This is a genomic window from Delftia sp. DLF01 (assembly GCF_014852125.1).
GTDB lineage: Bacteria > Pseudomonadota > Gammaproteobacteria > Burkholderiales > Burkholderiaceae_C > Comamonas > Comamonas acidovorans.
In genome coordinates, this window is sequence record NZ_JACVAZ010000007.1 from 170,014 (window position 1) to 281,577 (window position 111,564).

General features: G+C 67.6%; 103 protein-coding genes (2 of these 103 cut by a window edge). 47 read left to right on the forward strand and 56 right to left on the reverse strand.

The window, feature by feature from the left end:
- Positions 1 to 818, forward strand: partial view of an acyltransferase family protein gene (locus IB269_RS28015; protein WP_192368862.1) — the 3' portion only. The gene continues 340 nt to the left of window position 1, outside the view; the window shows 818 of its 1,158 coding nt (coding positions 341-1,158); the start codon falls outside the window, past its left edge; its stop codon occupies positions 816 to 818.
- Positions 819 to 891: 73 nt separating this feature from the next.
- Here IB269_RS28015 and rnk read toward each other — a convergent pair whose 3' ends face one another.
- Entirely contained in the window at positions 892 to 1,296 is a 405-nt protein-coding gene (rnk, locus tag IB269_RS28020; RefSeq protein ID WP_013803451.1) for a nucleoside diphosphate kinase regulator, read from the reverse strand.
- A 294-nt stretch (positions 1,297 to 1,590) separates the two neighbouring features.
- Here rnk and IB269_RS28025 point away from each other — a divergent pair, with 294 nt between their 5' ends.
- Positions 1,591 to 2,733 carry a PA0069 family radical SAM protein gene (locus IB269_RS28025; RefSeq protein ID WP_192368863.1) on the forward strand — a complete coding sequence of 381 codons (1,143 nt, stop codon included), beginning with the start codon at positions 1,591 to 1,593 and terminating at the stop codon, positions 2,731 to 2,733.
- 37 nt (positions 2,734 to 2,770) lie between these two features.
- Here IB269_RS28025 and IB269_RS28030 read toward each other — a convergent pair whose 3' ends face one another.
- Positions 2,771 to 3,637 (reverse strand): LysR family transcriptional regulator, encoded by an 867-nt coding sequence (locus IB269_RS28030; protein ID WP_100566198.1) that lies wholly within the window; start codon positions 3,635 to 3,637, stop codon positions 2,771 to 2,773.
- A gap of 106 nt (positions 3,638 to 3,743) precedes the next feature.
- Between IB269_RS28030 and IB269_RS28035 the strand changes: the two genes are divergently transcribed.
- Positions 3,744 to 4,868, forward strand: coding sequence for a mandelate racemase/muconate lactonizing enzyme family protein (locus IB269_RS28035; protein WP_043823859.1), 1,125 nt, complete (start codon positions 3,744 to 3,746; stop codon positions 4,866 to 4,868).
- Positions 4,869 to 4,903: 35 nt separating this feature from the next.
- Entirely contained in the window at positions 4,904 to 5,878 is a 975-nt protein-coding gene (locus IB269_RS28040) for a Bug family tripartite tricarboxylate transporter substrate binding protein (RefSeq protein ID WP_013803447.1), read from the forward strand.
- A 31-nt stretch (positions 5,879 to 5,909) separates the two neighbouring features.
- Here IB269_RS28040 and IB269_RS28045 read toward each other — a convergent pair whose 3' ends face one another.
- Complete coding sequence (locus tag IB269_RS28045; protein WP_013803446.1) at positions 5,910 to 6,761, reverse strand: LysR substrate-binding domain-containing protein; 852 nt, start codon at positions 6,759 to 6,761, stop codon at positions 5,910 to 5,912.
- Between the two features lie 181 nt (positions 6,762 to 6,942).
- Between IB269_RS28045 and phnD the strand changes: the two genes are divergently transcribed.
- The 5 genes from phnD to phnX are packed head-to-tail and all read left to right on the forward strand — an operon-like array spanning position 6,943 to position 11,598.
- Positions 6,943 to 7,830 (forward strand): phosphonate ABC transporter substrate-binding protein, encoded by an 888-nt coding sequence (phnD, locus tag IB269_RS28050; protein WP_192368864.1) that lies wholly within the window; start codon positions 6,943 to 6,945, stop codon positions 7,828 to 7,830.
- Positions 7,827 to 8,717, forward strand: coding sequence for a phosphonate ABC transporter ATP-binding protein (phnC, locus tag IB269_RS28055; RefSeq protein ID WP_192368865.1), 891 nt, complete (start codon positions 7,827 to 7,829; stop codon positions 8,715 to 8,717). The genes phnD and phnC overlap by 4 nt, the downstream gene beginning before the upstream one ends.
- Positions 8,717 to 9,562 (forward strand): phosphonate ABC transporter, permease protein PhnE, encoded by an 846-nt coding sequence (gene phnE, locus IB269_RS28060; protein WP_192368866.1) that lies wholly within the window; start codon positions 8,717 to 8,719, stop codon positions 9,560 to 9,562. The genes phnC and phnE overlap by 1 nt, the downstream gene beginning before the upstream one ends.
- Positions 9,563 to 9,609: 47 nt before the next feature.
- Positions 9,610 to 10,698 (forward strand): iron-containing alcohol dehydrogenase PsrA, encoded by a 1,089-nt coding sequence (psrA, locus tag IB269_RS28065; RefSeq protein WP_192368867.1) that lies wholly within the window; start codon positions 9,610 to 9,612, stop codon positions 10,696 to 10,698.
- Between the two features lie 54 nt (positions 10,699 to 10,752).
- Positions 10,753 to 11,598, forward strand: coding sequence for a phosphonoacetaldehyde hydrolase (gene phnX / locus IB269_RS28070; RefSeq protein WP_192368868.1), 846 nt, complete (start codon positions 10,753 to 10,755; stop codon positions 11,596 to 11,598).
- A 144-nt stretch (positions 11,599 to 11,742) separates the two neighbouring features.
- Here phnX and fghA read toward each other — a convergent pair whose 3' ends face one another.
- Positions 11,743 to 12,615 (reverse strand): S-formylglutathione hydrolase, encoded by an 873-nt coding sequence (gene fghA / locus IB269_RS28075; protein WP_063326762.1) that lies wholly within the window; start codon positions 12,613 to 12,615, stop codon positions 11,743 to 11,745.
- A 142-nt stretch (positions 12,616 to 12,757) separates the two neighbouring features.
- The gene (locus IB269_RS28080) at positions 12,758 to 13,867 is read right to left on the reverse strand and encodes an S-(hydroxymethyl)glutathione dehydrogenase/class III alcohol dehydrogenase (RefSeq protein ID WP_012204334.1); all 1,110 of its coding nucleotides are present in this window, start codon (positions 13,865 to 13,867) and stop codon (positions 12,758 to 12,760) included.
- Between the two features lie 238 nt (positions 13,868 to 14,105).
- On the opposite strand from IB269_RS28080, the gene IB269_RS28085 reads away from it, so the two are divergent.
- Positions 14,106 to 15,143, forward strand: a complete 1,038-nt coding sequence (locus IB269_RS28085) for a GlxA family transcriptional regulator (RefSeq protein WP_012204335.1) — start codon at positions 14,106 to 14,108, stop codon at positions 15,141 to 15,143.
- An 11-nt stretch (positions 15,144 to 15,154) separates the two neighbouring features.
- Here the strand turns inward: IB269_RS28085 and IB269_RS28090 are convergent, their stop codons facing one another.
- The 10 genes from IB269_RS28090 to IB269_RS28135 all read right to left on the reverse strand — a co-directional run bounded on the left by IB269_RS28090 (position 15,155) and on the right by IB269_RS28135 (position 24,080).
- Positions 15,155 to 16,471 (reverse strand): DEAD/DEAH box helicase, encoded by a 1,317-nt coding sequence (locus tag IB269_RS28090; protein WP_192368869.1) that lies wholly within the window; start codon positions 16,469 to 16,471, stop codon positions 15,155 to 15,157.
- Positions 16,472 to 16,726: 255 nt separating this feature from the next.
- Positions 16,727 to 17,236, reverse strand: a complete 510-nt coding sequence (locus tag IB269_RS28095) for a hypothetical protein (protein WP_192368870.1) — start codon at positions 17,234 to 17,236, stop codon at positions 16,727 to 16,729.
- Positions 17,233 to 17,922, reverse strand: a complete 690-nt coding sequence (locus tag IB269_RS28100) for an N-acetylmuramoyl-L-alanine amidase (RefSeq protein ID WP_192368871.1) — start codon at positions 17,920 to 17,922, stop codon at positions 17,233 to 17,235. The genes IB269_RS28095 and IB269_RS28100 overlap by 4 nt, the downstream gene beginning before the upstream one ends.
- 204 nt (positions 17,923 to 18,126) lie before the next feature.
- Entirely contained in the window at positions 18,127 to 19,437 is a 1,311-nt protein-coding gene (locus IB269_RS28105; protein WP_012204342.1) for a citrate synthase, read from the reverse strand.
- Positions 19,438 to 19,462: 25 nt separating this feature from the next.
- On the reverse strand, positions 19,463 to 19,762 hold the full coding sequence (locus IB269_RS28110) for a succinate dehydrogenase assembly factor 2 (protein ID WP_012204343.1): 300 nt from the start codon (positions 19,760 to 19,762) through the stop codon (positions 19,463 to 19,465).
- On the reverse strand, positions 19,762 to 20,466 hold the full coding sequence (locus tag IB269_RS28115; protein WP_012204344.1) for a succinate dehydrogenase iron-sulfur subunit: 705 nt from the start codon (positions 20,464 to 20,466) through the stop codon (positions 19,762 to 19,764). The genes IB269_RS28110 and IB269_RS28115 overlap by 1 nt, the downstream gene beginning before the upstream one ends.
- Before the next feature lie 27 nt (positions 20,467 to 20,493).
- Complete coding sequence (sdhA, locus tag IB269_RS28120; protein ID WP_012204345.1) at positions 20,494 to 22,299, reverse strand: succinate dehydrogenase flavoprotein subunit; 1,806 nt, start codon at positions 22,297 to 22,299, stop codon at positions 20,494 to 20,496.
- A gap of 33 nt (positions 22,300 to 22,332) precedes the next feature.
- Positions 22,333 to 22,698 (reverse strand): succinate dehydrogenase, hydrophobic membrane anchor protein, encoded by a 366-nt coding sequence (gene sdhD / locus IB269_RS28125; protein ID WP_012204346.1) that lies wholly within the window; start codon positions 22,696 to 22,698, stop codon positions 22,333 to 22,335.
- Between the two features lie 36 nt (positions 22,699 to 22,734).
- On the reverse strand, positions 22,735 to 23,157 hold the full coding sequence (gene sdhC, locus IB269_RS28130; RefSeq protein ID WP_012204347.1) for a succinate dehydrogenase, cytochrome b556 subunit: 423 nt from the start codon (positions 23,155 to 23,157) through the stop codon (positions 22,735 to 22,737).
- A gap of 134 nt (positions 23,158 to 23,291) precedes the next feature.
- The gene (locus tag IB269_RS28135; RefSeq protein WP_012204348.1) at positions 23,292 to 24,080 is read right to left on the reverse strand and encodes a GntR family transcriptional regulator; all 789 of its coding nucleotides are present in this window, start codon (positions 24,078 to 24,080) and stop codon (positions 23,292 to 23,294) included.
- A 218-nt stretch (positions 24,081 to 24,298) separates the two neighbouring features.
- On the opposite strand from IB269_RS28135, the gene IB269_RS28140 reads away from it, so the two are divergent.
- From IB269_RS28140 to acnB, 5 genes are all read left to right on the forward strand, one after another.
- Complete coding sequence (locus IB269_RS28140; RefSeq protein ID WP_013803435.1) at positions 24,299 to 25,285, forward strand: malate dehydrogenase; 987 nt, start codon at positions 24,299 to 24,301, stop codon at positions 25,283 to 25,285.
- Positions 25,286 to 25,299: 14 nt separating this feature from the next.
- Positions 25,300 to 26,106, forward strand: coding sequence for a trans-aconitate 2-methyltransferase (gene tam, locus IB269_RS28145; RefSeq protein WP_013803434.1), 807 nt, complete (start codon positions 25,300 to 25,302; stop codon positions 26,104 to 26,106).
- Complete coding sequence (locus tag IB269_RS28150) at positions 26,103 to 27,122, forward strand: HpcH/HpaI aldolase/citrate lyase family protein (protein WP_192368872.1); 1,020 nt, start codon at positions 26,103 to 26,105, stop codon at positions 27,120 to 27,122. Before tam ends, IB269_RS28150 begins: the two co-directional genes overlap by 4 nt.
- A 31-nt stretch (positions 27,123 to 27,153) precedes the next feature.
- Positions 27,154 to 27,741: a hypothetical protein gene (locus tag IB269_RS28155; RefSeq protein WP_013803433.1), complete on the forward strand. Its 588-nt coding sequence runs from the start codon at positions 27,154 to 27,156 to the stop codon at positions 27,739 to 27,741.
- Positions 27,742 to 27,804: 63 nt separating this feature from the next.
- Positions 27,805 to 30,396 (forward strand): bifunctional aconitate hydratase 2/2-methylisocitrate dehydratase, encoded by a 2,592-nt coding sequence (gene acnB, locus IB269_RS28160; RefSeq protein ID WP_012204353.1) that lies wholly within the window; start codon positions 27,805 to 27,807, stop codon positions 30,394 to 30,396.
- 76 nt (positions 30,397 to 30,472) lie between these two features.
- Here acnB and IB269_RS28165 read toward each other — a convergent pair whose 3' ends face one another.
- Entirely contained in the window at positions 30,473 to 31,291 is an 819-nt protein-coding gene (locus IB269_RS28165) for a helix-turn-helix domain-containing protein (protein WP_047218608.1), read from the reverse strand.
- Between the two features lie 131 nt (positions 31,292 to 31,422).
- Between IB269_RS28165 and IB269_RS28170 the strand changes: the two genes are divergently transcribed.
- A complete protein-coding gene (locus IB269_RS28170; protein ID WP_192368873.1) occupies positions 31,423 to 31,845 on the forward strand; it encodes a hypothetical protein in 423 nt (140 codons plus the stop codon).
- 172 nt (positions 31,846 to 32,017) lie between these two features.
- On the opposite strand, the gene IB269_RS28175 is transcribed toward IB269_RS28170, so the two are convergent.
- Together IB269_RS28175 and IB269_RS28180 are read right to left on the reverse strand one after the other, a co-directional pair.
- Entirely contained in the window at positions 32,018 to 32,290 is a 273-nt protein-coding gene (locus tag IB269_RS28175) for a hypothetical protein (protein WP_097202951.1), read from the reverse strand.
- 381 nt (positions 32,291 to 32,671) lie between these two features.
- The gene (locus tag IB269_RS28180) at positions 32,672 to 33,055 is read right to left on the reverse strand and encodes a hypothetical protein (protein WP_225614326.1); all 384 of its coding nucleotides are present in this window, start codon (positions 33,053 to 33,055) and stop codon (positions 32,672 to 32,674) included.
- 544 nt (positions 33,056 to 33,599) lie between these two features.
- Between IB269_RS28180 and IB269_RS28185 the strand changes: the two genes are divergently transcribed.
- Both IB269_RS28185 and IB269_RS28190 read left to right on the forward strand, forming a co-directional pair.
- On the forward strand, positions 33,600 to 34,019 hold the full coding sequence (locus IB269_RS28185) for a hypothetical protein (protein WP_192368874.1): 420 nt from the start codon (positions 33,600 to 33,602) through the stop codon (positions 34,017 to 34,019).
- 176 nt (positions 34,020 to 34,195) lie between these two features.
- Positions 34,196 to 37,072 carry an aconitate hydratase gene (locus tag IB269_RS28190; protein WP_063326756.1) on the forward strand — a complete coding sequence of 959 codons (2,877 nt, stop codon included), beginning with the start codon at positions 34,196 to 34,198 and terminating at the stop codon, positions 37,070 to 37,072.
- A gap of 141 nt (positions 37,073 to 37,213) precedes the next feature.
- On the opposite strand, the gene IB269_RS28195 is transcribed toward IB269_RS28190, so the two are convergent.
- The gene (locus IB269_RS28195; protein WP_192368875.1) at positions 37,214 to 38,113 is read right to left on the reverse strand and encodes a LysR family transcriptional regulator; all 900 of its coding nucleotides are present in this window, start codon (positions 38,111 to 38,113) and stop codon (positions 37,214 to 37,216) included.
- 136 nt (positions 38,114 to 38,249) lie between these two features.
- Here IB269_RS28195 and IB269_RS28200 point away from each other — a divergent pair, with 136 nt between their 5' ends.
- From IB269_RS28200 to IB269_RS28210, 3 genes are all read left to right on the forward strand, one after another.
- Positions 38,250 to 39,953, forward strand: coding sequence for an acyl-CoA dehydrogenase family protein (locus IB269_RS28200; RefSeq protein ID WP_192368876.1), 1,704 nt, complete (start codon positions 38,250 to 38,252; stop codon positions 39,951 to 39,953).
- A 75-nt stretch (positions 39,954 to 40,028) separates the two neighbouring features.
- Positions 40,029 to 41,033, forward strand: coding sequence for a Bug family tripartite tricarboxylate transporter substrate binding protein (locus tag IB269_RS28205; RefSeq protein WP_192368877.1), 1,005 nt, complete (start codon positions 40,029 to 40,031; stop codon positions 41,031 to 41,033).
- Positions 41,034 to 41,046: 13 nt separating this feature from the next.
- Positions 41,047 to 42,168, forward strand: coding sequence for a CaiB/BaiF CoA transferase family protein (locus IB269_RS28210; RefSeq protein WP_154834869.1), 1,122 nt, complete (start codon positions 41,047 to 41,049; stop codon positions 42,166 to 42,168).
- A 14-nt stretch (positions 42,169 to 42,182) separates the two neighbouring features.
- Here IB269_RS28210 and IB269_RS28215 read toward each other — a convergent pair whose 3' ends face one another.
- Both IB269_RS28215 and IB269_RS28220 read right to left on the reverse strand, forming a co-directional pair.
- A complete protein-coding gene (locus IB269_RS28215; protein WP_192368878.1) occupies positions 42,183 to 43,838 on the reverse strand; it encodes a GDYXXLXY domain-containing protein in 1,656 nt (551 codons plus the stop codon).
- The gene (locus IB269_RS28220) at positions 43,835 to 44,806 is read right to left on the reverse strand and encodes a DUF2157 domain-containing protein (RefSeq protein WP_141829246.1); all 972 of its coding nucleotides are present in this window, start codon (positions 44,804 to 44,806) and stop codon (positions 43,835 to 43,837) included. Before IB269_RS28220 ends, IB269_RS28215 begins: the two co-directional genes overlap by 4 nt.
- Before the next feature lie 253 nt (positions 44,807 to 45,059).
- Between IB269_RS28220 and IB269_RS28225 the strand changes: the two genes are divergently transcribed.
- The 4 genes from IB269_RS28225 to IB269_RS28240 all read left to right on the forward strand — a co-directional run bounded on the left by IB269_RS28225 (position 45,060) and on the right by IB269_RS28240 (position 50,382).
- Positions 45,060 to 45,593: a hypothetical protein gene (locus tag IB269_RS28225; RefSeq protein ID WP_192368879.1), complete on the forward strand. Its 534-nt coding sequence runs from the start codon at positions 45,060 to 45,062 to the stop codon at positions 45,591 to 45,593.
- Positions 45,594 to 45,729: 136 nt separating this feature from the next.
- Complete coding sequence (gene ccoG / locus IB269_RS28230) at positions 45,730 to 47,199, forward strand: cytochrome c oxidase accessory protein CcoG (RefSeq protein ID WP_192368880.1); 1,470 nt, start codon at positions 45,730 to 45,732, stop codon at positions 47,197 to 47,199.
- A 245-nt stretch (positions 47,200 to 47,444) separates the two neighbouring features.
- Positions 47,445 to 49,307 (forward strand): dihydroxy-acid dehydratase, encoded by a 1,863-nt coding sequence (gene ilvD / locus IB269_RS28235; protein ID WP_192368881.1) that lies wholly within the window; start codon positions 47,445 to 47,447, stop codon positions 49,305 to 49,307.
- 82 nt (positions 49,308 to 49,389) lie between these two features.
- Positions 49,390 to 50,382, forward strand: coding sequence for a Bug family tripartite tricarboxylate transporter substrate binding protein (locus tag IB269_RS28240; protein WP_012204371.1), 993 nt, complete (start codon positions 49,390 to 49,392; stop codon positions 50,380 to 50,382).
- 362 nt (positions 50,383 to 50,744) lie between these two features.
- On the opposite strand, the gene IB269_RS28245 is transcribed toward IB269_RS28240, so the two are convergent.
- From IB269_RS28245 to IB269_RS28265, 5 genes are all read right to left on the reverse strand, one after another.
- Positions 50,745 to 52,907, reverse strand: coding sequence for a TonB-dependent receptor family protein (locus IB269_RS28245; RefSeq protein WP_192368882.1), 2,163 nt, complete (start codon positions 52,905 to 52,907; stop codon positions 50,745 to 50,747).
- A gap of 248 nt (positions 52,908 to 53,155) precedes the next feature.
- Positions 53,156 to 54,601 (reverse strand): PLP-dependent aminotransferase family protein, encoded by a 1,446-nt coding sequence (locus tag IB269_RS28250; RefSeq protein ID WP_099734242.1) that lies wholly within the window; start codon positions 54,599 to 54,601, stop codon positions 53,156 to 53,158.
- A 32-nt stretch (positions 54,602 to 54,633) separates the two neighbouring features.
- Positions 54,634 to 55,503: a hypothetical protein gene (locus tag IB269_RS28255; protein ID WP_012204374.1), complete on the reverse strand. Its 870-nt coding sequence runs from the start codon at positions 55,501 to 55,503 to the stop codon at positions 54,634 to 54,636.
- 122 nt (positions 55,504 to 55,625) lie between these two features.
- Positions 55,626 to 57,014, reverse strand: coding sequence for a tRNA 5-hydroxyuridine modification protein YegQ (gene yegQ, locus IB269_RS28260; RefSeq protein WP_097202939.1), 1,389 nt, complete (start codon positions 57,012 to 57,014; stop codon positions 55,626 to 55,628).
- 21 nt (positions 57,015 to 57,035) lie between these two features.
- Entirely contained in the window at positions 57,036 to 57,947 is a 912-nt protein-coding gene (locus tag IB269_RS28265) for a LysR family transcriptional regulator (RefSeq protein WP_192368883.1), read from the reverse strand.
- A gap of 144 nt (positions 57,948 to 58,091) precedes the next feature.
- On the opposite strand from IB269_RS28265, the gene IB269_RS28270 reads away from it, so the two are divergent.
- Positions 58,092 to 58,862, forward strand: coding sequence for a sulfite exporter TauE/SafE family protein (locus tag IB269_RS28270; RefSeq protein ID WP_192368916.1), 771 nt, complete (start codon positions 58,092 to 58,094; stop codon positions 58,860 to 58,862).
- A gap of 10 nt (positions 58,863 to 58,872) precedes the next feature.
- Here the strand turns inward: IB269_RS28270 and prfH are convergent, their stop codons facing one another.
- From prfH to IB269_RS28325, 11 genes are all read right to left on the reverse strand, one after another.
- Positions 58,873 to 59,472 carry a peptide chain release factor H gene (prfH, locus tag IB269_RS28275; RefSeq protein ID WP_123692252.1) on the reverse strand — a complete coding sequence of 200 codons (600 nt, stop codon included), beginning with the start codon at positions 59,470 to 59,472 and terminating at the stop codon, positions 58,873 to 58,875.
- Entirely contained in the window at positions 59,463 to 60,617 is a 1,155-nt protein-coding gene (locus IB269_RS28280) for an RNA ligase RtcB family protein (protein ID WP_096915725.1), read from the reverse strand. Before IB269_RS28280 ends, prfH begins: the two co-directional genes overlap by 10 nt.
- 399 nt (positions 60,618 to 61,016) lie before the next feature.
- Positions 61,017 to 62,159: a cell envelope integrity protein TolA gene (gene tolA, locus IB269_RS28285; protein ID WP_192368884.1), complete on the reverse strand. Its 1,143-nt coding sequence runs from the start codon at positions 62,157 to 62,159 to the stop codon at positions 61,017 to 61,019.
- A 24-nt stretch (positions 62,160 to 62,183) separates the two neighbouring features.
- Positions 62,184 to 62,609 carry an ExbD/TolR family protein gene (locus tag IB269_RS28290; protein WP_047218593.1) on the reverse strand — a complete coding sequence of 142 codons (426 nt, stop codon included), beginning with the start codon at positions 62,607 to 62,609 and terminating at the stop codon, positions 62,184 to 62,186.
- A 30-nt stretch (positions 62,610 to 62,639) separates the two neighbouring features.
- A complete protein-coding gene (gene tolQ / locus IB269_RS28295; protein ID WP_012204382.1) occupies positions 62,640 to 63,344 on the reverse strand; it encodes a protein TolQ in 705 nt (234 codons plus the stop codon).
- Entirely contained in the window at positions 63,341 to 63,757 is a 417-nt protein-coding gene (ybgC, locus tag IB269_RS28300; protein WP_016450455.1) for a tol-pal system-associated acyl-CoA thioesterase, read from the reverse strand. Before ybgC ends, tolQ begins: the two co-directional genes overlap by 4 nt.
- A 12-nt stretch (positions 63,758 to 63,769) precedes the next feature.
- Entirely contained in the window at positions 63,770 to 64,954 is a 1,185-nt protein-coding gene (locus IB269_RS28305; RefSeq protein WP_192368885.1) for a pyridoxal phosphate-dependent aminotransferase, read from the reverse strand.
- 104 nt (positions 64,955 to 65,058) lie between these two features.
- Positions 65,059 to 65,694, reverse strand: a complete 636-nt coding sequence (nusB, locus tag IB269_RS28310; protein WP_013803409.1) for a transcription antitermination factor NusB — start codon at positions 65,692 to 65,694, stop codon at positions 65,059 to 65,061.
- On the reverse strand, positions 65,691 to 66,161 hold the full coding sequence (gene ribH / locus IB269_RS28315; protein ID WP_012204386.1) for a 6,7-dimethyl-8-ribityllumazine synthase: 471 nt from the start codon (positions 66,159 to 66,161) through the stop codon (positions 65,691 to 65,693). The genes nusB and ribH overlap by 4 nt, the downstream gene beginning before the upstream one ends.
- A 3-nt stretch (positions 66,162 to 66,164) precedes the next feature.
- Entirely contained in the window at positions 66,165 to 67,286 is a 1,122-nt protein-coding gene (gene ribBA, locus IB269_RS28320) for a bifunctional 3,4-dihydroxy-2-butanone-4-phosphate synthase/GTP cyclohydrolase II (protein ID WP_013803408.1), read from the reverse strand.
- 212 nt (positions 67,287 to 67,498) lie between these two features.
- Entirely contained in the window at positions 67,499 to 67,813 is a 315-nt protein-coding gene (locus tag IB269_RS28325; protein ID WP_016450460.1) for a 2Fe-2S iron-sulfur cluster-binding protein, read from the reverse strand.
- A 634-nt stretch (positions 67,814 to 68,447) separates the two neighbouring features.
- Here IB269_RS28325 and IB269_RS28330 point away from each other — a divergent pair.
- Positions 68,448 to 69,356, forward strand: coding sequence for an SDR family NAD(P)-dependent oxidoreductase (locus IB269_RS28330; protein WP_013803405.1), 909 nt, complete (start codon positions 68,448 to 68,450; stop codon positions 69,354 to 69,356).
- Positions 69,357 to 69,626: 270 nt separating this feature from the next.
- A complete protein-coding gene (gene gshA / locus IB269_RS28335; RefSeq protein WP_192368886.1) occupies positions 69,627 to 71,156 on the forward strand; it encodes a glutamate--cysteine ligase in 1,530 nt (509 codons plus the stop codon).
- A 7-nt stretch (positions 71,157 to 71,163) separates the two neighbouring features.
- Here the strand turns inward: gshA and IB269_RS28340 are convergent, their stop codons facing one another.
- Complete coding sequence (locus IB269_RS28340; protein ID WP_012204391.1) at positions 71,164 to 71,376, reverse strand: oxidoreductase-like domain-containing protein; 213 nt, start codon at positions 71,374 to 71,376, stop codon at positions 71,164 to 71,166.
- A gap of 2 nt (positions 71,377 to 71,378) precedes the next feature.
- The gene (locus IB269_RS28345) at positions 71,379 to 71,621 is read right to left on the reverse strand and encodes a hypothetical protein (protein ID WP_043823769.1); all 243 of its coding nucleotides are present in this window, start codon (positions 71,619 to 71,621) and stop codon (positions 71,379 to 71,381) included.
- Between the two features lie 167 nt (positions 71,622 to 71,788).
- Between IB269_RS28345 and ylqF the strand changes: the two genes are divergently transcribed.
- Both ylqF and IB269_RS28355 read left to right on the forward strand, forming a co-directional pair.
- A complete protein-coding gene (gene ylqF / locus IB269_RS28350) occupies positions 71,789 to 72,742 on the forward strand; it encodes a ribosome biogenesis GTPase YlqF (RefSeq protein ID WP_012204393.1) in 954 nt (317 codons plus the stop codon).
- 136 nt (positions 72,743 to 72,878) lie between these two features.
- Positions 72,879 to 75,170, forward strand: coding sequence for a putative bifunctional diguanylate cyclase/phosphodiesterase (locus tag IB269_RS28355; protein WP_063326740.1), 2,292 nt, complete (start codon positions 72,879 to 72,881; stop codon positions 75,168 to 75,170).
- A 58-nt stretch (positions 75,171 to 75,228) separates the two neighbouring features.
- On the opposite strand, the gene IB269_RS28360 is transcribed toward IB269_RS28355, so the two are convergent.
- Positions 75,229 to 76,425 (reverse strand): M20 aminoacylase family protein, encoded by a 1,197-nt coding sequence (locus IB269_RS28360; protein WP_099752081.1) that lies wholly within the window; start codon positions 76,423 to 76,425, stop codon positions 75,229 to 75,231.
- 243 nt (positions 76,426 to 76,668) lie between these two features.
- On the opposite strand from IB269_RS28360, the gene IB269_RS28365 reads away from it, so the two are divergent.
- Positions 76,669 to 77,661: a DHH family phosphoesterase gene (locus IB269_RS28365; protein ID WP_043823772.1), complete on the forward strand. Its 993-nt coding sequence runs from the start codon at positions 76,669 to 76,671 to the stop codon at positions 77,659 to 77,661.
- Here IB269_RS28365 and IB269_RS28370 read toward each other — a convergent pair.
- Positions 77,601 to 78,470 carry a pseudouridine synthase gene (locus IB269_RS28370; RefSeq protein ID WP_192368887.1) on the reverse strand — a complete coding sequence of 290 codons (870 nt, stop codon included), beginning with the start codon at positions 78,468 to 78,470 and terminating at the stop codon, positions 77,601 to 77,603. The two genes, IB269_RS28365 and IB269_RS28370, sit on opposite strands and share 61 nt — an antisense overlap.
- A gap of 232 nt (positions 78,471 to 78,702) precedes the next feature.
- On the opposite strand from IB269_RS28370, the gene IB269_RS28375 reads away from it, so the two are divergent.
- The gene (locus IB269_RS28375) at positions 78,703 to 79,701 is read left to right on the forward strand and encodes a diaminopimelate dehydrogenase (RefSeq protein WP_192368888.1); all 999 of its coding nucleotides are present in this window, start codon (positions 78,703 to 78,705) and stop codon (positions 79,699 to 79,701) included.
- On the opposite strand, the gene IB269_RS28380 is transcribed toward IB269_RS28375, so the two are convergent.
- On the reverse strand, positions 79,698 to 81,071 hold the full coding sequence (locus IB269_RS28380; protein WP_192368889.1) for an MFS transporter: 1,374 nt from the start codon (positions 81,069 to 81,071) through the stop codon (positions 79,698 to 79,700). The two genes, IB269_RS28375 and IB269_RS28380, sit on opposite strands and share 4 nt — an antisense overlap.
- 90 nt (positions 81,072 to 81,161) lie before the next feature.
- Between IB269_RS28380 and IB269_RS28385 the strand changes: the two genes are divergently transcribed.
- Positions 81,162 to 81,509 carry a MoaF-related domain-containing protein gene (locus tag IB269_RS28385; protein ID WP_012204400.1) on the forward strand — a complete coding sequence of 116 codons (348 nt, stop codon included), beginning with the start codon at positions 81,162 to 81,164 and terminating at the stop codon, positions 81,507 to 81,509.
- Between the two features lie 366 nt (positions 81,510 to 81,875).
- Positions 81,876 to 83,324, forward strand: coding sequence for a cardiolipin synthase (cls, locus tag IB269_RS28390; RefSeq protein ID WP_192368890.1), 1,449 nt, complete (start codon positions 81,876 to 81,878; stop codon positions 83,322 to 83,324).
- Positions 83,325 to 83,385: 61 nt separating this feature from the next.
- Here the strand turns inward: cls and IB269_RS28395 are convergent, their stop codons facing one another.
- Positions 83,386 to 84,228: an META and DUF4377 domain-containing protein gene (locus tag IB269_RS28395; RefSeq protein ID WP_013803395.1), complete on the reverse strand. Its 843-nt coding sequence runs from the start codon at positions 84,226 to 84,228 to the stop codon at positions 83,386 to 83,388.
- 332 nt (positions 84,229 to 84,560) lie between these two features.
- Here IB269_RS28395 and IB269_RS28400 point away from each other — a divergent pair, with 332 nt between their 5' ends.
- Positions 84,561 to 85,139 (forward strand): DUF2242 domain-containing protein, encoded by a 579-nt coding sequence (locus IB269_RS28400; protein ID WP_013803394.1) that lies wholly within the window; start codon positions 84,561 to 84,563, stop codon positions 85,137 to 85,139.
- A 22-nt stretch (positions 85,140 to 85,161) separates the two neighbouring features.
- Here IB269_RS28400 and IB269_RS28405 read toward each other — a convergent pair whose 3' ends face one another.
- From IB269_RS28405 to IB269_RS28425, 5 genes are all read right to left on the reverse strand, one after another.
- A complete protein-coding gene (locus IB269_RS28405; RefSeq protein ID WP_192368891.1) occupies positions 85,162 to 86,034 on the reverse strand; it encodes a peptidoglycan DD-metalloendopeptidase family protein in 873 nt (290 codons plus the stop codon).
- A gap of 122 nt (positions 86,035 to 86,156) precedes the next feature.
- Positions 86,157 to 88,409 carry a DUF3300 domain-containing protein gene (locus tag IB269_RS28410; RefSeq protein ID WP_192368892.1) on the reverse strand — a complete coding sequence of 751 codons (2,253 nt, stop codon included), beginning with the start codon at positions 88,407 to 88,409 and terminating at the stop codon, positions 86,157 to 86,159.
- Positions 88,410 to 88,592: 183 nt separating this feature from the next.
- On the reverse strand, positions 88,593 to 88,910 hold the full coding sequence (locus IB269_RS28415) for a DUF2322 family protein (protein ID WP_192368893.1): 318 nt from the start codon (positions 88,908 to 88,910) through the stop codon (positions 88,593 to 88,595).
- A 92-nt stretch (positions 88,911 to 89,002) separates the two neighbouring features.
- Complete coding sequence (locus IB269_RS28420) at positions 89,003 to 89,719, reverse strand: class I SAM-dependent methyltransferase (protein WP_192368894.1); 717 nt, start codon at positions 89,717 to 89,719, stop codon at positions 89,003 to 89,005.
- Positions 89,720 to 89,848: 129 nt separating this feature from the next.
- Entirely contained in the window at positions 89,849 to 91,657 is a 1,809-nt protein-coding gene (locus IB269_RS28425; RefSeq protein ID WP_192368895.1) for a glutamine--tRNA ligase/YqeY domain fusion protein, read from the reverse strand.
- 230 nt (positions 91,658 to 91,887) lie between these two features.
- Here IB269_RS28425 and IB269_RS28430 point away from each other — a divergent pair, with 230 nt between their 5' ends.
- The 7 genes from IB269_RS28430 to IB269_RS28460 all read left to right on the forward strand — a co-directional run bounded on the left by IB269_RS28430 (position 91,888) and on the right by IB269_RS28460 (position 97,004).
- The gene (locus tag IB269_RS28430; protein ID WP_192368896.1) at positions 91,888 to 92,253 is read left to right on the forward strand and encodes a hypothetical protein; all 366 of its coding nucleotides are present in this window, start codon (positions 91,888 to 91,890) and stop codon (positions 92,251 to 92,253) included.
- A 130-nt stretch (positions 92,254 to 92,383) separates the two neighbouring features.
- On the forward strand, positions 92,384 to 92,827 hold the full coding sequence (aroQ, locus tag IB269_RS28435) for a type II 3-dehydroquinate dehydratase (RefSeq protein ID WP_012204410.1): 444 nt from the start codon (positions 92,384 to 92,386) through the stop codon (positions 92,825 to 92,827).
- A complete protein-coding gene (locus tag IB269_RS28440) occupies positions 92,824 to 93,708 on the forward strand; it encodes an alpha/beta fold hydrolase (RefSeq protein ID WP_192368897.1) in 885 nt (294 codons plus the stop codon). Before aroQ ends, IB269_RS28440 begins: the two co-directional genes overlap by 4 nt.
- Positions 93,701 to 94,111, forward strand: coding sequence for an alternative ribosome rescue aminoacyl-tRNA hydrolase ArfB (gene arfB, locus IB269_RS28445; RefSeq protein ID WP_017405644.1), 411 nt, complete (start codon positions 93,701 to 93,703; stop codon positions 94,109 to 94,111). The genes IB269_RS28440 and arfB overlap by 8 nt, the downstream gene beginning before the upstream one ends.
- An 82-nt stretch (positions 94,112 to 94,193) precedes the next feature.
- Positions 94,194 to 95,132, forward strand: a complete 939-nt coding sequence (locus tag IB269_RS28450) for a DODA-type extradiol aromatic ring-opening family dioxygenase (RefSeq protein WP_192368898.1) — start codon at positions 94,194 to 94,196, stop codon at positions 95,130 to 95,132.
- A 95-nt stretch (positions 95,133 to 95,227) separates the two neighbouring features.
- Positions 95,228 to 95,893, forward strand: a complete 666-nt coding sequence (locus tag IB269_RS28455; RefSeq protein WP_013803384.1) for an alpha/beta hydrolase — start codon at positions 95,228 to 95,230, stop codon at positions 95,891 to 95,893.
- A gap of 190 nt (positions 95,894 to 96,083) precedes the next feature.
- Entirely contained in the window at positions 96,084 to 97,004 is a 921-nt protein-coding gene (locus IB269_RS28460) for a DUF3014 domain-containing protein (protein WP_192368899.1), read from the forward strand.
- Between the two features lie 18 nt (positions 97,005 to 97,022).
- On the opposite strand, the gene IB269_RS28465 is transcribed toward IB269_RS28460, so the two are convergent.
- Positions 97,023 to 97,493, reverse strand: coding sequence for an Lrp/AsnC family transcriptional regulator (locus tag IB269_RS28465; RefSeq protein ID WP_012204416.1), 471 nt, complete (start codon positions 97,491 to 97,493; stop codon positions 97,023 to 97,025).
- A 104-nt stretch (positions 97,494 to 97,597) separates the two neighbouring features.
- On the opposite strand from IB269_RS28465, the gene mdeB reads away from it, so the two are divergent.
- Positions 97,598 to 100,228 carry an alpha-ketoglutarate dehydrogenase gene (mdeB, locus tag IB269_RS28470; RefSeq protein ID WP_192368900.1) on the forward strand — a complete coding sequence of 877 codons (2,631 nt, stop codon included), beginning with the start codon at positions 97,598 to 97,600 and terminating at the stop codon, positions 100,226 to 100,228.
- 336 nt (positions 100,229 to 100,564) lie between these two features.
- A complete protein-coding gene (locus IB269_RS28475) occupies positions 100,565 to 102,745 on the forward strand; it encodes a c-type cytochrome (RefSeq protein ID WP_192368901.1) in 2,181 nt (726 codons plus the stop codon).
- Positions 102,746 to 102,813: 68 nt separating this feature from the next.
- Here IB269_RS28475 and IB269_RS28480 read toward each other — a convergent pair whose 3' ends face one another.
- Positions 102,814 to 104,148, reverse strand: coding sequence for a DUF2325 domain-containing protein (locus IB269_RS28480; RefSeq protein WP_192368902.1), 1,335 nt, complete (start codon positions 104,146 to 104,148; stop codon positions 102,814 to 102,816).
- 166 nt (positions 104,149 to 104,314) lie between these two features.
- On the opposite strand from IB269_RS28480, the gene IB269_RS28485 reads away from it, so the two are divergent.
- Positions 104,315 to 104,986 (forward strand): HAD family hydrolase, encoded by a 672-nt coding sequence (locus tag IB269_RS28485; RefSeq protein WP_192368903.1) that lies wholly within the window; start codon positions 104,315 to 104,317, stop codon positions 104,984 to 104,986.
- A gap of 28 nt (positions 104,987 to 105,014) precedes the next feature.
- Here the strand turns inward: IB269_RS28485 and IB269_RS28490 are convergent, their stop codons facing one another.
- Positions 105,015 to 105,770 (reverse strand): sulfite exporter TauE/SafE family protein, encoded by a 756-nt coding sequence (locus IB269_RS28490; protein ID WP_225614328.1) that lies wholly within the window; start codon positions 105,768 to 105,770, stop codon positions 105,015 to 105,017.
- Between the two features lie 126 nt (positions 105,771 to 105,896).
- Between IB269_RS28490 and IB269_RS28495 the strand changes: the two genes are divergently transcribed.
- A complete protein-coding gene (locus IB269_RS28495) occupies positions 105,897 to 106,865 on the forward strand; it encodes a LysR family transcriptional regulator (protein ID WP_192368904.1) in 969 nt (322 codons plus the stop codon).
- Here IB269_RS28495 and IB269_RS28500 read toward each other — a convergent pair.
- From IB269_RS28500 to IB269_RS28520, 5 genes are all read right to left on the reverse strand, one after another.
- Positions 106,856 to 107,725, reverse strand: a complete 870-nt coding sequence (locus tag IB269_RS28500) for a zinc-dependent peptidase (RefSeq protein ID WP_043823793.1) — start codon at positions 107,723 to 107,725, stop codon at positions 106,856 to 106,858. The genes IB269_RS28495 and IB269_RS28500 overlap by 10 nt on opposite strands.
- Positions 107,722 to 108,570: a UDP-2,3-diacylglucosamine diphosphatase gene (locus IB269_RS28505; protein ID WP_192368905.1), complete on the reverse strand. Its 849-nt coding sequence runs from the start codon at positions 108,568 to 108,570 to the stop codon at positions 107,722 to 107,724. Before IB269_RS28505 ends, IB269_RS28500 begins: the two co-directional genes overlap by 4 nt.
- A 164-nt stretch (positions 108,571 to 108,734) precedes the next feature.
- Positions 108,735 to 109,241 carry a peptidylprolyl isomerase gene (locus IB269_RS28510; protein WP_034391586.1) on the reverse strand — a complete coding sequence of 169 codons (507 nt, stop codon included), beginning with the start codon at positions 109,239 to 109,241 and terminating at the stop codon, positions 108,735 to 108,737.
- A 57-nt stretch (positions 109,242 to 109,298) separates the two neighbouring features.
- Positions 109,299 to 109,886 (reverse strand): peptidylprolyl isomerase, encoded by a 588-nt coding sequence (locus tag IB269_RS28515; RefSeq protein WP_013803375.1) that lies wholly within the window; start codon positions 109,884 to 109,886, stop codon positions 109,299 to 109,301.
- 144 nt (positions 109,887 to 110,030) lie between these two features.
- Positions 110,031 to 110,564 (reverse strand): tetratricopeptide repeat protein, encoded by a 534-nt coding sequence (locus IB269_RS28520; RefSeq protein WP_192368906.1) that lies wholly within the window; start codon positions 110,562 to 110,564, stop codon positions 110,031 to 110,033.
- Positions 110,565 to 110,768: 204 nt separating this feature from the next.
- Between IB269_RS28520 and cysS the strand changes: the two genes are divergently transcribed.
- Positions 110,769 to 111,564: the 5' portion of a cysteine--tRNA ligase gene (cysS, locus tag IB269_RS28525; RefSeq protein WP_192368907.1), read on the forward strand. The gene runs 590 nt beyond the window's last position; 796 of the gene's 1,386 nt are visible here — the first part of the coding sequence; the start codon lies at positions 110,769 to 110,771; its stop codon lies beyond the right edge, outside the window.

Below are 111,564 nucleotides of genomic sequence, written 5' to 3' on the forward strand. Positions count from 1 at the left end.
TCGACCATGCCTCGGTCTCCGGCGAGCCCGATCTCTGGCAACTGGTGGCGCATGCGCTGCTGCTGCAGAACATCGTGGGCGAGGAGTCGCTGTCTGCCGGCGTCTGGTATGTGTCCATCGACTTTCAGCTGTTTGCGCTGACGGCGCTGCTGCTGGCCGGCACGCGCTGGGGCGCTGCCTTGCTGCGCCGCCGCTTTGGCGGCGACGCCCTGTCACGCTGCTGGCCCTGGGCGCTGAGCGTGGCGCAGGCGCTGGTGGTGATCGGCGTGACCGCTTCGCTGCTGGGCTTCAATCTGGATGCGCAATGGGACGTGTGGGCGCCGTACTTCTTTGGCGCCTACGGCCTGGGCATGCTGGCCTACTGGGCCGCGCATGCGGACAAGTCCTCGACGGCCTGGAGCTGGTCCCTGCTGATCGTGGCCCTGGTCGTGGCGGCACTGGCACTGGAGTGGCGCGACCGCATCGCGCTGGCCGGTGCCACGGCGCTGGCCCTGGTCGTGGCCATGCGCAGCCCCGCGTTTGCGCAGGCACAAGGCTGGGCGCCGCTGCGTCGGCTGGGCAAGATTTCGTACTCGGTGTTTCTCGTGCACTTCTCGGTCTGCCTGCTGGTCAATGCCGTGGAAAGCCATTTCTGGCCACATTCCATTCCCGCCGCCCTGCTGGGCATGTGCACGGCCTTCGTGCTGTCGATTGCGGCCGGCCATCTGCTGTACGAGCGCGTGGAGCGCCACGTTCCCAGCTGGCACATGGCGCTGCGCTGGCAGGCGGGCCTGGTGGGCACCGGCCTGATCGCGGCGTTTCTGGCAGGCCTGCGCTGAGGCGCCGTGCGTCAGTCCACAAACAACAAAGGCAGCCGGTTGGCTGCCTTTTTCGCTTCACGCCGGTCGGCGTTCAACGGTGCAGCTCGCCTGCGCTTTCCGGCTGGAACTCGATGGCATCCACGCGCACGGTGACCTGGCCCGAGGGACCGGCCATGCGCGACTGGTCGCCCACGCTCAGGCCCAGCAGGGCAATGCCCACGGGCGCGAAGACCGACACCTTGTCGGAGCTGCCGTCCATCTCCTTGGGATAGACCAGGGTCAGCGTATTGGACTTGCCCGACTCCAGCAGCGTGAAGCGCACGGTGGAGTTCATGGTCACCACATTGGGCGGCATTTCCTTGGGTTCGAGCACGTCGGCGCGGTCCAGCTCGGCCTCGAGCGCGTCGCGGCCGGGGAAGGCGGGTTGCTTGTCCAGCAGGGCCTCGATGCGCTCCAGGTCCAGGGACGAAAGAATGATGTGGGGCTTGCGCTCCATGGTGTTGGCTCCCTTGTGTGCTTGCGCCGTGGCTGCAGTGAAGGGCAGCGGCGCCCAAACGGACAAAAGCCCGGGCAACGCGGTTGTCCGGGCCAAGGCATCTTCAGAAAAGAGAAAAGCACCAAGTTGGTGCGATAGGCCCATTGTGCAGGCCCGTGTGGGTTCTGCCAAGCGAACCCGCACGGTGCGGTGCGGATTGGCGTGGGCACTTGCCAAGCCGGCAAAACCCACTTCGCAACTGCAGGCATGCGGGGAGTGCTTGTTGGTATGGCTGTATTTTTATACAGTTTCCCCATGCTGCCCAGTCCTCCCACGCCTCATCACGACACGGCCAGGGTGCCCCTGCACGCCATCAAGGGCCGGGGCGCAGCCAGCCAACTGGCCCACCGCTTCACCTCCGACCCGCGCGAGGCCTTCGATGACGGCTGGGGCAGCCATGAGGCGCCTGCCGAAGACGAAGAGGCCGCTCCGCTGCGCACCGAACTGCGCTGGGAGCAGGCCCGCTCGGCGCTGAGCCGCCACCAGTCGCCCGACCTGCCGTTTCACATGGGGCTCAATCCCTACCGGGGCTGCGAGCATGGCTGCATCTATTGCTATGCCCGGCCCACGCACAGCTACCTGGGCTGGTCGCCGGGGCTGGACTTCGAGACCCGGCTCATCGCCAAGCAGAACCTGCCCGAGCTGCTGCGCGCCGAGCTGTCGCGCGCCAGCCATGTGGCCGCGCCCGTGATGCTGGGCTCGGTCACCGACTGCTACCAGCCCGTGGAGCGCGAGTTGGGGCTGACGCGCCGCCTGATCGAAGTGCTGGCCGAGGCGCGCCACCCGTTTTCCATCGTCACCAAGGGCAGCGGGGTGGAGCGTGACCTGGACCTGCTGGCCCCGCTGGCGCGCCAGAGCCTGGCCTCGGTGCACATCACGCTGACCACGCTGGATGCCGACCTGGCACGCCACCTGGAGCCGCGCGCCGCCGCGCCGCACCGCCGGCTGCGCAGCATCCGCGCGCTGACCGAGGCGGGCGTGCCCGTGGGCGTGAGCCTGGCACCGCAGATTCCCTTCATCAACGAAGACCTGGAGAAGGTGCTGGAGGCGGCCGCCGACGCAGGTGCGCGCCACGCCTTCTATGCCGTGCTGCGCCTGCCCTGGGAAGTGGCGCCGCTGTTCGAGCAATGGCTGCAGGTGCACTACCCCGACCGCGCCCGCCGCGTGATGGAGCGCGTGCGCGACCTGCACGGCATCCAGGGCGAGCAGCGCGAGGCCGGCCGCGTGTACAACGCCGAGTTCGGCCAGCGCATGAAGGGCACGGGCCACTGGGCCGAGCTGCTGCGCCAGCGCTTTGCCCTGGCCTGCCGTCGGCATGGATTCAACCGCGAGCCGCTGCGGCTCGATTGCAGCCTCTACCACCCGTCGCTTTTGCTGCCGCAACGCAGCCTGTTCTGAGAGCCTGCGTGCCAGGCACAGGTCAGGGCATGGTCCGCTAGCGGGAATCGATCAGCTCGGACAAGGCGGCTGCCAGTGGGGAGCGCACCGAAGAGCGCAGCCACACCATGCCCACTTCGCGGGACGGGCTCGGAGGGGGCAGCGGCCATCGGCGCGTTCTGGCATCCGGCGGTCCCAGCACGGGCCAGTCCGGCAGGATGGAGACACCAAATCCTTCCGCAACCAGCTGTGCGATCTGCTCGATGCCGTCCAGCTCGAAGCGAACTTTCGGCTTGATGCCGTGGCCCCGCAGGTATTCATCCGCCATTTTTCCTGCCACCACCTTGCGGTCGTACTGGATGAAGGGCTCGCGTGCGGCCGTGAGCAGCGGATCGCGCACCTTCATGTCTCGGGGCGCGAGAAGAATCAGCGCCTCGCTGCGCATCAGCCGCCACTCGCAGGTCTTGGGCATGGCGAAGGCCGGGTGCACAAGGATGGCCGCATCCAGATGGCCGGCCTGCACCTGGTCCAGCAGCAGTGAGGAAGTGCCGGGTTCGATGTAGACGCGCACGGCCGGATGGGCGCTCATCCACCGGCGCAGCAGCGGGGGCACCAGGCCCATCAGCGCCGTGGGCGTTGCCCCCAGCCTCAATGGGCCTGCGGGAAGCTCGGTGGCCGATGCGGCCGACCTCAGGTTCTCCACGGATTTGAGCACCTCCCGCGCATGCTCCACGATCCGGGCGCCCACGACGGTGGGCCGCACCGTCCGGCCCACCCGCGTGAGCAGTGCGCAGCCCACGTCGGCCTCCAGCGCACGCATCTGCTGGGCCACGGTGGTGGGCGGCAGGTCCAGCCTGCGCGCGGCGTCGGCCATCGAGCCGCAGTCCACGACGGCAATGAAGCTCTGGAGAAAGCGCGAATCCATGCGACGCATTTTGCGTCATCTGAACCATGGGACACCATCTTTGTTGCAGATCTCCTGAAGCGCAAAGTTCGCTCGTTCCCGCTTCCAAACCATGTCAGGAGAGCTCATGCCCCTCATCGAATCCATTGAAGTCTGCGTTGCCCGCGTACCGCTGGACAAGGTCACCTATCTGTCGAACCGCACCGTGGTCGACCGCCACTACGGACTGGTCAAGGTCCGCAGCAGCGACGGCGTCGAAGGCATCGGCTTTTGCTATGTCGGCAATGCGGCGGGCGAGCTGTTCCGTGTCGCGGTCGAGCAGCTGCTCGGTCCTGTGCTGCTGGGCCGCGAGTCCCTGGCCGTCGAAGGGCTGTGGAAGGAGATGTACCAGGAGGCGCTGCTGCAAGGCCGCATGGGCACCGTGATGCGCGCACTCAGCGCTCTCGACATTGCGCTGTGGGACCTCAATGCCCGCACCGCCCAGTTGCCTTTGCACAAGTACCTGGGCGCGGTGGAGCTGGACACGGTGCCGGCCTATGCCAGCGGCGGCTACTACGTGGACGGCAAGACCGCCGGCCATGTCGGCGAGGAGATGGCCGGCTATGTCGAGCTGGGTTTCAAGGCGGTCAAGATGAAGACCGGCCGCTGGTCGCCCCAGGGCGAGGAGTCGCGCGTGAAGGCGGCGCGCGAAGCCATCGGCCCGGACGTGGAGCTCATGCTGGACTGCAACAACGGCTGGGTGGACACCGTGCAGGCCATGCAGTACCTGCGCCGCATGGAGGCGTACGACCCCTATTTCATCGAGGAGCCGTTCAGCCCCGACGATGTCGAAAGCCACGCCCGCCTGGCAAAGCTCACCCGCATTCCCGTGGCCACCGCGGAAATCGGCTATGGCCGCTGGTACCACAAGCATCTGCTCGACATGGGCGCCGCATCCATCCTGCAGACCGACGCCGCAGTCTGCGGGGGCATTACCGAGTGGAAGCGCATTGCCGCCATGGCGGCGGGCTATGGGCTGCAGATGTGTCCGCACTGGTTCCACGATGTGCACGCGCCGCTGGTGGCCGCGACCCCCAATGCGCGCTATGTCGAGTTCTTCTGGGATGACCAGGTGCTGAACTTCCGCCGCCTGCTGGACCGCCAGCTGGCGCAGGAAAAGGGCCGTGTCGTGCTGCACCAGACGCCGGGGCTCGGCTTCAATTTCGACGAGGCGCAGGTGTCCCGGTTCGGCCGCTGGACCTCGGTGGCGTAAGACCGCCGCCAGCCCATCATCCAAGGAGACAAGCCATGCAACGCAGACAGTTCCTGACCTCGGCCGCCGCAGCCGCCGCCCTGCATGCCCATCCGGGCTTTGCACAGGCCAGGCCGCCGGCGGGCCCGGTCAAAATCCTCGTCGGCTTCTCGGCAGGCGGCGGCACGGACATCCTGGCGCGGATCATCGCCAACCGGCTCAACCAGCTGTGGGCCATTCCCGTCATCGTCGAGAACCGGCCAGGCGCGGCGGGGCTGATTGCCGCTGCCGAGGCCGCCAGGGCCGCGCCCGATGGGCAGACGCTCATGATGGGCCACATCAATGCCCTGGGCATTGCCCCTGCGCTCAACCCCAGGCTCGGTTTCTCGCCGGAGCGGGACTTCTCCGCCATCGCCCTGGTGGGCCAGACCCCGCAGGTCCTGGTTGCCAGCCCCAAGGCTTCCGCCACCATGCAGGGCCTGCTGGCCGCGTTGAAGCAAAAGCCGGGGGAGGTCAGCTTCGGCTCCTCGGGCACGGGGTCGGCCCAGCACCTCGCGCTGGCGCTGTTCGAGCAGACTGCGGCGGTGTCCGCGCTCCATATCCCGTACAAGGGCGCGTCGAACGTGATGACGGATCTGCTGGGCGGCCAGATCGACTACGCGTTCGAGGGGATGACCACGGCGGCACCCTTCATCAAGGGCGGAAAAGTCCATGCCGTGGCTCAGACGGGTGTGAAGCGCGCCAAGGCCTTCGCGGAGATTCCCACCGTGGCGGAGCAGGGCTATTCCGGGTTCAACGCGAGCATCTGGTTCGGCCTGGTGGGCCCCGCAAGAATGCCCGCCGATCTGGTGGCCCGCATCAATGCGGACGTCAACCGCATCCTGGCCATGCCCGATGTGGTGGCCAAGCTCGAAGAGTTCGGCGCAGAGGATGGAGGGGGGACGCCGCAGCGCTTTGACGCCTTCATGCGCGATGAACGGGCGAAGTGGGCCCGGCTGATCCAGGCGCGCGGAATCAGGGTGGAGGGCTGAGGCGGGGTGCCGAGGGGGCCCGGCGCGGCCCTCAAACCGCCTCCAGAAAAGACCTCACCAGCAGGCTGTCGCTGCGCTCGCGCATGCAATAGACATAGGTGGTGGTGCTGGCCGGGTCGCCCGCGATGCGCAGCGGGCGAAAGCGCGGGTCGGGGATGAATTCGGCTTCGGACACGGCGCCCAGTCCCAGGCCGCGCGCCACGGCTTCGCGTATGGCTTCGCGGCTGCCGATCTCCAGCTCGGTGCGCGGCTGCACCCCGGCGGCCTGCAGCACCGATTCCAGCGCGGTGCGCGTGGTCGAGCCGTGCTCGCGCAGCAGCAAAGGCTGGCCCTGCAGTTCGGACAGCGCGATTTCGCTGCGCCGCGCGAAGGGATGGGCGACATGGGCGAACAGCACGATGGCGTGGCGCGCGTACTCGCGTGCCAGCAGCTCCGGGCGGTCGTAGAGGCCGGCGAGCACGGCAACGTCGGTGTCGTAGCGTTCCAGGTCGGCCAGCACCTGCTGCGAGTTGCCCATGCGGATGGACAGCTGCATGCCCGGGTGCCGTGCGCGGTAGGCGGCCACCATTTCAATCACATGGAAGGGCCCCACGGCGCCGATCTTGAGCTCGCCCTGGTGCAACTGCCCCGAGTCGCGCAGGAAGAACTCGGCCTCGGCCTCCAGCGCCATGATTTTCTGCGCCATGGGCAGCAGCCTGGCGCCTGCGCCCGTGAGCGTCATGCGGTAGCCGCGGCGGTGGAACAGCTCGATCTGGCTTTGGCGCTCCAGCGTGGCGATCTGGGTGGAGATGGTGGGCTGGCTCACGCCCAGTGCGCGGGCGGCGGCGCTGAGGCTGCCGTGGTGGGCGACGGCGATGAAGGCGCGGTAGCGGGCGTTGCTCACGAAAGTCGGTATCTCAAGGTTTTGTCTATGGATGCTGTCAAAACCGATTCTGAAACTTTCACATGGCAGAAATATGTCGCTCCTAGCATTCAGCCATCCCCACCCGCCTGGCGATTTGGCCGGCGATTCACGGATCCACCGATCTGCCGATGTGCCTGACCTGATGCAAAGGAACACTCCCATGAAGATGAACCGCAAGACCTGGCTGCGCCATGCCGCAGCCGTGCTGGCCCTGGCCGCCATCGCCGCCACCGCTACCACTGCCGCCTTTGCCCAGAGCGCCGAGCTGCGCGTGGGCCTGATCCCCTCGGAGGACGCGCAGGCCATGATCCGCGCCAGCCAGCAGGTCATGGACCAGCTGGCCACCCGCACCGGCATGAAGGTGCGGCCCTTCGTGGCCAATGACTACAACGGCGTGATCGAGGCGCTGCGCTCCAACAAGATCGACATCGCCTTCCTCGGCCCGTTCTCGTACGTGCTGGCCAGCCAGGTGGCAGGCGCCGAGGCCTTTGCCGTGGCCGTGACCAAGAAGACGGGCAAGAGCGCGTACCACAGCATGGTGATCTCCCGTAAGGACAAGGGCCCGGCCAGCGTGGCCGATCTCAAGGGCCGCAGCTTTGCCTTTGTGGACCCGACCTCGGCGTCGGGCCACCTGTTTCCCAAGGCCGGGTTGATGGCCGAGGGCTTCGATGCGGACAAGGGCTTTTCGCGCGTGATCTTCTCGGGCTCGCACGACGCCAGCATCATGGCCGTGGCCAACGGCAAGGTGGATGCGGCAGCCGTGGCCGACCGCATCTTCGACTCGGCCGTGAGCAAGGGCCTGGTCAAGCGCGAGGAATTCCAGATCGTCTGGCGCTCCCAGCCCATCCCCGAGTCGCCTATGACCTGGCGCAAGAACCTGGACGCCGGCACCAAGCAGAAGGTGGCTGCGGCCCTGGCCGAGGTCAAGGACCTGCCCTGGGGTGACCAGGGCGTGCTCGACGGCTTCGCGGCCACGGATGACAAGGCCTACGACGTGGTGCGCCAGACGGCCAAGGCCCTGAAGCTCGACCTGGGGAGCATGAAATGATCCGCATCCGCCAATTGCGCAAGAGCTATGGCAGCAACCATGTGCTGCATGGCATCGACCTGGATGTGCAGCCCGGCGAGTTCGTCGTCATGCTGGGCCTGTCGGGGGCCGGCAAGTCCACGCTGCTGCGCTGCATGAACGGCCTGGCCCGCGCCGACAGCGGCACGCTGGAGGTGGGCGGCATGGACCTGATGCTGGGCGGCGGCAGGCACAGCCGGCGCGAGCTGGCTCGCCACGTGGCCATGGTCTTCCAGCACCACAACCTGGTGCCGCGCCTGTCGGTGCGCAAGAACGTGCTGACCGGGCGCCTGGGCCAGACCGGCACCCTGGCCTCGGTGCTGCAGCTGTTCCGCGAAAGCGATATCCGCCTGGCCGACCAGTGCCTGGAGCGCGTGGGCCTGGCCCACAAGGCGCTGGAGCGCACCGAGGCGCTGTCGGGCGGGCAGATGCAGCGCGTGGGCATTGCCCGCGCGCTGGCCCAGCAGCCCCAGGTCATCCTGGCCGACGAGCCCGTGGCCAGCCTGGACCCCAAGACCGCGCGCAGCGTGCTGCAGTACCTGCGCGATGCCACGCGCGAGCTGGGCATTGCCGTGGTCTGCAACCTGCACCAGGTGGACTACGCGCGGGAGTTCGGCGACCGCGTGCTGGGCCTGGCCCAGGGCCGCATGGTCTATGACGGATCGCCGCAGGCGCTGGACGAGGCCGCGCTGCAGGCCATCTACCATGCGCAGCCCACTGCAGGTCAAGGCGCAGGGCAGGGCGCAGGGCAGGGCGCAGAACCGGACACACCACCGGGCGCGCAGGCCATAGGGCCTGCCGGCCTGCATGCGCAGGCGCCGGTGCCTGCCTCGTGGATGCGGGCCAGCGCGCCCGCAGGAGGACTGTGATGACCAGCGCCAATTCCTGGAGCCCCGAGCCGCGCGACCGCTGGCAATGGACCGCGCCGCGCCCCCACGGCACCCTGGGCTGGACCGGCTATGCGGCTGCGGCCCTGGCCATCGCCTGGGTGCTGCACTGGAGCGCGGGCGGCGCGCAGATGAGCTGGGGCGAACTGGCGGCAGGCATGCCCCAGATCGCGGATTTCGTGGCGCGCTCCGTGCCGCCGGACTGGAGCATGCTGCCGCGCCTGATGGCGCCCGCGCTGGAGACGGTGCAGATCGCCATCTGGGGCACGCTGCTGTCCGTGGTGCTTGCGCTGCCGCTGTCCTTCATCGCGGCCGGCAACCTGCATGGCTGGCACTGGCTGCGGCGCATCACGCGGCAGTTCCTGAACGTGGTGCGCAGCATCAACGAGCTGATCCTGGCGCTGGTCTTTGTCTCGGCCGTGGGCCTGGGGCCGTTTCCCGGCGTGCTGGCCCTGGCCCTGCATGGCATGGGCATGCTGGGCAAGTTCTTCGCCGAGAGCATCGAAGAGATCGACGACGGCCCGCTGCAGGCCCTGCGCAGCGCAGGCGCCACGCAATTGCAGCTCATCGTCTTCGGCGTGATACCGCAGGCCATCACGGCCTGGATCGCGGTCGTGCTCTACCGCTTCGAGGTCAACCTGCGCTCGGCCACGGTGCTGGGCATGGTGGGCGCGGGCGGGCTGGGGTTCGAGCTGGTCGGCAGCCTCAAGCTGTTCCGCTACCAGGAGACGGCCACCTGCATCGTGGTCATCACCGTGATGGTGATCGCCGCCGATCTCGTCTCCCACTGGCTGCGCCGCCGCATCCAGCAGGGCACCCGCCATTGAGGGCTGTGCTTTTCCCGGCGCCCCCGTTTCATTCAAAGGACCGATTTGTGTGGACCTATCACAACCCCGTTTCCATCCATGCCGGCCCCGGCCGCCTGGACCGCCTGCCCGAGCTGCTGGCCGGGCGCGACTGCCTGCTGGTGACGTTTCCCGAGGCCGAATCCCTGGGCCTGGTGCAGCAGCTGCGCCAACGGCTGGGCAGCCAGCTGCGCGGCGTGGTGGACGGCATTGCGCCCAACCCCGATGTGCAGTGGCTGGCCCCGCTGTATGACCGCGTGCACCGCGAATACGCCGAGGTCCCGTGCATCGTGGCCCTGGGCGGCGGCAGCGCCATCGACTCGGCCAAGGCGCTGATGTGCGCCACGCCCACGCGGCGTTTCGGCGAACTGCTGCAGGCCTTGGAGCAGGGGCTGGCCCTGCCGGCCGCAGGCCACAAGGCGCTGATCGCCATTCCCACCACGGCCGGCACGGGCAGCGAGGTCACGCCCTGGGCCACGATCTGGGACCAGGCCGCTGGCCGCAAGCACTCGCTGCACCAGCACTGGACCTGGCCCGAGGCCGCCATCATCGACGCGCAGCTCATGCAAAGCCTGCCGGCCGGCGCCACGCTGGCCTCGGGGCTGGATGCGCTGTCGCATGCGCTGGAGTCCATCTGGAACCGGCACCGCAATCCCGTCTCCACCACCTTGGCCGTGGGCGCCGCGCGCCGCACCCTGGCCACGCTGCCCGCGCTGATGCAGGACCTGGGCAGCCTGCCGCTGCGAAGCCGCATGGCCGAGGCCGCCCTGATGGCCGGCCTGGCCTTCTCCAACACCCGCACGGCGCTGGCGCATTCGCTGTCCTACGACATCACGCTGCGCCATGGCGTGGCCCACGGCATTGCCTGCTCGTTCAGCCTGCCGCTGGTGCTGGAGATGGCCCTGGGCGCCGACGACGAGGCCGACGCGGCCCTGCTGTCCATCTTCGATGCGTCCACGGGCGAGCTGGCCGTGCAGCGCCTGCGCAACTTCCTCGAAGGCCTGGGCGTGGCCACCGATCCCGCCCATTACGGCCTGCCTGGGGATGAGTGGCAGCAACTGCTGCAGTCGGCCGCATCCGGCCCGCGCGGGCGCAATTTCATCCGCACGCTGGAATGAACAGGCGCGCGCGGCCCTCTTCTGTTTGAACCTCTTTCCTAGTCAAAAAGCACCATGAACCACACCACCGTCTCCGCCGCCGCCGCCGATCTGTCGCCGCTGCAGGCCGTCATCTTCGACTGGGCCGGCACCCTGGTCGATTTCGGCTCGCTGGCGCCCACGCAGATCTTTGTCGAGGCCTTTGCCAGCTTCGGCATCACCATCACCCTGGCCCAGGCACGCGGCCCCATGGGCCTGTCCAAGTGGCAGCACATCCACGAGCTGCTGCAGGACGAAGGCATCCGCGCGCAATGGCACAAGGCCTTCGGCCAGCAGCCTGGCGACGCCGACGTGGATGCCATCTACGCCCGCTTCATGCCCATGCAGATCGCCAAGGTCGGTGAGTTCTCGGCGCCGATCGAAGGCGCCCCCGAGCTGCTGGGCTGGCTGCGCGCGCAGGGCCTGAAGGTGGGCTCGTGCTCGGGCTATCCGCGTGAAGTCCTGAACCAGCTGCTGCCCCAGGCAGCGGCCAACGGCCTGGCTCCCGACCATGTGGTGGCCGGCGATGAAATGGCCGCAGGCGGCCGCCCCGGCCCCTTCATGGCGCTGGCCAATGTGCTGGCGCTGGGCATCGGCGATGTGCGTGCCTGCGTGAAGGTGGACGACACCGTGCCCGGCATCGAGGAAGGCCGCAACGCCGGCATGTGGACCGTGGGCCTGACCCTGTCCGGCAACGAAGTCGGCTACTCCCCCGCCGAACTGGCCACCGCCCCCGCCGAAGAAGTGCGCGAACGCATGGCCCGCGCCGAAGCCAAGCTGCGCGCAGCCGGCGCCCACCACGTGATCGCCAGCGTGAAGGACCTGCCGCAGGTACTGGAGCGTATTGCGCAGGACATGCGCGCTGGCCATAGGCCAGGTTGAGGCAATCTGCCCTGCACCTGTTGGGCTCATCACCCTTTGAAACTGGCGCGGCCAAAAAAACGGGGACGCCGAGCAAGAGCCGCCTCGCGGCGATGGCGTCGTCCCCCTCCCGCGAAGCGAGAGAGGGGGAAGGCGCGAAGCGCCTCAGGGGGTGTTCAGTTGTTCTGCATGATGGCGCAGATGGTCATCAATGAAGCTCTGGATGAAGTAGTAGCCGTGGTCGTAGCCCCCGTGGCGGCGCAGCGTCAGCGGCTGGCCGGCCTGGGCGCAGGCGGCCTCGAAGGCTTCGGGCAGCAGCTGCTTTTCGATCAGGAACTTGTCGGCCAGGCCCTGGTCCACGAGGATGCCGGCCGGGTAGGGCGCCTGGGTCTGCGCGGCCATCAGGCAGCTTGCGTCATGCGCTTCCCAGGCCTTGCGGTCATCGCCCAGATAACCTGAGAAGGCTTTCTGGCCCCAGGGGCAGTTGACGGGGTTGGCGATGGGCGCGAACGCCGACAGGCTCTTGAAGCGGCCCGGATGGCGCAGCGCCAGCGTGAGCGCGCCGTGGCCGCCCATGGAGTGGCCGAAGATGCCCAGCCGCTGCGCGTCAATGGGCAGGCGTGCGGCGATCAGCGGCAGCAGCTCGCCCAGCAGATAGCTTTCCATGCGCCAGTGCAGTGCCCAGGGCTTGGTGGTGGCGTCCAGGTAGAAGCCCGCGCCCACGCCGAAGTCCCAGGCATCGGCCTCGCCGGGCAGGCCTGCGCCGCGCGGGCTGGTGTCGGGCGCGATCAGCGCAATGCCCAGCTCGGCGGCCAGGCGCTGGGCGCCGGCCTTGGTCATGAAGGTCTCTTCGGTGCAGGTCAGCCCGGCCAGGTAGAGCACGGCGGGCACCTTCTCGCCGGCCACGGCCTTGGGCGGCAGGAAGACCGAGAACTTCATGTTCAGGCCGATCTCGGCGGAGAAATGCTCGTAGAAACGCTGTGCGCCGCCGAAGCAGGCATGGGCGTTCTTGAGTTCCAGGGGCGGCAGTGCGGACATGGTGTTCCTCAAAAAGAAAAATGCTACGGGCACCTTGGCAAACGGTGCGTGCAGCATTCAAAGATGGGAGTTGATACGCTATACACGGTCAACGGCCCATGAAACTGGCGCTGCCCAGGCGCGCAGCGCCTCAGGGGGAGCTTCAGTACACGACGACGGAGCGGATGGACTTGCCTTCGTGCATCAGGTCAAAAGCCTCGTTGATCTCCGGCAGGCCCATGGTGTGCGTGACGAAGGGGGCCAGCTGGATCTCGCCGCTCATGGCCTGCTCGACCATGCCGGGCAGCTCGCTGCGGCCCTTGACGCCGCCGAAGGCCGTGCCCAGCCACTTGCGGCCCGTCACCAGCTGGAAGGGGCGTGTGGAGATTTCCTGGCCCGCGCCGGCCACGCCGATGATGACCGACTGGCCCCAGCCGCGGTGCGCGCATTCCAGGGCGGCACGCATCACGTTGACGTTGCCGATGCACTCGAAGCTATGGTCCACGCCCCAGCCCGTCATCTCGACGATGACCTGTTGGATGGGCTTGTCGAAATCCTTGGGATTCACGCAATCGGTGGCGCCGAAGGTGCGGGCCAGGTCGAACTTGGAGGGGTTGGTGTCCACGGCGATGATGCGGCCGGCCTTGGCCAGCTTGGCGCCCTGGATCACGGCCAGGCCGATGCCGCCCAGGCCGAACACGGCCACGGTGTCGCCTTCCTGGACCTTGGCGGTGTTCTTGACGGCACCCAGGCCCGTGGTCACGCCGCAGCCCAGCAGGCAGACCTGCTCGGGGTTGGCATCGGGGTGGATCTTGGCCAGCGAGACTTCGGCGACCACGGTGTACTCGCTGAAGGTGGAGCAGCCCATGTAGTGGTAGATGGGCTCGCCGTTGTACGAAAAGCGCGTGGTGCCGTCGGGCATCACGCCCTTGCCCTGGGTGGCGCGCACGGAAACGCACAGGTTGGTCTTGCCGCTCTTGCAGAACAGGCATTCGCCGCATTCGGCGGTGTACAGCGGGATGACGTGGTCGCCGGGCTTGACGCTGGTCACGCCTTCGCCGACCTCGACGACGATGCCCGCGCCTTCATGGCCGAGCACGGCGGGGAAGATGCCTTCCGGGTCGTCGCCCGACAGCGTGAACGCGTCGGTGTGGCAGACGCCGGTGTGGGTGATCTTGATCAGGACCTCGCCCTTCTTCGGGGGGGCCACGTCGATCTCGACGATCTGCAGGGGTTCTCCAGCCTTGAAGGCGACGGCGGCTTTGGATTTCATGGGCGTGTCTTTCTGTCGGGGTGGCTCAGGAACGGCAGTGCGCGCGCTCCGCGAAGCCTTGAATGTAGGCCATGGCCGGGCGGCCCGGCCGCATCATGGCCGCAGCCCCAGGTGATATGTCCGAATCTGAGGGGTGTGGCCGGCTTCGGCCGGGCCTGCTGGCCGTGGGTGCTTGCGTCTTTTCGTATAGTCCGCCCCATTCTTTCCACCCTGACCGCCTCCGAGCCCGCCGTTTCCCATGGACCACCGCCACGCCAGCGCCCACCGCATCGATCTTGTCGTCTACCCCGGCTTCAAGGCGCTGGAGGCCATAGGTCCCATGTCGGTGTTCGACTATGCCAACGTGCACCTGCGCGCGCGCGGCCAGAGCGACGGCTACGAGGTGCGCGTGGTCTCGCAGCGGCAAGGGCCCGTGCGCTCGGACACGCTGATGTCGCTGGAGGCCACGCATACGCTGGCCGGGCTGGAGGCTGCAGGCATGGGCTGCACCGTGGTCGTCGTGGGCTCGCGCCATATCGAGCAGGTGCTGGGCGGCTCGGCCGAGCTGGTCGCCTGGCTGGGCCGCGTGGCGCCGCGCGTGCAGCGGCTGATTGCGCTGTGCTCGGGCAGCTTCTTCCTTGCCGAGGCGGGCTTGCTGGACGGCCGGCGCGCGGCCACGCACTGGAGCGTGACGGCGCAACTGGCCCAGCGCCATCCGCGCGTGCAGGTCGATGCCGATGCCATCTACCTGCGCGAGGAGATCCGCGATGGCGCAGGCAGCCGCCAGCTGTGGACCTCGGCCGGCGTGACGGCCGGCATCGACCTGGCCCTGGCCGTGGTGGAAGAGGATTTCGGCCACGCGCTGGCGCTGGAGGTGGCGCGTGACCTGGTCATGTATCTCAAGCGCCCCGGCGGCCAGTCGCAGTTCAGCGTGCCGCTTGCGGCCCAGGCCGCGCAGCACGGCGGCGTGCAGGCCGTGCAGCAGTGGGTGATGGCCCATCTGGCCGAGCCCCTGACCCTTGCGCAGATGGCCGAGCAGGCGCACATGAGCGAGCGGCACCTGCGCCGCGTGTTCCAGCAGGAAACCGGGCAAAGCCCCACGGCCTTTGTGGAGAGCGCGCGGCTGGAGGCCGCCAAGCAACTGCTGGAAAGCCAGGCCCATCTGCCGCTCAAGACCGTGGCCGCGCGCGTGGGCCTGGGCTCGGAGCAGGCGCTGCGCCACCTGTTCGTGCGCCACCTGGGCATTACCCCGGTGGCGTACCGGGATCGCTTTGGCGGGCGAGGCGGCGCGGGCTGAACCGGAAACGCTCAGTTCTTTTTTGCGGTCTCGGCTGCTTCGGCGGCCGCGGCGCGCAGCTTGTCCTTCTTGCTGGGGCGGCGGCCCTTGATGCCGCCGTTGCCGTCCTGCGCCACCGGAGGCGGCGGCACGGGCTCGGTGGGCTCGAAGCCCGGCAGCTGCTCCAGTTCAAGGTCCAGCTGGTTGCGCTTGCAGATCAGCGCCCAGTGCGCCTGGTCGGCCGGCGTCACGAAGCTGATGGCCGTGCCGTCCTCGCCCGCGCGGCCCGTGCGGCCGATGCGGTGCACATAGTCGGTGGCCGAGCGCGGCAGGTCGTAGTTGACGACCAGGGGCAGCTGGGTGATGTCGATGCCGCGCGCCGCCAGATCGGTGGTGATCATCACCTGCCAGCGCTTGGCCTTGAAGTCGGCCAGCGCTTCCTTGCGTGCGCCCTGGCTCAGGTCGCCATGGAAGGCCGTGGCGAAGATGCCGGCCTTGTAGAGCTTTTCAGCCACCAGTTCGGCCGTGTGCCGCGTGGCCACGAAGACCAGGGCACGTTCGAGCGTGACAGGGTCGGTGCCCGCAGCGGTGTCGCCCTGCACCAGCTGGCGCAGCAATTGCGTGCGGCGCGCGCGGTCCACGGCAATGGCGCGCTGGGTGATGCTTTGCGGGCTGGCGGCATCCTGGCCTTCGGCGGCATCGACGCGTGCCTGAACGGGATCGTGCAGCAGGCCCGTGGCCAGCGATTGCACGGCCTCGGGGTAGGTGGCCGAGAACAGCAGGGTCTGGCGTTGCTTCGGCAGCAGGGCCAGCACGCGCTGCAGCTCTTCCTGAAAGCCCAGGTCCAGCAGGCGGTCGGCCTCATCCAGCACCAGGTGGCGCACGGCGGACAGGCGCACGGCGTTGTGCTCCACCAGGTCCAGCAGGCGGCCCGGCGTGGCCACCAGGAAGTCGGCACTGCCGCGCAGCATCATCATCTGCGGGTTGATGGACACGCCGCCATAGACCACGCCGATGCGCGGCGGCTGCTTGAGCGCTCGGCCCAGGTCGGACAGCGTCTCGCCCACCTGCTGGGCCAGCTCGCGCGTGGGCACCACGATCAGCGTGGTCAGGGTTCGCACAAAGCCGCCCTGGGCACCCTGGGCCTTGCCGCCATCCATCCAGCGCTGCAGCAGCGGCAGCAGGTAGGCGGCCGTCTTGCCCGAGCCCGTGGGCGCACAGGCCCAGAGGTCGCGGCCCGCAAGCACGGGGGCGATGGACTGGGTCTGTATGGGCGTGGGATCGACCAGGCCCAGGTCTTGGAGGCTGGAGACCAGCGCCGGGCTCAGGCCGAGGGAGGCAAAGTTCATGGTGTGCAGGGAGTGGCTGGGGCCGGAACCCCGGCGCAAGAAAGGGCCGGCCACGAGGGCCGGGGGGGCATTGTCGGCGAAACCGCGCCGCTGCGTGAAGCAGGGGGCTTGGCCCTTGCGCTCAGGCCAGGCGGCGCAGTCGGCCAGCGGGCCATTCACCAGGCCACCTGCCGTTGCAGCCGGTTCGGCTACACGTGCCTGTACAGGGATCGGGCACCGCCGAAATGAGTGCCCAGAAGATCGAATGGAGGCGGCTCATGGAGGAAGTCGTCCCTGCCTCTTCAGCTCCTTGAGCCGTCGTTCGGTTGCGCGGTCCAGGGCGTCCTGCAGCAGGTCCATCTTGCGTTTGTTGCAGGGTGGGCAGTCGTAGAAGCTTCCGGGTACTCCAATAGGGTCCAGCTTTTTGTTGGCCTCGAAAAGATTAATACGTCCTGTGGGTTCGATTCCCATGACGATGATTTTTCCGCTCTTGAACTTGACGGACGCCCCTCCTGAACACCCTGTTCTTTCCATATATTCACCGAAGTAGTGCTTCTCTGAAATTTTGCGCATGTGCTGCAGCGCATATCGCACATCCTCTTCGGTCAATATCACATCGTCGCAATCAAGCCAGTTTTTGTCTTCCCAAGAAGAGCCGCCTGAGGGCTCGAAGATTTCGATTTTCTGTACTTGCCTGACTGGGTATCTGGCATCGGCCGCATGGAGCATCGATGCCATGGCCATTGCCGAAAGCACAGTCACAATGCGAATGAAAATGAAGCTCATGGTGCCATTTCCCAGTTTGCGCCTTCTGCCTCAGACAGGTTCTTCCGGCTTACTTCAGGGTGCTTGAAGACTTCACTGGGCGATAGTTGTATGGAATCTTGCAGTGCTTCAACCAGCCATGTCAGAGCACGGTTTTGTGCCTCAGTCGGTGTGGGGTAGACGCCAAATTCTCCCCGAATCCCTTCCGGACTCAGTTCCTTTCGTCGTTGAGGGGGCTTGAACCCTTTCGGCAACACAGCCCTGCCAACCATCTCGATGCCTATGGCTTCCATGTTGCTCGGATAGCGATCGCCAGGAGCTTTCATCATCTCGATGCGGTGCATTCCCTTTACGCCTGCTCCTTCATAGTCCCTGGCCTTGCATTTCCCCACAAGCAGGCATCTCGCCTTCAGCGGGCCCACATGGTTGGCACGCTGATAGATGGCAGCAGTCTGGTAGATGGTGCCGTCCTTGTCGATCAGGAAGTGCGCCCCATTGGCCTTCGGGGTCCTGTAGCTGTTTAGCGAAGACTGGGCCGTGTTGGCATCGGTCTGGTGCACGACGATGCCGGTGATGGCGGCGGTCCGCTTTCCTCTCTCGATGGCGGGGCTGCGCGCATTCCTGACGCGCGCATGGATGAGCATTCCGTCCTTGTTGATTTCGACAAGCATGTGAGTCCCGGGGTTGCGTTGAATGGCAGCGGGCATTGCGCTGCGGCTCCATCCCGTTTGAGGGAGGGTCAACGGCCACCTTAAGGTGGGTAGGCTCAATCAATGGGCATGCCACGATAGGGAAAATGGTGTTCCTAGGACGGGTGCGGCCTTCTGGAGCGGTGGGCTCGCCAATGAAAAAAGCCCCATGCAAGGGCATGGGGCTTTTGGGTGCCGGGCCGCTGAGGCCCGGACCTGCGATCAGCGCTGGCCGATCGGCTTGACGTCGCGGGACACGGAGCCCGTGAACAGCTGGCGGGGACGGCCGATCTTGTACTCGGGGTCGGCCATCTGCTCGTTGAGCTGGGCGATCCAGCCCACGGTGCGGGCCAGGGCGAAGATGCCGGTGAACAGGTTCACGGGCACGCCGATGGCGCGCTGCACGATGCCGGAGTAGAAGTCCACGTTCGGGTAGAGCTTGCGCTGCACGAAGTAGTCGTCTTCCAGGGCGATCTTCTCGACTTCCTTGGCCAGGGCGAACAGGGGGTCCTTTTCCAGGCCCAGTTCGGCCAGCACTTCATTGCAGGTTTCCTGCATGAGCTTGGCGCGGGGGTCGTAGTTCTTGTAGACGCGGTGGCCGAAGCCCATCAGCTTGACGCCGCTGTTCTTGTCCTTGACCTGTTCCATGAACTCGCCGACCTTGGCAACGCCGCCGTTGGCCTGCAGGTATTCCAGCATGTTCAGGCAGGCTTCGTTGGCGCCGCCGTGGGCAGGGCCCCACAGGCAGGCCACGCCGGCCGAGATGGCGGCGAAGGGGTTGGTGCCCGACGAGCCGCACAGGCGCACGGTGGAGGTGGAGGCGTTTTGCTCGTGGTCTGCGTGCAGGATGAAGATGCGGTCCAGCGCGCGCTCGACCACGGGGTTCACCTTGAACTCCTCGCAGGGGTTGCCGAACATCATGCGCATGAAGTTGCCGGCGTAGCTCAGGTCGTTCTTGGGGTACATGTACGGCGCACCGATGCCGTACTTGTAGGCCATGGAGACCAGCGTGGGCATCTTGGCGATCAGGCGGATCGCGGCGATGTCGCGGTGCTCGGCGTTGTTGATGTCCATGTTGTCGTGGTAGAAGGCCGACATGCCGCCGACCAGACCCGTCAGGACGGCCATGGGGTGGGCGTCACGGCGGAAACCACGCAGGAAGAACTGCATCTGCTCGTTGACCATGGTGTGCTTGGTCACGCGCTCGACGAAGTCGGCCTTCTCGGACTCGTTGGGCAGCTCGCCGTACAGCAGCAGGTAACAGGTCTCGAGGTAGTCGCAGTTCTTGGCCAGCTGCTCGATGGGGTAGCCACGGTACAGCAACTCGCCCTTGTCGCCATCGATGTAGGTGATGGCGGACTGGCACGAGGCGGTAGAGAGGAAGCCCGGGTCATAGGTGAACATGCCGGTCTGCGCGTACAGCTTGCGGATGTCCACCACGTCGGGACCGACGTTGCCCTGGTAGACGGGCAGCTCGACGCTGGGAGCGCCGTTGCTGAATGACAGCGTTGCTTTGTTGTCTGCGAGTTTCATTTCCAAACTTCCTTCTCTAGATTGCCTAGCCTACTAGCGGGAGAGAACCGGGCTTGCGCTTGCGCACCAGTTCCAGAACTTCCCTGATTTCTTGGGTATCGAGTTCACCTTCAGGCTCCTTGCGGCGCAAGAAGAGGTCCATCAGGTCGTTGTCTGCCAGGTCCATCAAGGCAGACAGACCGCTCGCGTGTCTCCGCGTGAGCTGGTCTCCGTAGGTGGCGAAGAACTGCGCGATGAACAGGTCGTTCTCGACCAGGCCACGCCGGCAGCGCCAGCGCAGCAGGTCTCGCTCGCGTTCGTCGAGCAGAGTATTCGTCATGGTCATCAGATGGCCCGGCGGACCATCAGTTCCTTGATCTTGCCAATGGCCTGCGTGGGGTTGAGGTGCTTGGGGCACACGTCCACGCAGTTCATGATGGTGTGGCAACGGAAGAGGCGGTACGGATCTTCCAGGTTGTCAAGGCGGTCACCCGTGGCCTCGTCGCGGCTGTCCGCGATGAAGCGGTAGGCCTGCAGCAGGCCGGCCGGGCCCACGAACTTGTCGGGGTTCCACCAGAAGCTGGGGCAGCTGGTGGAGCAGCTGGCGCACAGAATGCACTCGTACAGGCCGTTGAGCTCTTCGCGCTCTTCAGGCGACTGCAGGCGTTCCTTGGTGGGAGACGCGAAGCTGTCGTTCTGCAGGTACGGCTTGATCGAGTGGTACTGCTTGAAGAACTGCGTCATGTCCACGATCAGGTCGCGGATCACGGGCAGGCCGGGCAGGGGCTTGAGAACGATGTCGCCCTGCAGGGTCTTCATGTTCGTCAGGCAGGCCAGGCCGTTCTTGCCATTGATGTTCATCGCGTCCGAGCCGCACACGCCTTCGCGGCAGGAGCGGCGGAACGAGATGGAGGGGTCCATCTCCTTGAGCTTGACCAGGGCGTCCAGCAGCATGCGCTCGTGGCCGTCCAGCTCGACCTCGACGGTCTGCATGTAGGGCTTGGCATCCTTGTCCGGGTCGTAGCGGTAGATCTTGAAAGTGCGCTTCATTTGTCTGTTCTCTCGTGGGCTGCTGGATTAGAACGTACGGACCTTGGGCGGCACGCTGTCCACCGTGAGGGGCTTCAGGTTCACGGGCTTGTAGTCCAGGCTGTTGGTGGCGCTGTACCACAGGGTGTGCTTGAGCCATTCCTTGTCATTGCGGCCCAGCGGGAACTCGGCGTGGTCGGCAGGATGCTCGTAGTCGTACACGGTGTGGGCGCCGCGGCATTCGTGGCGGGCAGCGGCCGAGATCATGGTGGCCTGGGCCACTTCGATCAGGTTGTCCACTTCCAGCGCTTCCATGCGGGCGGTGTTCCAGACCTTGGACTTGTCCTTGAGGGTCACGGAGCCCACGCGTTCGCGGATGGCGTTGATCTTGACTTCGCCTTCGTCCATGCTCTTTTGCGTGCGGAACACGCCGGCATGCTGCTGCATGGTGGCGCGGATGTCGCCAGCCAGGTCCTGGGCGTAGGTGCCTTCCTTGGAGTCGTCGAGCTGGTTCAGGCGCGTGAGCGTGCGCTCGGAGCCATCGGCCGGCACGGCCTTGTGGTCGCCGAAGCCGTTGACGAACTGCACGATGTGCTTGCCGGCCGACTTGCCGAAGACCAGCAGGTCCAGCAGCGAGTTCGTGCCCAGGCGGTTGGCGCCGTGCACCGACACGCACGAGCATTCGCCCACGGCATAGAGGCCATTGACCACGTTGTTCTGCTGGCCGTCCCACACCACGACCTGGCCGTTGATGTTGGTGGGAATGCCGCCCATCTGGTAGTGGATGGTGGGCACCACGGGAATCGGTTCCTTGGTGATGTCCACGTTGGCGAAGTTGTGGCCGATCTCTTCCACCGAAGGCAGGCGCTTGCGGATGGTGTCTGCGCCCAGGTGGTCCAGCTTCATCAGGATGTAGTCCTTGTTGGGACCACAGCCACGGCCTTCCTTGATTTCCTGGTCCATGGAGCGGGACACGAAGTCACGCGGTGCCAGATCCTTCAGCGTGGGAGCGTAGCGCTCCATGAAGCGTTCGCCTTCGCTGTTGAGCAGGATGGCGCCTTCGCCACGGCAGCCTTCGGTCAGCAGCACGCCCGCGCCGGCCACGCCGGTGGGGTGGAACTGCCAGAACTCCATGTCCTGCAGCGGGATGCCTGCGCGTGCAGCCATGCCCAGGCCGTCGCCGGTGTTGATGAAGGCATTGGTCGATGCCTGGAAGATGCGGCCAGCGCCACCCGTGGCCAGCAGCACGGCCTTGGCGTGCAGCTCGTACAGGTCGCCGGTTTCCAGTTCGATGGCGGTCACGCCGACCACGTCGCCCTGGGTGTTGCGGATCAGGTCCAGCGCCATCCACTCCACGAAGAAGTTGGTCTTGGACTTGACGTTCTGCTGGTACAGCGTGTGCAGCATGGCGTGGCCGGTACGGTCGGCCGCGGCGCAGGCGCGCTGCACGGGCTTTTCACCGTAGTTGGCCGTGTGGCCGCCGAAGGGGCGCTGGTAGATGGTGCCGTCGGGGTTGCGGTCGAACGGCATGCCGAAGTGTTCCAGCTCGATCACGACGTTGGGCGCTTCGCGGCACATGAACTCGATCGCATCCTGGTCGCCGAGCCAGTCGGAGCCCTTGATGGTGTCGTAAAAGTGGTAGTGCCAGTTGTCCTCGCTCATGTTGCCCAGCGAAGCGGACACGCCGCCTTGCGCAGCCACGGTGTGCGAGCGCGTGGGGAAGACCTTGGACAGCGAGGCCACGGACAGGCCGGCGCGCGACAGTTCCAGCGCGGCACGCAGGCCGGAGCCGCCAGCGCCGACGATGACGACGTCAAACTTGCGCTTGGTGATGTTTGCTTTGGAGTAGCTCATTCTTAACCTTCAATCGTGGAGACCGCGTCTCTATCAGATACGCCACAGGATCTGGATGCCCCAGCCGGCGCAGCCGACGAGCCAGACCAGGGTGAAAACGTTCAGCACCAGGCGCAGGCCCACGGGCTTGACGTAGTCCATCCAGATGTCGCGCACGCCGACCCAGACGTGCCAGGCCAGCGAGACGATCACGGCGAAGGTCAGGAACTTCATCCACTGCGGGGCAAAGATGCCGGCCCACAGGTCATAGCCGACGGAGCCGGTGCTGAAGATCAGCTTGGCCAGCAGCACGATGGTGAACAGTGCCATCAGCACGCCGGTGACGCGCTGCACCATCCAGTCGCGGATGCCGTAGTGCGCACCGACCACGGTGCGCTTGGAGCCGTAATTCACGGACATGGTTCTTTTTCCTTATCGTGAGGGAGAGATCGTGAATCAGTACAGGCCGAACAGCTTGGCACCCAGGATCAGGGTCAGGCCAACGCTCAGGACCAGCACCACCAGGGCCGAGGACTTGCCGAACTGCTTGTTGACGGCGTGGTGGTTCACATCCATGAACAGGTGGCGGACGCCGGCGCAAAAGTGGTGCAGGTAGGCCCAGATCAATGCCAGGCACACGAGCTTGAGGAACCATCCGAAGGGACCTGCGAAAACCGAGGTGAAGCCGTCGAAGGAGATCTCCGAAGTCAGCGACATGTCCATCATCCAGAGGATGAAAGGCAGCAGGATGAACATCAGCAGGCCGCTGATGCGGTGCAGGATGGACACGATGCCGGCCGGCGGCAACCGGTAGGTGGGGAGGTCCTTGAAGAAGTTGATGTTGCGGAACTCTGGCCGCTTTTTGGCTTGCTCAGTCATGGCAGGGTACTTTCGTGGATGTAACTGCTTCGTAATCGCTCAGGGGCGGCGATGCAAAATTCTATTGCAATGCAATAAAAACAGCTTTGCTGGGAATTGCGTATTTTCGCCCGCTTCTCTGGGGAACGGATCGTTCAGCTCAGCGCGTTGCGGTAGTGATGGGTGTCGGTGCGGTACAGGCCACGGCGTAACTCCATGGGAACATCGTTGTATGTGTAAGCGGTGCGCTCCACGCTCAGCAGGGGCGTGGTGCTGGGGACATCCAGCAGCAGGGCCTGTTCGGCCTCGGGCAGGACGGCGCGGATCTTTTCGTCGGCGCGCACCATGCGCACGCCGTAGTCCAGCTCGAACATGGCGTACGTGGGGCCCTGGTAGGCGGACATCTGCTCGGCGGTCAGGCCCTTGAAGGCGTGGCCCGGCAGCCAGATGTCTTCCAAAATGGTCGGGATTGCGGAGAACGACAGCACGCGGCGCACATGCATCACGGCATCGCCGCTGCGCAGCGCCAGGCCGCGCGCCACGTCCGCCGATGCGCGCAGGCGCCGGCAGTCGATGATGCGGCGCTCGGCACGGCCCTCGCCCTGCTGGTCGCCGCCGTCGGGCTGCAGCTTGAGGAAGCGGTACTGCACATGCTGGGCCGCGTGGGTGGCCACGAAGGTGCCCTTGCCCTGGCGGCGCATCACCAGGTTCTCCGCGGCCAGCTCGTCGATGGCCTTGCGCACCGTGCCTTGGCTCACGCGAAAGCGCGCGGCCAGCTCCATCTCGCTGGGAATCAGTTCGCCGGGCCGCCATTCGCCTGCTTCAAGGCTCTGCAGTATCAGTCCCTTGATCTGCTGATACAAAGGGCTGAAGGCCGGGGTCGATGCGCCCGCGCCGATGGTGGGAGCGGCGTTGTCTGAGGCGAGGGGAGGCAGGACTGGCATGGAAAAGTTCGGGGTGGGGAGGCTCCCGGCGACGCAGATGAAAGACTTGGAAACAGACGTCGATCATATCTTATATAAGACATAAGACAAATTGACCGGGCTTCGAAATCGGGAGTACACTTTCGCGTTGTTTGCGGAGCACGGGCTGCTGGTTTCTGACGCTGGTGCGACCTGGCGCCGATAACACCTGATTTTTTCCCCATCCCTGGAGTTTCATCATGAGCAAGAAGCCCGTTCGTGTCGCCGTCACCGGTGCCGCCGGTCAAATTGGTTACGCCCTGCTGTTCCGCATCGCCTCCGGCGAAATGCTGGGTAAGGACCAGCCCGTCATTCTGCAACTGCTGGAGATTCCCGACGAGAAGGCCCAGAACGCGCTCAAGGGCGTGATCATGGAACTCGAAGACTGCGCCTTCCCTCTGCTGGCCGGCATCGAAGCCCACTCCGACCCCCTGCAAGCCTTCAAGGACACCGACTACGCCCTGCTGGTCGGCGCGCGTCCCCGCGGCCCCGGCATGGAACGTGCCGACCTGCTGGCTGCCAACGCACAGATCTTCACGGCCCAGGGCAAGGCGCTGAACGCCGCTGCCTCGCGCAACGTGAAGGTGCTGGTCGTCGGCAACCCCGCCAACACCAACGCCTACATCGCCATGAAGTCGGCTCCGGACCTGCCGGCCAAGAACTTCACCGCCATGCTGCGCCTGGACCACAACCGCGCTGCATCGCAGCTGGCTGCCAAGGCCGGCTTCAAGGTGGGCGACATCCGCAAGCTGACCGTCTGGGGCAACCACTCGCCCACGATGTACGCCGACTACCGCTTCGCCACCGTCAACGGTGAAAGCGTCAAGGCCAAGATCAACGACCAGGCCTGGAACAAGGACGTGTTCCTGCCCACCGTCGGCAAGCGTGGCGCCGCCATCATTGCCGCTCGTGGTCTGTCCTCGGCTGCCTCGGCTGCCAACGCTGCCATCGACCACATGCGCGACTGGGCCCTGGGCTCGGGCGGCGAATGGGTCACCATGGGCGTGCCCTCCAACGGCGAATACGGCATCCCCGCCGGCATCGTCTTCGGCTTCCCGGTCACCACCGAGAACGGCGAGTACAAGATCGTCGAAGGCCTGGAAATCGACGCCTTCTCGCAAGAGTGCATCGACAAGACCCTGGCCGAGCTGCAAGGCGAACAGGACGGCGTCAAGCACCTGCTGTAAGCCGCCGGCAAGCCATGCTCGACTGGAATCCCGCGCTTTACCTGCGTTTCGCCAATGAGCGTACGCGCCCCGCAGCCGAGCTGCTGGCGCGTGTGCCCTTGGCCCAGGCCCGCCATGTGGTGGACCTGGGATGCGGGCCGGGCAATTCCACCGAGCTGCTTGCACAGCGCTATGCCGGTGCCACGATCACCGGCATAGACAACTCCCAGGCGATGCTGGCCACCGCGCGCCAGCATCTGCCTGAGGCCCGCTTCGCGCTGGCCGACATTGCTTCCTGGACGCCCGCCCCCGGCGAGAGCGCTCCCGACCTGATTTATGCCAATGCCTCCCTCCAGTGGGTGGGGGAGCATGAAACGCTGATACCCCGCCTGTTCGCCCAACTGGCGCCAGGGGGCGTGCTGGCGATACAGATGCCCGACAACCGGCAGGAGGCCACGCACCGCGTGATGCGCGAGATCGCCAGCCTGCCCAAGTTTGCCGCCTACATCGGCGATGCCGCCAAGGTGCGGGCCGATATCCTGCCCATCCGCAGCTACTACGACCTGCTGGCCGGCCCGCAGGAGCAGGCCGGCGTCGAGGCCGGCGCCGTCGATGTCTGGCACACCGTCTACCAGCATCCGATGGACTCGGCCGGCGCCATCGTCCAGTGGCTGCGCGGCACCGGCCTCAAGCCCTTCGTCGAGGGGCTGCCCGAAGCCCTGCAGGCCGACTTCCTCACCGAATACGAAAACCGCGTGGACGCCGCCTACGGCGTGCGCGCCGACGGCCGGCGCCTGCTGGCCTTCCCCCGCCTGTTCATCGTCGCCCAGCGCAAGCCATGACCGCCGCCACGTCCACACCCTCTCGCGCACACCCGGCCCAGGTGCTGCTCGATGCGCAGGGCGGTGCCCTGCACCTGCCCGTCTGCGACCACTACAGCGGCGTGGAAGTGCGCATGCGCAAGAGCCTGCAGCTGCAGGCCGAGATGATGGCTGAGTTCGGCACCTGCGTCTTCGACGTCACGCTGGACTGCGAGGATGGCGCCCCCGTGGGCCAGGAGGCGGCCCATGCGCGCCTGGTGGCCTCGCTGGCGCGCGATGCCGCGCCCGGTGCCCGCGTGGCTGCGCGCGTGCATGCCGTGGACCACGCCAGCTTCGCGCAGGACCTGGACATCATCATCGGCGAGGCCGGCGACCGCCTGTGCCACCTCATGCTGCCCAAGGTGGAAAGCGTGGACGACGTGCTGCTGGCCGAGCGGCATCTGGGTCGCCTGGGCTGCCGCGAACTGCCGCTGCATGTGCTCATCGAGTCGCCCGCCGCCGTGCACCGTGCCTTCGACATCGCGGCACACCCGCGCGTGCAGAGCATTTCCTTCGGCCTGATGGACTTCGTCTCGGCCCATGGCGGTGCGATTCCTGCCTCGGCCATGGGCTCGGCCGGCCAGTTCGACCATCCGCTGGTCGTGCGTGCCAAGCTGGAGATCGCAGCCGCCTGCCACGCGCACGGCAAGGTGCCTTCGCACTGCGTGGTCACCGAATTCAGGAATCCACAGGCGCTGCAGGCCGCTGCCACACAGGCGTCACGGCGGCTCGGCTATACCCGCATGTGGAGCATCCACCCGGACCAGATCCGCCCCATCCTCGCCGCCTTCGCGCCCCAGGCCGACGAAGTGGCGCAGGCCGCACAAATACTTACCGCCGCCGAGGCCGCCGATTGGGCGCCCGTCAGCGTGGATGGTGTATTACATGACCGGGCGAGCTACCGCTATTTCTGGCAGTTGCTCACACGTGCCCACCAGACCGGCCAGGCGCTGCCCCCACAGGTGCAGCCCTGGTTTGCATCAGAATCACTTGCTTAGCCCACACCGGGAATTTGCAGGAGCCCAACGTATGAAGACAGCTATCGCCTCCATCCTGATCGCAGCCCCCTTGCTGGCCATGGGCCTGGGTGCCAGCGCCGCCGAGCCCGCCACCGCAAAGAAGGCGCCGGCCAAGGCCGCTGCCAAGCCTGCGGCCAAGAAGGCCCCCGCCAAGAAGGCCACCACGGCCAAGGCCGCTGCCGGCGCTGCCGCCGTCGGCGGTGCGGCCGCCGTCGCAACTGCTGCCCAGCAGCCGCTGTCCGCCGAAGACCTGGCCATTTCCGAGCGCGTGCACACCGGCCGCATCCCCTGCGAGCTGGGCGCCTTCGTCAATGTGACGGCCGACCAGGCCAACCCGGGTTACTTCAACATCGACGGCAAGGGCTTCAAGTACCACATGTCGCCCGTCAAGACCTCGACCGGCACCGTGCGCCTGGAAGACAAGCATGCCGGCGCCGTCTGGCTGCAGATCGCCAACAAATCGATGCTCATGAACCAGAAGGTCGGCCAGCGCCTGGCCGACGAATGCATGAGCCCCGATCAGCTTCAGGTGGCCGAGGCCATCAAGAAGAACCCGCCTCCCAGCCTGCTGGAAGCACCCAAGCCCGCCGGCCAGTAATCCAGGCCCGGACCTGAGCGTCCCGCAAGCAGCCCCACTTTAGAAAACCATGGAGAGAGAATCATGTTGAAAGCCTACCGTGACCACGTGGCCGAACGCGCCGCGCTCGGTATCCCCCCGCTGCCGCTGGAAGCCAAGCAGGTTGCCGAACTGATCGAGCTGATCAAGAACCCGCCCGCTGGCGAGGATGCCTTCCTGCTCGACCTGCTCACGCACCGCGTTCCTCCGGGCGTGGACGATGCCGCCAAGGTCAAGGCCAGCTTCCTGGCAGCCGTGGCCCACGGTGACATCCAGGTGGCTCTCATCTCCAAGGCCAAGGCCACCGAGCTGCTGGGCACCATGGTGGGTGGCTACAACGTGCATCCCCTGATCGAGCTGCTGGACGACGCCGAAGTCGCCGGTGTGGCCGCCGATGCGCTGAAGAAGACGCTGCTGATGTTCGACTTCTTCAACGACGTGGCCACCAAGGCCAAGGCCGGCAACGCCAAGGCCCAGGAAGTCATGAAGAGCTGGGCTGACGCCGAGTGGTTCACCTCGCGCCCCGAAGTGGACAAGAAGATCACCGTCACCGTCTTCAAGGTGCCCGGCGAGACCAACACCGACGACCTGTCGCCCGCGCCCGATGCCTGGAGCCGTCCGGACATCCCGCTGCACTACCTGGCCATGCTCAAGAACACCCGTCCCGACGCGGCCTTCAAGCCCGAGGAAGACGGCAAGCGCGGCCCGATGCAGTTCATCGACGACCTCAAGAAGAAGGGCCACCTGGTCGCCTACGTGGGCGACGTGGTCGGCACCGGCTCCTCGCGCAAATCGGCCACCAACTCCATCGTCTGGGCCACGGGCCAGGACATCCCCTTCGTGCCCAACAAGCGCTTCGGCGGCGTGACCCTGGGCGGCAAGATCGCTCCCATCTTCTTCAACACGCAGGAAGATTCGGGCTCGCTGCCCATCGAAGTCGATGTCACCAAGCTGGAGATGGGTGACGTCATCGACGTGCTGCCCTATGACGGCAAGCTGGTCAAGAACGGCGAAACCGTCGCCGAGTTCCAGCTCAAGAGCGACGTGCTGTTCGACGAAGTGCGCGCCGGCGGCCGCATCAACCTGATCATCGGCCGCTCGCTGACCGCCAAGGCCCGCGAATTCCTGGGCCTGTCTGCCTCCACCGTGTTCCGCCTGCCCCAGGCGCCCGCTGCTTCGAACGCCGGCTTCACGCTGGCCCAGAAGATGGTCGGCCGCGCCGTCGGCCTGCCGGAAGGCCAGGGCGTGCGCCCCGGTACCTACTGCGAGCCGCGCATGACCACCGTGGGTTCGCAGGACACCACCGGCCCCATGACCCGCGACGAGCTCAAGGACCTTGCCTGCCTGGGCTTCTCGGCCGACATGGTCATGCAGTCCTTCTGCCACACGGCCGCCTACCCCAAGCCCGTGGACGTCAAGACCCACCGCGAGCTGCCTGCCTTCATCAGCAACCGCGGCGGCGTGGCCCTGCGTCCCGGTGACGGCGTGATCCACTCCTGGCTCAACCGCCTGCTGCTGCCCGACACCGTGGGCACGGGCGGCGACTCGCACACGCGCTTCCCCATCGGCATCTCCTTCCCTGCAGGTTCCGGCCTGGTGGCCTTCGGCGCTGCCACGGGCGTGATGCCCCTGGACATGCCCGAGTCCGTGCTCGTGCGCTTCAAGGGCGAAATGCAGCCCGGCGTCACCCTGCGTGACCTCGTGCATGCCATTCCCCTGTACGCCATCAAGGCAGGCGCACTGACCGTTGCCAAGGCCGGCAAGAAGAACATCTTCTCAGGCCGCATCCTGGAAATCGAAGGTCTGCCCGACCTGAAGGTGGAACAGGCCTTCGAGCTGTCCGACGCCTCGGCCGAGCGCTCGGCTGCCGGCTGCACGATCAAGCTCAACCCCGAGCCGATCAAGGAGTACCTGACCTCGAACATCGTTCTGATGAAGAACATGATCGCCGACGGCTACGCCGACGCCAAGACGCTGCAGCGCCGCATCGAGAAGGTCGAAGCCTGGCTGGCCAAGCCCGACCTGCTCGAAGCCGACAAGGACGCCGAATACGCTGCCGTGTTCGAGATCGACCTGGCCGACATCAAGGAACCCATCGTCTGCTGCCCCAACGATCCCGATGACGCCAAGTTCCTGTCCGAAGTGGCCGGCACCAAGATCGATGAAGCCTTCATCGGTTCGTGCATGACCAACATCGGCCACTTCCGCGCAGCAGCCAAGCTGCTGGGCGGCCAGCGCGACATCCCCGTCAAGCTGTGGGTGGCTCCGCCCACCAAGATGGACCAGAACGAGCTGATCAAGGAAGGCCACTACGCCGCCTTCGGCACGGCCGGTGCCCGAACCGAAATGCCGGGCTGCTCGCTGTGCATGGGCAACCAGGCCCAGGTCCGCGAAGGCGCGACGGTGATCTCCACCTCGACCCGCAACTTCCCCAACCGCCTGGGCAAGAACACCAACGTGTTCCTGGGCTCGGCCGAGCTGGCCGCCATCGCATCGCGCCTGGGCAAGCTGCCCACCAAGGAGGAATACCTCAAGGAAATGGGCGTGATCGATGCCGACAAGTCCAGCGTCTACCGCTACATGAACTTCGACCAGATCGAAGAGTACGCGGACGTGGCCAGGGGCGTGAGCGCCTGAGTCCGGCCTGATCCGGCTCCATGAGCAAAGCCCGCTTCGGCGGGCTTTGCTGCTTTCTGGCTCTGTACTTTCCGGTTTACGCAGCCTGCCTCAACCGCCCCAGCACCTCCTGCGTCTGCGCATCCGCCGGAAAGAACGACTCCACGGCTAGCTCCTGCAGCGTCACATCCACAGGCGTGCCGAAGATGGTGATGGTGCTGATGAAGTTCAGCCGGCCATGGTCGGTGTCCAGCGCGAAGGGCACGGCGATGTGGCTGGCAGGTGCTGCGCCATGCGAGTCCGCTTCATCTTCCTTGAACGGGTAGGCGGCAATCTCGTCGTGCAGCGCCTGCAACTGTGCATCCGACGTGGCGGCAATCTGCTGCTGCAGGCGGTGCAGCAGATGCGCGCGCCAATGGGCTGCGTTGGCCAGGCGCGGGCCCAGGCCTTCGGGGTGCAGGCTCAGGCGCAGCACATTGACGGGCGGCTCCAGCAGCCAGGGCGCCACGCCGGCCAGCAGCAGCGGCACGATGGCGTTGGCGGCCACCAGGTTCCAGTGACGGTCCACGGCCAGGGCCGGATTGGGTTCGTGGCCCTTGAGCACCAGGTCCACGGCCTGGCGCGCGGCGGCCAGGTCCGGGTGGTCCAGCGGCCGGGCCTGGTACATGGGTGCATAGCCTGCGGCCACCAGCAGCGCGTTGCGCTCGCGCAGCGGCACGCCCAGGCGCTCGACCAGGCGCAGCACCATCTCGCGGCTGGGTTGGGCGCGGCCGGTTTCCACATAGCTCAGGTGGCGCGTGGAGATCTCGGCCTCCAGCGCCAGGCCCTGCTGGCTCAGGCGGCGGTGCTGGCGCCAGTGGCGCAGATGGTCGCCGAAGGGCGAGCGCGCGGACGGTGGATGGGCGGTGGAGGTCATGGCCCGCATCGTAGCGGCGGGGCTGGCGTGGCGGCCATGACCTGCGAGGTTATCGACCCTGTGCAGCCTGCGGCGGACCATGCAGTCCATGGCATGCACGGTGTGTGCCTGTTGCTCTCAAGGAGTTCGCCATGTCGATGTTTGCTTCCCCCCGTTTCCTGCCCCGCGTGATGTGGGCCGATGCTGCTTCCTGCGCCGCCTCGGGCGCCTTGCAACTGGTGGCGGGGCAGCCGCTGTCGGATGTGACGGGGTTGCCTCTGGCGCTGCTGCAGTCCACAGGCTGGTTTTTGCTGGGCTATGCGCTGCTGGCTGCGTGGATGGCGGCGCGCTCGCCTGTGCCGCGGCGGTTGATCGGGCTGGTCGTTGTGGGGAATTTGGGGTGGGCTGCGGGCTGTGTTGCGCTGTTGGCGTTTGGTGGGTTGAGGTTGTCTGCCTGGGGGGTGACGTGGGTGTTGGCTCAGGCGGTGGTGGTTGTGGTGTTGGCTGAGTTGCAGTGGACTGGGTTGCGGCGCACGCGCGATGTGGTTGGCGGTGCGCGTGTTGCCATGTCATGACTACAGCGGGCTTGTTTTGACCCTGCCGGGCCGTTGTTTTTCGAGGCCGGGTCTCGGCCCGGCAGCCGACTGCCCTTTCTTGATTCGCCAAGAAAGGTCAGGCCAAAGAAGGCGACCCGGATGCCCGCGACCCCTTCGCTGCGCTGCGGGGCAACCTGCGTCGGGCCCGGGTTCAGGGGGCTGCGCTGCTTTTGACGTGGTGGGAGCAGCCCACGGCGACGACTTCGCCGCTGGTTTCGCTGGCCAGCATGTCGGCGCTGTTGCGGATGGTGCGCAGGGCGCTGGCGAGCACGTCCAGGCGGTTGCTGGTCTCGGGCGTTTCCAGCCACAGCAGGGCCATGCGGGAGAGTGCCGAGATCTCGGCACAGCCTTGCTGGACCAGGCGGTCCACCTCGGTCACGACCTGGGTGAAATGCTCGGCGCTGGGTGGGGGTCTGGGTGTCATGGCTCGGCTCTCCGTGCAAGGTTGAGAGAGGCCGTGGAAAGGCAAACGTTGCGCATGCTTCCGTGCTCCTAGTCGAGGCTTGAGACCACCGGGTTGCGTTTTCAAGCGCAGGCAGGTGGGCGGGATGTTGAAAACACGAGACTAGTCGTGCGGGCAGCCTTGCGGTGAGCCCCATCCCGCCCGAAATCGCACAGACGTGGGCAAGCGCCCACGAATACAGGATTCAGACGTGACAAAGCCTCGCTGACGGGGAGGCTGCACCGCTAGTCTTGGAAAAGGTGTTTTCAAGCACCGGCCCCGTGACAGGGGGCTGGTGCGGATTGTGGCATAGCGACTGGAGTTGCTCCAGCGGGGCTGGCATGACCTGGCAACTGCGGCGAGTCAGTTGACGAAGCAGTCCTGTCCTTCGGCAGGACTGCAACCCCGCAGGCGGCCCGACGCAGGCGCTGATATACGGGGAGTGGGCTCGGGCCTTTGCTGCGCTCGGCCCGGTTCAGGGGGGGCGCTGCTTTTGACGTAGTGGGAGCAGCCCACGGCGACGACTTCGCCGCTGGTTTCGCTGGCCAGCATGTCGGCGCTGCTGCGGATGGTGCGCAGGGCGCTGGCGAGCACGTCCAGGCGGTTGCTGGTTTCGGGCGTTTTCAGCCATAGCAGGACCATGCGGGAGAGCGCCGAGATTTCGGCACAGCCTTGCTGCACCAGGCGGTCCACCTCGGTCACGACCTGGGTGAAATGCTCGGCGCCTGGTGGGGGTCTGGGTGTCATGGCTCGGCTCTCCGTGCAAAGGCGAGGCGGTCCACCTCGGTCACGACCTGGGTGAAATGCTCGGCGCCTGGTGGGGGTCTGGGTGTCATGGCTCGGCTCTCCGTGCAAAGGCGAGGCGGGCCATCGAGATGGATGCGATGTACATGGTTCCGTGCTCCTATTCGAGACTGAACCACCAGGCCGGGTTTTCAAGCACAGCAATGGTGGACGGGATGTTGAAAACACGAGAATAGTCGTGCGGGCAGCCTTGCGGTGAGCCCCATCCCGTCCCAAACCGTTCGGATGCAGGCAAGCGCCCACGATCCAAGCAAATCAGACGTGACAAGGCCTCGCTATCGGGGAGGCCGCTCCGCTATTCTTCAAAGGTGTTTTCAAGCACCGGCCCCTTAACAGGGGGCTGGTGCGGATTGTGGCATAGCGACTGGAGTTGCTCCAGCGGGGCTGGCATGACCTGGCAGGTCATGGACTCGGGGGGGCGGTGGCGGCGGAGCATCGGTGGGGCCGGCTTGCGAGGTGCATGCCCGGCGATCCACAAGGAGTGCTGATGCCGATGTTTTCCCCTGCCCGTTTCCTGCCCCGCACCCTGTGGGCCGACGCCATCTGCTGCGCCGCGGCCGGTTCGGTGCAGCTGGCCTTTGCGCAGCCGCTGGCCGTTGTCACGGGGTTGCCGCAGGCGCTGCTGCTGGGCACGGGGTGCTTCTTGCTGGCCTGGGCCTGCGTGGCTGGCTGGGGCGCGTGCCGCATGCCGCGCAGCAGGAGGCTGGTGGCCATTGCCGTGTTCGGCAACTTCGGCTGGGCCCTGGCCTGCGGGGTTGTGCTGTACAGCGGCGTGCTGGAGCCTGCGCCCGCAGGCTGGGCATGGGTGCTGGGCCAGGCGGCCATCGGCGTGGCGCTGGGCGATCTGCAGTGCGCGGGGTTGTGGCGCAGCAGGGCTTCGCTGGCCGGTTCGATGACAGCCCCGTGAAAGCCTGTCGCTTTTGCCGCGCGGACAGCGTTGTCCGCGTGTGACTATCGCCAATGGACCACAGCATCCGCGGGCACTTCTGGGCACAATGGAAATCAGAGTCTTGGTGCATGCCCAGCAGCCCGGAAAAGGCGGCGCGCATGTGCCTTCCCAGAGTTTCATCCAGGAGTCTCACGATGCGCCACGAATATGAAAACACCCTCAAGTCCTTTGCTGCGGCGGGGGGCAAGAAGGGCAAGTTCTTCTCCCTGCCTGAACTGGCAAGGCAATATCCACAGGTCCGGCGATTACCCGTGTCGCTGCGCATCGTGCTGGAGTCCGTGCTGCGCAACTGCGATGGCAACAAGGTGACGCGCGAGCATGTGGAGCAGCTGGCGAACTGGAAGCCCCAGGCCGAGCGCGTGGACGAGATCCCCTTCGTGGTATCGCGCGTGGTGCTGCAGGATTTCACGGGCGTGCCGCTGCTGGCCGACCTGGCCGCCATGCGCAGCACGGCCGCCAGACTGGGCAAGAAGCCCAAGTCCATCGAGCCGCTGGTGCCCGTGGACCTGGTGGTGGACCACTCCATCATGGTGGACTACTTCGGCACCAAGAAGGCGCTGGACCTGAACATGAAGCTGGAGTTCCAGCGCAACAAGGAGCGCTACCAGTTCATGAAGTGGGGCATGCAGGCCTTCGACACCTTCGGCGTGGTGCCGCCGGGCTTCGGCATCGTCCACCAGGTGAACCTGGAGTACCTGGCGCGCGGCGTGCACAAGACCAAGGACGGTGTGCACTACCCCGACACCCTGGTGGGCACGGACAGCCACACCACCATGATCAACGGCATCGGCGTGGTGGGCTGGGGCGTGGGCGGCATCGAGGCCGAGGCCGCCATGCTGGGCCAGCCCGTGTACTTCCTCACGCCCGATGTGGTGGGCTTCGAGCTGTCGGGCCAGCTGCGCGAGGGCGTGACGGCCACGGACCTGGTGCTGTCGGTGACCGAGATCCTGCGCCGCGAGAAGGTGGTGGGCAAGTTCGTGGAGTTCTTCGGCGAAGGCACGCGCACCCTGGCGCTGCCCGACCGCGCCACCATCGGCAACATGGCGCCCGAGTACGGCGCCACCATGGGCTTTTTCCCCGTCGATGAAAAAACCATCGACTACTTCAAGGGCACGGGCCGCAGCAAGGCCGAGATCGAGGCCTTCGAGGGCTATTTCCGCGCGCAGGAACTGTTCGGCGTGCCGGCCGCCGGCGAGATCGACTACTCGCATGTGGTGCGCCTGGACCTGGGCACGGTGGCGCCCAGCCTGGCCGGACCCAAGCGCCCGCAGGACCGCATCGAGCTGGGCAATGTGTCGTCCAAGTTCGATGAGCTGTTCAGCGCCCCTGCGGCGCACAACGGGTTCAACCAGCCGATCGAACGGCTGGGCCGGAGCTTTCGCGTAGGCGGTGGCGGCGAGGGCGAGGTGGCGCCCGAGACGCCGGCCCATCCGCCCGGCGCGCAGCGCTCGCTGGCCGAGATGGAGGCCAACAAGCCCAAGCTGGAGGCCGCCCACAGCGAGGCGCCGGTCGATGCTCCTACGCCGCCCAAGCGCCTGAGCATCGCCAACGGCGACGTGTTGATTGCCGCCATCACCAGCTGCACCAACACCTCCAACCCCAGCGTGATGCTGGCCGCCGGCCTGCTGGCCAAGAAGGCGGTGAAGGCCGGGCTCACGGTGCAGCCGCACATCAAGACCTCTCTGGCGCCGGGCTCGCGCGTAGTGACCGAGTATTTGACCGAGGCCGGCCTGCTGCCCTACCTGGAAAAGCTGGGCTTTGCGCTGGCCGGCTACGGCTGCACCACCTGCATCGGCAACGCGGGCGACCTCACGCCGGAGCTCAACGAGGCCATCACCAGCAACGACCTGGTCTGCGCGGCCGTGCTGTCGGGCAACCGCAACTTCGAGGCGCGCATCCACCCCAACATCAAGGCCAACTTCCTGGCCAGCCCGCCCCTGGTCGTGGCCTATGCCATTGCCGGCACGGTGCGCCGCGACCTGATGACCGAGCCCGTGGGCCAGGGCAAGAACGGCCGTGACATCTACCTGGGCGACATCTGGCCGACCAGCGAAGAGATCCACGCGCTGATGAAGTACGCCATGAACGGCAAGGCCTTCCGCGAGAACTACGAGAAGGTGCGCTCCGAGCCCGGCAAGCTCTGGGAAAAGATCCACGGCGTGACGGGCGCCACCTATACCTGGCCCGAGAGCACCTACATTGCCGAGCCGCCGTTCTTCGACGGCTTCCGGCTTGAGCTGGAAGCGCCCGCCGCCGGCGCCGAAGGCTCCAACCCCTACGTGGTGCACGGCGCGCGCGTGATGGCGCTGTTCGGCGACTCCATCACCACCGACCACATCTCGCCGGCCGGCTCCATCAAGGAAAGCTCGCCCGCAGGCCAGTGGCTGCTGGCCCACGGCGTGCAAAAGGCCGACTTCAACAGCTACGGCTCGCGGCGCGGCAACCATGAGGTGATGATGCGCGGCACCTTTGCCAACGTGCGCATCAAGAACCTGATGATTCCCGCGCAGCCCGATGGCTCGCGCGAGGAGGGCGGCCTGACGCTGTACCGCGACGGCACGGGCCAGGTCACCAAGATGCCCATCTACGACGCGGCCATGAAGTACCAGGCCGAGGGCCGCGCCACCGTGATCTTCGCGGGCGAGGAATACGGCACGGGATCGAGCCGCGACTGGGCCGCCAAGGGCACGCAGCTGCTGGGCATCAAGGCCGTGGTGGCGCGCAGCTTCGAGCGCATCCACCGTTCCAACCTTGTGGGCATGGGCGTGCTGCCGCTGCAATTCCTGGGCACGGACAGCTGGCAGACCCTGGGCCTGACGGGCGAGGAGTTCGTGGAAGTGATTCCCGCCGCCGACCTGGCACCGCAAAGCGAGGCCCAGCTGGTGATCACGCGTGCCGATGGCAGCAAGCAGACCGTGGTGGTCAAGCTGCGCATCGACACGCCCATCGAGGTGGACTACTACCGGCACGGCGGCATCCTGCCGTACGTTCTCAGGCAGCTCCTTGAATGAAGTTGGAAACCCCCTGAGCCGCTATGCGGCTTCCCCCTGGAAGGGGGACGACACCCTGCGGCGGGGCGGCCCTTGCTCGGTGCCCCTCGCTTTTGGGCCACGCCAGTTTTGGACATAGTGAACTGAGCAAGGGTGTGGCGTTTATGGCTGCTGTCCCAGCCTGCCCACGCTGTCGCGCAGGTGGGCCAGCAGCGATTCGACCAGGGGCTGCACATGGCCCGGGTGCCACATGGCCTGCATCTGCGACTGCGGGTGCCGGCCCTGGATGGGCACGAAGGCCAGCCCCGGAAAGCCCACACGCTGCAGGCAGGACGGAACCAGGGACACGCCCTGGCCCAGCGACACCATGGACAGCACCGACAGCCAGTGCCGCACCTCGTGGTGCAGCTCGGGCGTGAAGCCCTCGCTCTGGCAGATCTGCCAGATCTGCTGGTGGTAGTCGGGCGAGACCTGGCGCGAGAACAGCACCATGCGCTCGCCCGCCAGCTGGCGCACCTGCAGCCTGCGCTGGCCGGCCAGCGCATGGCCTGCGGGCAGGCAGGCCATGAAGGGCTCGCTCACCAGGGTATGTGATTGCAGGCCGGGCGCGGGGCGCGTGGCGTGCAGCAGGCCCAGGTCCAGCCGCTCCTGCTGCAGGGAGGCGATCTGCTCTGCGCTGTTGAGCTCCAGCATGTCGATGCGCACCAGCGGATGCCGGGCGCGAAAGCTCTCCAGTGCCTCGGGCAGCCCGCGGTAGATGGCCGAACCCACAAAGCCCAGCCGGATGCGGCCCTGCACGCCGTCGGCGATGGCGCGCATGTCCTGGCGCACGCGCTGGGCCTGTTCCATGATGTCCTGGGCCTGCACGTGCAGGTGCTTGCCGGCGGCCGTGAGCCGCACCTCCTTGCTGGTGCGCTCGAACAGCTGGGCGCCCAACTCTTCCTCCAACTGGCGGATGGCTACGCTCAGCGGCGGCTGGGAGATGGACAGGCGCTGGGCTGCGCGGCTGAAGTGCAGCTCCTCGGCCAGCACCAGAAAGTACCTCAGTTGTCTCAGCTCCATGGCGTTCTATCCGGTTTGACTATTGATCAATACGTTATCGATATTTGACTCGAATAGGACTGTTTCCAAGAATGGGGGCATCCCCAAGACCCGGAGCCCATGCGCCCGGGCCCGGTTCCCGCACAGGAGACAGACCATGAACCCCGAACCGCAGGCGCTGGCCGCCATGCAGTCTTCCCCCGCCCAGGCTTTCCAGGCCGTGCCCGACCGCCACGGCAGCAACCTGTACACCACCGATTCGCAGTTGCAGCCGCTGCTGGCGCTGTACCTGCCGCCCGAGGTGAACGCGCACCTGCAGCCCCATCTGGAGCGCATGGGCGCGCTGGCCGGCCGCGAGATCGATGAATGGGCGCTGACCGCCGACCGCAACCCGCCCGAGCTGGAGCACCGCGACCGCACGGGGCGCGATGCGCAGCGCATCGTCAAGCACCCGGCCTATGTGGAGATGGAGCGCATTGCCTATGGCGAGTTCGGCCTGGCCGTCATGTCGCACCGCACGGGCGTGCTGGGCTGGGATGGCAAGCTGCCGCCGCTGGCCAAGTACGCGCTGACCTATCTGTTCGTGCAGGCCGAGTTCGGCCTGTGCTGCCCGCTGTCCATGACGGACTCGCTGGCGCGCACGCTGCGCAAGTACGGCGAGCCGGTCCTGGTCGAAAAGTACTGGCCACGCATGACGCAGCTGCGCTTCGAGGACCAGGCCCAGGGCGCCATGTTCATGACTGAGCAGGCGGCCGGCTCGGACATCTCCAACACCCAGACGCTGGCACGCCCGGCCGCCGACGGCAGCTGGCGCCTGTCCGGCGACAAGTGGTTCTGCTCCAACCCCGATGCCGACTTCGCCATGGTGCTGGCGCGCGTGGAAGGCGCGCCGGCGGGCATGAAGGGCATCTCGCTGTTCCTGCTGCCGCGCCGGCTGGACGATGGCTCGGCCAACCACTACCGCATCGTGCGGCTTAAGCACAAGCTGGGCACGCGCTCCATGGCCAGCGGCGAGATCGTGCTTGACGGCGCCGTCGCCTACCTGGTGGGCGAGCAGGGCCGGGGCTTCGTGCAGATGGCCGACATGGTGAACAACTCGCGCCTGTCCAACGGCGTGCGCTCGGCCGGGCTGATGCGCCGTGCCGTGGCCGAGGCCGAGTACGTGGCGCGCGAGCGCCGCGCCTTCGGCAAGGCCCTGCAGGACATGCCGCTGATGCAGCGCCAGCTCGACAAGCTGCGCATCTACTCCGAGCAGGCACGCACCATGGTGCTGCAGACGGCCCAGGCGCTGCAGCGCTCGGACGCAGGCGAAGACGGCGCCTACGCGCTGCTGCGCATCCTCACGCCCATGATCAAGTTCCGCGCCTGCCGCGACGCGCGCAAGGTCACGGGCGACGCCATGGAAGTGCGCGGCGGATGCGGCTACATCGAGGAGTGGAGCGATCCGCGCCTGGTGCGCGACTCCCACCTGGGATCGATCTGGGAAGGCACCAGCAACATCGTGGCGCTGGACGTGATCCGCGCCATCAAGCGCGAAGGCTCGCTGCCCGTGCTGCGTGACCACGCGGCCCAGCTGCTGGCCCAGACCGAGGCGGCCACGGACTTCAAGGCCGCGCTGTCGGCCAGCATGGACAAGGCTTCCGCGCTGGCCCTGCGCGCGGCCGAGGAGGGCGGTGACCGCCTGGCGCGCGCCGCCGCCTCGGGCCTGTACCACTGCTTCACGGCCACGGCCATGGCCTGGGAGGCCTCATGCACCGGCAGCGCCGAACGCATGCGTTGGGCCCAGCTGGTGCTGCTGCACCGCGTGCTGCCGCGCGACCCGCTGGCGGCAGGCGACCTGCCCGAAGGCTGGACACGCTGAGCCCATCGACCGCACCGATCCAGAACACACATCCCGTCCACAGGGGTGACCGCACAAGTACCGGAGACAAACACCATGCCTTGCACTGACCAGAAGCCGTCCTTCCAGAAACGCCGATTCCTGTGGGCCTGTGCGCTCGCCGCCACCGCCGCACTGCCGGCCGCCGCCCTGGCCGAACGCTTTCCCGAGCGGCCCATCAGCTTTGTCGTTCCCTTCCCGCCCGGCGGGCCCACGGACGCCATGGCCCGCACGCTGGCGATAGCGCTGACCGAGACGCTGGGCCAGAGCGTGATCGTGGAGAACAAGGCCGGCGCGGGCGGCAACATCGGTGCCGACTTCGTGGCCCGCGCCAGGCCCGACGGCTACACCATCATGTTCGGCACCTCGGGGCCGTTGGCCATCAACAAGCACCTGTACCGCAAGATCAACTACGACCCGCAGACCAGCTTCGCGCCCATCATCCGCGTGGGCTACCTGCCCAATGTGCTGGTGGTCAACCCGGCGACCAAGGCCACCACCGTGCAGGAGCTGATTGCGCAGGACAAGGCCAAGCCGGGCAGCCTGGACTATGCGTCCTCGGGCAACGGTGCCTCCTCGCACCTGGCGGGCGTGTTGTTCAACAAGATGGCCGGCACCTCGCTGCAGCACATCCCGTACAAGGGCACGGGCCCGGCGCTCAACGACCTGCTGGCGGGGCAGGTGAACATGACCTTCACCGACATCCTCACCGCCATGCCCTACATCAAGGCCGGCAAGTTCAAGGCCATTGGCGTGGCCACGGAAAAGCGCTCCCAGGCCATGCCCGACATACCCACCATCGCCGAGCAGGGCCTGCCCGGCTACGACGTGAGCGTGTTCTTCGGCGTGGTGGCGCCGGCCGGCACGCCGGCCGACCGCATCGAGACGCTGAACGCGGCCTTCCGCAAGGCCCTGAGCAGCGAGCGCATCCGCAAGACCTTTGCCGACCAGGGGCTGGAGCCGGCATCGGATCTGTCGCCAGCGGGGCTGTCGACCTTCATCGCGCAGGAGGTCACGAAATGGAAGGCCGTGGTCGATGCCTCCGGCGCGAAGCTCGACTGACGAGAGTATCCCCATGAACACAAATCAACGCGCGGGAGCGCTCCAGGGCATCCGTGTCCTCGACCTCTCCCGCATTCTTGGTGGCCCGCTGTGCGGCCAGATCCTGGGCGACCACGGCGCCGACGTTCTCAAGGTGGAGCCGCCGCAGGGCGACGATACGCGCGCCTGGGGGCCGCCGTTCCAGGACGGTGTGTCCTCCTACTACCGGGGCCTGAACCGCAACAAGCGGCTGCAGTTCCTGGACCTGTCCCAGCCCGAAGGCCAGCAGGCCGTGCTGGCGCTGATGGAGCAGGCCGACGTGGTGGTGGAGAACTTCAAGATCGGCACCATGGAGAAATGGGGCATTGGCTGGGAGCAGCTGCGCGAGCGCTTTCCGCGCCTCATCTGGTGCCGCGTCAGCGGCTTCGGCGCCGATGGCCCGCTGGGTGCCTGGCCCGGCTATGACGCGGCCATCCAGGCCATGACGGGGCTGATGAGCGTCAACGGCGAGGCCGGCGGCGATCCGCTGCGCGTGGGCCTGCCGGTGGTGGACATGGTCACGGGTATGAACGGTGTCATCGGCGTGCTGCTGGCGCTGCAGGAGCGCCAGCGCAGCGGCCTGGGCCAGCTGGTCGATGTCTCGCTGTACGACAGCGGCATCTCGCTGCTGCACCCGCATGCGGGCAACTGGTTCATGAGCGGCAGGACGCCGGGGCGCTCGGGCAATGCCCATCCCAACATCTATCCCTACGACAGCTTTGCCACGGGCACCACGCCGGTCTTCCTGGCCGTGGGCAACGACCGCCAGTTCCGCCTGCTGTGCGAGCACCTGGGATGCCCGCAACTGGTGGCCGACGAGCGCTTTGCCACGGCCGGCCAGCGCTCGCACCACCGCGATGCGCTCAAGCCGCTGCTGGAGCAGGCCCTGCAGTCCTGCGACGGCCCCGCGCTGGCCGATGCGCTGATGGCCATCGGCGTGCCCGCCGCGCCCGTGCTGGGCGTGGACGCGGCGCTCAACCACCCGCATACCCTGCACCGCGAGATGGTGGTGGAGATGGAGGGCGGCTACCGGGGCCTGGGCGCGCCCGTCAAGCTCAGCCGCACGCCGGCCAGCTACCGGCATGCGCCGCTGGCCGAGGGCGACAGTTTCGAGTGAGTTGCCTGGTGCGCTCAGGGCACGATGGGGCGCAGTTGCGCGTCAGCCATGCCCACCAGCAGCGCACGCCCGTCGGGCTCCACGCGGAACTCGCCGTAGCGGGCCTGTTCCCAGCGCTGGCCATCGCCTTCGCGGAAGTACCAGGCATCCGTCACCAGCGTCCACCGGCCGCCGCGCGGGGTGAGTTCAAAGCGCTGCTCGCCGGGCGCCAGCGGCTCGCTGGCCGTGCCGGTGCGCAGCCACTGCACCACGCCCTGCTCATCGAGCTTGCCGATGGCGTAGAGGCGTCCGCTGCGCAGGTTCTCTTTCTCCACGTCCCTGTCCTCGGAAGGCAGGCGGAAGTTCAGGCGCATGTAGTCGCCCTGCATCAGGGAGCGCGGGTCCACCGGCGCCAGTTCCACGAACACCTTGCGGCCCTGGGCGATGGTGCGTTCCTTCTGCGCAATGCCGATATTGGCCACCGCCAGCGTGCAGGCCGCCGTCAGCACCACCAGCCACGGCGCCCAGCGCTGCAGGGGCACGGCGCCCGATGCGGCGGCGGTCTCCGCGCTGCCTGGCAGGGCTGCGGCGCGCGGCCCTGCCCAGGCCAGCAGGCCCAGCAAGGCGCCGCAGCCGGCCAGCACCATGGCCTTGGTGGCCAGTGGCCAGGCCAGCTGGTAGTAGAAGCTGCCCACGATCCAGGCCGCAGCCAGGGCGGCCGCTGCGGCCTGCCGCCAGCGGCCGCTGGTGCCGGTCACCGCCAGCGCCAGCAGGCAGGCGCCCAGCCAGGGCAGGAAGGCACTCAGCACGGCCAGCACCACGGCAGCCACGGCGGCGCGCGGCTGCCGCAGCGTGGGCCATGCGCGCTGGGCGAACCAGGCGGCTGCCAGGGCCAGCACGGCCGAGCCGGCCTGCGTCAGAACGCCCATGGAGATGTTCGGGGCGGCTTCCTGCGCCAGCTCGCCCGCCAGGCCGCCGCCCAGCACGCCGGCCACCATGAAGCTCCTGCCGGACAGAAAGGCCAGGCCAGCCAGCACCGCCAGCAGCCAGCCCGTGGCAAAGGGCTCCATCGCCGCCGCCATGCGGGTCTGTGCCGCAGACTGCCCCAGCGCGCGCCACTGGGTTGCCAGCAGCAGCATCCAGAGCAGCAGCGCCGCATGCACGATGACCCAGGTCGGCAGGCCTGCGTACAGGGTGGATGGATCGTTGTCCGGCCAGAGCATGGTGCAAAACAGCAGTGCGCAGGCGGCGCCCAGCAACACGCGCAGCCAGGGCCTTGGAATGGCGGCCGTGCAGGCCAGCGCAATGGCCAGGCCTATCGCGCCCGCAGCCTGCCCCGACAGGTCGCGCGCCAGGCCAAAGCCCAGCAGGCCGGCGCCGGTCAGCATGGCAGGCAGGGCCAGCTGCTCCAGGAAGACGGGCAGCTCCTCGGCGCGCAGCACGGCCACGGCTGCGGCCAGCATCATGGCGCCGATCACATAGGTGCCGGCGCCGCGCTCTATCCAGTCGGACAGGGCAAACGCAAACAGAATCAGCAAGGGCAGAAGGGCCAGCCACGCGCCCAGCGCCGTGAGCAGCACCACCGCCCAATGGCGGTCGTTGGCGGCAGGGCGGCGGTCCTGCAAGGCGGCAGGCGGCAGGATGCCCTGGTCCACGGCCTGGCGCAGCAGGGTGTCGTGTTCGTGGCTCATTGAAGGCCTCCTTCCGCGTTGCGTGACATTCGAAGCACCAGGCTGACCGTGGCCGCCAGCAGGCACGCAGCGCCCAGGCCGACGAGCAGCAGCATGCCCGTGAAGTCCGCCCCCAGTTTCTCCAGCAGCAGGTAGACCAGGCCGCACACCAGCAGCACGTTCAGGCCCAGCGCCGCACCGCTGAGCAAAAAGATATCGAAATGCCTGCGCAGGCCCGCCAGCGCCGCCGCGCCTGCCAGCAGCACCAGCCCCAGCGGGTACTGCGGCGCCACCGTGCTGTGGAACAGCCCGCTGACGGCTGTGGAGGTGATCATCGCCAGCGCCAGCGCGCCCGCGCCGCGCAAGGCCCACAGCCCCGCGCCCGTGAAGCGCCGCAGGGCCGGTGCCATGACCGCGGTGACGGCAAGGGCGGCGCCCAGGGCCACGGCATGGACGCCCAGGTCGCGCGACTCCACCTCCCAGAACTGCGGCGTATGGGCCTGCGCCCACAGCGCGATGCCCGTCATGGCAACCACCACCCAGGGCACCCAGACGCCATCGCTGCGCGCCGCCAGGGCCAGCGGCAGGGTCAGCGCTGCCCACAGCGCAAACAGCTGCCAGGGGTCCGCTCCCGTCTGGTAGGTCTGCCCGAAAAAGGCGAACAGCGCACCTGTGCCCAGCAGCGCCAGCACCGACAGCGGCACGCGCGCCGCCGCGCGCCATGCCGCGCCAAGACACATCACGAGCACGAAGCCCTGCAGCAGGGCAAAGCGCTGCATGCGGCCCATGCTCTCCCAATTGGCGGCAATCCACAGCACGATGCCCAGCCCACCCAGCGCCGCGCCCAGCAAGGCCACCACGGGCCACAGGCGGGTTCTGAGCGCAGCCGGTTCCTGCTCGAATCCCGCCAGTGCAAACAGCTGCACGGCGGCCTTGCGGTCCAGGCCATGTTGGCGGACAAGGTCATGCAATAGGGGGCGCAGGTTCATGGTGCGGACGTTCCTTGGCTTGAAGAGTCGGATGCCCGACTGTGCCAGAACCTCGCGTGCATGGATGGCGGCGCAGGACGGCATTCCTGCGAGCCGGGGGAGCCGTGGGAAGATCGCGGCCAGAGTCCTGCCATCCTCTTGCCGTTGCTCCTTTGCCCAATCCTGCCGACATGCCTTTCCTGCCTGCCCCTTGCCCCGGTGCGCAAACGCACCCGTATCCGCACCCGCACCCACAACCTGCAGGGCAGGCGCGATGAAGCGCGGCGATGCGCTGGACGGGCAGATCGAGTGGCAGCCGGTCACCCGGCCTGCCGCCATCGCGCTGACGGCCTTTGCCGCCTGGATCATCTGGGGCCACTTCCTCAGCCAGGGTCACTGGCTGCTGCTGCTGGACAACGCCAACCTGGCACTGCACGAAGCCGGGCATCCGCTGGTGGCCCTGTTCTCGCAGCATCTCTCGGTCTACGGCGGCACGCTGTTCCAGCTGCTGTTCCCGGCCCTGTTCATGCGCCATTTCCACAGGCAGGGCCAGCGCACGGGCTGGATTGCCGCGCTGATGTGGCTGGGAGAGAGCCTCATGAACGTGGCCCACTACATGAAGGACGCGCGCGCCCAGGTGCTGCCGCTGGTGGGCGGGGGCGACCATGACTGGACGGAGATCTTCAGCCGCTGGGGCGTGCTCCAGGCCGATGTGCGCATCGGCACGCTGACGGCGCTGCTGGGGCTGTGCCTGGTGCTGTGGGGGCTGCGGCTTGCCGTTGCGGCGCTGCGCTCGCCGCAGGCCTGACCCGCCATCTGATACGGTCGAATCCGCTGCATCTGCTGCTACCGCCGGGGCAGGGCGCTGGGCATAGTCCAGGCAGTCCCCGGCAATTCATGACAAGCCCGCATCAAGGGCGCACCGGCCGGGGCGAAGGCCCCGCATGTCAGAACGACCGAAACCGCTTCCCGATGAAACCGCCGCAGCCCCCCGGCCGCGGCCCGCGCCACGCAAGGTGATTCCCATCACCGACGCCAGCGCGGATTCCCCGCTGTTCGAATCGCGCAGGAAGATCCAGCCGCGCTCCATCACGGGGCGCTTCACCCATTGGCGCTGGGCCATGGTCTGGCTCACGCAGCTGTTCTTCTATGGCATTCCCTGGCTGCAGATCCATGGCCGGCAGGCCTTGCTGTTCGACCTGGAGCAGCGGCGCTTCTACGTCTTCGGCTGGCTGCTGTATCCGCAGGACTTCATCTACCTGGCGGTGCTGCTCATCGTCTCGGCGCTGGCGCTGTTCCTGTTTACCACGGTGGCGGGACGGCTGTGGTGCGGCTTTTCCTGTCCGCAGACGGTCTACACCGAGCTGTTCATGTGGGTGGAGCGCCGGCTCGAAGGCGACCGCAGCGCACGCCTGCGCCTGGACGCCAGCGGCTGGGGCGCGGAGAAGATCGCGCGGCGCGGTGGCAAGCATGCGCTGTGGCTGCTGATCTCGCTGTGGACGGGGCTGACCTTTGTCGGCTACTTCGTGCCTATCCGCAGCCTGCTGCCCGAGGTGCTGGCGCTGACCGGCGCATGGCAGATCTTCTGGGTCCTGTTCTATGCGCTGGCCACCTACGGCAACGCGGGCTTCCTGCGCGAGCAGGTCTGCAAGCACATGTGCCCCTATGCGCGCTTCCAGAGCGCCATGTTCGACAAGGACACCCTGGTCGTCACCTACGACACCGCACGCGGCGAATCGCGCGGCCCGCGCCACAAGGGGGTGGACTACCGGGCCCAGGGGCTTGGCGACTGCATCGACTGCACGCTGTGCGTGCAGGTCTGCCCGGTGGGCATCGACATACGCGACGGCCTGCAGTACGAATGCATCGGCTGCGGCCTGTGCATCGACGCCTGCAACAGCGTCATGGACCGCATGCATTACCCGCGCGGGCTGATCCGCCTGTCCACGCAGAACGGCGTGGCCCGGGGCTGGCGCCAGAGCGAGCTGGTGCGCCGCATCTTCCGCCCGCGCGTGCTCATCTACGGCACGGCGCTGGTGGCCATCTCCACGGCCATGGTGGCCAGCCTGGCGCTGCGCACGCCGCTGAAGGTGGACGTGGTGCGCGACCGGGGCACGCTGTCGCGCATCGTGGCCGGCGGCCAGATCGAGAACATCTACCGCGTGCAGATCGGCAATGCCACGGAGCAGGACCAGCGCTATGTGCTGTCGGCCTCGGGCATCGAGGGCCTGCGCGTGGCTTCTGAGACCGAGGTGGACGTGGGCGCGGCCCAGGACCGCTGGGTCGTGGTGCGGCTGCAGGCGCCCTATGGCGCGGCCGGCCCTGGCTCGCACGGCGTGGAGATCACGGCCACGGCGGTGGGTGACCCGGCGCTCTCCAAGCAGGCGCACAGCACGTTCCTGGTGCCGCGCTGAGGGGCCGGTTGGATGGATTGATTCACGAGTACAGCGCAGTTGTTGTGCACGATGCCTGGTCCGCTGCAGCGCGGGCTGGCATCGGTTTTGAGGCCCCGGAAGTTTGTTCCGGGGCCTTTTTTTCATCCTGCCGGCACCGAGGCGGCTTGCAGGGCGGCGACTCCCGGGCGACACGATCTGGTGTAAATGCTCATAGGGAAATCCGCAGACCCCGCTATGGTGGGCGGCTGTTTTCCGTCCCGCGTATGAACAAGAAACCTGCCTCCCCCGACAACGTCTTTTCCGAGTCCAGCGCCTCCGCATCGCTGGCCGCCTCCACCACCACAGCCGGCACCACCAGCACCACCGGCAGCAGCCCGGCAGCGGCCACGCCCACGCCCACGCCCTTTCGCTCCGCCCTGATCCGCTCCGGCACCATCCGTGCCACCACGCGCAGCTTCCTGCATGCCCTGGGCCAGGACGACGAAGACATAGAGCGCCCGCACATCGGCGTGTTCCACACGGGCGGGGAGATGAGCCCATGCAACCTCAACCTGCGCGACCAGGCCCAGCATGCCAAGACCGGCATCTATGCCGGGGGCGGTACGCCGCATGAATGCCCGGTGGTGTCGGTCAGCGACGGGCTGACCATGGCGCATTCGGGCATGCGGTTCTCGCTGGTCTCGCGCGAGTTGATCGCCGACAGCGTGGAGGCCTCGGTGCGCGGCCACCAGTGGGATGGCATCTTCGCCATCGGCGCCTGCGACAAGAACCTGCCGGGGCTGATGATGGGCATGGTGCGCTGCAATGTGCCCAGCGTCTTCGTGCATGGCGGCTCGGCCCTGCCGGGACAGGCGCCCGGCGTGCACGGGCGCGACCTGAACGTGGTCGATACCTACGAGACCATCGGCCAGGTGCTGGCCGGCACCGCCACGGCGCAGGACCTGGAGGCCATGAGCCGCGCCTGCCTGCCCACGGCCGGCGCCTGCGCTGGCCAGTTCACGGCCAACACCATGGGCATGGTGAGCGAGGCGCTGGGCCTGGCGCCCATCGGCTCCAGCATGGTGCCCGCCGTGTTCAGCGAGCGCGCACCGCTGATGCGCCGCGCCGCGCGCCAGCTCATGCAGGCCGTGTGGGCCAGCGCCGAAGGCGGCGGCCCGCTGCCGCGCGACATCATCACGCGCCGGGCGCTGGAGAATGCCTGCGCCGTGGTCAGCGCCACGGGTGGATCGACCAATGCCGCCCTGCACCTGCCGGCCATCGCGCACGAGGCCGGCATCCGCTTCCACCTGGACGACGTGGCCGAGATCTTCGCGCGCACGCCGCTGATCGCCGACCTGCGCCCCGGCGGGCGCTTCCTGGCGCGCGACGTGTACTACATCGGCGGCGCCGGCGTGATCCTGCGCACGCTGATGGAGCAGGGCTTTGTCCACGGCGATGCGCTCACCTTCACGGGCCGCACCCTGGCCGAAGAACTGGCCGATGCCGCGCCGCCCGATGGCGAGGTGGTGCGCACGCCCGGCAATCCCATCACGCGCGACGGTGGCCTGACCGTGCTCAAGGGCAACCTCTGCCCCGATGGCGCGTTGCTGAAGACGGCCGGCCTCAAGACCCTGGTGCACCGGGGCCCCGCGCGCGTCTTCGAGTCCGAGGAACAGGCCCAGGCCGCCGTGCAGGCCATGCAGTACGCGGCCGGCGATGTCATCGTCATCCGCAACGAAGGCCCGCGCGGCAGCCCGGGCATGCGCGAGATGCTGGGCATCACGGCGCTGCTCTATGGCCAGGGCATGGGCGACAAGGTGGCCCTGCTGACCGATGGGCGCTTCTCTGGTGCCACGCGCGGCCTGTGCATCGGCTACGCAGGCCCCGAGGCCGCCGACAACGGCCCCATTGCCGCGCTGCGCGACGGCGACCTCATCGCCATCGACGCCCGCGCCGATGCGCGCAGCATCACGGTGGAAATCGGCGAGGCCGAACTGGCCGCACGTCTGGAACAATCGGCCGCCGCGCGCCGCCAGATGCCGCCGCTGGGCGGCGTGCTGGAAAAATACGCGCTCACCGTGCGCCCGGCCCACCAGGGCGCGGTCACGCATTCGGGCCAGGTGGTCTGGCTGCGCGACGACAGTTGAAGCCGCCGGGCTGGCACGCATTTCCCCCCGCTGTTCCCCCACTGTTTTTTTCAGAGTTTCAATTTCAACCGGAGACATACGCATGAACATCGACCGCCGCCAATGGCTGGGCACCGCTGGAGCGGGTGCGCTGCTGGCCAGCCTGGGCCAGCAGGCCTGGGCGCAGGCCCAGGGCCCCATCGAGACCCTGAACATCATCACCGGCTTCGCGGCCGGAGGCACCTCGGACGCCATCTGCCGCCGTGTGGGCACCAAGCTGTCGGGCTATGCCAAGACCGCCGTGGTGGAGAACCGCACCGGCGCGGGCGGGCAGATCGCCATCAGCTACGTCAAGGGCCGGCCCGCAGACGGCGCCACCTTGCTGCAGACGCCCACGTCCATGCTGTCCATCTACCCGCACATCTACAAGAAGCTGCCCTATGACCCGGTGGCCGACCTGGCGCCGGTCACCGTGGGCTGCATCTTCGACTTCGGCTTTGCCGTTGGCCCCGCCGTGCCCGCCAGCGTGACCACGGTGCCCGAATTCTTCGCCTGGGCCAAGGCCAACCCCGCAGGCGCCAACTTCGGCTCGCCCGCGCCCGGCTCCACGCCGCACTTCATCGGCGCCCTGCTGGGCCAGCATGCCGGCGTGGACTTCAAGCATGCCGGCTACCGCGGCACCCAGCCGGCGCTGCTGGACATGCTGGGCGGCAACGTCTCCGCCGTCTGCGGCCCCGTGGGCGACATGCTGCAGCACCTGGCCGGCGGCAAGATGCGCATCCTGGGCGTCAGCGGCGCCAAGCGCAGCCGCTTCGCACCCCAGGTCCCCACGCTGGTGGAGCAGGGCTACAAGGACATGGCGCACAGCGAATGGTTCGCCTTCTTCGTGCCCGCCAAGACCCCTGCCGAGACCGTGCAGCGCCTGAACGGCCACATGCGCAAGGCCCTGGCCACGCCCGATGTGGTGGACAGCCTGGCCACCTTCGGCCTGGACGCCCAATCCTCCACCCCCGCCGAACTGGCCGCGCTGCTGCAATCCGAACTCGCCAAATGGGGCCCCATCGTCAAGCGCGTGGGATTCACAGCAGAGGGCTGAAAAGAATAAAACGGGCCGAGCGAAGCGAAGGCCCGAGCCAACTCCCCGTATGTCAGCGCCTGCGGCGTGGCGGTTGCGGGGTTGCAAGCCTGCCGAAGGACAGGCTTGCTTCGTGATCTGACTCGCCGTGATTGTCTGAACGTAGCGCGCAGCGCGAAGAGAGTTTCACGGCGAACCCCGCAACCGCCACGACGCAGGTTGCCCGCAGCGAAGCGGAGGGTCGCGGACATTCGGGTCGCCTTCTTTGATCTGACCTTTCTTGGCGAATCAAGAAAGGGCAGTCGGCTGCCGGGCCGAGACCCGGCCTCGAAAAACAACCCCCGGGCAGGGACCAAAAAGATCAGGCCCCTGCAATAGCAGCCTCAGAACGGCAACGTCCCCTGCACATACAACGTCCGAGGCATCCCCACATACTTGCCCCCGTTGTTATCCGTAGACCGCGTGTAGTACCTGCGATCGAACAGATTCTTGACCCCCACGGCCACCCGCAGATTGCTCAGCGACTTGCCAAAGTCATAGCCCGCACGCAGGCCCACGGTCGCAAACCCGGGAATATCACCCAGCCGCCCCGCAGCATCTTCCTGCGTCACATACTGCGTGCCCGACCCCGGAGAGCGCTGCTTCGATTGCGCGGCCAGGTCCGCATTCAGCGTCCACTGCCCCAGCGCATAGCGCGCCCACAGCTGGCCCGTGTGGCGCGAGTACAGCGGCAGGTCGCGCCCCGCGAAATCGCCAGCGCGCGAGACAGCCTCGGTGTAGGTATAGGACACACCCGCCGTCAATCCCTTGAGCGCGGCATTCCACTGGCCCAGGTCGTAGCGCAGCGAGGACTCGATGCCGCGGTGGCGCGTGGCGCCCAGGTCGGTCCAGATGCCGTCCACGCCCACGCGGGTCAGCAGCAGTTCCTTGTCGAAGTCGATGTTGAACAGCGTCAGCTCGGCGTTCAGCGCCGGGCTGTTGTAGTGCGTGCCCACCTCATAGGTCTTGGCGGATTCGGGGTGCAGGCCGCGCTCGCTCTGGGCCAGTTGCGCGTACTGCTGAGGGCCGAAGGACTTGCCCGCGTTGGCGAACAACGACCACTGCGCATTCATGCGGTAGAGCACGGACAGCGTGGGCAGGAGCTCGCGTGCATCGGCCTTGGGGAATAGCTGGCTGGTGACGGTGCTGCCGTCGGCGCCCAGGTTGCTGACGTTGTTGAAGGAGTTGATGCGTTCGTAGCGCACGCCGGGCGTGATGGTCCAGTTGCCGATGTCGATGCGGTCATCGATGTAGAAGGCATGGGCCGTGGTGCCGCCCTGGCTGGTCTGGTAGGGCGTGATCGGCAGGGCCATGGCATTGGCCATGGTGGCGGGGTTGTAGTAGGCGGTGCGCAGCGCGGCCTCGGAACTGCTTTCCTTGAGGTAGCGGTAGCCCACGCTGACTTCCTGCACCACGGAGCCGGTCTCGAACAGGCGCGAGTAGCGCGGCTCGATGCCGAAGTAGTGGTAGCTGCGCGGCGCGGCCGTCAGGCGGCGCTGGTTGGCGTTGTCCTGCTCGATGTAGCTGCCGCGGAACGAGTCCACGTAGTAGCCCAGCACCTCGAAGTTGTTGCGCCCGTCCTTGTGGTTGTACTTGAACGAGGCATCGGTGCGGCGGCCGTCGAAGCTGTCGTAGGAGCGCGTGGACTGGAACGGGTCGGCCGCGTACTGCGCCGTCGTCAGGCCGCCGGGCATGCGGCCCGAGCCCTCGAAGTGGTGCAGCGAGACGGCGATGTCGTCCTGGGCCGAGATGCGGTAGGCGCCCTTGAGCAGGATGTCGTCGATGTCGGTCTTGTCATTGCCTGCGCGCCAGCCGTCGCCATGCGTGCCCGAGTACAGCAGGGCCAGGCCCAGGCCGGATTCGTTGGTGCCGCCCACGAACAGGCTGGGCGTGGTCTTGGCATTGCCGCCGTGGCTGTAGATCTCGGTGCCCACCGAGGCCTCGGCCGCGAAGGTCTTGGGAATGGCGCGTGTGACGAAGTTGATGATGCCTCCCACGTTCTGGGGGCCGTAGCGCACCGAGCCCGCGCCGCGGATCACATCCACCGACTCCAGGTTGCCCAGCGACACGGGCGCCAGCGACAGCTGGGGCTGGCCGTAGGGCGCGTAGGAGACGGGCACGCCGTCCATCAGCACATACGAGCGCGGCGACAGGCGCGCCGTCAGGCCGCGCACGCCGATGTTCAGAGACACATCGCTGCCGCCCGTGCCGTTGCTGTCCTGCACCTGCACGCCGGGCACCAGGCGCAGCACGTCGCGCAGGCTGGAGGAGCCGGTTTCCTCGATGCGCGCCCGTTCGACGATGGTGCGCGCGCCGGCATGGTCCAGCACCTTTTCCTCGGTGGGGTTGTCCAGCCAGTTGCCCGTGACGGTGATGGCGGACAGGCCGGCCTCGGGTGCGGTGGTGGTGGGGGATGGCGCCTGTGCCGACGCCTGCAGCGACAGCAGGGCGGCGGCGACAGCGGCCGCGCAGCGTGTGAGCGTGGCGCAGTGATTGCTGGAAACCATGGAAAACTTCCTTTGTGCCTCTGGGATTGGTGCAGCGCTGAAGGGTCGGCTGGCAGGCTGCAGGACGCGTGGCGGCGGGCGAGGCGGAAGCAGGAGACAAGGACCGGTCAGCATGCATGGCGGCGATGCCGGTTCGGGGTGCGAGTCTAAATGAGAATCATCCAGCTTGCACCAGGCTGACAGCAGCTGTGCCGGGCCGCGTTGCCCGGGCGCTACAGCGCAGCAGGTGCTGCCAGCGCAGCGGGCGCTTACCTTGCTGCTGTTGCTGTTGGAAGGGGCTGCATTGCGCGGGCCAGCTCGCCCAGCGTGGCCAGGGCCTGCCCGGTCTCGTCGCTCCAGTCATGGCCGTAGTTCAGCCGCAGGCAGTGGCCGAAGGCCTGCGAGGCCGAGAAGATCGGCCCCGGCGCCACGCTGATGCCGCGCGCCAGCGCCGCGCGGTGCAGGGCCAGCGCATTGCAGTACGGCGGCAGCTCTATCCACATGAAGTAGCCGCCCTCGGGCCGCGTGGCCCGCGTGCCTTGTGGAAAGTGGCGGGCAATGGCCGATGCCATGTGGTCCCGCTGCAGGGCCAGGCTCTGGCGCAGGCGGCGCAGGTGGCGGTCGGCGCCGCCGCTTTCCAGGTAGTCGGCCAGCGCCTGCTGGGTGGGTGCATTCGTGGCCAGCGTGGTGGTGAGCTTTTGCCGGGCCACGGCGCGCGTGAAGCGCCCCGGCGCGGCCCAGCCCGTGCGCCAGCCCGGCGCCAGCCATTTGGAGAACGAGCTGCAGTGCAGCACCCAGCCTTCGGTGTCGAAGGTCTTGGCCGGCGGCGGGCGGCGCTCGCCGAAGTACAGCTCGCCGTACACATCGTCTTCGATCAGCGGCACGCGGTGGCGCGTGACCAGCTCCACCAGTGCGCGTTTGCGCGCCTCTGGCATGAGGCTGCCCAGCGGGTTCTGAAAGCAGGTCATCAGCCAGATGGCCTGGGGCCTGTGGCGCTGCAGTGCTGCCTCCAGCGCGTTCAGGTCCATCCCCTCGCCCGGATGGGTGGGCACCTCGATGGCCGACAGGCCCATGCGCTCCAGCGCCTGCAGCGCTCCATAGAAGCAGGGCGACTCTATGACTACGGCGCCGCCGGGCCGCGTGACGGCGGCCAGGCACAGGTTCAGAGCCTCCAGCGCGCCGTTGGTGATGACCAGATCGGCTGGCGTCAGCGCCAGGCCGTCGGCCAGGTAGCGGCGTGCGATCTGGCGTCGCAGCGCCAGGCTGCCGGGCGTGAGGTCGTCGATGGCGCTGCGCGGGTCTGCCTCGCGCGCGGCATGCGCCAGGCACTGGCCCAGGCGGCGCAGCGGGAACAGGCCCGGCGAGGGAAAGGCCGAGCCCAGGGGCACGACATCGCGGTCCATGGCCGACTCCAGCACCTCGAACACGCGCTCGCTCACATCGACCACGGCAAAGCTGTCGCCCTCGGGCGAAGACGGCTCGGTAGGCTCGGGCGGCGCGCTGCGCGGGCGCTGGGCCACGAAGTAGCCCGATCGCTCGCGCGCGCGCACCAGGCCGCGCGCCTCCAGCAGGTAGTAGGCCTGGAAGACGGTGGAGGCGCTGACGCCGCGCCGCTCGCTGGTCTGGCGCACCGAGGGCAGCTTGTCACCTGGGCACAGAACGCCTGCGGTGATGGATGCCTCGATATCGTCGGCCAGCTCCTGGTAGCGCGTCATGGCGGCGTGCGTGCTTGGGTGCGGGCGCCGCTTCAGCCTTGCTCGGCCAGCAGTTCCTGCAGCGCCTTGATCTGCTGGCGCAGGCGCTCGTTCTCGGCTTCGAGTTCGTTCACGCGCTGCTGCAGCTCCTCGGGCGAGGCGGTCACGGCCGCGCCTTCGCCGTCGGCCGCTTCGGCTTCGGGCTTGGCGGCCTTGGGCTTTTTCTTGGCATCGCGCACGCGCTTGGCGGCCTGCTTGAGTTCGTCGGCGCCTGCGGCGGCCACGGCCTGCTGCTCGTCCACGGGCAGGCTGGCGACCACGGCGGCGGTGCTCAGCGAGATGTCGCCCGAGCGCACGGCGGCCACCACTTCGGGCGCGGCCTTTTGCTGGATGGTCTCGATCAGCTTGACCTGGCTGCTGGACAGGCGGGCCACGCGGGCCAGGGCCTCGCGCGTGTCCAGGGCCTCGTCGGGCACCTTGGCCACGCTGGCCAGGGCGGCGGCGACCACGGGGTCGGTCTCGCCTTCCCAGGGGGCTTCACCTTCGGCCTGGGGCGCATCGGCCTTGGCGGCCATCACGGCCGCGGCGGCGGCCGAGCGGCGCGTGGCAATGATCTCGCGCTTGCGCAGCGCCAGCACGCCGCGCTGGAAGTCGGACACGCTGCGACGACCCAGGTGCTGGTCGATCATCCACAGGTGCACATCGTCCATGTTCTTGAACTGCGTGGCCTGCACGGTGTTGAAGGGCAGGCCGTGCTTTTGGCAGATGGCGTAGCGGTTGTGGCCGTCGATGAGCAGGTCGTTCCAGAGCACGAGCGCGTCGCGGCAGCCTTCGGCCACGATGCTGCGCTCCAGCGCGTCGAGTTCATCGGGGGTCAGCGGGTCGATGTAGGCCTTGAGTTCTTCGTTGACGACGATGTCCATGGCAGTGCAGAAATGAGGAATGAAAGGAACGGCGGCCGCTCCGGGCCATTGCAGCAATGGCCCTGGACAGCCGCCAGGAAAAAATCAAGGGCAAGAAGAGCAGGGCGGCCTGCGCCCCGGCTTCACAGCAGGCGCGAGATCAGCGCACCCTCGGCCGGCGCATCCAGCGGAATGCGCACGCGGATCGGGTTGCCCTGGGCGACCTGAACGGGTTCGCCTTCGAGGTTGAACATCTTCTCCAGCAGCACCTGGCGGTTGCCCTGCGGGTGGATGATCTCCAGCGTATCGCCCACCGAGAAGCGGTTCTTGGTCTCCACCTCGGCCATGCCGTCGGCATAGCTGCGCACCTCGCCCACGAAGTGGCTGCGCTGCAGCACCGAGTGGCCGGTCTCGTAGTTCTGGTAGTCCTGCGAGGGACGGCGCTCCAGCAGGCCGCCCGTGTAGCCACGGTTGGCCAGGCCTTCGAGCTCGGTGATCAGGTGCGGGTTGAAGGGGCGGCCGGCCACAGCATCGTCGATGGCGCGGCGGTAGACCTGGGCCGTGCGGGCCACGTAGTACAGGCTCTTGGTGCGGCCCTCGATCTTGAGCGAGTCCACGCCGATCTTCACCAGGCGCTCCACATGCTCCACGGCGCGCAGGTCCTTGGAGTTCATGATGTAGGTGCCGTGCTCGTCTTCCATGATGGGCATCAGCTCGCCGGGGCGGCCCTTTTCCTCCAGCAGGTAGACCTGCTCGGCCTTGGGGTGGCGCGCGCCGTCGCCGCAGGTGCTGGTGAACTGGCTGTCGGCTTCCTCGCGGGCCTTCTCGAAGCTGAAGTCCTGCTCCATGGTCTGGGCCAGGGCCTCGCCGGTATTGGGATCCACGGCCGCGTCATGCGTCTTGTAGTCCCAGCGGCAGGCATTGGTGCAGGTGCCCTGGTTGGGATCGCGCCGGTTGAAGTAGCCCGACAGCAGGCAGCGGCCCGAGTAGGCGATGCACAGCGCGCCGTGCACGAAGACCTCGATCTCCATGTCCGGGCATTCCTGGCGGATCTTCTCGATCTCGTCCAGCGACAGCTCGCGCGACAGGATGATGCGCGAGACGCCGGCCTTCTGCCAGAACTTCACCGTGGCCCAGTTGGTGGTGTTGGCCTGCACCGAGAGATGGACCTCGGTCTCGGGCCACTTTTCCTTGACCATCATGATCAGGCCGGGGTCGGCCATGATCAGCGCGTCGGGCTTGCACTCGATCACGGGCTCGATGTCGCGGATATAGGTGCGCACCTTGTCGTTGTGGGCGATCAGGTTGCTGGTGACGAAGAATTTCTTGCCCCGCGCATGCGCCTCGGAGATGCCCTGGGCGATCTGTTCGAGGCGGAATTCGTTGTTGCGTGCGCGCAGGCTGTAGCGGGGTTGCCCGGCGTAGATGGCGTCGGCGCCAAAGTCGTAGGCCGCACGCATCTTGTCGAGCGAGCCGGCCGGCAGCAGCAGTTCGGGGGCTTTGAGGGTCATGATCCCCGTATTGTCCCGCATCGCGCTTTCCAACACGGTTCGCTATGGCTCCGCCAGGCCCAGTCCCTTCAGATGCACCAGCAACTGCCTTGCATGGGCGGGCAACTGGTCTTCCCGGGCCGTGCACAGCAGCAGCTGGCGTCGGGCCCAGGCATCGCTCAAGGGCACGGCGCGGGCGCCGCTGGCCGGGGCCAGGCGCTGCGCGGCGGCGGCGGGCATGACGGCCACACCCACGCCCTGGCCCACCAGCTGGCAGATGCTGTCCAGGTGCTGCAGTTGGGCGCGCCAGCGCAACTGCCCTTCCGACGGCCCTCCCAGCAAGGCGGCCTGCTGGCGCACCAGCACCTGCAGGGCGGCATCGTGCGGCAGGCCTACCCAGTCTTCGGTCAGCAGGTCCTGCAAGGCCAGCCGCTTGCGCCGGGCCAGGCGGTGGCCGCGCGGCAGCACGGCCACCAGCGGGTCGGGGCGCCAGGGCGCGGCCTGCAGGCCGCGCAGGTCCTGGGCATCGCTGGCCACGCCGATGTCGCACAGGCCCTGGCGCAGCCGGTCCAGCACTTCGGCGCTGCGGCATTCCTGCAACTCCAGCGCCACGCGCGGATGGCCGCGCAGGAATCCGGCCACGGCCAGCGGCAGGTGCTCGCTCACGGCCGAGGTGTTGCCGCATACGCGCACATGCCCGGCCAGGCCCGCGCCGTACTCGGCCATGTCGCCGCGCAGGCGCTGCATCTGTGCCAGCACGCTGCGCGCATGCTGGCCCAGCGTGTGGCCGGCCGCCGTGGGCCGCACGCCGCGCGCCTGGCGAGCGAGCAGGGCGCAGCCCAGTTGCGCCTCCATGCCGCGCACGCGCTCGCTGGCCGAGGCCAGCGTCATGTGCGAGCGCCCGGCCGCCGCCGTGAGCGTGCCGCAGTCGAGGATATGGACGAACAGCTGCAGGTCGGTGAGGTCGAATCGCATGGCCTGTGGTGCTGAAGGATCAGGCCATGCCTGAGCCTTGGTTTGAAGATTCCCGATTGTGATCCCTTTGTTGGTGCACGAGCATGGCGCCATGAGGTTCAGGAAGGGCCTGAGCCAGGTCAGTGAAAGTGCAGGGTGGCCGTGATGTGGGATGCGTGGTGGGTGCTGGCGGCGGCGTTGGCCGTGTTCGGGCTGGCCGGTGTCGTCAAGGGAGTGGTGGGCCTGGGCCTGCCCACGGTGTCCATGGCGCTGCTGGCGCTGTTCATGCCGGCCGGGCAGGCGGCGGCCTGGCTGCTGCTGCCGTCCCTGGTGACCAATGTGGTGCAGATGCGGCCCATGCCATCGCTGCGGCCTTTGCTGCGGCGCCTGGGCTGGATGCAGCTGGGCATTGTCGCGGGCACGGTGGGCGGCATGCTGTGGTGGGGCCCGGTGGGCGAGGCCGCCGTGGCGCGCACGGCGCTGGGCGTGGCCCTGGTTGTGTATGCCCTGTGGGGCCTGTGGGGGCCGGGCCTGCAGTTGCCGCAGAGGCATCAGGCCTGGCTGGGTCTGTTGTGTGGTCTGTTGACGGGCTGGATCACGGCGCTGACCGGCGTGTTCGTGGTGCCGGCAGTGGCCTTTTTGCAATCGCTGGCGCTGGGCCGGCAGGCGCTGATGCAGGCCATGGGCCTGTGCTTCACGGTGTCCACGCTGGCGCTGGGCGCGGGCATGGCGCTGGCGCAGGGGCCGGGCCATGCCGCTTCGTCCTGGACGGGCTGGGGAGCCACGGCCCTGGTTTCCGCACTGATGCTGCTGCCCGCCCTGGCCGGCATGGCCTGGGGCGAGCGGCTGCGCCAGTCGCTGTCGCCCCAGGTTTTCAAGCGCGTGCTGATGCTGGGCCTGCTGGCCCTGGGCATCTACATGTGCGCCAGGGGTTAGTCCCGGGCGTTCAGGCGCGGAACACCTTCACGGGGCTGCCGCGCTCCACCTCCCAGTGCTGCTGGCTGCGCGTGCGCCGGGCCTGGCCCTCGCCCTGCGCGTTGAGGCGCGCCAGCTTCAGGGCCAGCAGCTCGCGCGCCAGCCGCTTGTTGGCGTGCTGGCTGCGCTCGCTCATGACCTTCACCGAGATCCCGCTGGGCACATGCAGGGCATGGACGGCGGAGTCCGTGGTGTTGACATGCTGGCCGCCCTTGCCCGAGGCCTTGCAGGCCTGGAAGACGATTTCGCCGTCTGCCGGCAATTGCCGGGGCGGCTCGCACTTCTGCACGGCAACAAACCAGTTCCTGCGCGGGTGGTGGGGCCGCAGGGGACTGTCGAAGACCCACTGGATGGTGCCCAGCCAGGCGCCCAGCGTGCCGTGAAGCGGGCCGGTGTCGCCCTCGCAGCGCAGCAGCACGGACTTGTAGCCGGCCGGCGTGGGCGTTTCCTCCAGCACGTCCACTGCGATGCCGCTGGCGGCGCAGTCGCGCAGCAGCTCGCGCAGGGTCAGGCGCACGGCGTGCTCGCACTCGGCGGGGCCGTGGGATGCGGTCAGCTGGATCAGCAGCATTGCATGGCTCCCTTCTTGTAGGTCAGCAGGGGGCGCAGCCGCGCCACCAGTTGCACCAGGCCGGCTTCCTGCAGGCTGGCGACCACGGAGTCCACGTCCTTGTAGGCCTGGGGGGCCTCCTCGTAGACCAGTTCGCGGTCGGCGCAGACCACGGCGCTGCCGAATTTTGTGCGCAGCAGCTCGTCCAGCGTGAAGCGCGGGCGCAGGCGGCCCATGCAATCGGTGCGTGCCCACTTGCGGCCCGCGCCGTGTGCCAGCGAGTGCAGCGCCTCGTCACGCCCGGCCACGGGCCGCACAAGATAGCTGTAGTCGCCGCGCGAACCCGGAATCACCACAAGCCCCTGGTCGGCCGGCGTGGCGCCCTTGCGGTGCAAAAAGCCATCCTCGCCGCGCCAGTGGTGGGCGATCACGTGGTTGTGGGTGATGTCCAGCAGGGCCTGGCCGCGCGTGCGCAGGGCGCGCAGCAGGCGTGCCGCAATGCTGGCGCGGTTCAGTTGGGCGAAGGCGATGGCGGCCGCGTGCTGGCGCAGGTACTGCGTGGCGGCATCGCTGCTGGCGGCCAGGCCGTCGTGGCTGAAGGCCTCCACATGGGCGCGCAGGATGGCGCCCCCCAGCCCGCGCGAGCCGCTGTGCACCATGAGGTGCACGCGTTTCCTGTCGAGCGCGCCGTCCTCGTACAGCGTGTCCACCACCTGCAGTTCGGCAAAGTGGTTGCCGCCGCCAATGGTGCCCAGGCTGTCCTGCAGATACGCCAGGTCGGCCACGCCGCTGGCCTGGGCGATGTGCTCCAGCTGCTGCATGTCCACGGCGTCCAGCAGTTCCTGGGGCAGGGGGCCGTCGATGTTGCCCACCGCCTTTTCCAGCTTGGGGGCCGAGGTCTTGTGCGCCGCAAGCTCCGTGCTGTACAGCGACATGCCGCAGCCGATGTCGCCGCCGACCAGGGCCGGGTAGAAGCGGCCCACGGAAAAGAAGGCCGCCCCTACCGGGTAGCCCCGGCCCGGGTGCAGGTCGGGCAGGCCCACGGCTGCGCGCATGCCGGCCAGGTTGCGGGCCGTTGTTTGAAGTTGTTGGATGGCGGCGTCTTCAATCCAGACGCCGCGGTTGGCGAACACCTCAATGTAGGTGTCCGAAAGGGAATTGCCCATGAATGGCTTTCGATCGAGTGCTTGGGGCACATTCCGGCAGATGCGGAATGCGCAATGGGCAGTCGCCGCAAGCTCGATGGACAGGCATCAGGAAAAGCGCACGCGCAGCCGAAAGCCGGGCCTCTTGCGGGGCCGGGAATCAGGTCTGCAGCGTGGCCTGGAGGCGCTAGGGCTTCAAGCGTGCACGACTGCAAAGGGACGTGTCGAATGGGACATGGGTTCTCTCCTTTGCGATGGTGGACGGGGGCCGCGAATGCGGCAAAGACGGGGATGCTAGGGACAAGCGGCCGGTGCCGCAAGCGAAGTCGCAGGCGCGTGGCGGATTGCATACAACGCAAGATGGAAAAAGCCCCGCAGGCAGGTACCGGCGGGGCTTTTTGATGAAGGGCCTGTGCCCGTTCAGTCCTGCGGGCGGAATCCGATGACCAGGTCCGAAGGCACGCGGCCATCGATGTCGCGCGGCAGCGTCTCGGTCTTTTGCAGCGCGCGGATGACGGCATCGTCCCAGGCCTTGTTGCCGCTGGACTTGGCAATGGTGGCGCCGGTGATGGTGCCATCGGGCGCGGTGCGCACGCGCACCTCGGCCCGCGGGTTGCCGCTGATGGCGTCTGGATAGACGATGTTGGGCTTGACGCGCGCGGCCACCTTGGCGCCATAGCCGGCCGAGGGGCCTCCCGCCGAGCTGCCCGAGCCACCGCTCTTGCTGCCGCCTGCGCCTTCGCCGGCCGAGCCGCCGCTGCCGGCCAGGCCCTGCATGCGGCGGATGTTTTCCAGGCGGCGTGCCTCGGCTTCCTTGGCCTCGCGGGCTTCCTTGGCAGCCTGTTCCTTCTTGCGCTTGTCCTCGGCGGCCTTCTTCTCGGCTTCGGCCTTGGCGGCCTTTTCCTTGTCGGCCTTCTCGGCTTTCTCGCGCTCGGCCTTGTCCTTGGCGGCTTTTTCCTTGTCCGCCTTTTCCTTTTCGGCCTTGTCCTTCTTTTGCTGCTCCAGGCGGTCCTTGCGGTCCTGCTCGGCCTTGTCCTTTTTCTGCTGCTCGAGCTTGTCGCGGCGGTCCTTCTCGGCCTTTTCGGCTTTTTCTCGCTCGGCCTTGTCCTTGGCCGCCTTGTCGGCCTTTTCCTTGTCCAGGCGCTCCTGGCGTTCCTTCTCGCGCTGCTCACGGGCGGCCTGTTCGGCGCGCTCCTTCTTTTGCTGCTCGATCTTGCGCTTCTTCTCCAGCGCGATCTCGGCCTCGTGGTCGTCGTCCACGGCCTGCGGCTTGGGAGGTGGGGGCGGTGCAATCACGGGCGCGGGCGGCGGCGGTGGCGGCTGGGGAACAGGCTCGGGTGCAGGTGGCGGCGGTGGCGCAGGCACGGGCAGGGCGGGAGCGGGTGCGGCCGTGGACCAGAACTCGGCCTCGACCATGGGCTCGTCGGCCTGCTTCGGGGGGCGCACGGTCCACAGCATGGCGGCCACAAGCAGCCCGTGCGCGGCCACGGCCAGGGCCCACGAGCGCGTGCGGCCGCGCGTGCGCGGCGGTGCGAACTGGTCGTGGTCTTGCAGGTTGGGCATGGAGTCGAAGGCGGGCGGCGCTGCTTACTGGGAGGACTTGACGCCGAAGGCCACGCGCTTGACGCCGGCCGCCTGAAGCTCGGACATGGCGGCCATCACGGTCTCGAAGGGCAGCTTCTTGTCCGCCGAAATCAGCACGGCGCTGTCGTCGCTTTGCTGGTCCTGCCAGCTCCTGGCGGCTGCGCCCAGCTCCTTGAGCGTGACGGTCTTGTCGGTGCTGCCGGCCTTGATGCGGATGCCGCCGTCCTTGTCGATCATCACGTCGGCGCGCTTCGGGGGCGTGCGCGCGGCCTTGCCGGCGCTGGGCACGTTGATGGAGCCCGGCGTGAGCATGGGGGCCGTCACCATGAAGATGATGAGCAGCACCAGCATCACGTCGATGAAGGGCACCATGTTGATCTCGTTGACGGTGCGGCGGCTGCGGCCGCCGCGCGAGGCTACTGCGGGCATGTGCTCACTCCTTGCTGGCTTTGAGCGACTTCAATGGCCGGACGGGGTGCTGGAGCCGGTCGCACCCACGTTGCGCTGCAGGATGTTGGAGAACTCTTCGATGAAGGTTTCCTGCTGGCTGGCCACGCGGTCGATCTGGTGGGCATAGCGGTTGTAGGCCGTGACGGCCGGGATGGCGGCGAACAGGCCCATGGCCGTGGCCACCAGCGCCTCGGCAATGCCGGGGGCCACGGTGGCCAGCGTGATCTGCTCCATGTTGGCAAAGCCGGTGAAGGCGTGCATCACGCCCCAGACGGTGCCAAACAGGCCGATGTAGGGAGAGACCGAGCCCACGGTGCCCAGGAAGGACAGGCCCGACTCGACCTCGTCCATCTCGCGCTGGAAGCTGGCGCGCATGGCGCGGCGGGTGCCGTCCATCAACTGGTTCACATCGGCGATGCGGCGCTCGCGCAGCTTCTGGTACTCGCGCATGCCGCTGGCGAAGATGCGTTCCATGGGACCGCCCTGCTTGGCATGGTGAGCGGCCGAGGCATAGAGATCGTTGAGGCTGGTGCCCGACCAGAAGTCCTGCTCGAAGCCGTCGTTGAGCGAGCGCACGCGCTTCAAGGTCTGCGACTTGCGGAAGATGGTGGCCCAGCTGGCCACCGAGGCGCCCACGAGGATCAGCATGACCAGCTGCACGACCCAGCTGGCCTGCAGCACGAGGCTGAGTATGGACATGTCATGGGAGTTCATGAGAGTTGCTCCAGGATGCGGTTCGGAATTCTTGCGGGGCGCATGGTCGAGCCATCCACCCATCCAATGCGGATCGTGCCTTCGCACAACAGGGGCGGCGGCGCATTGCCATCGCCGGCGGATGCCAGCAGCGCCTGCTGCCGTATTGTCAGCGAAGCGCGCCCGCTGCTTTGCAGCTCGGCGGTAACAAGGAGTTGGTCATCGAGCCGGGCTGCCCGCAGGTATTGCAGCTGGGCCTGGGTTACGACAAACATGCCGCCCGTTTGTTCCCGCAACTGCTGCTGGCCTATGCCCAGGGCGCGCAGCCACTCGGTGCGGGCACGCTCGAAGAACTTCAGATAGTTGGCGTAGAACACGATGCCGCCGGCATCGGTGTCCTCCCAGTAAACGCGGATGGGAAATTCGAAGGCCATGTGCGGCGGCCCTCAGGCCAGCAGGCGCTGCAGGCGGCGCACGGCCTCCTGCAGCTGTTCCATGGAGTTGGCCGTGGAAAAGCGCACGAAGTCGGCGGTCTCGAACGTGCCGAAGTCGCGGCCCGGCGTGATGGCCAGGTGGGCACGCTCCATGACGGCGTAGGCAAAGTCCCAGCTGCCCTGGACGCCGAGCCTGGCGGCAGCGGCACGGCAGTCGGCCCAGGCGTAGAAGGCGCCGTCGGGCTGCACGGGCACGGGCAGGCCCAGGGCCTCGAGCGCAGGGATGAAGAAGTCGCGCCGGGCCTTGAATTCGGCGCGGCGGCGCTCGTACTCGGCAATGGACTCGGGCTCGAAGCAGGCCAGGGCGGCGCGCTGCGAGACGGTGCTGGCGCAGATGAAGAGGTTCTGCGCCACGCGCTCGACCACGGGCACCATGGCCTCGGGCACCACCATCCAGCCCAGGCGCCAGCCCGTCATGTTGAAGTACTTGCTGAAGCTGTTGATGCTGATCACGTCCTCGCCCAGCGCCAGCGCGGTCTGGCCGAAGGCGTCGTCATGCGACAGGCCCAGGTAGATCTCGTCGATGATGGTCAGCCCGCCCCGGGCGCGCACCACGTCGAGGATGCGGCGCAGCTCGGCCGGCGCAATCGAGGTGCCGGTGGGATTGGAGGGCGATGCCAGCAGCACGCCGCGCGTGTGCTCGTTCCAGGCGGACTCGACCTTGTCGGCGCTCAACTGGTAGCGTTCGGCCGCCGTGGTCGGCACCATCACGGCCCGGCCTTCGGCTGCGCTCACGAAGTGGCGGTTGCAGGGATAGCTGGGGTCGGGCATGAGGATTTCGTCGCCCGCGTCGATGGTGGCCAGGCAGGCCAGCTGCAGTGCGGCCGAGGCGCCGGCCGTGACCACGATGCGCCGCGCCGGCACATCCACGCCGAAGCGCTGCGCATACCAGTGGCTGATGCGCTCGCGCAGCTGGGGCAGGCCCAGGGCCGGCGTGTACTGCGTGGCGCCGTCCTGCACGGCGCGCGCTGCGGCCTCCTGCACCAGCGGGGGCGCGGTGAAGTCGGGCTCGCCGATGTTCAGGAAGATCATCGGCGTGTCGCTGTCCGCGCAGCCGCGCGCCATCTCCTGCGCCGCCTTGGCGATCTCCATCACGTAAAAGGGCTCAATGCGGTCGGCGCGGGTCGAAAACTTCATGACGGGTGAAATCCTGGAAGAGGCGCCCGCGCCCGGCAGGCGCGGGCGGGCCATGGATGGCCGGATGCGGCGGGGCCTGTGCCCCGAAGACCCGAGGCGCGGCGTCAGCCGGCGGCCTGGTCGGCAGCGTCGTCTGCTGCTGCGTCCGTGGCGGCATCTGCTGCCGCGTCGGTGGCCGTGTCTGCCTTGGCGGCGGGCTGCGCGGGCGCGGAGCCCTTGCCCGCACGGTCATGCTCGACTTCGGCCGCGCGCAGCGTGGGCGCCAGGCCGTTGAGCACGGCGTTCACGTATTTGTGGCCGTCGGTGCCGCCGAATTCCTTGGCCAGCTCGATGCACTCGTTGAGCACCACGCGCCAGGGCACGTCGGGGCAGTGCTGGAATTCATACACGCCGATCCACATGCTGGCGTGCTCGATGGGCGAGATCTCGGCCATGGTGCGGTCCAGCTTGGGGGCGATCAGCGCGTCCAGGTCCACCTGGGAGTTGATGCAGCCGCGCAGCAGCGCGTCGTAGTGCACCGAGTCGGCCTTGTGAAAGCCGGACAGGTCGCGCGTGAAGCGGTCGATGGCCTCCACGTCGTTGCCGCCCACCAGGTGCTGGTACAGCGCCTGCAGCGCGAATTCACGCGCGCGGCTGCGGTTGGACTTGGAGGCGGCCTTGCGCGCGCCGGTGCTGGTCAGGCCGCCGCGGCTTTGGCGGGGAGGGCGGCCCGAGGCCGGTGTGGATTGTTCGTCGCTCATGTTCGGGCTATGGTTTGGAGCAGGTTGGCCATCTCCACGGCGACCCGGGCCGCGTCGCGTCCCTTTTCGGTCTGGCGCGCGATGGCCTGCTCCGTGTTCTCGGTGGTGATGATCGCGTTGGCGATCGGCAACTGGTAGTCCAGGGCCAGGCGCGTGACACCCGCGCCCGATTCGTTGGCCACCAGCTCGAAGTGGTATGTCTCCCCACGGATGATGCAGCCCAGCGCCACCAGGGCGTCGTACCGGTCGGACTCGGCCATCGCCTGCAGCGCCACGGGCACTTCCAGGGCGCCGGGCACGGTGACGTGGTCGATGTTTCCGGCCTGCACGCCCAGGGCCAGCAGCTCTTCGCGGCAGGCCTGGGTCAGGCTGTTGGTGATGCTTTCATTGAAGCGGGCCTGGACGATGCCGACGCGCAGCTGCGCGCCGTCGAGGTTCTGGGCCTGGCCCTTTTCTGCGTTCAACATTTCTTATTCCTTGGGGATGTAGCCGCTGATTTCGAGGCCGTAGCCGGCCATGCTGGGCAGGCGGCGCGGCTGGCCCATGAGCTGCATGCGCTGCACGCCGCATTCGCGCAGGATCTGCGCGCCCACGCCATAGGTGCGCAGGTCCATGCGGCCGCGCTCGGGGGCCTGGGCGGCACGGGCGCTGCCGTCGAACTGGGCCATCAGCTGGTCGCCGGTTTCGCCGCAGTTGAGCAGCACGGCCACGCCGTGGCCCTGGCGGGCGATGTATTCGAGGCTGGAGTCCAGGCTCCAGGAGTGCAGGGTGCGGCCGGTCTCCAGCGCGTCCAGCACGGACAGCGGCTCATGCACGCGCACGGGCACGGGGGTGTCGGCTTCCCACTGGCCCTTGACCAGGGCCAGGTGCACGGATTGGCTGGGCAGGTCGCGGAAGGCATGGGCGATGAACTCGCCATGCGCCGTCTGCAGCGGGCGCGTGCCGACCTTGCTGAGCAGGGATTCGTTGCGGCTGCGGTACTGGATCAGGTCGGCAATGGTGCCGATCTTCAGGCCGTGCTCGGCAGCGAACAGCTGCAGGTCGGGCAGGCGGGCCATGGTGCCGTCGTCCTTCATGATCTCGCAGATCACGGCGGCGGGGCTGCAGCCGGCCAGGGCGGCGAAGTCGCAGCCGGCCTCGGTGTGGCCGGCGCGCATGAGAACGCCGCCGTCGACGGCCTGCAGCGGGAAGATATGGCCGGGCTGGACCAGATCCGTGGGCTTGGAGTCCTTGGCCACGGCGGCCTGCACGGTGCGCGCGCGGTCGGCGGCGGAGATGCCGGTGGTCACGCCCTCGGCCGCTTCGATGGAGACGGTGAAGGCCGTGCTGTACACGGTGCCGTTGCGCGCGGCCATGGGCGGCAGCTTCAGGTATTCGCAGCGCTCGCGCGTGAGCGTCAGGCAGATCAGGCCGCGGCCGAAGCGCGCCATGAAGTTGATCGCCTCGGGGGTGACATGGTCGGCGGCCAGCACCAGGTCGCCTTCGTTCTCGCGGTCTTCCTCATCGACGAGGATGACCATGCGGCCCGCGCGCATGTCGGCAATGATGTCTTCCACCGGCGAGATGGGCACGGGGGACGTGGAGTTGTTCATGGAGTGCCTTCTGGAGGAGCCGGGTCGTGCGGACGGGGCGCGGCACACGCGCCGGCTCCCTCGGCCTGGCAGGCGTCAGAAGTGGGCTTCCAAAGAACGTGTGGCGCGGCGCAGCCGCTGTCGGCAATCGGCATGACCCGGAATGACCTTGCGAAAGCGCACATTCTATTCCAGCGGCCATCGGCCGCAGGCGGCGCGGGCTTTGGCCGGATTCAGGGGCCGGGGTCCTGCAGCACCACATCGCCTTCGGGATAGGCGATGCAGGGCAGCACGCAGCCCTCGGCCCGTTCCTCGCGCGTCACGCCCGGCCATTCGATCTCGTAGCGCACGCTGCCCGAGACCAACTGCCCGATGCAGGTGCGGCAGGTGCCGTTGCGGCAGGAACTGGGCCAGTCCACGCCGCCTTGCTCCAGCGAATGCAACAGCGGCTGGTCGGCCCAGGCATCGACCTGCAGGCCGCTGGGCGTGAGGCGGGCGGTGAAGAAGGGCGGGGAAAAAGGGGAGGAGGCGGGGGAGTCCTGGCTCATGGGCGTCTGCTTTGGATGGGATCTGCCGAGCCTGCATTTGTATGCGATACGGAGCAGGTCGGCACAGGTCCGGAATTGCGCCGTTTGCCTGTTTTTTAATCAATCGCAGGGCTTGTATTTCAAATCAATGACTTAACCGCGAAATCAGGCCGTTGCAGCCGCTTGTCCACATGCTTGTCCAGTACGAATGGGGGTAAATGCGTACATGCGGGTTGTGCGGTGGATAAGCGGGACGCGGCCCGTAAATCCGGGGTCTTCTGCCTGTTTTTTAAGCGGATTGCATGTTTTCCTTTTGAATCAATGACTTGTGTGGCTTATCCCGCCCGCTATGAAAGTTGTTCACAAGATTGTTCAGGGAGAGACGGGATAAGTCGGGCAGACGACTTGTGGATTTGATTAAAAAATAGGCAAAAGAAAAAAATCCATTCAAAACAAACGCTTGGATCACCAGTCCCGCGCCAGCACATGGTTGTCCACAGGCTTGTCACGCAATGGTGGGGACAAGGCTGGCGGCCCTGCCGCAGTCGCTTGGGCAACCGGCATGAAGGCGGCGTCCGTCTACATTCCCGGGTGACCGGCGCCTAGCCATCCGGCGGGCGGAGCCGGCATCCAATGCAACAAAGGGAGCATCTCCATGGCGATTGAGTTTGAAGGCCGCGTGGCCATCGTGACGGGGGCCGGCGGCGGCCTGGGGCGTCTGCATGCGCTGGCGCTGGCGGCGCGCGGCGCCAAGGTGCTGGTCAATGATCTGGGCGGCGCGGTCGATGGCAGCGGCGGCTCGGCCACGGCGGCCCAGGCCGTGGTGGACGAGATCCGCGCGGCGGGCGGCCAGGCGCTGGCCAACGGCGCATCGGTCACCGATTTCGCGGCCGTGCAGGCCATGGTGCAGCAGGCCGTCGATGCCTGGGGCCGCGTGGACATCCTGGTCAACAACGCCGGCATCCTGCGCGACAAGAGCTTCGCCAAGATGGACATGGATGATTTCCGCCTGGTGGTGGAAGTGCACCTGATGGGCGCCGCGCATTGCTGCAAGGCCGTGTGGCCGCACATGCAGGCGCAGAACTACGGGCGCATCGTGATGACCACCTCGTCCACGGGCCTGTATGGCAACTTCGGCCAGGCCAACTATGGCGCGGCCAAGCTGGCCCAGGTCGGCCTCATGCAGACGCTGGCCATCGAAGGCGCCAAGCACGGCATCCATGTGAATGCGCTGGCGCCCACGGCGGCCACCCGCATGACCGAAGGCCTGATGCCCGAGGCCGTGCTGGCCGCCCTCAAGCCCGAGGCCGTGGTGCCCGCCATGCTGGTGCTGGCCCACGAAAGTGCGCCCACACGTACCACGCTGTGCGCAGGCGCGGGCGGCTTCGAGGCGGCCTTCATCACGCTGACCGAAGGCGTGTATCTGGGCCAGGGCGATCAGGTTCCGGAGCAACTGGCGGCGCAACTGGCCCAGGTGCTGGACCGCAGCGGCGAACAGGTGCCCGCCAGCGGCGCCGCGCAGGGCACGCTGGAGGTGGGCAAGGCCATGGCCGCTGCCCGTTGATGAAGCGGGGGCCGGCAAGTGATTTCACCGCTGGCCGGCCTGCCCTTGCCCGGCGTCAAGGCAGGGCCGGCCGTGAGGGCGGAACTCTGACATATTCCTTTCGCTCGCGGCGGTGTCATGCGGGGCAACAGGCCAAAACGCGTGGTTAAGCGGACAGGCGCCATCGCGTTTCCTGCCGTTTCTCTATCATTCGGCGTCCGGGTCGGGTCCGCCGGGAATCCTGGTGGTTTCCGTGTGGGCCGGTGCCCATCAACGAATCGGTAAACAAGAATGAAAACATCGCAGGCATCCATGGCGGTTCCCGATCCCCAGCGGCTCAAGGGCATACGCCGTGGCATAGAAAAGGAGGGCCTGCGCGTGCTGCCTTCCGGCAGCCTGGCGCTGACGCCGCATCCCCTGGCACTGGGCTCGGCGCTCACGCATCCGCACATCACCACCGACTACAGCGAATCGCAGATCGAGCTGATCACGGGCGCGCGCCTGGGCGTGCAGGAATGCCTGGACGAGCTGGTGCAGATCCACCAGTTCGTGCTGCGCAGCCTGCGCGATGCGGGCGGCGAGATGCTGTGGTCGTCCAGCATGCCCTGCCAGCTGCCCACGGACGAGACGATTCCGCTGGCGCGCTATGGCTCCTCGCATTCGGGCCGCTCCAAGAGCGTGTACCGCATGGGCCTGGGCCATCGCTATGGCCGGCGCATGCAGACCATCTCGGGCATCCACTACAACTGGTCGCTGCCCGGCGTGGCCAGCGAGCAGTATTTCTCGCTGATCCGCAATTTCCGGCGCCATGCCTTCGTGCTGCTGTATCTGTACGGCGCATCGCCCGCGCTGTGTCCCTGTTTCGTCGAGGGGCGCGAGCATGGCCTGAAGCCGCTGGGCAATACGGGCCAGGCGCTGTACCTGCCCCATGCCACCTCGCTGCGCATGGGCCGCCTGGGCTACCAGAGCGATGCGCAGGCCAGCATCAACGTCAGCTACAACGGCCTGGAAGGCTATGCGAATTCGCTGCATGAGGCGCTGACCCATCCCTACCCGGCCTACGAGATGCTGGGCGTGCGCAATCCGGGCGGCGACTACAACCAGCTGGGCACGGGTCTGCTGCAGATCGAGAACGAGTTCTACGGCACCATCCGCCCCAAGCGCACCGTCAGCCGTGGCGAGCGCCCGCTGCATGCCCTGCGCGAGCGCGGCGTGGAGTATGTGGAAGTGCGCCTGATGGACCTCGATCCCTTCGAGGATGTGGGCATTGCCGCCCCCACCATGCGCATGCTGGACGTGTTCCTGCTGCACTGCCTGAATGCCGACAGCCCGCCCGATACGCCGGCCGAGATCGCCGAACTCAAGCACAACCAGCACCTGACCGCCGAGCGTGGCCGCGAGCCCGGCCTGCAGCTGGTGCGCGCGGGCCGCGAGGTGCCGCTGCGCGACTGGGCCCATGAAGTGCTGGACCAGTGCCGCCCCTATGCCCAGGCGCTGGACAGCACGCACGGCACGCAGGATTACAGTGCCGCGCTGGCCCAGGCGCTGGAACGCCTGGAGCATCCGGAGCGCACGCCGTCGGCCCATGTGCTGGGCGAGCTGACGGGCGAGTACGGCAACAGCTTCTCGCGCTTCACGCTGGCCTGTTCCGAGCAGGCCCGCGATTCGCTGCTGGCCCTGCCCTGGAGCCAGGCGCAGCAGCAGCGCTTCGAGCAATGGTCGGCGCAGTCCGTGCAGGACCAGCGCGACATCGAGGCCGCAGACACGCTGTCCTTCGAGGAATGGCGCCTGCGCTACATGTCGCCCGAGAACCTGCGCTGACCGTGCCTCAGCCAGGTCCGCCGCTCAGGGCCTGGCCTGCATCCTCGCACCAGAACAGCACGGCGTCGTAGAAGCCTTCCCAGACGCAGCCGTTGCAGCCGCGGCCGCAGCAACTGGTGGGCTGGGGCGGCGCCGGGCGCAGTGCAATGCCTGCAGCCTGGGCGCGCTGCTGCCAAAGCCCGATCTGCGACAGCGCCTGCTCCAGCGGGCCCTGCACCATGCTCAGCGCCGCGCCTTGCTGCGGCGCACCACAAACAGCACGATGAAGGCCGTGCCCAGCAGCAGGGCGAACCAGCCGACCAGGTACGACTGGGCCATCATCTGCACGATGCCCCCGGGTGCCATGAACTGCGGCGCCAGCAGAATCACCAGGCCGATCACGGCGCAGGTCACTCCCTTGATCAACAGTTCGATGTCGGCCTTGCGCGAGGCGGAGCGGGAAGAGGGGGTATCGGGCAAGGACATAGGCAGTGGGGCGGGGCGTAAAAGCGGGGGACAATTGCGGCTTTCGCAAGAAAGAATGAAGCCTGCGGTTTGCGCTGGGGCGCAGCGCGCTGTTCCATCCTGTCTGCGCAAGCCATGAATTATCCTTGCGCCCCTGCCAGTTCCCCCGTTTCCCAGAAAGTAATCCCATGGCCATACAGTGGTTCCCCGGTCACATGAATCTCACGCGCAAGGTGATCACCGAGCGCGTCAAGGAAATCGATGTGGTCATCGAAGTGCTGGATGCGCGCCTGCCGGGGTCGAGCAGCAACCCGCTGCTGCAGGAGCTGACGGGCCACAAGCCGCGCCTGCAGGTGCTCAACAAGCAGGACCTGGCCGATGCCGCGCGCACGCCGCTGTGGCTGGACTGGTACAACGCCCAGAGCGACACGCGCGCCATTGCGCTGGACGCTTCCGAGCCCGCGCCCACGCGCCGGCTGATCGAGGCCTGCAAGCTGCTGGCCCCCAACCGTGGCGGCATGGCCAAGCCCATGCGCGTGCTGATCTGCGGCATTCCCAACGTGGGCAAGTCCACGCTGATCAACTCCATGAGTGGCAAGCGGCAGGCCAAGACGGGGGACGAGGCCGGCATCACCAAGCTGGAGCAGCGCATCGTGCTGGCCGACGATTTCTACCTCTGGGACACGCCCGGCATGCTGTGGCCGCGCATCATCGTCGAGCAAAGCGGCTACAACCTGGCCGCCAGCGGCGCCGTGGGCCGCAACGCCTATGACGAGGAACTGGTGGCGCTGGAGCTGCTGGGCTATCTGCAGAAGAACTACGCGGACCTGCTGGAGGCGCGCTACAAGCTGGGCCTGGACAACGAACGCATTGCAGCCCTGCATGACGACGAACTGCTGGACGCCATCGGCCGGCGCCGCGGCGCCATGATGAGCGGCGGACGTGTCAATCTGCAAAAAGCTGCCGAGCTGGTGCTCACGGATTTCCGCGGAGCAATCCTGGGCCGCATCACGCTGGAGACGCCCGACGAATACGCGCAGTGGCTGGCCGTGGGCCAGGAACGCGATGCCGAGCGCCAGGCGCGCAAGGACGCCAGCAAGGCGCGCAAGCGCCCCCCGCGCGAGCGCAAAAGCGCGCCCTGAGGCACCGCCGGCCGGCGCCGGCATACCCCGTTTGGTGCAAGAGGGCGTCCGACCGGGGCGGTGGCACAACCACCACAGCCGCAGGCGGCGCCGACCGCTAGCATGTTGAGTGTTCTTTCTCTGTTGGGGCTTTTTCATGCGGCGTCATCGAGTCGAGGCGGAAATCCATTTGTCCCTGCGCCGGGTCGTTCTGGTCGGCAGCCTATGGATCACCAGCCTCACCGTGCTCCTGGCCATGGCGCTTCTGACGCAGGACCCCGTTCCCTGGCCCAGCGTGCGGCTGAACCTGGTTGCCGCCGGCGTGAGCTTCGGCGCCGTGCTGCTGGGCTGGCGCCGGCACTGGAAGCTGGCCTCCAATCTTCTGGTCTGGGGCACCTGGGTGGCAGCCGTGACCGTGGTGGCTGCCACGGGCGGCGTGCAAAGCAGCTCGGTGCTGGCCTTTCCGGCCTTGCTCGTCATGTGCGCCTGGGTGCTGGGCGTGCGCACCACGCTGGCCATGCTGGTGCTGTCCGTGCTGGCCATGGCCGCGTTCTGGGTGGCGGGCCGCGAGGGGGTTGACTGGATAGGCCAGCGCGAGACCTCGCCCGTGTTCTCCATGCTGTACTTCGTGGGCATGCTGGGGCTGACGGGCACGGTCACGCTGATGGCAAGGCGCAGCCTGATCCGCCGTGCCCAGGAACTGCAGGACACGCTGGGCTCGCTGGAGCAGCACCAGGACGATCTGCGCAAGTTCTACCGCGCCGTGGAGCAGAACCCCGAGAGCATCGTCATCACCGACGTGCACCAGAACATCGTCTACGTGAACGAGGCCTTTTTGCAGCGCACCGGCTTTGCGCGCAACGAGGTCCTGGGCCAGCCCACGCACCGCTACTCCACCATGGGCCTGGACGCGCCGGCCTGGGAAGAGGCCTTGCACCAGCTGGGCCGGGGCGCGCTGTGGCGCGGCCAGATGACCAACCGCACACGCCAGGGCGAGGACCTGCCCGAGGCCGTGCTGGTGGCGCCCATACGCGCCTCGGACGGCAGCATCGTCAACTATGTGGAGCTCAAGCAGGACCTGTCCGAGCGCATGCGCGCAGAACGCCAGATCCATGCACTGGCGCATTTCGACGCGCTCACCGGCCTGCCCAACCGCCTGTCGCTGACCCAGCGCCTGCGCGCGCTGGCGCGCGAATTCCGCGAGGGCGGCAAGGGCGGCGAGCCGCGCCACGGCCTGCTGCTGCTGGACATGGACCGCTTCACGGCCTTCAACGATGTGCGCGGCACGGTGCGTGGCGATGCGCTGCTGGGCGCGCTGGCGCTGCGCCTGGCCGATGCCCTGCCCGACGGCGTGCTGCTGGCCCGCATGGGCGCCGACGAATTTGCCGTGCTGCTGGAGAAGGCCGGCCAGGAGGCGGCCGAGGTCGATCAGCACATGCGCGCCCTGGCCCAGGTGCTGCAGGACGCGCTGGAGCGCCCGCTGTGGCTGGAGGAAACCGGCGAGGAAGTGCAGGCCAGCTGCAGTATTGGCGCGGCCAGCTTTGCCGCCTCGCGAACCGACAGCGGTGGCCATGACGTGCTGCGCCGCGCGGGCGTGGCCCTGCACCAGGCCAAGCAGGCCGGGCTGGGCCAGGTCGTCATCTTCCAGCCCGACATGGCCGAGGCCGTGGGCAAGCGCTTTCGCATCGAAAAGGACTTGCGCCGCGCCATTCCTGCCGGCGAGCTGCAGCCCTATCTGCAGTCCCAGGTGGACCACATGGGGCGCTGTGTGGGCGCCGAGGTGCTGGTGCGCTGGAACCATCCGCGCCTGGGCATGGTCGAGCCCGGTGATTTCATTCCCGTGGCCGAGGAATCGGACCTGATCGTGCAACTGGGCGACTGGATGCTGGAGCAGGCCTGCCGCATGCTGGTGCGGCCCGAGTTCGTGCAGCAGGGCTGGCGGCTGTCGGTCAACGTCAGCTGGCGGCAGTTCCGCCAGCCCGACGTGGTGGACAAGCTCAAGCGCACCCTGGCCGCAACCGGGGCCGACCCGCGCCGCCTCACGCTGGAGGTCACCGAAAGCGTGGTCATGCGCGATGTGGACGAGGCGCGCGAGCGCATGGCCGAGCTGCAGCTGCTGGGCGTGGAAATGGGGCTGGACGACTTCGGCACCGGTTATTCATCGCTGGCCTATCTGCAGCGGCTGCCGTTCCGTGAACTCAAGATCGACAAGTCCTTTGTGCAGGACTGCCATACCTCGCCGGGCAATGCCGCCATGGTCGAGGCGATCCTGCTGCTGGCCAGACGCCTGCGCCTGCGCGTGGTGGCCGAAGGAGTGGAGACCGAAGAGCAGGCCGGCACGCTGCGGGCCTGGAACCAGGACGTGCTGTTCCAGGGCTACCACTACGGCCGGCCCCTGCCGGCGGTCGAGTGGGTGGACCTGCAACTGGGGGCGCCTGCCGGCGTGTGAAAGCCGGCGCAAGGGCCTGCGTGTGAGGGCAGGCCCAAGAGCCTGCGTGTGACGGCGTTCAGGTCCTGGACTGTTCCAGCCAGCGGCGCGCCAGCAGGTCCCAGAAGCGTGCGCCGCGCCCCAGGTTGTCGTCATTGAAGTCGTAGCCGGGGTTGTGCAGGCCCACGCCGGGCTCGCCCGTGGCGGGGCCGTTGCCTATCCAGCCATAGGCGCCGGGCACGGCCTCCAGCATGAAGCCGAAGTCCTCGGCCGTCATGGCCGGCAGGATGTCGGCGTGGGTGCGGTCCGCGCCGACCGCTTCGCGCATTACCTCGGCCATGAAGCGGGCCTCGTGCGCGTGGTTGGTGGTGTTGGGATAGCCGGGCTTGAGAATGAACTCGGCGCGGCACAGATGGGCCGCTGCCACATGCTCGCTGATGCGCTGCATGCCTTCGATGAACATCTGCTGCGTCTCGGTCCTGAGGGCGCGCACCGTGCCGAAGATGCTGGCCTCGTCGGGAATGATGTTCTCCACCGTGCCGCTGGTGATCTTGCCCACGGTGAGCACGGCGCTGTCCAGCGGATCGGTGCTGCGCGACACCAGGGTCTGCAACTGGCCGACGATGGCGCAGGCCACGGGAATCGGGTCCAGCGTGGTGTGGGGCATGGCTGCGTGGCCGCCCTTGCCGTGCACGCGGATCTCGAAGCGCAGCGTGGAGGCCATGATGGGCCCCACGCGCACCGCCATCTCGCCGGCGGGCAGGGCAGGCCAGTTGTGCAGCGCGAACACGGCCTCGCAGGGGAAGCGGTCGAACAGGCCGTCCTCCATCATGGCCTTGGCGCCTGCGCCGCCCTCCTCGGCGGGCTGGAAGATCAGGTGCACCGATCCATCGAAATCCGGCTGCTGCGCCAGCAGCGTGGCCGCGCCCAGCAGCATGGTCGTGTGTCCGTCATGGCCGCAGGCATGCATGCAGCCCGGGTTCTGGCTGGCGTGGCCGAAGGCGTTGAGCTCCGTCACCGGCAGCGCATCCATGTCGGCTCGTATGCCGATGCTGCGGCCCGGGTTGGCGGCGCTGCGCCCCCGGCCGTGGATGCTTGCCACCACGCCGGTCCTGCCCAGCCCGCGGTGCACCTGCAGTCCCAGCGCCATCAGGTAGGCCGCCACCTTGTCGCCGGTGCGGTGCTCCTCGTAGCGCAACTCGGGGTTGGCATGCAGGTCGTGGCGGAACTTCAGCAGGGAGCCGAGGTGGGGGGTGATGTCGGGTGTGGATCGCATACAGGGGCCGCGGCGGCCTGCACGCCCGGCGGGTCCGCAGGCGGTCGCAGCAATTCAATGACAAGGCGGACATGATAGGTCCTGGGGTTCGCCTGCGGCGCCTGCCGGGGAGATAGGCCTTGTGCTGCCCAGGCTTTGCGCTACGTCGCTTGCGAGCAGCCCGCGCATGCCCGGCTGCCCAGGGTGCCCGGGCGCTGGAGCAAGTGCAGGGGAATGGCGCCAGGACCGACAATCGCCTCCATCATGAAAAACACCATCCTGCCCCTGCAATTGTTCGTGCGCCCTGAGCATGACGATCCCCAGCCCCTGATCCTCTACCATGGCCGCCGCTGCCCGGACGGCTACGGCGCGGCGCTGGCGGCCTGGCTGTACTACGGCGGGCAGGCCGAATTCCGGGGCCTGGACCATGGCGAGATCCAGAAGGCCGACGACCTGGGCGAGCTGGCCGGCCGCGCCGTCTACGTGCTGGACTTCGCCTTCGAGCCCGAGCTCATGGCCGAGATCGAGTCGCGCGTTTCCAAGCTCGTGGTGCTGGACCACCACAAGAGCGCTGCCGAAAAGCTGAGCGGCTACCAGTGCCGCTGCGGCGTCGTGCACTTCGACATGAACAAGTCCGGCGCGCGCCTGGCCTGGGAGTTCTTCCAGGCCGACAAGCCCGTGCCCGGCCTGATCCGCTTCATCGAGGACCGCGACATCTGGAAGTGGGAATTCGCCGAGAGCGCGGGCTTTCTCGCGGCGCTGGACATGGAGCCGCGCAGCTTCGAGCGCTGGGCCGAGATCGCGGCCTTCACGCCCGAGCAGGAAGCCGCCTTCATGGCGCGCGGCGGCGCCATGGACGAGAAATTCCAGAAGCTGTGCGCCGACATTTCCGAGGCGGCCCAGCCCCTGGTCTTCAACGGCATGCAAGGGCTGATGGTCAACTGCCCCGGCATGTTCCACAGCCAGGTCGGCGACCTGCTGGCACGCCAGAGCGGCAGCTTCGCGCTGATGTGGCATGCCAGCACCAAGGGCGTGAAGATCGGCCTGCGCTCGCGCTCGGAGTTCAACTGCATACCGCTGGCCGAGAGCTTTGGCGGCGGTGGTCACGCCCAGGCCTGCGGCTTCAAGATGGGCAACGAGCGCCTGGTGGAGCTGCTGTCTGGCGTGCTCAAGGCCGATGCCTCGGCCGACTACGCCTACGTGGCAGCGCCGCTGATGGAGCAGCCTGAAACGGGCGCGCCTGCCGAAGCTGTCTGATCCGGCCGTGCCGTCGCCGGCAGGCCCGCACAGGCCTGCCAGCCGGGCCGGGCGCACAGCGCGCGCCAGTGCTGCACATCGGCCACATGGCCCAGTTGCTGCCAGTCGGCCTCGAAGCGCAGCGGCTCGCCCGTCATCGGGTGCGCCAGCTCCAGTGCATGGGCATGCAGCCACAGCCGCTGCAGGCCCAGCCGCTCGGCCCACCAGCGGTTCAGCGGTCCCTTGCCATGCGTGGCATCGCCAATGATGGGATGGGCCACATGCTTGAGATGGCGGCGTATCTGGTGGCGCCGGCCCGTGGCGGGCAGGGCCTCGACCAGTGAAATCCGTGTGGCCGCGTGGCGCGGGTCAAAGGCCTCGGGCCACTCCAGGCGCGCCAGGCAGCGCAGCGAAGTCTGTGCGTGCTGGGCTGGCGCGTCCTCGGGCGCATCGTCGGGCCTGAGCGCGTGGTCCACCTCCACCGCATCCGGCAGCCAGCCCCGCACCAGCGCCAGGTATTGCTTGCGCACTTCCTGCCCGGCAAAGGCCTGGCCCAGCCGCTGGGCGGCCTGGGCATGCAAGGCCATGACCAGCACGCCGCAGGTGCCCTTGTCCAGGCGGTGCGCGGGGTACACATGGCAGCCCAATTGGTCGCGCAGGGTCTGCAGCACAAAGCGCGTCTCGTGCGCGTCCAGTCCCGTGCGGTGCACCAGCCAGCCTGCGGGCTTGTAGACCGCCACCAGATGCTCGTCGCGCCAGAGGATGTGCAGCGGCGCGTCGTCGGGCTCTGGCGGCTGGGCCAGGGAGGGGATGGATGAAGGCTGGAACATGAGGGCGTGAGTGTAGGCGCTGTCCGCCCACCGCCATGCGGGCCCCCGCGCACTACCTTTGCGCACTACCCCCGTGCACTACCCCCGTGCACTACCCCCGTGCAGGGCAACGCAGTGCTGCCTGCCATTGCACGACTGGCGGCGTGATGGCGATGCAAGATCGCGCCTGGTTCTGCGCCGCCGCGTGAACCGGAGTTTCTGAACCCCTCTCAAACGCAACGCACCACACCGCATGGACCATCGCAGCACCGCTCCCATCCGCATCGCCATCGTCGGCCACGGCAACCTGGGCCGTGGCGTGGAGGCGGCCATTGCCCGCAACCCCGACATGGTGCTGGCCGGCATCTACACCCGCCGTGATCCGGCCCGGCTGCGTCCGCTGCAGCCCGGCACGCCCGTGCACGGCATGGACAGCCTGCTGGCCCATCGCGCCGGCATCGACGTGCTGGTGCTGTGCGGCGGCTCCAAGGACGACCTGCCGCAGCAGACGCCCGCGCTGGCCATGCATTTCAGCCTGGTGGACAGCTTCGACACCCATGCGCGCATTCCCGAGCATTTCGACCGGGTGGATGCCGCCGCCCGCGCAGCCTGCACCACGGCGCTGATCTCGGCGGGCTGGGACCCGGGCATGTTCTCCCTGCAACGCCTCATGGGCGAGGCCCTGCTGCCCGATGGCGCCACCTACACCTTCTGGGGCAAGGGCCTGAGCCAGGGGCACTCGGACGCCATCCGCCGCATTCCCGGCGTGGCCGGGGGCGTGCAGTACACCATTCCCGTGGACGAGGCCGTGCAGCGCGTGCGCAGCGGCGTGCGGCCCGAACTGTCTGCGCGCGAGCGCCACCGGCGCGAGTGCTTTGTGGTGCTGGAGCAGGGGGCCGATGCCGATGGCGTGCGCCAGGCCATCGTCGGCATGCCGCATTACTTTGACGAATACGACACCACGGTGCATTTCATCAGCGCCGAGGAACTTGCCCGTGACCATGCGGCCATGCCGCATGGCGGATTCGTCATCCGCAGCGGCCGCAGCTCGCAGGGGCTGCACCACTCCATCGAATACCGCCTGCAGCTGGACAGCAATCCGGAATTCACGGCCAGCGTGCTCGTGGCCTATGCGCGCGCCGTGCACAGGCTGCAGCAGTCGGGGCAGACGGGCTGCAAGACCGTGTTTGACGTGGCGCCCGGCCTGCTGTCGCCCAGGAGCGCGCAGCAGCTGCGGGCCGAGCTGCTTTAGCCCTGGCCCACGCGGGCCGCGTCTTCCAGCCGGTCCACATCACGCAGCGGCTTGAACAGGGTCATCCAGCTGCCGACCACGCCCAGCGTGCACAGGCTGCCCACCACGGCAGCCGGCACGGCGCCCAGCCAAGCGGCGCTGGTGCCGGCGCGGAACTCGCCCAGTTCGTTGGACGAGCCGATGAACAGCATGTTCACCGCGTTCACGCGCCCGCGCATGGAGTCGGGCGTGGAAAACTGCACCAGGGCCGAGCGGATGTACACGCTCACCATGTCGGCCGCGCCGGCCAGCATCAGGGCGGCCATGGACAGCCAGAACCAGTGCGACAGCGCAAACACCAGGTTGGCCACGCCGAAGATGGCCACGGCGGCGAACATCACGCGGCCCACATGGCGCTGGATGGGACGGGCCGACAGCCACAGGCCCATGGCCACCTCGCCCACGGTCATGGACGAGCGCAGCAGGCCCAGGCCTTCGGGGCCGACCTTGAGCACCTCGTGCGCATACACGGGCAGCAGGGCCACCACGCCGCCCAGCAGCACGGCGAACAGGTCCAGCGAAATCGTGCCCAGGATGATGGGGCGCGTGCGGATGAAATGGATGCCTTCGCCAAAGCGCTGCCACAGCGAGCCGCCCGCCGGCGCCATGGCCCCGGCAAAGCGCACGGGCACCGTGCCCAGCAGCAGCACGGCCAGCACCAGGGAGACGCCGCAGACCGCATAGGTCAGCACGGCGCCGCCCCAGGCGTAGAGCACTCCGCCCAGCACAGGCGCCGCAATGGCGGCCGTGCGCATCAGCATGCTGTTGGTGGCCAGCGCCTGGGCCAGCTGCTCGCGCGGCACGATCTGCGGCAGCAGGCTTTGCAGGGCTGGCCCCGTGAAGGCGCGGCTGCAGCCGAACAGCACCAGCACGGCATAGATCCAGTGCACATCGTGCGCGGCCGCGCCCTCGTGCCAGGACAGCCACAGCAGCAGCAGGGAGCACAGGGCAGCCACGGTCCAGCTGCCAGACAGCAGGCGCTTGCGGCTCATGCGGTCGCTGAGGTCGCCTGCCGGAATCAGCAGCGCCAGCATGGGCATGAACTGGGCCAGTCCCACGTAGGCCAGGGACATGGGGTCGCGCGTCAGGTCATACACCTGCCAGGCCACGACCACCGCCTGCATCTGCTGGGCGAACATGGACAGCATGCGCGCCATGACGAAAGGGACGAAGGCGCTGCTGCGCAGGCCGGCAGCGGGGCTGTCGGCCGATGAGGGGGGAAGCGGGGAGGAGGGCAAGATCGGATATCCGTGGAGGAGCACGCGCAGTATCTGCGAAATGCCGGCGCCTTGCTGGCCGTTGTGCCCGCTCCACGCTGCCGACGAAGGCATGCGGTCTGCTCCCACAAACACCCGCGGCGCGGCGCGAGAATATGCCATCACGGGTCAGGCCAGAACCCCGCATCAGAGGAGCAACACACCATGTCCATGTTGTCCATGCAATACGCCGGCACCTTGATCGGGCGCGAAGCGGTCATCGACTTCCCCGACAGCAAGGCTGATGTGCGGTACACGCCGCAAGGCCAGATGGTCTGGCATGTGGTCGATTCCCTGGGCCATGTATCCGATGGCTGCGAACGGCTCAGCTACCTGCAGGTCAGCGACAGCCTGCACTTCCTCAACTGGATCGAGAAAACGGGCTTCACCGTCAGCCAGGTCATCGACACGGCCCAGGGCACGGTGCAGGCCTTCTGGTCGTTTGCCGACCCGGCCAGCGAGGGCGGGCACCGCTCCTCCATGTTCGTCGAAGGCCGTTTCCGCTTCCGTTGAGGCGTCCGCCTGCACGGCGCAGCCCGGCCGCGTGAAACATTGCGGCATCTGCGCGATCTGCCTGTTTTTTCAGCGCCTGCGGCAAACCCATGGCTGGCGCGGCAATGCAGGGTTGTCCCGAAGCTTGTCCACAGGCAGGCCCACAGTCGCTGGGCATAACCGTCACGCTGCGGTCATTTTCGTCATCCAGCGGAAAAGTTCCTGGAATGTGGGTGTGCACTATCGTTGAATCCAAGGATCGGTGGGTGCATGGAATTCCGGTTCATTGCCTGAGGCGACGCCGGCCGCGCGCAGATCCAGGTTTGCCGCCGTGAAACATCCCTTCCGCCCAATCCCGTCCGCGGGGCCCCCGGCTATGCTGGCTGCATGACCTGGCTGTTTCTTGCATTGCATCTGCTGCTCATTGCAGGCTTTGGCCTGCGCATCCTGCTGCGCGACGATGTGCGGCCCGACGTGCGCATGGGCTGGCTCACCGTCATCGTGCTGCTCCCCTATGCGAGCTGCGCGCTGTACTACCTGTTTGGCGAGGTGACGCTGCGCCGCCGAGGCCGGGCCCGGTACCGCAAGGTGCAGGACTTTGCGCCCGGCGCCCCGGTCACGGGCAGCGGCGTGCCGGTGGTGGGCATCGCGCCGCAATGGCAGGCGGCCTTTGGCTATGCGGCCTCCATCAACCGCTTTCCCGTACAGCCGGGCCATGCCGCGCAGCTCATGGCCGATGGTGCCCAGGCCCGCGCCCGCATGCTGGCCGACATGGAGGCCGCCCGTCACGAGATCAACGTGCTCTACTACATCTGGCTGGCTGATGACACGGGAACGGCCGTGGCCCAGGCGCTGGTGCGCGCGGCCCGGCGTGGCGTGGTCTGCCGCGCCATGGTGGACGGGCTGGGCTCGCGGGCGCTGCTGCGCTCCGACCTCTGGCAGCAGATGGCGCAGGCCGGCGTGCACCTGGCCGTGGCCCTGCCGGCCAGCCACCCGTTCAGGGTGATGTTCACCAGCCGGCTGGACCTGCGCAACCACCGCAAGATCACTGTGATCGATGGTGCCATCACATACTGCGGCAGCCAGAACTGCGCGGACGAGGCCTTCGCCGTCAAAGCCCGCTACGCGCCCTGGGTCGATATCATGCTGCGCCTGCAAGGCCCGGTGGTGGCGCAGATGCAGCAGGTCTTTGCCAGCGACTGGGCGCAGGCGCGCAGCGCAGACCATGGACTGTCCATGCCCCTGGCCGCCCAACCCGAAGCGGGGCCGGCCGACATGCCCGCCGAAGGATTTGCCGCCGTCGTCATTGCCGAAGGCCCGGCCGAGCGGCCGCGCTCCACCTCGCAGCTGGTGTCCACCCTGCTGGCCAGTGCGCGGCGCGAAGTGGTGATCTCCACGCCCTATTTCATCCCCGATGCCACCGTGCTGGAGGCCCTGTGCGCCGCCGCCTGGCGCGGCGTGCAGGTCACGCTCATCCTGCCCGCGCGCAACGATTCCTGGATCGTGGGCGCGGCCAGCCGCAGCACCTACCGCTACCTGCTGCGGGCCGGCGTCATCCTCCATGAATTCCGCCCCGGCCTGCTGCATGCCAAGACCCTGTGCGTGGACGGGCAGGTGGCCCTTGTAGGCTCCACCAACCTGGACCTGCGCAGCTTCGACCTGAACTTCGAGAACAACGTACTGCTTCAGGACGAGGCCGTGACCCGCGCCATCCGCCAGCGCCAGGCCGACTACATCCGCCAGTCCGACCGCATCACGGCCGCCCAGGTCCACGCCTGGCACTGGGGCCGCCGCATCTGGAACAACCTGCTGGCAATGCTGAGCCCGGTGCTGTGAGCCTGCAAAGAAAAAGGCCTGCGCGATGCAGGCCTTCAGGGCTGTTGGGAGGCAGGCGCGCTCAGCGGCCCACGCGCTCGCTCTCGACCACCATGTCCAGCACATAGGCGTAGGCCGATGCGTCGGCGGGCACGTTCTGGCGCTTGTAGCGCTGGATGCGCAGCACGTTGCGGATGCCGGGTTCGTGCTTGTAGCCCTCGATCTCGCTGTAGAAGTTCTCCCACTCGCCGGTGGAGGTCTTCACGCCGTTGTCGCCGTAGCGGATCTCGCGCACGCGCAGGCACTGGAAGTCCTTGATCAGCGGGTGATTGCAGGCCGTGCGCTGGGGTGCCACTTCCAGGAAGATGCGCTCGCCGGCGCTGCCGTACTGGGTCTGGGCCGTGGGCGAGCCGTCGAACTGCCAGCGCGTGCCATCGATGAAGGTGAGCGTCAGGCGCGCAGGCTGCTTGCCTTCGCCCAGTTGCACGGACCATTGCTTGGCCGTGGGCAGGATGCGGGCCACCTTTTGCTCCAGCGCCATCAGTTGGTCGTCATCGCAGGCCATCAGCGTGCTGGCGGCGCGTTGGGTGGCGATGCGGTTGCCTTCGGTGCGGTAGCCCGTGGTCACCACGTTGCACAGGTTCTTGACGGCCAGGCGCTGGTCGGCGAATTCCAGTTGCAGGGGCCGCTTGCGCGAGGCGGCGGTCAGGAACCAGCTCTGGTCCTCGGTGCCCTGGGGCGTGAAGGCCTGGCGAAGATTCCAGTGGTAGGCGGTCAGCGATTGGGCATCACCGGGTGGGCCGGCAGGGGCCGACGCCTGGGTCTTGGCGCCTTCTTCGGCATTGCCACCCTTGTCGATATGGCTGCAGGCGCCGAGCCCCATGGTGACGATCACGGGCAGGCACCAGGTCCAGCTTGGCTTCATGTTGAATTCCTTGGTTGATGGGTACGGAGACAGGCTCAGGCGCGGCGGGCTGGTGGCAGCCCTGGCGCGGCATGTGCCGCGCCGGCCCTGGCCGAACCGGGGCACCATAACGCAGATGCGCGGCGGCGCCTGTCAGAACGGGGCGCTATTCACATTCCTTTGCATCTATTTGATGCAGGCGGAAAAAACGGATTGCTGCAAAGTTGCGGGCCGATGCGTTGCGCTCAGGTGAGAATAGGCGGCCAGCCGCCATGCCATCCGCAGGCTGCGGCGCCGGAGCAAGGAGCAGGTTCGTGTATCGACGTTGGAGTGCAGCAAACAGGGTGCGTGGCATGCGCTACGCGGGAGCTTTGGCCATCATTGCAATGCTTGCGGGCTGCGGCTCGACCATTCCCCAGCATGTGCCCGTGCAGGAGAGCTTCGGCTCCACCGAGACCTTCTCGCGCATGTTCGATGCCTCGCCGGCCCAGACCTGCGAGGCCGCGCGCCGCGCGCTGCTGAGCCAGGGCTACATCGCCATGGCGCGCACGGCCGAACTCATAGAGGGCAGCAAGAGCTTCCAGCCCGACCCCGAACTGAACCTGCAGATGAACATCCGCGTGGTCTGCGTGCCCGAGACGGCCGATGGCCAGGTCAGCATCGGCTTTGTCACGGCGCTGCAGGACCGCTATACCTTGAAGAAGAGCGCCAACTCGGCCAGCCTGGGCGTGGGTGCGCTGGGGTCGGTGTCGCTGCCGTTCTCCTCGGGCAGCGACTCCATGGTCAAGGTGGGCAGCGAGACGATTGCCAAGAGCGGTTTCTACGACAGCTTCTTCGAGCTGGTGTCGCGCTACCTGGCGCAGGACCGCGAGTCCATCGCCGTGCCCACGCCCGTGGCGCCGCAGAACACCATTCCCTCGGCCAACCACTGACGCCTGCGGGCGCCGGCCCGGTTCACGCCGCCAGGAACAGCGCGGGGTCCACCATGGTGCGGTTGAGCATCACGCCCCAGTGCAGGTGCGGGCCGGTGACACGGCCCGTGGCGCCTACCTTGCAGAAGGCATCTCCCGTGTCCAGCTGATCGCCCAGCTTGCACTGCACGCTGCTCAGATGGCAGTACATGCTCAGCAGGCCGCCGCCGTGGTCCAGCCACACGGTGCCGCCGTTGAAGAAATAGTCGCCCACATCCACCACCTTGCCCGGCAGCGGCGCGACGACGTTGGTGCCTGTGGCTGCCGCGATGTCCATGCCGCTGTGCGGATTGCGCGGCTGGCCGTTGAACACGCGGCGCAGGCCGAAGCTGCTGCTGCGGCGGCCCGGAACGGGCTGGCGCATGCGCAGGTCGCCAGGGCGTGCGGGAGGCTCGGTGAACAGCGCCATGATGGTCTGCTGGTGGGCGCGTTCACGCTGGTATCGGGCATCGTCCTCGGGTGACAGGTCCACGGTCTTGGGCGAGACCTTCAGGCGCTGCTCGGTGTATTTCTTGTCGCGCACTTCGTAGGGCAGGGTGCGCGGTGTGCCTTCGCCCTTCACCGTCACGCCATGCGTGCCGGGCGCCACCGACAGCGCAATGCCGACCACGGCCGTCCATTCGATCATGTCGCCCACCACCAGTACGGGCACGTCGCCGGCCAGCACCTGGGGCCGCTGGGCCGATGGCCCCAGCGACAGGCGGGCCACGCCACCGGGCACGCGGCTGTCATGCGGCCAAGGGGATTCCCCGGAGGCCGCAGCGGCCCAGGCCGGGACCATCAGGCCGGCGCCCGAGGCGCACAGGGATTGCACAAACAGTCGGCGGGAGCGGGAATTCGTCGTCGGTATCTGCATGAGGGAAGCGGGGGGGCTGTGGTCGAGCGCCCCATTGTCCGCCATGCCAGCGCGCCAGCTTGCCAACGCCTCAACGCCTCAACGCCATGACGCCATGGCATTCAAATGCGCTTGCGCGCCGCTCAACGGTCCCGGCGCTCGTCGCGCCCGCCGCGCCGCTCCTGTGGGCGGGCCGCGTTGGCCATGCGCTGCTGTTGCTGGCGTTGCTCCTGCTGTGCGCGGGCCTGTTGCTGCTGGGCACGCGCCTGTGCCTGGGCCTGCTGTGCTTGCTGGGCCTGCATGCGTTGCTGCTGGGCAGCCTCGAACTGCTGCTGTCTTTGCTGCTGCGCCTGCCGCTCCTGCATCTGGGCCTGTCTTTGCGCCTGCTGCTGGGCCTGTTGCTGGGCCTGCATCCTGGCCTGCATCTGCTCCTGTGTGCGTGCCTGTTGCTGCTGCTGTTGCTGTTGCTGCATTTGCTGCTGGCGCGCCTGGTCCTGGGAGCGCTGCTGCAAGGCCTGGCGATCGCGCTCGGCCTGTTGGCGGGCCTGGGCTTGCGCCTGAACCTGGGCCTGGTCACGCGCCTGATCCCGCATCTGCGCCTGGGCCTGCATCTGGGCCTGGCGCTGCTGTTGCTGGCGCGCCTGTTCCTCGCCGCGAAGGCGGGCGCTCTGCGTCTCCATTTGCTGCTGTTGCTGCTGGCGCTGGCGCGCTGCATCGGCCATGGAGCGGTCGCGGTCCTGCCTGTCCTGTGGCCTCATGCCCTGCTGCGTGGCTGCGGAAGACCAGGAAGGCACGCGGGAGTCGCGGCCCCTGTCACCCTGCATGGCTGCCGCAGGCAGTGCGGGCGCAGGTCGCTGCGCGGCGCCCGGTGGGGATGAGGGGGCCGATTGCGCAGACTGAGGGGACTGCGGCCACTTGCCGAACTGGCCCGGCTGCGAGGCCGGCACCGGGTTCATCCGGGGCTGCAGCGAGGCCTGGGGCCGGTCATCGGGCCTGAGGCCCGGGCGTCCGCGATCGGCGCCATCGTGCCGGGCAAAGCCCTGGGCGCCGCCGGGCGGCACCATGCCTTGGGCGGACGGGGGCGGGCCGCCCTGCGGCGGCCTCAGGCCCAGACGTTGGGGCATGCCGGAGTGCGCTGCGGCGGCGGCGCCGGCCATGCCTGCGGCACCGGCCAGGGCCGCAGCGGCCATGCCGCCTGAACGTGGGTCACCGGAGCGTGGGTCGCCCGAGCGAGGATCACCACCTTGCTGCGGGAAATCAGGGCGGCGCGGCTCGAAGTGCGGGTTGTTCGCGATGTGGGTGACGTTGCCAACGTTGTTGATGTGCGTGTTGTGGATGTTCTGCACCACCGTGGTCGAGCGCGAGACGTAGGTGTTGTTGTTGTAGATCACGGCCGGGCGGCGCGAGGGCGGTGGCGGCGGTTCGTTGCGGTGCCAGCGGTAGCCGGGCTCGCCCCAGCGCATTCCCCAGGAGTTCCAGCCCCAGGGGCGGCGGTCCACGGACTCGGCCAGGATCACGCCTGCGCCGAAGCCGATCAGCCCCGCCACCACGGGCGCGGCCGAACTGCCTACGTACACGGGTTGCGGCGCCACGATGGGGCGGTATCCGCCGTACATGGGCACGGGCTCGCCATAGACCACACCCGGGTCGTACTGCGGCACATAGACGGTGTCAGGCTGGGCCGGTGCGATCTCGATGAACTGCGGCGGCGTGTCGATCACCGGCACGGGCAGCATGGACGACAGCGGCTCGCCCACGGCTTGCGGTGCGGGCTGGGGCACGGGGGGCGGGGCATCGGCCGTGGCCACGGCCACCTTGAGCCGGCTGGAGTCCTTGAGCGTGCCGGCCTTATAGGCGCGCTGGCGCATCACCTGGATGGCGTTCATCACATCGGCCGGATCGTTGTAGTAGGCCTTGCCCAGGGCCGTGGTCCAGGGAACGTTGGATGACAGCTGCGCCAGCACATTGGGAAACTGCGCCAGCGACTTGACCGAAGGGTCCCAGTCCTGGCTGTTGACGGCGTTTTGCAGTTCCTCGGGCTTGAGGCCGGGGTTCTGCCCCATCCACACCTCGGCGGCGCCGACCTGATCGGGATAGGTGGAGGCGGCCAACACCTGGGCCACGAGCTTGTCGGGGTACAGCGCAATGGGCGCCACCATCTGATAGAGCGTCTCGGCCGAAGGCGGCACATAGGCCACGGGCTTGGCGACGGGCTGGGCGCTTTCGGTGGCAGGCGGCAGCGGTGCGCTGGCGGCCTGCGGGGGCTTGTCCTGGGATTCGTTGCAGGCGCTCAGCGCCAGGGCGGCGGCCAGGCCCAGCACGCTCAGGCGCAGGGCACCAGCGTGGGAAGTTGAGCGGGCCGTGGTGCGTGCTGTGGGCACGGCGGGTTGCAGCATTGCGTTCTCCTGGGCAGGAACGCCTTGCGCGCCGAAGCGGCAAGGCACATGTCATTTGAACGCCAAAGTGCGCGCTGCGTTGACACCGGCGTGTCAGCCGATGCCCCCAGTGCGCGCAACTTCTGTGACGCGGTGTTTACCCAGGCTGAATCAGGCCGCGCTCAAGCTGCGCTCAGGCCGCGCTCAGGCCGCGATCAGGCGGGCCTGGTAGCTCTCGGCCCCCTTGGACCAGGCCAGCAGGCGGTCGATGTTGGGGTGCTTGCCAGGGAAGGCGATGGCGTCCTGCGTGTGCTCGGCATACCACTCCAGGCCCAACTCGGCGGCGGCCGGCGTGATGCTGCCGCCGTACAGCGCGGCCAGCGCGTGGTACACGGCCAGCGAGCCGGTCTGGCCGGGCTTGTTCTCGATGGTGGCCACGACCTGGCCCTGGGCATCGGCCAGCTGCAGCGCGGAGAGGTGGGTGACGGTGGGCAGTTGCTGAAGGCGTGAGGAGAAGTTCATGCTGAAAGGCAAATCAAAGGGAAAAGGGAGAAAGGGACGGGTCCACCGGCGCCGGGCGTTCTGGTGTTTCAGTGGCTGAGTGGTTCAGTGGCTCAGGCCTTGAAGGCAATCCAGGCACACCAGAACAGGCTGGAGAAAAAGCGCTTGGGCTGCACGAAACCGGCCTGGGCCAGCATCTGCTCCACCGCCTCTTCCGAGGCCGGTGGAACCGCGCCCTGCCGGATTTTGCCGAGTTTCGCATGGACGGCAGCCTCGTCCACGCCCGCCATGCGCCAGCGCATGGCCCAGGCTTCAAGGAACAGCGGCTCGCTGTCATAGCGGTGGCGGTTGCAGGCCAGGATGAAGGGCGCTCCCGGCGCCAGCCGCGCCGACAGGGCCTGCAGCAGCTGCAGCTTGTCTGCGTCGTCAGGGACGTGGTGCAGCACGCCGATCAGCGTGGCCGCGTCGAACACCGTGCCGGCCGGCAGGTCCTGCACGGCGCAGGCAGCGGCCTGCACCTGGGCCGACAGCCCCGCCGCGGCGATGCGGTCCATGGTCTGGTCCAGCATGGGGGCCGAGGGGTCGGCAGCCGTGAATTTCCACTGCGGCCTGAGCCGCGCCGTGGCCAGGATTTCCTGGCCCGTGCCGCCGGCGCCGCCAATCAGCACCAACTTCGGGCCGGCATCCAGGCAGGCGGCCAGCAGGCAGGCGGCCAGCTCGTGGCAGGCGTCGTAGCCGGCCAGTGCGATGCGGCTTTGCGTTTCGTACTCGGCCGCGCGGGAGGTGTCGAACTTGGCGGCGGAAGCCGCCTGTGGCAAGGCTTGGTTCATGGCCTGGCATTGTGCTGAGGCCACGGTCCCTGCAAAAGCGCCCATGTGCGATGGCCCACCCCTGCAAAGCAGGATGGTGGGCCATCTTCGGGGAGCAGCGGTGCAGGTGCCCGTCAGCGGGCCATGCGCCTACTTGCCCCAGGAGTCCTTGAGACCCGTTGCGCGGTTGAACACGGGCTTGCCCGGTGTGTGGTCCTTGCGGTCGGCCACGAAGTAGCCGAAGCGCTCGAACTGGAACTTGTCGTCAGGCTGCGCGTTGGCCAGCGAAGGCTCCACATAGGCGGTCACCACCTTGAGGCTGTCCGGGTTGAGCAGCGTCAGGAAGTCCTTGCCACCCGCATCGGGCTGCGGGTCGGTGAACAGGCGGTCGTACAGGCGCACCTCGGCCTGCACGCCGTCGGCCACGCCCACCCAGGTGATGGCGGCCTTGACCTTGACGCTGTCCGCACCCGGCGTGCCGCTCTTGGTGTCGGGCACCACGGTGGCCAGCACCTTGGTGACGTTGCCCTCGGCATCCTTCTCGCAGCCCGTGCACTCGATCACGTAGCCGCCCTTCAGGCGCACCTTGTTGCCGGGGAAAAGGCGCTTGTAGCCCTTGGGCGGCACTTCGGCGAAGTCCTCGCGCTCGATCCACACCTCGCGGCCCAGCGTGAAGCGGCGCACCGGCACCTGCTGGCCTTCGGCGGCGTGGGGCAGGGCGGGCAGCTCGCAGGCTTCCAGGTGCTCGGCGCTGCCGAAGACCTCGGCCCAGTTGGTCAGCTCCAGCTTGAGCGGGTCCAGGGCCACCATGCCGCGATGGGCCTGGTTCTCCAGGTCCTCGCGCAGGCAGCCTTCCAGCGTGGAGTAGTCGATCCAGGCGTAGTCCTTGGTCACGCCGATGCGCTCGCAGAAGGCCTGGATGCTCTGGGGCGTGTAGCCGCGGCGGCGCAGGCCGACGATGGTGGGCATGCGCGGATCGTCCCAGCCGCTGACGATGCCGTTGTCCACCAGGTGCTTGAGCTTGCGCTTGCTGGTGATCACATAGGTCAGGTGCAGGCGCGAGAACTCGTACTGGCGCGGCTGCGGCGCAGCGATCAGGCCGCCTTCGCGCAGATGGTCCAGCAGCCAGTCGTAGAACGGGCGCTGGTCCTCGAACTCCAGCGTGCAGATGCTGTGGGTGATGTGCTCCAGCGCGTCCTCGATGGGATGGGCGAAGGTGTACATCGGGTAGATGCACCACTGGTTGCCGGTGTTGTGGTGCTCGGCATGGCGCACGCGGTAGATGGCGGGATCGCGCAGGTTGATGTTGGGCGATGCCATGTCGATCTTTGCGCGCAGCACGGCAGCGCCATCGGGCAGCTTGCCGTCGCGCATTTCGCGAAAGCGCGCCAGGTTCTCGGCCACGGTGCGACTGCGGAACTGGCTGTCCACGCCAGGGCGCGAGAAATCGCCGCGGTTGGCCTTCATGTCGTCGGCGCTTTGCTCGTCCACATAGGCCAGGCCCTGCTCGATCAGGTACTCGGCTGCGCGGTACATGAAGTCGAAGTAGTTGCTGGCGAAGTACAGGTTCTCGTGGCCGTCGGCTTCCTTCCAGCCGAAGCCCAGCCAATGGACGGCATCGATGATGCTGTCCACGTACTCCTGGTCTTCCTTCTCGGGATTGGTGTCGTCGAAACGCAGGTGGCAGGCACCTTCGTAGTCGCGCGCCAGGCCGAAGTTCAGGCAAATGGCCTTGGCGTGACCCACGTGCAGGTAGCCGTTGGGCTCGGGCGGGAAGCGTGTGCGGATCTTCGCCACGTCCACCTGGCCCTGGTTGTGGTGGTCGCCATCGCCGGGGCTTCCACCCCAGCGGCGCTGGGCGTGGGTACCGTTGGCCAGGTCGGCCTCGATGATTTGGCGCAAAAAGTTACTCGGTTTGACCGGATCTTTGGAGATGGGGGAGGCGTCAGCAGAGCTCATCGCAGCATTGTAGGCGCCCGCCTGCAGACCCGCTCCGGACGGCTTTCGGACAGCCGCGCCAGCCAAGGATTGAGGCATTTGGAAACAAACTTGTATAAAAGCCTGCCATCCGTAGACCCCTCTCGCGCGTTGAGAATGCAGGGCGTATGCCGTCCCCCTGTGCCAAAGTGCGGGAAGGCGGCACCAGCGGCAATGCCTGCCACGCCTGTCCAACTTCGAGGAGAGACACCATGACAACGACAGCTTCCCCGTGGGTTGCAAAAGCAGCAGCAGCCGGCCTGGCCCTGGCCGCCCTCATGGCTTCGGGCGCCGCCCAGGCCCGGGGCGATGTGCAATGGTCCATCAGCCTGAATTCGCCGGGCATGTATGGCGCGCCCGTCTATGTCGCGCCTGCCCCCGTCTATGTGGCACCGCCCCAGCCCATCTACTACGCCCCCCCGCCGCCGGTCTACTACGCGCCGCGCGCCGTCTACCGTGCTCCGCCCGTCGTGGTCGTTCCCGGCTACGGATACGGCTATGGCGGCGGCTACCGGGGTGGATACCGTGGCGAGTACCGCCATGGCCATGGCCACGGGCATGGCCACTGGCGCCGTTGATCTGAGCTGAACTGCGCTGAACCGACTCTTGCCGCCCCTTGGGGCGGCTTTTTCCGTGGCGCCTGCGCCAAGACCGGGCCGGGGATGGCCCGCATAATCCAGCCCGTTGGAAACCTGGAGTGTCCCCGCCGTGAAAACCGTCTATGTCCTCAATGGCCCGAACCTGAACCTGCTGGGCCTGCGTGAACCCGCCATCTATGGCTCCCAGACCCTGGCCGATGTGCGTGCGCTGTGCGAAGCCGCCTGCGCGCGCTACGGGCTGGGGCTGGAGTTTCGCCAGAGCAACCACGAAGGCGAACTGGTGGACTGGGTCCACGAAGCCGGCCGCGTGCACGCCGAAGGCCGTCTGGCCGGCCTGATCTTCAACGCCGCCGCCTACACCCACACCAGCGTGGCCCTGCTGGATGCCGTCAAGGGCACGGGCGTGCCGCTGGTGGAGCTGCACATCAGCAACGTGCATGCGCGCGAGAGCTTCCGCCACCACTCCTACCTGTCGGCCGCCGCGCGCGCCGTGATGTGCGGCTTTGGCGTGGCCGGCTACGGCCTGGCCATTGACGCCGTGGCCCAGTGGTGAATACGCCCGCCGCCATTGAGCGCCTGCGCACCCAGGCGCGGCGCCTTACCACGCCGCTGTCTGCCGCGCAGCCCGAAGACGGGCACATGGTCTGGCATGTCTGGGGCGAGGCACGCGCGGGCGAGCTGCCCATCGTCATGCTGCACGGCGGCAGCGGCAGCTGGACACACTGGCTGCGCTGCATGGACGCGCTGCTGGCCCAGGGGCGCCAGCTGTGGATACCCGACCTGCCAGGCTTCGGCGATTCCGACGGCGTGCCGGGCGGCCAGGATGCCGACACCCTGGTCGAGCCGCTGCGCCAAGGCCTGCGGCAGCTGCTGGCCGATGGCGTTGCGCCCGCCGCCCCGCTGTGCGATCTGGTCGGCTTCTCTTTTGGCGGCATGACGGCCGGCATGCTGGCCGCCGCTGACGGCACGCTGGCCCGGCGCCTGGTGCTGGCCGGGGCGCCCGGCATGGGCGTGGGCAAGGGCCTGGCCGTGCGGCTCAAGGGCTGGCGCCACCTGGCCACGCCCGAGGCGCAGGCCGTGGCCCACCGCTACAACCTGCAGGCGCTGATGCTGCATGACGCCAGCCTCATCGACGAGGACACGCTGGCCCTGCATGTGCTCAACGTGGAGCGTGATCGCCTTCCGCGCCGCCGTCTCTCGCACACCGACGTGCTGGCGCGTGCCCTGCAGGCCGTGGGCGGCCCCGTATGGGCCATCTATGGCGAACACGACGCGCTCTACCCGGGCCCGATGATGCAGGAGCTGGCCCAGGTCTTTGCACGCCATGCGCGCGACTTCCGCGGCCTGGCGCTGGTGCCCGGCGCGGGCCACTGGGTCATGCATGAGCGTCCCGATGCCTTTGTGGCGGCATTGACCGCTGCGCTGGATGCCTGAGCGCATGCGGCCCATCGAGCTGCATGAGGTGCAGTGGACCGCCATGCGCGCCCAGGGCGCGGGCGGCCAGAACGTGAACAAGGTCTCCAGCGCCGTGCACCTGCGCTTTGACGTGCGCGCCTCGCGCCTGCCCGAGGCCGTGCAGCAGCGCCTGCTGGCCCTGCGCGACGGCCGCATCACCAACGAGGGCGTGGTCGTCATCAAGGCACAGCAACACCGCACGCAGGAGCAGAACCTGCGCGCTGCGCTGCAGCGGCTCAACGTGCTGGTGGCCGCCGCCTATCCCGAGCCCATCCTGCGCCGCGCCACCCGGCCCACGCTGGGGTCGCAGCGGCGCCGCCTGGAAAGCAAGAGCCGGCACGGCGCCACCAAGGCCCTGCGAGGGCGCCCGCGCGACGATTGATCCGGATTGACCCGGCCAGCGCAACAATGTGTGCTGCCGCTGGCGGCTTGGCGCGGTGCCCGGGCGTCCCTACATTAGGGGAATGCAAGACTCCCACGCTCCCCACTCTTCCCGGGTTTCCTCCGCTGCCGGTGCCCGGCTGCCCGTGCTCTATGTCTCCCACGGCTCTCCCATGTTCGCGCTGGAGCCGGGTGAAACCGGCCCCGTGCTCGCGCAATGGGGCAGGGCGCTGCGCCAGGCCCACGGGCCGCTGCGCGGCGTGGTCGTCATGTCGCCGCACTGGATGTCGCACGGCGTGGAAGTCATGACCGGCGCCACGCCCTCCACCTGGCACGACTTTGGCGGCTTTCCTCCCGCACTCTACGAACTGCAGTACCCGGCCCCCGGCGCGCCCCAGCTGGCGCAGGAAGTCATGGACCGCCTGCAGGCCGCAGGCATTGCCTCCACCGCCAACGCGCAGCGGCCCTTCGACCACGGCGCCTGGGTGCCGCTGATGCATTTGCTGCCGGATGCCGACCTGCCGGTGGTGCAGCTGTCCCTGCCCGCCTCGGCCGGGCCGGCCGAAACCCATGCGCTGGGCGCAGCTTTGGCGGGGCTGCGCGATGAGGGCGTGCTCATCGTCGGCTCCGGCAGCATGACGCACAACCTGGGCGAATTCCGGGGCGGCACGGGTGAGGCCACGGTGCGGGTGGACGACGCCGTGCAGGCCCTGCGCAGCCAGGATGGCCTGCAGGACGACCATGCCGTCGGCGGCTCCAGCGCCTCCTCGCCCTACGTGCAGGATTTCAGCCGCTGGATCGAATCGCGCCTGCAGGCGCAGGACCTGCCCGCGCTGCTGGACTACCGCGCCCGCGCGCCTTCGGCCCGGCGCGCCCATCCCAGCGAGGAGCACTTCATGCCGCTGTACTTCGCGCTGGGCGCGGCCGGCGCGACAGCGCGGCCACGGTATCTGAGCCGCGAAGTCATGTATTCCATCCTGGCCATGGATGCGATGGCCTTCGAGGACGCGCAGGCGGCATAACCTCCTGCTGCCGCGGACTTGGCGAGGCGCCACAATGGCGCGTTGCCCGGGACCACCCCGGTCCTGGAAATCGCTAAAAAACCAAGGAGTCCGTGATGATCGACCTGCCTCTGGTGGCGCTGGAGCGCCCCGCACAACCCGCACCGGGGCAGCAGCCCTGGCTGCTGGTGCTCATGCATGGCGTTGGCAGCAATGAGCAGGATCTGTTCGGCCTCGCATCGTTCGTGCCGCCGCAGTTCCACGTGCTCAGCCTGCGCGCTCCGTTTTCCATGGGTCCCTCAGCCCATGCCTGGTTCCAGTTCACGGTGGATGCCAACGGCACGCGCCACATCCACGCATCGCAGGAAGAGCACAGCCGCGCCCTGGTGGCCCAGACCGTGCAGCAGGCCGGAGCGCGGCTGGACATTCCTGCCCAGCGAACCGTGGCGGGCGGCTTCAGCCAGGGCGGGATCATGGCGCTCAGCCTGCTGCTGACCCAGCCCGCGCTGCTGCGCGCCGCCATGTGCTGGCACAGCCGCCTGCTGCCCGAGGCCTTGCCGCACCAGGCCCCTGATGCGGCCTTTGACGGCAAGTCGCTCTGGGTCAGCCACGGCACCTACGACAACGTCATTCCGCTGACCAGCGCCCACGCCATTCGCAGCCACGTGCAGCGCCTGCCGCTGCAGCTGAGCTACCACGAGTACCCCAGCATGCATGAGATCCGCCCCGACGAGCTGCAGGCCGCCATGGCCTGGCTCCAGGATCTGGGCACGCAGGGCTGAGACGGTCGGGTAAGCCGGGTAACGCCTTGTTGCCTGGCGCGCCCGATGGCCTGTGCAGGCAGCGGGGCGGCTTATAAACACAAGGCAGGGGCCGGTGTCAGCAAAGCCGGGGAACCCTGGGTGTGCTTTGCTGTCGCACGTCCTGCGGCAACTGAGCTGCCAGCCCCTGCCCAAGCCAAAGGACCCATCCATGCCAGAACGCGATCCCCAAGACTTCCGCCCCCGCGCCAGCTCCTCCGGCCCATCGGCTTTCGGCATCGCCGCAGCGGTGCTGGCGGCTGCCGCCCTGGGGGGCGCGGCCTGGTGGTACTGGTGGCGTCCCGCCCCCGTGCCCGAGGCGCCGGCGGAAGTGGCGCAGGCGCCCGCCCAGTCCACCCAGCCCTCCGAACCTGAACCCGTCCCCGCGCCCGAGCTGACCGAGCCCCAGAACCCTGTCGATGCGCTGGAGCAACCCGCCCCCGGCCTGCCCGCGCTGCAGGACTCTGACGCCCATGTCACCCAGGCCCTCAACGGCCTGCTGGGCCGTGACAAGGCAGGCAGCTTTCTGCAGATGGACGGCTTTGTGCGCCGCGCCGTGGCCACCGTGGACAACCTGACCCGCTCCCAGGCCCCTGCACGGCTTTGGCCCGTGCACCCGGCGCCTCAGCGTTTCACGGTGGAGGGCGCGGCGGAGGCTGGTGAGGCGCAGGCCATCGCCCCCGCCAACGCCGCACGCTACAAGGCCTTCGTGGCCTTTGCCGAGTCCATTCCCATGGACGGGGCCGTCAAGCTCTATGCCCGGCTGTACCCCCTGTTCCAGACTGCCTATGAAGACCTGGGCTATCCCAGCCGCTATTTCAACGATCGCCTCATTGCCGTCATAGACCACCTGCGCGCCGCGCCCGAGCCTGCAGGCCCGGTGCAGGTACGGCTGACCAAGGTGGAGGGCGAGGTGCCCTCCATTCAGCCCTGGGTGCGCTACGAATACGCCGACCCAGAGCTGCAGGCCCTGTCCAGCGGCCAGAAGATGCTGGTGCGCGTGGGCCTGGACAACGAGCGCCGCCTCAAGGCCGTGCTGGGCGAGCTGCGCCGCCGCATCGCCACCGGCGAGATGGGCAAGCCTGCGGGCTGAGGCCAGCCTCCATCCGCCTCAGCCTGCGGCCGGCAGGGGCAGGGCGGTCTTGTACCGCACCTGCTTGAGGGTGAAGCTGGAGCGGATCTTCTCTATGCCCGGAATCGGGGTGAGCTGCTCCACGATGAAGCGCTCCAGCGCACCGATGTCGGCCAGCGCCACGCGGATCAGATAGTCGGCGTCGCCGCTCATCAGGTAGCACTCCATGACCTCGTCGTGCTCGGCAATGCGGCGCTCGAAGTCGGCCAGCGATTCCTTGGCCTGGGACTTCAGGCTGATGTTGATGAACACATTCAGCCCCAGCCCCAGCGCCGACGCATTGGCCAGCGCCACATAGCGCGCGATCACGCCAGCCTTCTCCAGCGCCTTGACGCGCGCCAGGCATGGCGAAGGCGACAGATGCACGCGCCGCGCCAGCTCCACGTTGGACAGCGAGCCGTCCGTTTGCAACTCGGCCAGAATGCGCAAGTCGATGGTGTCCAGTTTCATGTGCCGGATTTTATGTAGATACCGGCATGAAATGCTGGAATATGGCGTTTTCCTTATCCATGAACGGCTGCTCATGCCGGCCTGCCAGTCCTAAAGTGGCGGGCATGAACGCACCCACGCCACTGGCCGCGCTGGCCGATATCGATACCGATCCCCAGGAAACCGCCGAATGGCGCGAGGCCTTTCTGGCCCTGGTCGCCACAGAAGGTCCGCAGCGCGCGCGCTTCGTGCTGGAAGAGTTGGCGCGCATGGCGCGGGAGCAGCGCCTGGGCTGGCAGCCTGACCTGAACACGCCCTATGTGAACACCTTGGCGGCGCAGCAGCAGCCGGTGTTTCCGGGCGACCTGGCCATCGAGGAGCGGCTGGCGTCCATCATGCGCTGGAACGCGCTGGCCATGGTGGTGCGCGCCAACCAGGCCTATGGCGAGCTGGGCGGCCATATTGCCAGCTATGCCAGCGCGGCCGACCTGTTCGAGACCGGGTTCAACCATTTCTTCCATGCCCGGGAGGGGCTGGCGCCAGGCCAGCACCGGGGCGACCTGGTGTTCTTCCAGCCGCACAGCGCGCCTGGCGTGTATGCGCGGGCCTTCCTGGAAGGGCGGCTGAGCGAGCAGGACCTGCAGCACTACCGCCAGGAGATCAGCGCGCCGGCCGCTGGCGCGCAAGGCCTGTCCAGCTATCCCCATCCCTGGCTGATGCCCGATTTCTGGCAGTTCCCGACGGGCTCCATGGGCATTGGCCCCATCAGCAGCATCTACCACGCGCGCTTCATGCGCTATCTCACGCACCGCCGCCTGCTGGACTGCCAGGAGCGCAAGGTCTGGGGCGTGTTTGGCGACGGCGAGATGGACGAGCCCGAAAGCATGAGCGCCCTCACGCTGGCCGCGCGCGAAGGGCTGGACAACCTGGTCTGGGTGGTCAACTGCAATCTGCAGCGTCTGGACGGCCCGGTGCGCGGCAACGGCCGCATCGTCGATGAGCTGGAGCGGCTGTTTGCCGGCGCGGGCTGGAACGTGGTCAAGCTGCTGTGGGGCAGCGACTGGGACGGGCTGTTTGCGCGCGACCTCACCGGCACGCTGGCACGCACGCTGGGCGGCACGGTGGACGGGCAGATGCAGACCTTCGCTGCCAAGGACGGACGCTACAACCGCGAGCATTTCTTCGGACAGAACCCCGAGCTCGCCGCCCTGGCCCAGGGCCTGACGGACGAGCAGATCGACCGCCTCAAGCGCGGCGGCCATGACCTGGTGAAGATCCATGCGGCCTATGCAGCGGCTGCCGCCCATCGCGGCCAGCCCACGGTGATCCTGGCCCATACCAAGAAGGGCTACGGCATGGGATCGGCCGGGCAGGGCAAGATGACCACGCACAGCCAGAAGAAGCTGGACGAGTCCGACCTGATCGAGTTCCGCAACCGCTTCAACCTGCCGCTCAGTGACGAGCAGGCCAAGGGCCTGGCCTTCCATAAACCTGCCGATGACAGCGCCGAGATGCAGTACCTGCGCGATCGCCGCACGGCCCTGGGCGGCGCACTGCCGCGCCGTGAAACCGTGTGCGACCGCGTGCCCGTGCCCGGCCTGGAGCAGTACGCGCAGTTCGCGCTGGCGCCTGCCGGCAAGGAGATGAGCACCACCATGGCCTTCGTGCGCATGCTGGGCGGCCTGCTCAAGGACGCGCAGCTGGGTCCGCGCATCGTACCCATCGTGGCGGACGAGGCGCGCACCTTCGGCATGGCCAACCTGTTCAAGCAGGTGGGCATCTACAGCAGCCTGGGGCAGCGCTACGCGCCCGAGGACATCGGCTCCGTGCTGTCCTACCGCGAGGCACTGGACGGCCAGATCCTGGAGGAGGGCATCAGCGAGGCCGGCGCCATCGCCAGCTGGACGGCGGCGGCCACCAGCTACAGCGTGCACGGCCTGGCCATGCTGCCGTTCTACATCTACTACTCCATGTTCGGCTTCCAGCGCGTGGGCGACGCCATCTGGGCGGCGGCCGACCAGCGGGCGCGCGGCTTTCTGCTGGGCGCCACCTCGGGCCGCACCACGCTGGGCGGAGAAGGCCTGCAGCACCAGGACGGCTCCAGCCATCTGGTGGCGGCCACCATTCCCAACTGCAAGGCCTGGGACCCCGCGCATGCGGGCGAGCTGGCCGTGATACTGGACGCCGGCATGCGCGAGATGCTGGTCGAGCAGCGCGACGTTTTCTACTACATCACCCTGATGAACGAGAACTACGCCCAGCCCGACCTGCCACCGGGCGCGGCCGAAGGCGTGATGTGCGGCGGCTATGTGTTCGGCCGCTTTGGCGATGCGGACCGTGCCACGCAGCATGTCACCTTGCTGGGATCGGGTGCCATCCTCACCGAAGTGCTCAAGGCCGCCGAGCAATTGGCCAGCGAGGGGATGGCCGCCACCGTGGTCAGCGTGACCAGCTGGAGCGAACTGGCGCGCGATGGCGTGGCCTGCGAGCAGCGCATGCTGGCAGGTGAGGCACCTGGCCAGCCCTGGATCGCCCAACTGCTGGACGGCACGCAGGGCCCCGTGATTGCCGCCACCGACTATGTGCGCGCCGTGCCCGAGACCGTGCGCGCCTTCCTGCCCGCAGGCAGGCGATTCCTCACCCTGGGCACGGACGGCTTTGGCCGAAGTGACACGCGTGCCGCTTTGCGCGGCCACTTTGGCGTGGACGCGCACAGCGTGGCGCAGGCGGCGCGCCGCTGCAGCCAGGCGGTCTGAGCCCGGCGGGCGAGCCGCCACCCCATACACTGACGGATACACCGACGGTGAAATCAGCGGCCCCTTGCGGGCCGCTTTTTTTGTGCCCGCCCGAGGCGGCTGCGCGCGCTTTTTCCCTGCATTGATTAAGCCCGCGTTAAATGCGCTATTGGCTTATCGTTTTCGTCGGCTTGCATGGAAAAAATAGGGAGATACCACTAGAATTTGTATATATAAGAAGATATTGCGCAAAGAGATGATCATTTGCTGCAATGGCTGCAGGCGTTGGGTTGAATATCTCGTCAATATCCATTTTTGCCTCTTTTAATAATAATTCATTTCAGTGGATCGAAGACGATGAAAATCTCGCTCAAGCAAGGCCTGCTGTGCGTGGCCGTGCTGTCGGCCGCCGCCTGGCAACTGGCCATTTCGGCGCCGGCGCCCGGAGTGGACCATGCGCAAATGCCACAAATCATTGATGACCTGCCTGCCGATTACGCAGCGGACCTGACGGCGGAGCAAAGAACCCTGGTCGATCGCGGCCGATATATCGCACGCCTGGGAGATTGCGTTGCCTGCCACACCGGCAATAAATCCCAGCCCATGGGTGGTGGGCTGGCGCTGGAGACGCCATTCGGCAAGATCTATTCCACCAATATCTCGCCCGACGCCGATACGGGCATGGGCAAATACAGCTTCGAGCAGTTCGACCGCGCCATGCGCAAGGGCGTCGCGGCCGATGGCCGCAACATGTACCCGGCCATGCCCTATCCCTCCTACGCCAAGATGACGGCCGAGGACATGCAGGCCCTGTACGCCTATCTGCTGCAGGGCGTGGCGCCCGTGAAGGCGGCCAACAAGGAATCCGACCTGGGCTTTCCCTTCAACCAGCGCTGGGGCCTGGCGCTGTGGAACTGGGTGTTTCTGGATGACACGCCCTTCCAGCCCCAACCGCAGCAAACTGCCCAGTGGAACCGGGGTGCCTACCTGGTGCAGGGCCTGGGCCACTGCGGCGCCTGCCATACGCCGCGCGGCGTGGGCTTCCAGGAAAAGACCATGACCGGCGAGGGCAGCAAGGGCGAGTATTTCCTGGCCGGCGAGACCGTGGAGAACTGGCGCGCGCTGAGCCTGCGCAATCTGTGGACACCCGAGGAAACCGCCCAGTTGCTCAAGACCGGGCGCAACAGCCACGGCACGGTCTCCGGCAACATGGTCGACGTGGTGCAGCACAGCACGCAGTACATGAGCGATGCGGACCTGCTGGCCATTGGCACTTATCTGAAGTCGCTGCCCGCAGGCAAGAACGATCTGCCCATGCAGGTGGCCCAGGGGCCGGGGCCGGTCATCGCCCCGCATCCGGCGCCGCAGGCCTCCGGGCATGCGCCGTCCGCCACGTCGGCAGTGTCTTCCGACGTGCCTGCCGATCTCTACGCCAGCCGGGGCGGCCTGGGCTATCTGCAGTTCTGCGCCGACTGCCACCGTGCCGATGGCGGTGGCGTGAAGGACGTGTTCCCGCCACTGGCCGGCAATTTCTCGCTGCAGTCGCAGGACCCGTCCACCCTGATCCATCTGATGCTGGTGGGCTGGAAGGCGCCCGTCACGCAAAGCCATGCACGGCCGCTGACCATGCCGGCCTTCGCACAGCTCAAGGATGCGGAGATTGCCGACATCCTCAACTTCGCCCGCAAGAGCTGGGGCCGTGCCGATGCGCGCGAGATCCATGCCAAGGAGGTGCAATCCATGCGCAAGCAGCTCGATGCCAAGGGCGAAAGCGCACGCCCCTTCGAGACGCCGCGCCTGGCCGCCATGCTGGACGAATCCAACGCGAAGCAACTGGTCTACGGCGCCCGCCTGAACATAGAGACGCGTGACCTGCTGCCCAGGAATGTGGGCAATGCGCTGAACTGCGCCAGCTGCCACCTGAACGCGGGCACGGTGGCCGATGGTTCGCCCTATATCGGTGTCTCGGCCTTCTTCCCCGGCTATGCGCCGCGCGCGGGCCGCGTCATCACGCTGGAGGACCGCATCAATGGCTGCTTCCTGCGCTCCATGAACGGCAAGCCTCTGCCGCTGGAGTCCGACGAGATCAAGGCCATGGTCGCCTACTTCGACTGGATGCGCCGCGAAACCAAACCCGAAGACAAGGTCGAAGGCCGGGGCGTGGGCAAGATCAGCCAGTCCATCGTGCCCAACGTGGACAACGGCAAGAAGGTCTATGCGGCCCAGTGCGCGGTTTGCCATGGCGGCGAGGGCGAGGGCGTGAAGAACGCCAAGGGCCAGTGGGTCTATCCGCCGCTGTGGGGTGACGAGTCCTTCAACATCGGCGCGGGCATGGCGCGCACCTACACGGCAGCGGCCTTCGTCAAGCGCAACATGCCCATCGCCTTCCATGGCAACTTCCCGCTGGGCCAGGGCGGCCTCAGCGACCAGGAGGCCGTGGACGTGGCCGAGTACTTCAGCCACCAGCCGCGCCCGGACTTTGCCAACAAGCACAAGGACTGGCCCAAGGACAAGAAGCCGGCCGATGCGCGGTACTGAGGTACTGAGGTACTGATGGAATCCTGAAAACACAAGGCCCGGCGCTGGGCCCGCGCCACGCGGCACCATCAACCGTGGCGCAGGCAAAAGTGTGATGCGCTGGTGGTGCGGGTTCCCGCGTCGGGCGGTGCCAACTCGCGCGCCACGGTGGCCGCGAAGCTGGCCAGGCTGGCCGTGCGCAGCGCGATGAAGGGCACGCCATGCCGCTCGCTGAGGCGCTTGAGGTTGACCACGGAATCATGGTCCACGCAGTCCACGGGGAACACCACCAGGTCGACGCGGGGCAGCTGCGCGGCCAGCAGGCCCTTGCGCGTCTCCAGTCCGCCGTCGTGGTGCAGGAACTCGCCGCCATGGCGCTGTACATGGTCGCGTATGGCGGGAGTGGAGCTGGGGCGCCCGCCCACGTAGAGCAGCTTGCGGCCCTGCAGCGCCTGCTGCTGCGCGGCATCGGGGGCCTGGGGCTGGGTGGCGGCGCGATGCAGCTCCTTTTCGGCGGCGGCCAGTTCCTCGGCCAGCCATTGCACGCGCTGCTGCAATTGCTCGGCCATCTGCTGCAGGCGGTCAGCCTCGGCCCAGGCCTGTTCGGCAGCGCGTTCTGCACGCTCGCGCCGTTCGGTGTGCATGCCCACCAGGGCGCTGGCATCGTCGGGGCGGGTCTCGCCTCCAGGGGCTGCCCCTGTCCTGAGTTGCGACAGGCGGGCTTCGAAGTCCAGGGACTGCTGGCGCAGCTGGCTGGCCAGCGCATCACGTTCGAGCTGGGATTGGTGGTGGCGCTGGCGTTCGCGTTCCAGCTTGTCCTGCAGTTCCAGGTTTTCCTTTTCCAGTGCCACGAAGCGCTTGAGTTCATGCCGGTTGGCCGATCCCATCAGGTGCGACAGCATGTGCACCTCGCCAAAGGCCATTTGCCGCAGCGCAAAGCTGGTGCACTTGTGCGTGAGCAGGGCCCAGTACGCTCCCGGAGTCTCGCCCTGCTGCCAGGCCTGCTTCCACGCGACCTCCAGTTCAGCCTCGTCCTGGGCGGCGGCAAAGCCCTTGATCACGGCGGCATGGCGCTGGTCCAGCGCCTTGTGGATGGCCTTGGACAGGTCGCCGTTCTCATGCGCCAGGCCCACGGCCTGGTGGTGCAGTTCCAGGTCGGTCTTGCCCTTGATATCCATGTGCCTGCCCATCAGCTTGCGCAGCTCGGCCGGGCTCAGGCAGGTGCCTATCACCGAGCAGTGCAGATGCGTGTCCAGCTGGTAGAGCCGGGTGCGCGCCTGGGCGTGCGCTGCGCCGCCATGCTCTTCGCGGACATGGTCGTGCCCGCAGCACTGGCCGTCCCCGGACTGCAACGCGCCTGCCGACACGGCGGCGCCCAGGGCGGCCATGCCGCCTGCGCTGAGTTTGAAGGGGGGCGTCAACATCGGAAGGCCTCTCATGGATGGGCTGGTGCAGTTCGTAATATATGATGAAGCATAGCGCGGCGTCCATGAAGACTGCAAAGTTGACCGAGGCTTCGGTCCGGGTGCGCGGCATGCTCTGGCTGCACCGCAGCATTCGCGGAGCGGTCATCCAGGATTTTTCCCTGCCATGCATATCTACATCTTCGACATAGACGGAACCCTCACGGACAGCGTTGCCGCGCACCAGCGCTGCTTTGGAGCAGCCTTTCGCGCCATTGGCATGCGGGAGGTGGACGAGAACTGGGGCGGCTACCGCCACCACACGGATTCAGGCATCTTTCGCGAAGCCTTCGCGCGCGCCCACGGCCGCGAAGCGTCCGTCGAGGACGAGGCCCGCTTTGTCAGCGCCCTGGTCCGGGAATGGGAAAAGGTTCCTGCCCAGGTGCAGGAGATTGCCGGCGCCGCGGACTTCATGGCCAAGCTGGCCGAGTCCGGCCAGATACGGTTTGCCTTTGCCACGGGTTCCTATCGGCATTTGGCGCAAGCCAAGCTGGCGGCGGCGTGCATTGCCTGCCCCGAGCGCTTGCTGGTGACAGCCAGCGAATTCGCCACGCGCGAGGAAATCGTCAGCGCAGCCATCTCCGCCGCCAGCGCTGGCCGAGATGCATCGCAGATCACATCGGTCGTGTCCTTCGGCGACGGGCTTTGGGATCTGCACACCGCAAGGCAACTGCAGCTGCAATTCGTGGGTGTGGGCGCGGGTGCCAAGGCAGAACTGCTGAGGAGCGCGGGAGCCGAGGTGGTCGCCACGGACTTCCGCCACCTGGTCCACATGCTGTCCGTGCCCGAGACGGTCTAGGTGCTGGTGGTCTGAAGGGGGCTTGGGCTCAGGCCACGCGCTGCAAAAGTACGGGCACGGAAGACGCCAGCAGGGCCACGCCGGACAGGCACAGCAGGCCCAGCACGATCTGCCGGAACCGTGCCTCGCTGATACCGATATAGAGCCTGGAGCCCAGCAGCGATGGAATGAGCATGGCCGGCGCCACGATGGCGAACAGCGGCAGCATGCTGCGCGTGACCATGCCGGTGCCCAGGTAGGTGGCCATGGTCACGGCCAGCATGGACAGGTTGAAGTTCTGGATGACGGAGCGCTGCTCATCCTTGGGGTAGCCGCGCAGCGTGCACCACAGCGTGGGCAGCGTGCCCGTGAAGCCGCCCAGTCCGCCCATGACGCCGCCAGCCAGGCCCACGGCACCATCGGCCACCCGGCCGCCGCGCGCCAGCCTGGGCAGCCGGGCCGACAGCAGCATCACCGGGCACCACAGCACCAGCATGCCGCCCAGCAGGGCCTTGAACCAGGCCATGTCCAGGTGCGGCAGCAGCAAGACGCCCAGCGGAATGCCGGCAAGACCGCCCAGGATGAAGGGCAGCAGCTTTGCCAGCGCAAACCCGCGCCGCACGGTGATGGCCGACAGCACCTGGCCCAGCAGCGAGCCGAAGACGGTGAGCACGGCCGCATCGCGCGGCTCCAGCACCCAGGCCCAGAACGACATGGCCACCATGCCGAAGGCAAAGCCTGACAGGCCCTGCACGAATCCGGCCGCCGCCGCGCCCAGCGCGATGATGAAAAACATGCCATCCATGGTCTGCCTGGTCCTTTCGTTTTGGGTGTGCAAGACGCAGGAATTCTGGAACGCATGCATAAGCAGAAATTCGTTTGTTTTTATTGTTCAATATGGTTTTGCTTATGCCGCACCACGCCTGAATCCATGCCGCAAAACCGCACTGCATCGACCGCTGCCCAACTGGCCCACCGCATGGCCACGCGCCTGAAGATGAAGCATTTGCTGCTGCTGCGCTCCATCAGCGAGCTGGGCACGCTGACCCGCGTGGCCGAGCGCATGGCCACCAGCCAGCCCGCCGTGACCCAGGCCCTGGCCGAGCTGGAGTCATTGTTCGGCGCGCCGCTGTTCCTGCGTTCTGCGCGCGGCATGGAGCCTACGGAGCTGGGCGCGCTGGTGCTGGCGCGCGCCCGGGGCATGCTGGCCGATCTGGACCATTGGGCCTACGACATCGAGGCCGTGGGGCAGCAGCGTGCGGCGCACCTGCAGGTGGGTGTCATCCCCTTCCTGCCGGCGCGCATGCTGGCCGATGCCATCGGCAGGACGCGGCCGCAAGGCCGGCGCATCACGGTCACGCTGCATGAGGACACCAGCGACCGCCTGCTGCAAAAGTTGCGCGCGCATGAGCTGGACTGCGTGATTGGCCGCGCCTCGGCCGTGCTGGACATGAGCGGCATACGGCACAGCGTGCTTTATGAGCAGGAGCCTCGCCTGATCGCCCACCGCAGCCTGGCCACGCGGCTGGGGCGCCGACCTCTGCAATGGGCCGAACTCACGGGGCTTGACTGGGTGCTGGGCCAGCGCCGCACGCCCATGCGCGAGCAGATCACCGACTTTTTTCTGCGCGCGGGCGTGGAGCCGCCGCCGCCGTTTGTGGAAACGCTCTCGGCCAAGGTGATCGGCGAACTGGTGGCGGCCAATGAGCGGGCCGTGTCCATCGTGCCGGCCGACATTGCCGAGGAACTGGTGCGCATCGCGGGCGTGGGCATCGTGCGCCACCGTTTTGGCTGGACCCTGCCACCCATCACCCTGTTCGAGCGCAAGGCGGGCGGGCAGTACGAGGAGCAGCGCCTGTTCGCCCAGGCCCTGAAGGAGGTTTGCTCCGATCAGGATTGACTGGTGGCCGGCTTGAAGAGCGCAGCCAGCAGCGGCGCCAGCGTGGGAAATTCCAGGGCAAAGCGGGCGCGGTCCACGAAGAAGGCCTCGCAGGCCACGGCGAAGAATTCGGCGGGCGCCGTGGCGCCATAGCCGTCCAGCCAGGGCCATTCGCCACCAAAGCGCTCGGCGATGGTGATCTGCTCACGGAAGGCGTCGTAGGCCGGTGCCCAGGCGGCCTGCCATATCTCGCGGGCCTGGCGCGCGGAGCTGCTGCCCATGAAGCCCGGCGGCAGGGGCGGGCAGCCGTCGGCACCGCCGTTGCGCATGTCGATCTTGTGGGCGAATTCATGGATCACCACGTTGGCTACCTGGCCGCCGTGGCCATGGTGGCTGGCATGCGGCCCGCGGCCTGCGCCAATGGCCTGCCAACTGAGCATGACGGGGCCGCCATGCATGGCCTCGCCCATGATCACTTCGTCGTAGTCATGGATGACGCCGGCCTCGTCCATGCTCTGGCGCCGTGCCACGGCATCGCCCGGGTGCACCACGATGCCGACAAAGTCGTCATACCAGGACAGCGCGCCCTGCGGCTCGCCCCAGTGCAGCAGGGGCAGGCAGGCCTGGGCGGCAATCTCCAGGGCCATGGCATCGCTCACTTGCAGGCCGTGGGCGCCGTGGAAGCGCTTGCGCTGCAGGAAGACGGCGGCCAGGGCGCGCAGCTTGGATTGCTCCTCCAGCGTCAGCGACGCGAGAAAAGGGTAGGCGGCCAGCGTGGACAGCCACAGCGGCGCGGGAATCTCGGGCACCGGCGACACCGTGGAGCGTGCGCGGCGGCCCAGTCTGCGGACCCAGCGGCCCAGGTGTTGCCAAAGGCTCATGGCGGGCTGGCCTGTTCAAGAACGTCGGACAGCGGCAGGCGCTGCAGGCCCATGCCGCGCTCCCAGCGCAGCACCTCGGCGCGGGGCACGGGCGCCGCCAGATCCCAGTCGCTGAGCACGATGCGCCGCAGGCCATCGCCCAGGTCATGGTCGGCCGGGCGGTGCGTGTGGCCGTGGATCAGGGTGGCGGCACCTGCGGCATGCAGCCAGCTGCGCGTGGCCTGCGCGTCAAGGTCGGCATAGGTGGGCATGGCGGCGCCATGGCCGTCCGATTCCCGCTTGCGCGACTCGCTCTCCTGCCGAATGCCGCGTGCCTGGTCGCGGCGCACCTGCAGCGGCTGGGCCAGGAAGCCGGCCTGCCAGGCCGCCGAGCGGGCCATGGCGCGAAAGCGCTGGTAGTCCACATCGTCCAGGCACAGGGCATCGCCATGGCTGAGCAGGATGCGCTGGTCGCCGCAGTCAAGCACGGTGGGATCGGTCAGGGTGGTCGTGCCGCACAGCGCATCGAACTGCGCGCCGGTCAGGAAGTCGCGGTTGCCCTGCATGAAGAACAGCGGCGTGCGGGTGGCTGCCGCGCGCATGGCGGTGGCGCATTCGGCCTCGAAGCTGCCCGGCTCCAGCAGGGCGTCGTCACCCACCCAGACCTCGAACAGGTCGCCCAGCAGAAAGACGGCATCGGCCCGCGTGGCGGCCAGGTAGTTCCGGAAGGCCTGCACGGTGGCGGGCTCGCTGGCCTGCAGGTGCAGGTCCGAGATGAACTCCAGCGTGCGCCAGCCCGCAGGCAATGTCCACTCGGCCGCAATGGGCGGCACGGGAAGAGGGCGGGGCGCGGCGGTCTGGGCCATGGGACGGGGCACCCGGCAAGGGCGCTGCATGAAGGGCTGTAGGAGCCTTGGGACGGCTCTGGAGCGGGTCTGTTGTCCATGCGCACGGCCTGGTGCCATGCGCATGGACAACAGGGCGGCCGGACCCGAAAGGGCACGGCCGCCCCGTGTGCGCAAGCGCCTGATTACAGGGCCACGGCCTTTTCGATGATCACGTCATCCTTGGGCACGTCCTGGTGGCCGCCGTTGCGGCCGGTCTTCACGCCACGCAGCTTGTCCACGATCTCGGTGCCCTTGATCACCTTGCCGAACACGGCATAGCCCCAGCCCTGTGCGCTGGGCGAGGTGTGGTTCAGGAAGCCGTTGTCGGCCACGTTGATGAAGAACTGGGCGGTGGCCGAGTGCGGGTCGCCGGTACGGGCCATGGCCAGGGTGTACTTGTCGTTCTTCAGGCCGTTCTTGGCCTCGTTCTCGATGGGAGCGTCCGTCTCCTTTTGCTTCATGCCGGGCTCGAAGCCGCCGCCCTGGATCATGAAGCCATCGATGATGCGATGGAAGATGGTGTTGTTGTAGTGGCCCTTGTTCACATAGGCCAGGAAGTTCTCTGCGCTCTTCGGGGCCTTGGCGGCGTCGAGTTCGATGGTGATGACGCCGTGGTCGGCGATGTGGAGTTCGACTTGGGGATTGCTCATGGCGATTCCTTGTTGGATGGAGGGGAAGGGCGTGCCACGCAAGGCGCGGCGCGCGGTTTACTTGACTTCGGTGGCCGAGAGGATGGTCACCGGCTTGGTGGGTACATTCTGGTGCATGCCCTGGTTGCCCGTGGCCACCGTGCGGATTTTGTCCACCACATCCATGCCCTGGACCACGCGGCCGAAGACGGCGTAGCCATGTCCGTCAGGCTTGGGCGCGTTGAGCATGTCGTTGTTCACCACGTTGATGAAGAACTGCGAGGTGGCCGAGTTGGGATTGCCCGTGCGCGCCATGGCGATGGTGCCCCGGTCATTCTTGAGGCCGTTGTCCGCCTCCAGCGGAATCGGTGCGCGCGTGGGCTTTTCCTTGAGGCTGGCATCCATGCCGCCGCCCTGGATCATGAAGCCGTCCATCACGCGATGGAACACCGTGCCGTCATAGTGCTTGTCGCGCACGTACTGCATGAAGTTGGCCACGGTCTTGGGGGCCTTGGCTTCGTTCAGCTCCAGCACGATGTCGCCCATGCTGGTCTTGATCTGCACCTTGGGCGTGGCGTTCTGCGCCATGGCGGGCAGCGCGGTGAAAAGGGAAGCGGCCAGGGCCATGCCGGCCAGGGAAAGCGACGCAATGCGGCGTGTGGTCATGCGAATCTCCTGTGAAAGCCAAAGGGCTGGGGGATGGAGTGGGGAAAACCGGGCAGGTTCCTGCGGGTGCGCGCCAGGCATGGCAAGACCCGATCGACCGCCGCACGCGCGCTGGCGCAAGGGCTGCGCGCGTGGGCCGGGGGCCTACTTGGCGGCGGTGACGGGCGCCAGCAGGTCGCGCAGCAGCTTGAGCTTGGGGCGCACGCTGGCCGCGCGGCCATCCAGGCCTTGCGCCTTGGAGTAGGCCTCGTAGGCCAGGCGGGCATGAATGTCGCCCAGGTTCTCGTAGGCGACGCCGTAGTTGGGGTTGTTGCGCACGGCGGATTCGAGCGCGGAGCGCGCCTTGTCGAGCTGGTTCTGGCCGGCATAGATGACCGCCAGATTGTTGTAGGGCTCGGGCAGCTCGGGGTAGTCCTCGATGAGCTGATTCAGCGCGGCGATGGCCTCGTTTGTTTTGCCGCTGTCGGTCAGTGCAACCGCCTTGAGAAAGCGCATCTGCGGGTCGCGTGCGTTCTTGGCCAGATAGGCATCGGCGCGTGCCAGCGCCTGGGTGCTCTTGCCGTTGCGCAGCAACTGATTCACTTCCGTATAGTCGTCGGCGTGGGCGTGGCCTGTTGCGAGCAGGGCCGCCAGTGCCGCGAGGCGCAGGGCGGAGCGAAACGAGTTGCGTAGAGGCATGTAGGTGCTTTCGGGGCCTCGGGGGAATGCCCCGCGGCGCGGGCTTATACTGCGGTCAATTGTAGCTGAGGGGTGTGCTGGGTCACACGGGCTCTGCGCCTGCCGCTCCTGCTCCCTGCTGAGCATGCCTGCATCGGCGCCAAGGGTCCGGCGGCGCGTGGGACGCGCCCCCTGCAGCGACCCTTTCTCCCCTGATAAACATCCATGAGTTTGCGTATCTACAACACGCTGTCGCGTGCATTGGAAGCGTTTTCGCCAATCGAACCGGGCCATGTGCGCATGTATGTGTGCGGCATGACCGTGTACGACCTGTGTCACCTGGGACACGCACGCTCCATGGTCGCTTTCGATGTGGTGCAGCGCTGGCTGCGTGCCAGCGGCCATCGCGTGACCTATGTGCGCAACATCACCGACATCGATGACAAGATCATCCGTCGCGCCGTCGAGAACGGCGAGACCATCCGCTCGTTGACCGACCGCATGATCGACGCCCTGCACCAGGACGCCGACGCCCTGGGCATCGAGCGCCCCACGCATGAGCCGCGCGCCACCGAATACGTGCCGCAGATGCTGTCCATGATCGGCCGTCTGCAGGACAAGGGCCTGGCCTATCAGGGCACGGATGGCGACGTGAACTTCGCCGTGCGCAAGTTCCCCGGCTACGGCAAGCTGTCGGGCAAGTCGCTGGACGAATTGCAGGCCGGCGAACGCGTGGCCGTGCAGGACGGCAAGCAGGATCCGCTGGACTTCGTGCTGTGGAAAAGCGCCAAGCCCGCCGAGCCGGAAGAGGTCAAGTGGGCCAGCCCCTGGGGCGTGGGCCGTCCCGGCTGGCACATCGAGTGCTCGGCCATGGGCTGCGAGATGCTGGGCGAGAGCTTCGACATCCACGGCGGCGGCGCCGACCTGCAGTTCCCGCACCACGAAAACGAGATCGCCCAGAGCGAAGGCGCGACCGGCAAGCCGTTCTCGCAGGTCTGGATGCACAACGGCTTCATCAACG

Coding starts and splice junctions, on each gene's coding strand:
- phnC (WP_192368865.1), top strand. CDS start 7,827: ATGATCCGCATCCGCCAATTGCGCAAGAGCTATGGCAGCAACCATGTG.
- IB269_RS28170 (WP_192368873.1), top strand. CDS start 31,423: ATGTCGATGTTTGCTTCCCCCCGTTTCCTGCCCCGCGTGATGTGGGCC.
- rnk (WP_013803451.1), bottom strand. CDS start 1,296: ATGGAGCGCAAGCCCCACATCATTCTTTCGTCCCTGGACCTGGAGCGC.
- IB269_RS28265 (WP_192368883.1), bottom strand. CDS start 57,947: ATGCGATTCGACCTCACCGACCTGCAGCTGTTCGTCCATATCCTCGAC.
- IB269_RS28225 (WP_192368879.1), top strand. CDS start 45,060: ATGAAGCGCGGCGATGCGCTGGACGGGCAGATCGAGTGGCAGCCGGTC.
- IB269_RS28305 (WP_192368885.1), bottom strand. CDS start 64,954: ATGAAGTTTTCGACCCGCGCCGACCGCATTGAGCCCTTTTACGTGATG.
- yegQ (WP_097202939.1), bottom strand. CDS start 57,014: ATGCGGGACAATACGGGGATCATGACCCTCAAAGCCCCCGAACTGCTG.
- acnB (WP_012204353.1), top strand. CDS start 27,805: ATGTTGAAAGCCTACCGTGACCACGTGGCCGAACGCGCCGCGCTCGGT.
- phnD (WP_192368864.1), top strand. CDS start 6,943: ATGAAGATGAACCGCAAGACCTGGCTGCGCCATGCCGCAGCCGTGCTG.
- ilvD (WP_192368881.1), top strand. CDS start 47,445: ATGAACAAGAAACCTGCCTCCCCCGACAACGTCTTTTCCGAGTCCAGC.
- tolQ (WP_012204382.1), bottom strand. CDS start 63,344: ATGAACTCCCATGACATGTCCATACTCAGCCTCGTGCTGCAGGCCAGC.
- IB269_RS28210 (WP_154834869.1), top strand. CDS start 41,047: ATGAACACAAATCAACGCGCGGGAGCGCTCCAGGGCATCCGTGTCCTC.
- IB269_RS28370 (WP_192368887.1), bottom strand. CDS start 78,470: ATGTTCCAGCCTTCATCCATCCCCTCCCTGGCCCAGCCGCCAGAGCCC.
- IB269_RS28385 (WP_012204400.1), top strand. CDS start 81,162: ATGTCCATGTTGTCCATGCAATACGCCGGCACCTTGATCGGGCGCGAA.
- mdeB (WP_192368900.1), top strand. CDS start 97,598: ATGAACGCACCCACGCCACTGGCCGCGCTGGCCGATATCGATACCGAT.
- IB269_RS28165 (WP_047218608.1), bottom strand. CDS start 31,291: ATGACCTCCACCGCCCATCCACCGTCCGCGCGCTCGCCCTTCGGCGAC.
- tam (WP_013803434.1), top strand. CDS start 25,300: ATGCTCGACTGGAATCCCGCGCTTTACCTGCGTTTCGCCAATGAGCGT.
- IB269_RS28200 (WP_192368876.1), top strand. CDS start 38,250: ATGAACCCCGAACCGCAGGCGCTGGCCGCCATGCAGTCTTCCCCCGCC.
- phnX (WP_192368868.1), top strand. CDS start 10,753: ATGAACCACACCACCGTCTCCGCCGCCGCCGCCGATCTGTCGCCGCTG.
- IB269_RS28455 (WP_013803384.1), top strand. CDS start 95,228: ATGATCGACCTGCCTCTGGTGGCGCTGGAGCGCCCCGCACAACCCGCA.
- IB269_RS28155 (WP_013803433.1), top strand. CDS start 27,154: ATGAAGACAGCTATCGCCTCCATCCTGATCGCAGCCCCCTTGCTGGCC.
- IB269_RS28100 (WP_192368871.1), bottom strand. CDS start 17,922: ATGCCCGCTGCCATTCAACGCAACCCCGGGACTCACATGCTTGTCGAA.
- IB269_RS28150 (WP_192368872.1), top strand. CDS start 26,103: ATGACCGCCGCCACGTCCACACCCTCTCGCGCACACCCGGCCCAGGTG.
- IB269_RS28140 (WP_013803435.1), top strand. CDS start 24,299: ATGAGCAAGAAGCCCGTTCGTGTCGCCGTCACCGGTGCCGCCGGTCAA.
- IB269_RS28500 (WP_043823793.1), bottom strand. CDS start 107,725: ATGAGCCTTTGGCAACACCTGGGCCGCTGGGTCCGCAGACTGGGCCGC.
- IB269_RS28475 (WP_192368901.1), top strand. CDS start 100,565: ATGAAAATCTCGCTCAAGCAAGGCCTGCTGTGCGTGGCCGTGCTGTCG.
- IB269_RS28450 (WP_192368898.1), top strand. CDS start 94,194: ATGCAAGACTCCCACGCTCCCCACTCTTCCCGGGTTTCCTCCGCTGCC.
- IB269_RS28090 (WP_192368869.1), bottom strand. CDS start 16,471: ATGAACTTTGCCTCCCTCGGCCTGAGCCCGGCGCTGGTCTCCAGCCTC.
- IB269_RS28185 (WP_192368874.1), top strand. CDS start 33,600: ATGCCGATGTTTTCCCCTGCCCGTTTCCTGCCCCGCACCCTGTGGGCC.
- ybgC (WP_016450455.1), bottom strand. CDS start 63,757: ATGGCCTTCGAATTTCCCATCCGCGTTTACTGGGAGGACACCGATGCC.
- IB269_RS28245 (WP_192368882.1), bottom strand. CDS start 52,907: ATGGTTTCCAGCAATCACTGCGCCACGCTCACACGCTGCGCGGCCGCT.
- IB269_RS28085 (WP_012204335.1), top strand. CDS start 14,106: ATGGACCACCGCCACGCCAGCGCCCACCGCATCGATCTTGTCGTCTAC.
- IB269_RS28215 (WP_192368878.1), bottom strand. CDS start 43,838: ATGAGCCACGAACACGACACCCTGCTGCGCCAGGCCGTGGACCAGGGC.
- IB269_RS28490 (WP_225614328.1), bottom strand. CDS start 105,770: ATGGATGGCATGTTTTTCATCATCGCGCTGGGCGCGGCGGCGGCCGGA.
- IB269_RS28395 (WP_013803395.1), bottom strand. CDS start 84,228: ATGAAGCCAAGCTGGACCTGGTGCCTGCCCGTGATCGTCACCATGGGG.
- tolA (WP_192368884.1), bottom strand. CDS start 62,159: ATGCCCAACCTGCAAGACCACGACCAGTTCGCACCGCCGCGCACGCGC.
- IB269_RS28095 (WP_192368870.1), bottom strand. CDS start 17,236: ATGAGCTTCATTTTCATTCGCATTGTGACTGTGCTTTCGGCAATGGCC.
- IB269_RS28360 (WP_099752081.1), bottom strand. CDS start 76,425: ATGCGATCCACACCCGACATCACCCCCCACCTCGGCTCCCTGCTGAAG.
- IB269_RS28495 (WP_192368904.1), top strand. CDS start 105,897: ATGCCGCAAAACCGCACTGCATCGACCGCTGCCCAACTGGCCCACCGC.
- IB269_RS28380 (WP_192368889.1), bottom strand. CDS start 81,071: ATGCCTTCGTCGGCAGCGTGGAGCGGGCACAACGGCCAGCAAGGCGCC.
- IB269_RS28410 (WP_192368892.1), bottom strand. CDS start 88,409: ATGCTGCAACCCGCCGTGCCCACAGCACGCACCACGGCCCGCTCAACT.
- IB269_RS28460 (WP_192368899.1), top strand. CDS start 96,084: ATGCCAGAACGCGATCCCCAAGACTTCCGCCCCCGCGCCAGCTCCTCC.
- IB269_RS28510 (WP_034391586.1), bottom strand. CDS start 109,241: ATGAGCAATCCCCAAGTCGAACTCCACATCGCCGACCACGGCGTCATC.
- IB269_RS28465 (WP_012204416.1), bottom strand. CDS start 97,493: ATGAAACTGGACACCATCGACTTGCGCATTCTGGCCGAGTTGCAAACG.
- IB269_RS28290 (WP_047218593.1), bottom strand. CDS start 62,609: ATGCCCGCAGTAGCCTCGCGCGGCGGCCGCAGCCGCCGCACCGTCAAC.
- sdhA (WP_012204345.1), bottom strand. CDS start 22,299: ATGAGCTACTCCAAAGCAAACATCACCAAGCGCAAGTTTGACGTCGTC.
- IB269_RS28400 (WP_013803394.1), top strand. CDS start 84,561: ATGCGCTACGCGGGAGCTTTGGCCATCATTGCAATGCTTGCGGGCTGC.
- IB269_RS28430 (WP_192368896.1), top strand. CDS start 91,888: ATGACAACGACAGCTTCCCCGTGGGTTGCAAAAGCAGCAGCAGCCGGC.
- prfH (WP_123692252.1), bottom strand. CDS start 59,472: ATGCTGCTGATCCAGCTGACCGCATCCCACGGCCCCGCCGAGTGCGAG.
- IB269_RS28105 (WP_012204342.1), bottom strand. CDS start 19,437: ATGAAACTCGCAGACAACAAAGCAACGCTGTCATTCAGCAACGGCGCT.
- IB269_RS28480 (WP_192368902.1), bottom strand. CDS start 104,148: ATGTTGACGCCCCCCTTCAAACTCAGCGCAGGCGGCATGGCCGCCCTG.
- gshA (WP_192368886.1), top strand. CDS start 69,627: ATGAAAACATCGCAGGCATCCATGGCGGTTCCCGATCCCCAGCGGCTC.
- IB269_RS28375 (WP_192368888.1), top strand. CDS start 78,703: ATGGACCATCGCAGCACCGCTCCCATCCGCATCGCCATCGTCGGCCAC.
- arfB (WP_017405644.1), top strand. CDS start 93,701: ATGCCTGAGCGCATGCGGCCCATCGAGCTGCATGAGGTGCAGTGGACC.
- IB269_RS28240 (WP_012204371.1), top strand. CDS start 49,390: ATGAACATCGACCGCCGCCAATGGCTGGGCACCGCTGGAGCGGGTGCG.
- IB269_RS28040 (WP_013803447.1), top strand. CDS start 4,904: ATGCAACGCAGACAGTTCCTGACCTCGGCCGCCGCAGCCGCCGCCCTG.
- IB269_RS28485 (WP_192368903.1), top strand. CDS start 104,315: ATGCATATCTACATCTTCGACATAGACGGAACCCTCACGGACAGCGTT.
- IB269_RS28135 (WP_012204348.1), bottom strand. CDS start 24,080: ATGCCAGTCCTGCCTCCCCTCGCCTCAGACAACGCCGCTCCCACCATC.
- nusB (WP_013803409.1), bottom strand. CDS start 65,694: ATGAGCGACGAACAATCCACACCGGCCTCGGGCCGCCCTCCCCGCCAA.
- IB269_RS28520 (WP_192368906.1), bottom strand. CDS start 110,564: ATGCCTCTACGCAACTCGTTTCGCTCCGCCCTGCGCCTCGCGGCACTG.
- IB269_RS28035 (WP_043823859.1), top strand. CDS start 3,744: ATGCCCCTCATCGAATCCATTGAAGTCTGCGTTGCCCGCGTACCGCTG.
- IB269_RS28190 (WP_063326756.1), top strand. CDS start 34,196: ATGCGCCACGAATATGAAAACACCCTCAAGTCCTTTGCTGCGGCGGGG.
- IB269_RS28175 (WP_097202951.1), bottom strand. CDS start 32,290: ATGACACCCAGACCCCCACCCAGCGCCGAGCATTTCACCCAGGTCGTG.
- IB269_RS28180 (WP_225614326.1), bottom strand. CDS start 33,055: ATGACACCCAGACCCCCACCAGGCGCCGAGCATTTCACCCAGGTCGTG.
- ribBA (WP_013803408.1), bottom strand. CDS start 67,286: ATGAACAACTCCACGTCCCCCGTGCCCATCTCGCCGGTGGAAGACATC.
- IB269_RS28270 (WP_192368916.1), top strand. CDS start 58,092: ATGTGGGATGCGTGGTGGGTGCTGGCGGCGGCGTTGGCCGTGTTCGGG.
- ribH (WP_012204386.1), bottom strand. CDS start 66,161: ATGTTGAACGCAGAAAAGGGCCAGGCCCAGAACCTCGACGGCGCGCAG.
- IB269_RS28415 (WP_192368893.1), bottom strand. CDS start 88,910: ATGAACTTCTCCTCACGCCTTCAGCAACTGCCCACCGTCACCCACCTC.
- IB269_RS28355 (WP_063326740.1), top strand. CDS start 72,879: ATGCGGCGTCATCGAGTCGAGGCGGAAATCCATTTGTCCCTGCGCCGG.
- sdhC (WP_012204347.1), bottom strand. CDS start 23,157: ATGACTGAGCAAGCCAAAAAGCGGCCAGAGTTCCGCAACATCAACTTC.
- IB269_RS28205 (WP_192368877.1), top strand. CDS start 40,029: ATGCCTTGCACTGACCAGAAGCCGTCCTTCCAGAAACGCCGATTCCTG.
- IB269_RS28405 (WP_192368891.1), bottom strand. CDS start 86,034: ATGCAGATACCGACGACGAATTCCCGCTCCCGCCGACTGTTTGTGCAA.
- IB269_RS28330 (WP_013803405.1), top strand. CDS start 68,448: ATGGCGATTGAGTTTGAAGGCCGCGTGGCCATCGTGACGGGGGCCGGC.
- IB269_RS28280 (WP_096915725.1), bottom strand. CDS start 60,617: ATGGGCAATTCCCTTTCGGACACCTACATTGAGGTGTTCGCCAACCGC.
- ylqF (WP_012204393.1), top strand. CDS start 71,789: ATGGCCATACAGTGGTTCCCCGGTCACATGAATCTCACGCGCAAGGTG.
- phnE (WP_192368866.1), top strand. CDS start 8,717: ATGACCAGCGCCAATTCCTGGAGCCCCGAGCCGCGCGACCGCTGGCAA.
- IB269_RS28255 (WP_012204374.1), bottom strand. CDS start 55,503: ATGGACATCGTCGTCAACGAAGAACTCAAGGCCTACATCGACCCGCTG.
- IB269_RS28110 (WP_012204343.1), bottom strand. CDS start 19,762: ATGACCATGACGAATACTCTGCTCGACGAACGCGAGCGAGACCTGCTG.
- IB269_RS28220 (WP_141829246.1), bottom strand. CDS start 44,806: ATGAACCTGCGCCCCCTATTGCATGACCTTGTCCGCCAACATGGCCTG.
- IB269_RS28115 (WP_012204344.1), bottom strand. CDS start 20,466: ATGAAGCGCACTTTCAAGATCTACCGCTACGACCCGGACAAGGATGCC.
- IB269_RS28340 (WP_012204391.1), bottom strand. CDS start 71,376: ATGGTGCAGGGCCCGCTGGAGCAGGCGCTGTCGCAGATCGGGCTTTGG.
- IB269_RS28420 (WP_192368894.1), bottom strand. CDS start 89,719: ATGAACCAAGCCTTGCCACAGGCGGCTTCCGCCGCCAAGTTCGACACC.
- IB269_RS28345 (WP_043823769.1), bottom strand. CDS start 71,621: ATGTCCTTGCCCGATACCCCCTCTTCCCGCTCCGCCTCGCGCAAGGCC.
- IB269_RS28425 (WP_192368895.1), bottom strand. CDS start 91,657: ATGAGCTCTGCTGACGCCTCCCCCATCTCCAAAGATCCGGTCAAACCG.
- IB269_RS28325 (WP_016450460.1), bottom strand. CDS start 67,813: ATGAGCCAGGACTCCCCCGCCTCCTCCCCTTTTTCCCCGCCCTTCTTC.
- cls (WP_192368890.1), top strand. CDS start 81,876: ATGACCTGGCTGTTTCTTGCATTGCATCTGCTGCTCATTGCAGGCTTT.
- IB269_RS28250 (WP_099734242.1), bottom strand. CDS start 54,601: ATGACGCGCTACCAGGAGCTGGCCGACGATATCGAGGCATCCATCACC.
- IB269_RS28025 (WP_192368863.1), top strand. CDS start 1,591: ATGCTGCCCAGTCCTCCCACGCCTCATCACGACACGGCCAGGGTGCCC.
- IB269_RS28365 (WP_043823772.1), top strand. CDS start 76,669: ATGAAAAACACCATCCTGCCCCTGCAATTGTTCGTGCGCCCTGAGCAT.
- fghA (WP_063326762.1), bottom strand. CDS start 12,615: ATGTCCGCACTGCCGCCCCTGGAACTCAAGAACGCCCATGCCTGCTTC.
- IB269_RS28515 (WP_013803375.1), bottom strand. CDS start 109,886: ATGACCACACGCCGCATTGCGTCGCTTTCCCTGGCCGGCATGGCCCTG.
- IB269_RS28030 (WP_100566198.1), bottom strand. CDS start 3,637: ATGGATTCGCGCTTTCTCCAGAGCTTCATTGCCGTCGTGGACTGCGGC.
- IB269_RS28505 (WP_192368905.1), bottom strand. CDS start 108,570: ATGGCCCAGACCGCCGCGCCCCGCCCTCTTCCCGTGCCGCCCATTGCG.
- sdhD (WP_012204346.1), bottom strand. CDS start 22,698: ATGTCCGTGAATTACGGCTCCAAGCGCACCGTGGTCGGTGCGCACTAC.
- IB269_RS28195 (WP_192368875.1), bottom strand. CDS start 38,113: ATGGAGCTGAGACAACTGAGGTACTTTCTGGTGCTGGCCGAGGAGCTG.
- ccoG (WP_192368880.1), top strand. CDS start 45,730: ATGTCAGAACGACCGAAACCGCTTCCCGATGAAACCGCCGCAGCCCCC.
- IB269_RS28080 (WP_012204334.1), bottom strand. CDS start 13,867: ATGAAATCCAAAGCCGCCGTCGCCTTCAAGGCTGGAGAACCCCTGCAG.